Annotated in this window: 104 protein-coding genes, 1 tRNA gene and 1 riboswitch (1 of these 106 running past the window's edge); of the genes, 41 read left to right on the top strand and 64 right to left on the bottom strand. The window is 72.3% G+C overall.

Features of this window, described 5'->3' with window-relative positions:
* The 3 genes from AB4Z02_RS04235 to AB4Z02_RS04245 all read left to right on the top strand — a co-directional run.
* The coding region (locus tag AB4Z02_RS04235; protein WP_441969548.1) for a DUF349 domain-containing protein at positions 1–1,423 on the top strand (1,423 nt) is incomplete at its 5' end.
* 10 nt (positions 1,424–1,433) lie between these two features.
* The gene (locus tag AB4Z02_RS04240) at positions 1,434–2,060 is read left to right on the top strand and encodes an FMN-binding negative transcriptional regulator (protein WP_441969550.1); all 627 of its coding nucleotides are present in this window, start codon (positions 1,434–1,436) and stop codon (positions 2,058–2,060) included.
* Positions 2,061–2,062: 2 nt separating this feature from the next.
* Positions 2,063–2,491: a hypothetical protein gene (locus AB4Z02_RS04245; RefSeq protein WP_441969552.1), complete on the top strand. Its 429-nt coding sequence runs from the start codon at positions 2,063–2,065 to the stop codon at positions 2,489–2,491.
* A 163-nt stretch (positions 2,492–2,654) separates the two neighbouring features.
* Here the strand turns inward: AB4Z02_RS04245 and AB4Z02_RS04250 are convergent, their stop codons facing one another.
* The 10 genes from AB4Z02_RS04250 to pdxT all read right to left on the bottom strand — a co-directional run bounded on the left by AB4Z02_RS04250 (position 2,655) and on the right by pdxT (position 12,949).
* A complete protein-coding gene (locus tag AB4Z02_RS04250; RefSeq protein WP_441969554.1) occupies positions 2,655–4,961 on the bottom strand; it encodes a RelA/SpoT family protein in 2,307 nt (768 codons plus the stop codon).
* 32 nt (positions 4,962–4,993) lie between these two features.
* Positions 4,994–5,554, bottom strand: a complete 561-nt coding sequence (locus AB4Z02_RS04255) for an adenine phosphoribosyltransferase (protein WP_056885064.1) — start codon at positions 5,552–5,554, stop codon at positions 4,994–4,996.
* Position 5,555: 1 nt separating this feature from the next.
* Positions 5,556–6,725, bottom strand: coding sequence for a protein translocase subunit SecF (gene secF / locus AB4Z02_RS04260; protein WP_082590968.1), 1,170 nt, complete (start codon positions 6,723–6,725; stop codon positions 5,556–5,558).
* Positions 6,722–8,545 carry a protein translocase subunit SecD gene (gene secD, locus AB4Z02_RS04265; RefSeq protein WP_441969556.1) on the bottom strand — a complete coding sequence of 608 codons (1,824 nt, stop codon included), beginning with the start codon at positions 8,543–8,545 and terminating at the stop codon, positions 6,722–6,724. Before secD ends, secF begins: the two co-directional genes overlap by 4 nt.
* Before the next feature lie 12 nt (positions 8,546–8,557).
* Positions 8,558–8,881, bottom strand: a complete 324-nt coding sequence (gene yajC / locus AB4Z02_RS04270) for a preprotein translocase subunit YajC (RefSeq protein WP_056885062.1) — start codon at positions 8,879–8,881, stop codon at positions 8,558–8,560.
* A gap of 183 nt (positions 8,882–9,064) precedes the next feature.
* Positions 9,065–10,144: a Holliday junction branch migration DNA helicase RuvB gene (gene ruvB, locus AB4Z02_RS04275; RefSeq protein ID WP_056885338.1), complete on the bottom strand. Its 1,080-nt coding sequence runs from the start codon at positions 10,142–10,144 to the stop codon at positions 9,065–9,067.
* A 29-nt stretch (positions 10,145–10,173) separates the two neighbouring features.
* Positions 10,174–10,776 carry a Holliday junction branch migration protein RuvA gene (ruvA, locus tag AB4Z02_RS04280; RefSeq protein ID WP_441969559.1) on the bottom strand — a complete coding sequence of 201 codons (603 nt, stop codon included), beginning with the start codon at positions 10,774–10,776 and terminating at the stop codon, positions 10,174–10,176.
* Positions 10,773–11,372, bottom strand: coding sequence for a crossover junction endodeoxyribonuclease RuvC (gene ruvC / locus AB4Z02_RS04285; protein WP_441969561.1), 600 nt, complete (start codon positions 11,370–11,372; stop codon positions 10,773–10,775). The genes ruvA and ruvC overlap by 4 nt, the downstream gene beginning before the upstream one ends.
* Positions 11,373–11,567: 195 nt before the next feature.
* On the bottom strand, positions 11,568–12,329 hold the full coding sequence (locus tag AB4Z02_RS04290; RefSeq protein ID WP_056885059.1) for a YebC/PmpR family DNA-binding transcriptional regulator: 762 nt from the start codon (positions 12,327–12,329) through the stop codon (positions 11,568–11,570).
* Positions 12,326–12,949 carry a pyridoxal 5'-phosphate synthase glutaminase subunit PdxT gene (gene pdxT / locus AB4Z02_RS04295; protein WP_441969735.1) on the bottom strand — a complete coding sequence of 208 codons (624 nt, stop codon included), beginning with the start codon at positions 12,947–12,949 and terminating at the stop codon, positions 12,326–12,328. The genes AB4Z02_RS04290 and pdxT overlap by 4 nt, the downstream gene beginning before the upstream one ends.
* Positions 12,950–12,980: 31 nt before the next feature.
* Between pdxT and AB4Z02_RS04300 the strand changes: the two genes are divergently transcribed.
* Positions 12,981–13,511 (top strand): GNAT family N-acetyltransferase, encoded by a 531-nt coding sequence (locus AB4Z02_RS04300; protein ID WP_441969563.1) that lies wholly within the window; start codon positions 12,981–12,983, stop codon positions 13,509–13,511.
* A gap of 110 nt (positions 13,512–13,621) precedes the next feature.
* On the opposite strand, the gene pdxS is transcribed toward AB4Z02_RS04300, so the two are convergent.
* The 6 genes from pdxS to AB4Z02_RS04330 form a co-directional block, all read right to left on the bottom strand.
* Positions 13,622–14,548: a pyridoxal 5'-phosphate synthase lyase subunit PdxS gene (pdxS, locus tag AB4Z02_RS04305; RefSeq protein WP_441969565.1), complete on the bottom strand. Its 927-nt coding sequence runs from the start codon at positions 14,546–14,548 to the stop codon at positions 13,622–13,624.
* Between the two features lie 122 nt (positions 14,549–14,670).
* Positions 14,671–15,252 carry a hypothetical protein gene (locus AB4Z02_RS04310; protein ID WP_441969567.1) on the bottom strand — a complete coding sequence of 194 codons (582 nt, stop codon included), beginning with the start codon at positions 15,250–15,252 and terminating at the stop codon, positions 14,671–14,673.
* Positions 15,252–16,463: a glycosyltransferase family 4 protein gene (locus AB4Z02_RS04315; RefSeq protein WP_441969569.1), complete on the bottom strand. Its 1,212-nt coding sequence runs from the start codon at positions 16,461–16,463 to the stop codon at positions 15,252–15,254. Before AB4Z02_RS04315 ends, AB4Z02_RS04310 begins: the two co-directional genes overlap by 1 nt.
* Positions 16,460–17,434, bottom strand: a complete 975-nt coding sequence (locus tag AB4Z02_RS04320; protein ID WP_441969571.1) for a phosphatidylinositol mannoside acyltransferase — start codon at positions 17,432–17,434, stop codon at positions 16,460–16,462. The genes AB4Z02_RS04315 and AB4Z02_RS04320 overlap by 4 nt, the downstream gene beginning before the upstream one ends.
* Positions 17,431–18,045, bottom strand: a complete 615-nt coding sequence (gene pgsA, locus AB4Z02_RS04325; RefSeq protein ID WP_056885053.1) for a phosphatidylinositol phosphate synthase — start codon at positions 18,043–18,045, stop codon at positions 17,431–17,433. The genes AB4Z02_RS04320 and pgsA overlap by 4 nt, the downstream gene beginning before the upstream one ends.
* Positions 18,046–18,057: 12 nt before the next feature.
* A complete protein-coding gene (locus AB4Z02_RS04330; RefSeq protein WP_441969574.1) occupies positions 18,058–18,465 on the bottom strand; it encodes a thiol-disulfide oxidoreductase DCC family protein in 408 nt (135 codons plus the stop codon).
* Between the two features lie 37 nt (positions 18,466–18,502).
* Here AB4Z02_RS04330 and AB4Z02_RS04335 point away from each other — a divergent pair, with 37 nt between their 5' ends.
* Positions 18,503–19,057 (top strand): hypothetical protein, encoded by a 555-nt coding sequence (locus tag AB4Z02_RS04335; protein ID WP_441969576.1) that lies wholly within the window; start codon positions 18,503–18,505, stop codon positions 19,055–19,057.
* 807 nt (positions 19,058–19,864) lie between these two features.
* On the opposite strand, the gene AB4Z02_RS04340 is transcribed toward AB4Z02_RS04335, so the two are convergent.
* Positions 19,865–20,461 carry an HIT family protein gene (locus AB4Z02_RS04340; RefSeq protein WP_441969578.1) on the bottom strand — a complete coding sequence of 199 codons (597 nt, stop codon included), beginning with the start codon at positions 20,459–20,461 and terminating at the stop codon, positions 19,865–19,867.
* A 71-nt stretch (positions 20,462–20,532) separates the two neighbouring features.
* On the opposite strand from AB4Z02_RS04340, the gene AB4Z02_RS04345 reads away from it, so the two are divergent.
* The gene (locus tag AB4Z02_RS04345; protein ID WP_441969580.1) at positions 20,533–21,045 is read left to right on the top strand and encodes a GNAT family N-acetyltransferase; all 513 of its coding nucleotides are present in this window, start codon (positions 20,533–20,535) and stop codon (positions 21,043–21,045) included.
* A 93-nt stretch (positions 21,046–21,138) separates the two neighbouring features.
* Here the strand turns inward: AB4Z02_RS04345 and thrS are convergent, their stop codons facing one another.
* Positions 21,139–23,124, bottom strand: a complete 1,986-nt coding sequence (gene thrS / locus AB4Z02_RS04350) for a threonine--tRNA ligase (RefSeq protein WP_056885050.1) — start codon at positions 23,122–23,124, stop codon at positions 21,139–21,141.
* 192 nt (positions 23,125–23,316) lie between these two features.
* On the opposite strand from thrS, the gene AB4Z02_RS04355 reads away from it, so the two are divergent.
* Entirely contained in the window at positions 23,317–23,973 is a 657-nt protein-coding gene (locus tag AB4Z02_RS04355) for an NAD(P)-binding oxidoreductase (RefSeq protein WP_441969582.1), read from the top strand.
* 8 nt (positions 23,974–23,981) lie between these two features.
* On the top strand, positions 23,982–24,530 hold the full coding sequence (locus AB4Z02_RS04360) for a GNAT family N-acetyltransferase (protein WP_441969584.1): 549 nt from the start codon (positions 23,982–23,984) through the stop codon (positions 24,528–24,530).
* Between the two features lie 28 nt (positions 24,531–24,558).
* Here AB4Z02_RS04360 and AB4Z02_RS04365 read toward each other — a convergent pair whose 3' ends face one another.
* The 6 genes from AB4Z02_RS04365 to AB4Z02_RS04390 all read right to left on the bottom strand — a co-directional run bounded on the left by AB4Z02_RS04365 (position 24,559) and on the right by AB4Z02_RS04390 (position 30,793).
* Positions 24,559–25,221: a Type 1 glutamine amidotransferase-like domain-containing protein gene (locus AB4Z02_RS04365; RefSeq protein ID WP_441969586.1), complete on the bottom strand. Its 663-nt coding sequence runs from the start codon at positions 25,219–25,221 to the stop codon at positions 24,559–24,561.
* Positions 25,222–25,341: 120 nt separating this feature from the next.
* A complete protein-coding gene (locus AB4Z02_RS04370; protein WP_441969588.1) occupies positions 25,342–25,917 on the bottom strand; it encodes a dihydrofolate reductase family protein in 576 nt (191 codons plus the stop codon).
* A 91-nt stretch (positions 25,918–26,008) separates the two neighbouring features.
* Entirely contained in the window at positions 26,009–27,229 is a 1,221-nt protein-coding gene (locus tag AB4Z02_RS04375; RefSeq protein WP_441969590.1) for an FUSC family protein, read from the bottom strand.
* Positions 27,230–27,295: 66 nt separating this feature from the next.
* Positions 27,296–28,159 (bottom strand): MaoC/PaaZ C-terminal domain-containing protein, encoded by an 864-nt coding sequence (locus AB4Z02_RS04380; RefSeq protein ID WP_441969591.1) that lies wholly within the window; start codon positions 28,157–28,159, stop codon positions 27,296–27,298.
* 1 nt (position 28,160) lies between these two features.
* Positions 28,161–29,504, bottom strand: a complete 1,344-nt coding sequence (locus AB4Z02_RS04385) for a 3-oxoacyl-ACP reductase (protein ID WP_441969593.1) — start codon at positions 29,502–29,504, stop codon at positions 28,161–28,163.
* Entirely contained in the window at positions 29,504–30,793 is a 1,290-nt protein-coding gene (locus AB4Z02_RS04390; protein ID WP_441969595.1) for an acetyl-CoA C-acetyltransferase, read from the bottom strand. Before AB4Z02_RS04390 ends, AB4Z02_RS04385 begins: the two co-directional genes overlap by 1 nt.
* Before the next feature lie 76 nt (positions 30,794–30,869).
* Here AB4Z02_RS04390 and AB4Z02_RS04395 point away from each other — a divergent pair, with 76 nt between their 5' ends.
* Both AB4Z02_RS04395 and AB4Z02_RS04400 read left to right on the top strand, forming a co-directional pair.
* A complete protein-coding gene (locus AB4Z02_RS04395; protein ID WP_441969597.1) occupies positions 30,870–31,532 on the top strand; it encodes a TetR/AcrR family transcriptional regulator in 663 nt (220 codons plus the stop codon).
* A complete protein-coding gene (locus AB4Z02_RS04400; protein WP_441969599.1) occupies positions 31,529–33,445 on the top strand; it encodes an acyl-CoA dehydrogenase family protein in 1,917 nt (638 codons plus the stop codon). The genes AB4Z02_RS04395 and AB4Z02_RS04400 overlap by 4 nt, the downstream gene beginning before the upstream one ends.
* A 51-nt stretch (positions 33,446–33,496) precedes the next feature.
* Here AB4Z02_RS04400 and AB4Z02_RS04405 read toward each other — a convergent pair whose 3' ends face one another.
* The 7 genes from AB4Z02_RS04405 to AB4Z02_RS04435 form a co-directional block, all read right to left on the bottom strand.
* Entirely contained in the window at positions 33,497–33,916 is a 420-nt protein-coding gene (locus tag AB4Z02_RS04405; RefSeq protein WP_056885041.1) for a VOC family protein, read from the bottom strand.
* Entirely contained in the window at positions 33,916–35,217 is a 1,302-nt protein-coding gene (locus AB4Z02_RS04410; RefSeq protein ID WP_441969602.1) for a class I SAM-dependent methyltransferase, read from the bottom strand. The genes AB4Z02_RS04405 and AB4Z02_RS04410 overlap by 1 nt, the downstream gene beginning before the upstream one ends.
* On the bottom strand, positions 35,214–36,629 hold the full coding sequence (locus tag AB4Z02_RS04415; RefSeq protein WP_441969604.1) for an FAD-binding oxidoreductase: 1,416 nt from the start codon (positions 36,627–36,629) through the stop codon (positions 35,214–35,216). The genes AB4Z02_RS04410 and AB4Z02_RS04415 overlap by 4 nt, the downstream gene beginning before the upstream one ends.
* Before the next feature lie 32 nt (positions 36,630–36,661).
* Complete coding sequence (locus AB4Z02_RS04420) at positions 36,662–37,009, bottom strand: hypothetical protein (protein ID WP_441969606.1); 348 nt, start codon at positions 37,007–37,009, stop codon at positions 36,662–36,664.
* A 2-nt stretch (positions 37,010–37,011) separates the two neighbouring features.
* Positions 37,012–37,272, bottom strand: coding sequence for a DUF6295 family protein (locus tag AB4Z02_RS04425; RefSeq protein ID WP_441969608.1), 261 nt, complete (start codon positions 37,270–37,272; stop codon positions 37,012–37,014).
* Between the two features lies 1 nt (position 37,273).
* Positions 37,274–38,032 carry a dienelactone hydrolase family protein gene (locus tag AB4Z02_RS04430; RefSeq protein ID WP_441969610.1) on the bottom strand — a complete coding sequence of 253 codons (759 nt, stop codon included), beginning with the start codon at positions 38,030–38,032 and terminating at the stop codon, positions 37,274–37,276.
* Between the two features lie 72 nt (positions 38,033–38,104).
* Entirely contained in the window at positions 38,105–39,184 is a 1,080-nt protein-coding gene (locus tag AB4Z02_RS04435) for an anti-sigma factor RsbA family regulatory protein (protein WP_441969612.1), read from the bottom strand.
* 1,556 nt (positions 39,185–40,740) lie between these two features.
* Here AB4Z02_RS04435 and AB4Z02_RS04440 point away from each other — a divergent pair.
* Complete coding sequence (locus tag AB4Z02_RS04440) at positions 40,741–41,328, top strand: ATP-dependent DNA ligase (RefSeq protein ID WP_441969736.1); 588 nt, start codon at positions 40,741–40,743, stop codon at positions 41,326–41,328.
* On the opposite strand, the gene AB4Z02_RS04445 is transcribed toward AB4Z02_RS04440, so the two are convergent.
* The 4 genes from AB4Z02_RS04445 to AB4Z02_RS04460 all read right to left on the bottom strand — a co-directional run bounded on the left by AB4Z02_RS04445 (position 41,288) and on the right by AB4Z02_RS04460 (position 43,777).
* Positions 41,288–41,361: transfer RNA gene (locus AB4Z02_RS04445), tRNA-Val, on the bottom strand. The two genes, AB4Z02_RS04440 and AB4Z02_RS04445, sit on opposite strands and share 41 nt — an antisense overlap.
* Before the next feature lie 75 nt (positions 41,362–41,436).
* Entirely contained in the window at positions 41,437–41,913 is a 477-nt protein-coding gene (locus tag AB4Z02_RS04450; protein WP_056885035.1) for a TIGR02611 family protein, read from the bottom strand.
* Positions 41,910–42,752 (bottom strand): aminotransferase class IV, encoded by an 843-nt coding sequence (locus AB4Z02_RS04455; protein WP_056885034.1) that lies wholly within the window; start codon positions 42,750–42,752, stop codon positions 41,910–41,912. The genes AB4Z02_RS04450 and AB4Z02_RS04455 overlap by 4 nt, the downstream gene beginning before the upstream one ends.
* The gene (locus AB4Z02_RS04460; protein ID WP_441969614.1) at positions 42,749–43,777 is read right to left on the bottom strand and encodes a chorismate-binding protein; all 1,029 of its coding nucleotides are present in this window, start codon (positions 43,775–43,777) and stop codon (positions 42,749–42,751) included. The genes AB4Z02_RS04455 and AB4Z02_RS04460 overlap by 4 nt, the downstream gene beginning before the upstream one ends.
* A 35-nt stretch (positions 43,778–43,812) precedes the next feature.
* On the opposite strand from AB4Z02_RS04460, the gene AB4Z02_RS04465 reads away from it, so the two are divergent.
* The 7 genes from AB4Z02_RS04465 (at position 43,813) to AB4Z02_RS04495 (ending at position 49,783) form a co-directional block, all read left to right on the top strand.
* Positions 43,813–45,003: a CapA family protein gene (locus tag AB4Z02_RS04465; protein ID WP_082590964.1), complete on the top strand. Its 1,191-nt coding sequence runs from the start codon at positions 43,813–43,815 to the stop codon at positions 45,001–45,003.
* 99 nt (positions 45,004–45,102) lie between these two features.
* Entirely contained in the window at positions 45,103–46,260 is a 1,158-nt protein-coding gene (locus AB4Z02_RS04470) for a CE1758 family FMN-dependent luciferase-like monooxygenase (RefSeq protein ID WP_441969617.1), read from the top strand.
* Entirely contained in the window at positions 46,257–46,907 is a 651-nt protein-coding gene (locus AB4Z02_RS04475; RefSeq protein WP_056885029.1) for an FMN reductase, read from the top strand. The genes AB4Z02_RS04470 and AB4Z02_RS04475 overlap by 4 nt, the downstream gene beginning before the upstream one ends.
* Positions 46,908–46,974: 67 nt before the next feature.
* Entirely contained in the window at positions 46,975–47,508 is a 534-nt protein-coding gene (locus tag AB4Z02_RS04480; RefSeq protein ID WP_056885028.1) for a flavodoxin family protein, read from the top strand.
* A gap of 53 nt (positions 47,509–47,561) precedes the next feature.
* Positions 47,562–48,329 (top strand): SDR family NAD(P)-dependent oxidoreductase, encoded by a 768-nt coding sequence (locus AB4Z02_RS04485; RefSeq protein WP_441969619.1) that lies wholly within the window; start codon positions 47,562–47,564, stop codon positions 48,327–48,329.
* A gap of 34 nt (positions 48,330–48,363) precedes the next feature.
* A complete protein-coding gene (locus AB4Z02_RS04490; RefSeq protein ID WP_056885026.1) occupies positions 48,364–48,792 on the top strand; it encodes an OsmC family protein in 429 nt (142 codons plus the stop codon).
* Between the two features lie 7 nt (positions 48,793–48,799).
* Complete coding sequence (locus AB4Z02_RS04495; protein WP_056885025.1) at positions 48,800–49,783, top strand: CorA family divalent cation transporter; 984 nt, start codon at positions 48,800–48,802, stop codon at positions 49,781–49,783.
* On the opposite strand, the gene AB4Z02_RS04500 is transcribed toward AB4Z02_RS04495, so the two are convergent.
* From AB4Z02_RS04500 to AB4Z02_RS04510, 3 genes are all read right to left on the bottom strand, one after another.
* Entirely contained in the window at positions 49,768–49,965 is a 198-nt protein-coding gene (locus AB4Z02_RS04500) for a hypothetical protein (protein ID WP_056885024.1), read from the bottom strand. The genes AB4Z02_RS04495 and AB4Z02_RS04500 overlap by 16 nt on opposite strands.
* 83 nt (positions 49,966–50,048) lie before the next feature.
* The gene (locus AB4Z02_RS04505) at positions 50,049–51,104 is read right to left on the bottom strand and encodes a ribonucleotide-diphosphate reductase subunit beta (protein ID WP_056885023.1); all 1,056 of its coding nucleotides are present in this window, start codon (positions 51,102–51,104) and stop codon (positions 50,049–50,051) included.
* Positions 51,101–53,503, bottom strand: coding sequence for a ribonucleoside-diphosphate reductase subunit alpha (locus tag AB4Z02_RS04510; protein WP_056885022.1), 2,403 nt, complete (start codon positions 53,501–53,503; stop codon positions 51,101–51,103). Before AB4Z02_RS04510 ends, AB4Z02_RS04505 begins: the two co-directional genes overlap by 4 nt.
* Before the next feature lie 126 nt (positions 53,504–53,629).
* A riboswitch (cobalamin riboswitch) is annotated at positions 53,630–53,869 on the bottom strand.
* 190 nt (positions 53,870–54,059) lie between these two features.
* Between AB4Z02_RS04510 and AB4Z02_RS04515 the strand changes: the two genes are divergently transcribed.
* The 3 genes from AB4Z02_RS04515 (at position 54,060) to AB4Z02_RS04525 (ending at position 58,871) form a co-directional block, all read left to right on the top strand.
* Positions 54,060–54,614, top strand: a complete 555-nt coding sequence (locus AB4Z02_RS04515) for a hypothetical protein (RefSeq protein ID WP_056885021.1) — start codon at positions 54,060–54,062, stop codon at positions 54,612–54,614.
* Between the two features lie 119 nt (positions 54,615–54,733).
* Entirely contained in the window at positions 54,734–57,382 is a 2,649-nt protein-coding gene (locus tag AB4Z02_RS04520) for a cation-translocating P-type ATPase (RefSeq protein WP_441969624.1), read from the top strand.
* Between the two features lie 118 nt (positions 57,383–57,500).
* Positions 57,501–58,871: an MBL fold metallo-hydrolase RNA specificity domain-containing protein gene (locus tag AB4Z02_RS04525; RefSeq protein WP_056885019.1), complete on the top strand. Its 1,371-nt coding sequence runs from the start codon at positions 57,501–57,503 to the stop codon at positions 58,869–58,871.
* 48 nt (positions 58,872–58,919) lie between these two features.
* On the opposite strand, the gene AB4Z02_RS04530 is transcribed toward AB4Z02_RS04525, so the two are convergent.
* Positions 58,920–59,936 (bottom strand): universal stress protein, encoded by a 1,017-nt coding sequence (locus AB4Z02_RS04530; RefSeq protein ID WP_082590963.1) that lies wholly within the window; start codon positions 59,934–59,936, stop codon positions 58,920–58,922.
* Positions 59,937–60,193: 257 nt separating this feature from the next.
* Between AB4Z02_RS04530 and ppdK the strand changes: the two genes are divergently transcribed.
* On the top strand, positions 60,194–62,962 hold the full coding sequence (gene ppdK, locus AB4Z02_RS04535; RefSeq protein WP_441969627.1) for a pyruvate, phosphate dikinase: 2,769 nt from the start codon (positions 60,194–60,196) through the stop codon (positions 62,960–62,962).
* A 16-nt stretch (positions 62,963–62,978) separates the two neighbouring features.
* On the opposite strand, the gene AB4Z02_RS04540 is transcribed toward ppdK, so the two are convergent.
* From AB4Z02_RS04540 to AB4Z02_RS04555, 4 genes are all read right to left on the bottom strand, one after another.
* The gene (locus AB4Z02_RS04540; RefSeq protein WP_441969629.1) at positions 62,979–63,365 is read right to left on the bottom strand and encodes a hypothetical protein; all 387 of its coding nucleotides are present in this window, start codon (positions 63,363–63,365) and stop codon (positions 62,979–62,981) included.
* Positions 63,366–63,481: 116 nt separating this feature from the next.
* Positions 63,482–64,486, bottom strand: a complete 1,005-nt coding sequence (locus tag AB4Z02_RS04545; RefSeq protein ID WP_235531558.1) for a patatin-like phospholipase family protein — start codon at positions 64,484–64,486, stop codon at positions 63,482–63,484.
* A 105-nt stretch (positions 64,487–64,591) separates the two neighbouring features.
* The gene (locus tag AB4Z02_RS04550; RefSeq protein ID WP_441969631.1) at positions 64,592–67,423 is read right to left on the bottom strand and encodes a hypothetical protein; all 2,832 of its coding nucleotides are present in this window, start codon (positions 67,421–67,423) and stop codon (positions 64,592–64,594) included.
* Between the two features lie 122 nt (positions 67,424–67,545).
* The gene (locus AB4Z02_RS04555) at positions 67,546–68,463 is read right to left on the bottom strand and encodes a slipin family protein (protein WP_056885015.1); all 918 of its coding nucleotides are present in this window, start codon (positions 68,461–68,463) and stop codon (positions 67,546–67,548) included.
* A 160-nt stretch (positions 68,464–68,623) separates the two neighbouring features.
* On the opposite strand from AB4Z02_RS04555, the gene AB4Z02_RS04560 reads away from it, so the two are divergent.
* Complete coding sequence (locus AB4Z02_RS04560) at positions 68,624–69,916, top strand: acetyl-CoA hydrolase/transferase family protein (RefSeq protein WP_441969633.1); 1,293 nt, start codon at positions 68,624–68,626, stop codon at positions 69,914–69,916.
* A 12-nt stretch (positions 69,917–69,928) separates the two neighbouring features.
* Here AB4Z02_RS04560 and AB4Z02_RS04565 read toward each other — a convergent pair whose 3' ends face one another.
* Both AB4Z02_RS04565 and AB4Z02_RS04570 read right to left on the bottom strand, forming a co-directional pair.
* Positions 69,929–70,348: a hypothetical protein gene (locus AB4Z02_RS04565; protein ID WP_056885013.1), complete on the bottom strand. Its 420-nt coding sequence runs from the start codon at positions 70,346–70,348 to the stop codon at positions 69,929–69,931.
* A complete protein-coding gene (locus AB4Z02_RS04570) occupies positions 70,345–70,782 on the bottom strand; it encodes a pyridoxamine 5'-phosphate oxidase family protein (RefSeq protein ID WP_056885012.1) in 438 nt (145 codons plus the stop codon). The genes AB4Z02_RS04565 and AB4Z02_RS04570 overlap by 4 nt, the downstream gene beginning before the upstream one ends.
* Before the next feature lie 152 nt (positions 70,783–70,934).
* Here AB4Z02_RS04570 and AB4Z02_RS04575 point away from each other — a divergent pair, with 152 nt between their 5' ends.
* A complete protein-coding gene (locus AB4Z02_RS04575; RefSeq protein ID WP_056885011.1) occupies positions 70,935–71,807 on the top strand; it encodes a universal stress protein in 873 nt (290 codons plus the stop codon).
* Positions 71,808–71,898: 91 nt separating this feature from the next.
* Entirely contained in the window at positions 71,899–72,405 is a 507-nt protein-coding gene (locus AB4Z02_RS04580; RefSeq protein WP_056885010.1) for a pyridoxamine 5'-phosphate oxidase family protein, read from the top strand.
* A gap of 64 nt (positions 72,406–72,469) precedes the next feature.
* Here AB4Z02_RS04580 and AB4Z02_RS04585 read toward each other — a convergent pair whose 3' ends face one another.
* Both AB4Z02_RS04585 and AB4Z02_RS04590 read right to left on the bottom strand, forming a co-directional pair.
* Complete coding sequence (locus tag AB4Z02_RS04585) at positions 72,470–73,129, bottom strand: response regulator (protein WP_056885009.1); 660 nt, start codon at positions 73,127–73,129, stop codon at positions 72,470–72,472.
* A 64-nt stretch (positions 73,130–73,193) separates the two neighbouring features.
* Positions 73,194–74,927 carry a GAF domain-containing protein gene (locus AB4Z02_RS04590; protein ID WP_441969637.1) on the bottom strand — a complete coding sequence of 578 codons (1,734 nt, stop codon included), beginning with the start codon at positions 74,925–74,927 and terminating at the stop codon, positions 73,194–73,196.
* A 92-nt stretch (positions 74,928–75,019) separates the two neighbouring features.
* Here AB4Z02_RS04590 and AB4Z02_RS04595 point away from each other — a divergent pair, with 92 nt between their 5' ends.
* Both AB4Z02_RS04595 and AB4Z02_RS04600 read left to right on the top strand, forming a co-directional pair.
* Positions 75,020–75,499, top strand: coding sequence for a hypothetical protein (locus AB4Z02_RS04595; RefSeq protein WP_056885007.1), 480 nt, complete (start codon positions 75,020–75,022; stop codon positions 75,497–75,499).
* Between the two features lie 138 nt (positions 75,500–75,637).
* A complete protein-coding gene (locus AB4Z02_RS04600; RefSeq protein ID WP_056885330.1) occupies positions 75,638–76,234 on the top strand; it encodes a hypothetical protein in 597 nt (198 codons plus the stop codon).
* A 186-nt stretch (positions 76,235–76,420) separates the two neighbouring features.
* Here the strand turns inward: AB4Z02_RS04600 and AB4Z02_RS04605 are convergent, their stop codons facing one another.
* On the bottom strand, positions 76,421–77,056 hold the full coding sequence (locus tag AB4Z02_RS04605) for a CBS domain-containing protein (RefSeq protein ID WP_441969640.1): 636 nt from the start codon (positions 77,054–77,056) through the stop codon (positions 76,421–76,423).
* 144 nt (positions 77,057–77,200) lie between these two features.
* On the opposite strand from AB4Z02_RS04605, the gene AB4Z02_RS04610 reads away from it, so the two are divergent.
* Positions 77,201–78,181, top strand: a complete 981-nt coding sequence (locus AB4Z02_RS04610) for a universal stress protein (protein ID WP_441969642.1) — start codon at positions 77,201–77,203, stop codon at positions 78,179–78,181.
* Between the two features lie 10 nt (positions 78,182–78,191).
* Here the strand turns inward: AB4Z02_RS04610 and AB4Z02_RS04615 are convergent, their stop codons facing one another.
* Positions 78,192–80,258 (bottom strand): SpoIIE family protein phosphatase, encoded by a 2,067-nt coding sequence (locus AB4Z02_RS04615; protein WP_441969644.1) that lies wholly within the window; start codon positions 80,256–80,258, stop codon positions 78,192–78,194.
* A gap of 189 nt (positions 80,259–80,447) precedes the next feature.
* A complete protein-coding gene (locus tag AB4Z02_RS04620) occupies positions 80,448–82,151 on the bottom strand; it encodes a glycoside hydrolase family 13 protein (RefSeq protein WP_441969646.1) in 1,704 nt (567 codons plus the stop codon).
* 196 nt (positions 82,152–82,347) lie between these two features.
* On the opposite strand from AB4Z02_RS04620, the gene AB4Z02_RS04625 reads away from it, so the two are divergent.
* A complete protein-coding gene (locus tag AB4Z02_RS04625; RefSeq protein WP_441969648.1) occupies positions 82,348–84,612 on the top strand; it encodes an ATP-binding protein in 2,265 nt (754 codons plus the stop codon).
* 15 nt (positions 84,613–84,627) lie between these two features.
* Here the strand turns inward: AB4Z02_RS04625 and AB4Z02_RS04630 are convergent, their stop codons facing one another.
* Complete coding sequence (locus AB4Z02_RS04630; protein ID WP_441969650.1) at positions 84,628–85,299, bottom strand: hypothetical protein; 672 nt, start codon at positions 85,297–85,299, stop codon at positions 84,628–84,630.
* Positions 85,300–85,978: 679 nt separating this feature from the next.
* Here AB4Z02_RS04630 and AB4Z02_RS04635 point away from each other — a divergent pair.
* Positions 85,979–86,419 (top strand): SRPBCC family protein, encoded by a 441-nt coding sequence (locus AB4Z02_RS04635; RefSeq protein WP_441969652.1) that lies wholly within the window; start codon positions 85,979–85,981, stop codon positions 86,417–86,419.
* Positions 86,420–86,471: 52 nt separating this feature from the next.
* The gene (locus tag AB4Z02_RS04640) at positions 86,472–87,017 is read left to right on the top strand and encodes a hypothetical protein (RefSeq protein ID WP_441969654.1); all 546 of its coding nucleotides are present in this window, start codon (positions 86,472–86,474) and stop codon (positions 87,015–87,017) included.
* A 125-nt stretch (positions 87,018–87,142) separates the two neighbouring features.
* On the opposite strand, the gene AB4Z02_RS04645 is transcribed toward AB4Z02_RS04640, so the two are convergent.
* Together AB4Z02_RS04645 and AB4Z02_RS04650 are read right to left on the bottom strand one after the other, a co-directional pair.
* A complete protein-coding gene (locus AB4Z02_RS04645) occupies positions 87,143–87,364 on the bottom strand; it encodes a hypothetical protein (protein ID WP_441969656.1) in 222 nt (73 codons plus the stop codon).
* 74 nt (positions 87,365–87,438) lie between these two features.
* Positions 87,439–88,611 (bottom strand): acyl-CoA dehydrogenase family protein, encoded by a 1,173-nt coding sequence (locus AB4Z02_RS04650; protein WP_156400070.1) that lies wholly within the window; start codon positions 88,609–88,611, stop codon positions 87,439–87,441.
* Positions 88,612–88,872: 261 nt separating this feature from the next.
* On the opposite strand from AB4Z02_RS04650, the gene AB4Z02_RS04655 reads away from it, so the two are divergent.
* Positions 88,873–90,261: a hemolysin family protein gene (locus AB4Z02_RS04655; RefSeq protein WP_441969658.1), complete on the top strand. Its 1,389-nt coding sequence runs from the start codon at positions 88,873–88,875 to the stop codon at positions 90,259–90,261.
* The gene (locus AB4Z02_RS04660; RefSeq protein WP_441969660.1) at positions 90,258–91,319 is read left to right on the top strand and encodes a hemolysin family protein; all 1,062 of its coding nucleotides are present in this window, start codon (positions 90,258–90,260) and stop codon (positions 91,317–91,319) included. The genes AB4Z02_RS04655 and AB4Z02_RS04660 overlap by 4 nt, the downstream gene beginning before the upstream one ends.
* On the opposite strand, the gene AB4Z02_RS04665 is transcribed toward AB4Z02_RS04660, so the two are convergent.
* Positions 91,289–92,257 carry an aldo/keto reductase gene (locus tag AB4Z02_RS04665; protein ID WP_441969662.1) on the bottom strand — a complete coding sequence of 323 codons (969 nt, stop codon included), beginning with the start codon at positions 92,255–92,257 and terminating at the stop codon, positions 91,289–91,291. The two genes, AB4Z02_RS04660 and AB4Z02_RS04665, sit on opposite strands and share 31 nt — an antisense overlap.
* A complete protein-coding gene (locus tag AB4Z02_RS04670; protein WP_441969664.1) occupies positions 92,254–93,159 on the bottom strand; it encodes an NADP-dependent oxidoreductase in 906 nt (301 codons plus the stop codon). Before AB4Z02_RS04670 ends, AB4Z02_RS04665 begins: the two co-directional genes overlap by 4 nt.
* Positions 93,160–93,401: 242 nt before the next feature.
* Between AB4Z02_RS04670 and AB4Z02_RS04675 the strand changes: the two genes are divergently transcribed.
* Complete coding sequence (locus AB4Z02_RS04675; RefSeq protein ID WP_441969666.1) at positions 93,402–94,229, top strand: hypothetical protein; 828 nt, start codon at positions 93,402–93,404, stop codon at positions 94,227–94,229.
* Between the two features lie 273 nt (positions 94,230–94,502).
* On the opposite strand, the gene AB4Z02_RS04680 is transcribed toward AB4Z02_RS04675, so the two are convergent.
* From AB4Z02_RS04680 to AB4Z02_RS04690, 3 genes are all read right to left on the bottom strand, one after another.
* Positions 94,503–96,920, bottom strand: coding sequence for an ATP-binding cassette domain-containing protein (locus AB4Z02_RS04680; protein WP_441969668.1), 2,418 nt, complete (start codon positions 96,918–96,920; stop codon positions 94,503–94,505).
* Between the two features lie 83 nt (positions 96,921–97,003).
* Positions 97,004–99,439, bottom strand: coding sequence for a glycoside hydrolase family 31 protein (locus AB4Z02_RS04685; RefSeq protein ID WP_441969670.1), 2,436 nt, complete (start codon positions 99,437–99,439; stop codon positions 97,004–97,006).
* A gap of 67 nt (positions 99,440–99,506) precedes the next feature.
* The gene (locus AB4Z02_RS04690) at positions 99,507–99,794 is read right to left on the bottom strand and encodes a DUF1905 domain-containing protein (RefSeq protein WP_441969672.1); all 288 of its coding nucleotides are present in this window, start codon (positions 99,792–99,794) and stop codon (positions 99,507–99,509) included.
* 94 nt (positions 99,795–99,888) lie between these two features.
* Here AB4Z02_RS04690 and AB4Z02_RS04695 point away from each other — a divergent pair, with 94 nt between their 5' ends.
* The 5 genes from AB4Z02_RS04695 to AB4Z02_RS04715 all read left to right on the top strand — a co-directional run bounded on the left by AB4Z02_RS04695 (position 99,889) and on the right by AB4Z02_RS04715 (position 106,626).
* Positions 99,889–100,830 carry an acetamidase/formamidase family protein gene (locus tag AB4Z02_RS04695; protein WP_441969674.1) on the top strand — a complete coding sequence of 314 codons (942 nt, stop codon included), beginning with the start codon at positions 99,889–99,891 and terminating at the stop codon, positions 100,828–100,830.
* 130 nt (positions 100,831–100,960) lie between these two features.
* Entirely contained in the window at positions 100,961–103,630 is a 2,670-nt protein-coding gene (gene mgtA, locus AB4Z02_RS04700; protein ID WP_441969676.1) for a magnesium-translocating P-type ATPase, read from the top strand.
* 86 nt (positions 103,631–103,716) lie between these two features.
* Entirely contained in the window at positions 103,717–105,255 is a 1,539-nt protein-coding gene (locus AB4Z02_RS04705) for a DUF4389 domain-containing protein (RefSeq protein WP_441969678.1), read from the top strand.
* Complete coding sequence (locus AB4Z02_RS04710; RefSeq protein ID WP_441969680.1) at positions 105,252–105,596, top strand: hypothetical protein; 345 nt, start codon at positions 105,252–105,254, stop codon at positions 105,594–105,596. Before AB4Z02_RS04705 ends, AB4Z02_RS04710 begins: the two co-directional genes overlap by 4 nt.
* A gap of 40 nt (positions 105,597–105,636) precedes the next feature.
* Positions 105,637–106,626 carry a helix-turn-helix transcriptional regulator gene (locus tag AB4Z02_RS04715; protein WP_441969682.1) on the top strand — a complete coding sequence of 330 codons (990 nt, stop codon included), beginning with the start codon at positions 105,637–105,639 and terminating at the stop codon, positions 106,624–106,626.
* Between the two features lie 10 nt (positions 106,627–106,636).
* On the opposite strand, the gene AB4Z02_RS04720 is transcribed toward AB4Z02_RS04715, so the two are convergent.
* Positions 106,637–106,816 carry a hypothetical protein gene (locus AB4Z02_RS04720; protein ID WP_056884986.1) on the bottom strand — a complete coding sequence of 60 codons (180 nt, stop codon included), beginning with the start codon at positions 106,814–106,816 and terminating at the stop codon, positions 106,637–106,639.
* Between the two features lie 174 nt (positions 106,817–106,990).
* Between AB4Z02_RS04720 and AB4Z02_RS04725 the strand changes: the two genes are divergently transcribed.
* Positions 106,991–107,671 (top strand): alpha/beta hydrolase, encoded by a 681-nt coding sequence (locus AB4Z02_RS04725; protein ID WP_441969685.1) that lies wholly within the window; start codon positions 106,991–106,993, stop codon positions 107,669–107,671.
* A gap of 21 nt (positions 107,672–107,692) precedes the next feature.
* Here AB4Z02_RS04725 and AB4Z02_RS04730 read toward each other — a convergent pair whose 3' ends face one another.
* The 5 genes from AB4Z02_RS04730 to AB4Z02_RS04750 form a co-directional block, all read right to left on the bottom strand.
* Positions 107,693–109,198: a carboxylesterase/lipase family protein gene (locus tag AB4Z02_RS04730; protein WP_441969687.1), complete on the bottom strand. Its 1,506-nt coding sequence runs from the start codon at positions 109,196–109,198 to the stop codon at positions 107,693–107,695.
* Positions 109,199–109,237: 39 nt separating this feature from the next.
* Positions 109,238–110,272, bottom strand: a complete 1,035-nt coding sequence (locus AB4Z02_RS04735; protein ID WP_441969689.1) for an SDR family oxidoreductase — start codon at positions 110,270–110,272, stop codon at positions 109,238–109,240.
* 48 nt (positions 110,273–110,320) lie between these two features.
* Positions 110,321–112,027, bottom strand: coding sequence for an alpha-amylase family protein (locus tag AB4Z02_RS04740; protein WP_441969691.1), 1,707 nt, complete (start codon positions 112,025–112,027; stop codon positions 110,321–110,323).
* A gap of 50 nt (positions 112,028–112,077) precedes the next feature.
* On the bottom strand, positions 112,078–112,752 hold the full coding sequence (locus AB4Z02_RS04745; protein ID WP_056884981.1) for a DUF6766 family protein: 675 nt from the start codon (positions 112,750–112,752) through the stop codon (positions 112,078–112,080).
* A gap of 80 nt (positions 112,753–112,832) precedes the next feature.
* On the bottom strand, positions 112,833–113,282 hold the full coding sequence (locus AB4Z02_RS04750; RefSeq protein ID WP_441969693.1) for a hypothetical protein: 450 nt from the start codon (positions 113,280–113,282) through the stop codon (positions 112,833–112,835).
* Positions 113,283–113,515: 233 nt separating this feature from the next.
* Between AB4Z02_RS04750 and AB4Z02_RS04755 the strand changes: the two genes are divergently transcribed.
* On the top strand, positions 113,516–114,785 hold the 5' portion of the coding sequence (locus AB4Z02_RS04755) for a molybdopterin oxidoreductase family protein (RefSeq protein ID WP_441969738.1). It continues 1,244 nt past the right edge of the window; 1,270 of the gene's 2,514 nt are visible here — the first part of the coding sequence; its start codon is at positions 113,516–113,518; its stop codon lies beyond the right edge, outside the window.

Raw genomic sequence — 114,785 nt, forward strand, 5'->3', positions numbered from 1 at the left:
CCCCGCGGCTGAGGCAGCGCCCGCGGTCGAGGAGGCGGCGCCCGCGGCTGCGCCGACGCCCAGCCCGCGGCCGCGACCGGTGCCCAAGCCTGCGCCGGTCCCGTCCCCCGCGGCGGTGCGCAAGGTCGCCCACCCGCTTCCCACCCTGACCGCGGCGCCGCCGAGCGGCCCGCCGGCCGAGTCCTTCGGACGGGTGGCCGACGACGGCACCGTCTTCGTCAAGGTCGGCGACGAGGAGCGCGAGGTCGGCGCCTACCCGGGCGCCACGCCCGACGAGGCACTGCACTACTTCGCCCGCAAGTACGACGAGCTGTTCGCCTCCGCGGACCTGCTGCACCAGCGCCTGACCACCACGGACCTGTCCGCCAAGGACGCCGCCGAGGGGCTGGCGAAGGTGCGTGAACACGCTGCCGAGGCCAACGTCGTCGGCGACCTCGCCGCCCTCGAGGCCAAGATCGCCGACATCGCGACGGCGGTCGAGGAGCGCAAGAAGACGGAGAACGCCGAGCGCAGCGCCGCGCGCGCCGCTGCCGCCACCGAGCGCGAGGCGATCGTCGCGGAGGCCGAGAAGATCGCCGGCCAGCCCGAGAACAAGATCCAGTGGAAGACCAGCGGCGCCCGGATGCGTGAGCTGCTCGAGGAGTGGAAGAAGCACCAGCGCAGTGGCGCCCGCCTCGACCGCGAGACCGAGGGCGCCCTGTGGCAGCGGTTCAGCCAGGCCCGCAACTCCTTCGACAAGGCCCGCCGGGTCCACTTCGCCCAGCTCGAGACCACGCAGGGCGAGGCGAAGGCCGCCAAGCAGGCGCTCGTCACCGAGGCCGAGGCCCTGGCCACCAGCATCGACTGGGGCGCCACCGCCGGCGCCTTCAAGCGGCTGATGGACCGGTGGCGCCAGGCCGGGCGGGCCTCGCGATCGGACGACGACGCGCTGTGGGAGCGGTTCAAGGCCGCCCAGGACGCCTTCTTCACCGCCAAGGACGCCGAGGCGGCCAAGGAGGACGAGGAGTTCCGCGGCAACCTCGCCGTCAAGGAGGAGATCCTCAAGGAGGCCGAGGCGATCCTGCCCGTCACCGACCTCGACGCAGCCAAGGCGTCGCTGCGCGGCATCCAGGACCGCTGGGAGGCCGCCGGCAAGGTCCCGCGAGGCGACGTCGACCGCATGGAGAAGGCCATGCGCCGCATCGAGCAGGCCGTCCGTGACGCCGACGAGAAGCGCTGGCACAAGACCAACCCCGAGGTGGCCGCGCGCGCCCAGAGCATGGTCGACCAGCTCGAGTCCTCGGTCGCGTCCCTGCGTGCCGACGTCGAGAAGGCCGAGGCCTCCGGCAACGACAAGAAGCTCAAGGACGCGCGGAACAAGCTCGAGGCGCAGGAGCAGTGGCTCGCCCAGGCTCGCGGCAACCTCGACGAGTTCAGCGGCTGACCGGTCACCCGTGTACGCACCGGCCTTCAACCGGGTGGACGACGAGGACGCCGTCCGCCGGATGGTCGCGGAGGCCGGTGCCGGCGAGCTGGTGACCGTCGGTCCCGACGGGTACCCGGCGGCGACCCGGCTCCCGGTGCTCTGGACCGGCGACACCGTCAGGGCACACTTCGCGCGGGCGAACCAGCACTGGCGGTCCATCACGGCGGGCTCCCCCGGCCTGCTGGTCGTCGGTGGCCCGCAGGCCTACGTGTCGCTCTCCTGGTACGCGTCCAAGCCGGAGCACGGCCGCGTCGTGCCGACCTGGAACTACACGACCGTCCACCTGACCGGCCGGGTGCGGGTGCACGACGACGTCGACTGGCTGCGTGACCTGGTCACCGCCCTCACCGACGCCCACGAGGGCGCTCGCGAACACCCGTGGGCGGTCACGGATGCACCCGACGCGTACGTCGACGGGCAGCTGCGCGGGATCGTCGGCGTCGAGCTCGTGGTGGAGCGGGTCGAGGGCAAGGCCAAGCTGAGCCAGAACCGGTCCGAGCAGGACCGCGCCGGCGTGGTCGAGGGCCTGCGTACCGAGCTGTCTCCCGCGGCCCACCAGGTCGCCGAGCTGATGCAGCCCGACCTGCGCGGCTGACGGTGGCCGACCCCGCCGCGACCGCGCTGCTCGCGGCCGCCACCCTGCACCTCGGCTTCCAGCTCACCGTGACCGTGCTGGTGTACCCCGCCCTGTCCCGCGTCCCCGCAGACGCCTGGTCACCAGCCCACGACGCCCACTCCCGAGCCATCGTCCCGCTCGTCGTGGCGACGTACGGCGCCCTGCTGGCGACCGGGACCTGGGTCCTGCTCACCACCCCGATGACCCCAGGCCTGCTCCTCGCGCTGCTCGGGACCACCGTCACCTTCGCGACGACCGCCTTCGTGGCAGCCCCCACCCACGCCCACCTGGGCCGCGACGGCAAGACCCCACAGGCCATCCACCGCCTCCTGCTCGCAGACAAGGTGCGAGCAGCCGGAGCCTTGGTGGCGACCGCAGGGGCCTTGCTCAACTGGGCCCAGCAGCACTGAAGGAGGGCGGCGGCGTGGCCCGCAGGGCCGTGGCGGGCCTGGCGGGAGCGCGGAGCGAAGCGGAGTGCGGATGGACAGGCCCAAGGGCCACGCCACCGCCCGACGGCGAGACGCAGACGCCTTCGGGACGGAGGACAACCCAGGAGAATGACCCGGGGGGCCGTCACCCCTTGGCAGACGTCTTGGTCCCCGTGATGCGGTAGACGTCGAAGACGCCGTCGATCTTGCGCACCGCCTTCATCACGTGCTCGAGGTGGCTCGGGTCCCCCATCTCGAACGTGAACTTGCTGATCGCCACCCGGTCGCGTGACGTCTGCACCGACGCCGACAGGATGTTGACGTGCTGGTCGGACAGCACCCGCGTGACGTCCGAGAGCAGCCGGTTGCGGTCGAGCGCCTCGACCTGCAGCTGCACGAGGAACACCGACGCCGACGACGGCGCCCATTCCACCTCGATCATCCGATCCGGTTGCGAGAGAAGGGACTCCGCATTGGTGCAGTCGGTGCGGTGCACCGAGACGCCGTTGCCGCGGGTGATGAACCCCATGATGGGGTCACCCGGGACCGGGGTGCAGCAGCGGGCGAGCTTGACCCACACGTCTGCCGTCCCGACGACCACCACGCCCGGGTCGCCCGAGCGCCGGCGCATGGACCGCGTCGGTGTGGTGGCCTCGGCGAGGTCCTCGGAGGCGCCCTCCTCGCCGCCGAGGGAGACCACGAGCCGGCCCACGACGTGCTGGGCCGACACGTGGCCCTCGCCGACGGCGGCATACAGGGCGTCGATGTCCTGGTAGCGCAGCTCGGACGCGAGCCCGGTGAGGGTCTCGACGGTGAGGAGGCGCTGCAGCGGCAGGCCCTCCTTGCGCATCGCCTTGGCGATGGCGTCCTTGCCGGTCTCGATGGCCTCCTCGCGGCGTTCCTTGGAGAACCACTGCTTGATCTTGTTGCGGGCCCGCGGTGACTTGACGAAGGTCAGCCAGTCGCGTGAGGGACCGGCGCCGTCGGCCTTGGAGGTGAGCACCTCGACGACGTCGCCGTTCTCGAGGGTCGACTCCAGCGGCACGAGCCGGCCGTTGACGCGCCCGCCGATGCAGTGGTGGCCGACCTCGGTGTGCACGGCGTAGGCGAAGTCGACGGGGGTCGCCCCGGCAGGCAGCGCCACGACCTCGCCCTTGGGCGTGAAGACGTAGACCTCGCGGGCGTTGATCTCGAACCGCAGCGAGTCGAGGAACTCGCCCGGGTCGGCGGTCTCCTTCTGCCAGTCGAGCAGCTGGCGCAGCCACGCCATGTCGTTGATGGGGCCGGTCTCGCCGTCCTTGGCACCGGAGGCGGGGGCGGTCCCGTCCTCCTTGTACTTCCAGTGGGCGGCGACGCCGTACTCGGCCCGGCGGTGCATGGTGTGCGTGCGGATCTGGATCTCGACGGCCTTGCCCTCGGGCCCGATGACCGTCGTGTGCAGCGACTGGTACATGTTGAACTTCGGCATCGCGATGTAGTCCTTGAACCGCCCGGGCAGGGGGTTCCACCGCGCGTGCAGCGCACCGAGCGCCGCGTAGCAGTCGCGCACCGAGTCGACGAGGACCCGCACCGCGACGAGGTCGTAGATGTCCTCGAAGTCGCGACCGCGCACGATCATCTTCTGGTAGACGGAGTAGTAGTGCTTGGGGCGGCCGGTGACCGTCGCCTTGATCTTCGCGGCCTTGAGGTCCTCGCTCACCTGCTCGCGGACACCCGAGAGGAACTCCTCACGCGCCGGCGCCCGCTCGGCCACGAGCCGGACGATCTCGTCGTACACCTTGGGGTAGAGGGTCGCGAAGGACAGGTCCTCCAGCTCCCACTTGATGGTGTTCATGCCGAGCCGGTGGGCCAGCGGTGCGTAGATCTCGAGGGTCTCGCGGGCCTTGCGCTGGGCCGACTCGACGGAGACGTAGCGCCAGGTGCGGGCGTTGTGGAGCCGGTCGGCGAGCTTGATCACCAGGACGCGGATGTCGCGGGCCATGGCCACGACCATCTTGCGCACGGTCTCGGCCTGGGCGGCGTCGCCGTAGGTCACCTTGTCGAGCTTGGTGACGCCGTCGACGAGCATCGCGACCTCACGGCCGAAGTCCTTCTCCAGCTGGGTGAGGCTGTAGGAGGTGTCCTCGACGGTGTCGTGCAGCAGCGCCGCCGCCAGCGTCGCCGGGGTCATGCCGAGCTCGGCGAGGATCGTGGTGACGGCCAGCGGGTGGGTGATGTAGGCGTCGCCGGACTTGCGCTTCTGGCCCCGGTGGGCCTCCTCGGCGACGACGTAGGCCCGCTCGATGACGGTGAGGTCGGCCTTGGGATGGGTGGCACGCACCGTCTGTAGGAGCGGTTCGAGCACCGGGTTGGTCGGCGCCCCGCGGCTGCCGAACCGGGCGAGGCGCGCGCGGACCCGGTTGGAGGAGGACGTGCTCTGCCCCACCGTGCCGGTGACGACGTCCTCGCTCATGGACTGAGCCTACGTGATCCGGGGGCCCCGGATCAGCCGCCCCGGACGACCAGCGTGGTGTGCACGTCGCGCCCCTTCAGGCGGTCGCGACCGTGGAGGAACTCGAGCTCGATCGGGGCCTCGAAGGCGACCACCTCGGCGCCTCCGTCCTCGAGCAGGCGGCACGCCGCCTCGGCCGTGCCGCCGGTGGCCAGGACGTCGTCGACGACCAGGACCCGCTCGCCGCCGACGAAGGAGTCCTCGTGGATCTCGATGGTCGCGCTGCCGTACTCCAGGTCGTAGGAGACACCGCGGGTGCGCCCGGGGAGCTTGCCCGCCTTGCGCACCGGCACGAAGCCGATGCCCAGGTGCTGGGCCAGCGCCGCCCCGAAGATGAAGCCCCGCGCCTCGATGCCGACGACCAGGTCGATGCTCCCCCGCCGACGGTCGGCCATGTCGGCGACGACCGCGCCGAAGGCCTTGCCGTCGGCGAGCAGCGGGGTGACGTCCTTGAACACCACACCCGGGCTCGGGAAGTCCGGGATGTCGCGCAGCCGGCTCTCGAGGAGCTCGACGAGCGGGCCGGGCAGCGACTCGGGCACGGCCTGGGTCATGTCAGCGCCGCGACTTCGGGGGCCGGCGCGGCTGGTTGCGCGGTCCTGACGTGGCGTACTTGTGCGTGCCCCGGGCGATGCTCGGCGCGGTCGCACCGACCCCGGCCGACTCCAGCGAACCGGTCTCGGACGGCTCGTCGTCGCGCCCGTGCTCGATGGGGGCGACGTCCGAGGCCAGCACCTGGCCGCCGTGCCGGGCCTGGTAGCGCTGCGCCTTCTTGGCGAGCTCCACCATCTCCGGCTCCTTGCCGCGCATGTGCACGAGCAGCGGCGTCGCGATGAAGATCGAGGAGTAGGCACCCACCGCGATACCGACGAACAGCGCCAGCGCGAGGTCGAGCAGGGTGCCCGGGCCCAGGAACAGGAACCCGATGACCAGGATCGACGCGATCGGGAGCAGGGCCACGACGGTGGTGTTGATGGAGCGCACCAGAGTCTGGTTGACGGCCAGGTTGGCCGCCTGGGCGTAGGACATGCGTCCGTTGCCGCGCGCCTCGCCCGTGTTCTCGCGCACCTTGTCGAACACCACGACGGTGTCGTAGAGCGAGTAGCCGAGGATCGTCAGGAAGCCGATCATCGTCGCCGGCGACACCTCGAAGCCGGCAAGCGCGTAGATGCCGACCGTGATGAACAGGTCGTGGACGAGGGCGGCGAGGCCTGCGACAGCCATCTTCCAGGTGCGGAAGTAGATCGCCATCACCGCCGCGACCAGCGCGAGGAACACGGCAAGGGCCTGCAGCGCCTTCTGGCTGACCGAGGCACCCCACGACGGACCGACGAACGACGCGGAGACGTCACCGGCGGTCGTGTCGAAGGCCCTGGCCAGCGACGACTGCACGTCGCGGATCTTGGCGTCGCTCAGCTTCTCGGTCTGCACGCGGACCGTGCCGGAGCCGATGGTCGTCACCTCAGGGGCAGCGGCCGGGGCGACCGAGGTCACGGCGTCCTTGGCCTTCTGCTCGTAGGTGTCGCCGATCGTCACCTTCGAGACCCGGAACTCCGAGCCGCCCGAGAACTCCAGGCTGAGGTTGAGGCCCTGGAAGACCAGGCCCAGCGTCGCGAGCAGGACGAAGATGCCCGACAGGACGTACCAGCGCTTGTAGCGGCCGACGAAGTCGATCGAGCGCTTGCCGGTGTAGAGGTCGTTGCCCAGTGCGGCGAAGTTGATCACAGCGCGCTCCCGTCGCTCGTGGCGGAGGCGGTCGCAGGCATCGCGACCCGTCCGCGCCCGGCATACCGGGCCCTGTTCGTCTTGGCCCCGAGGCGCTGGGGGTCCAGGCCGGACCAGCGGTGGCCGCCGCCGAAGAACTTGGTGCTCGACAGGATCGCCACGACCGGGTGGGTGAACAGCACCACGACCAGGAGGTCGATGAGCGTGGTCAGCCCGAGCGTGAACGCGAAGCCGCGCACGTTGGACGAGGCCAGCAGGTAGAGCACGAACGCGGCGAGGAAGTTGACGCCGTCGGCGGCCAGGATGGTCCGCCGGGCGCGGCGCCAGCCGGTGTCGACCGCAGCACGCAGCGGACGGCCTTCCCGGACCTCGTCGCGGATGCGTTCGAAGTAGACGATGAAGGAGTCGGCGGTGACACCGATGGCCACGATCAGGCCGGTCACGCCCGCCATGTCGAGGCGGAAGTTCTGCGCCCAGCCCAGCAGCGCGATGGCGACGTAGGTCAGCAGGGCGGCGATGACGATGGAGGCGACGGTCACCAGGCCCAGTGCGCGGTACTGCCCGAGGGAGTACAGGAACACCAGGGCGAAGCCGATGACGCCGGCGACCAGGCCCATGCGCAGCTGCTCGCTGCCGAGGGTCGGGCTGATCTCGTCACGGGTCTGCAGGTCGAACGACAGCGGCAGGGCGCCGAACTTGAGCTGGTTGGCCAGGTCGCGGGCGCTCTCGATGGTGAAGCTGCCCGTGATGCTGGCCTGGCCGTCGAGGATGGCTGCCTGCGCGGTCGGTGCGGTGAGCACCTGCGAGTCCAGCGTCACGGCGAACCGGTTGCGCGGGTCCTCCAGGTTGACCAGGCGCTTGGTGACGTTGCCGAACGCCTTGGTGCCGCTGCTGTTGAAGGACAGGCGGATCTCGACGATGTTGGACGGCTGGCCGTTGGACAGCGGCTGGTAGCCGGCGACAGCGTCCTTGATCTGGTCACCGCGGACCTCGACCGGGCCGAGGATGTACTTCTCGGCGCCGGTGTCGGAGCAGGTGACCAGCGGCTTGGCCGGGTCGTCGACGATGCCGTCGAGGACGCCGTCCTTGGCGCAGTCGAGGGCCTGGAACTCCTGGGTGAGCGCAGGGGTGATCTGGGCGAGGTCGCTGGCGTCCTTGGGCGCGGCGGTGCTGCCCGCGGCCGGCGTGGTGGGGGTCGCGGCGCCCGTCGTGGCCGTCGGGGCAGGCGTGGTGCTCGCACCGGTGGCGGGGGTCGTCGTCGCTCGGACGAACGCGCCCGGCACGGCGCTGCCGGCCTTGGTCGTCGTCGCGCCGGTGGCGGTCGGCACGGCCGGCTTGGTGGCGGTGCCCGTGGCGGTACCGGTCGCCGTACCCGTCGGGGTCCCGCCCGTGGTCGAGGTGCCGGTCGGCACCGGCTGGTTGGTGCCGGGCGCGGCTGCGAGGACCGGCCGGAACTGCATCTGCGAGGAGCGACGGATGGCGTCCTCGGTGGCCTTCGGCGGCGTACCGGGCATGCTCACCACGATGTTGCGGCCACCGCTGGTGGTCACCTCGGCACCCGCGACGCCGTTGGCGTCGACGCGCTGGACGATGATGTCGCGCGCCTGGTTGAGCTGGTCGCTGGAGACCTTGGCGTTGCCCACGAGGCGCGGTGCCAGCACGAGCTGGGTGCCGCCGGCGAGGTCCAGGCCGAGCTTCGGCTTGAACTGGGCGTCGCCCCAGGTCACGGCGGCGAAGAGCAGCCCGTAGAGGGCGATGCTCACGGCCGCGAGGCCCGCCAGGACCTTCAGCGGCTTGCGGTTGTACGGGTTGGTTGCCACGTGGGGTGACCTCTACTCGGGGCTGACGGGACCGGACGGCTGGTCGGACGCCGTCGTGGAGGAAGGGGACTGCGGGGTCTTGAGGCCGATCGCGCGGCGGTCGAAGCGCAGCACCACACCCGGGGCGACCTCGAGGGTGACGACCTGGTCCTCGATCGAGGTGACCCGGCCGAAGAGGCCCGAGGTCGTGCAGACCTCGTCACCGACCGTCAGACCCGCCTGCAGGGACTGCGCCTCGCGCTGCCGTCGACGCTGGCTGAACACCATGAACACGATCAGCAGCACGGGCAGGGCGAAGATCAGCAGGCTGGCTAGCGGTGAGCCGCCACTCGACATGGAGCATCCCTTCACAGTTGGCTGGTGGTGCGCGCAGCCGCATCACCGGGCACGCACAGGTCCCCGGCACCAGCCGGGTGACCGCCCGAGTGTAGGTGACGCACGGCATACCGACCAACGTGCCCTGCCGCAACCGCGTTCCAATTGTGACCATTTCGCGGGCGGTGCCACCCGGGCGGGTCCTCAGGCGCCGAAGCGGCCCTCGCCGGTGTCCAGCGGCAGGGCCGGCTGGCGGTCGAGGCCGGCCGGCGGCGTCAGCCCCAGGTGCTCCCACGCCAGCGCGCTGGCGGCGCGGCCACGCGGGGTGCGCACCATGAAGCCCTCGCGCACGAGGAACGGCTCGGCGACCGTCTCGACGGTGTCGGCCTCCTCGCCGACGGCCACCGCGAGGGTCGACAGCCCGACCGGTCCCCCGCCGAACCGGCGGCACAGGGCGTCGAGGACGGCTCGGTCGAGCCGGTCGAGGCCGCGGTCGTCGACGTCGAAGAGGGCCAGGGCGGCGTGGGCGGCGGCCTCGTCCACGACGTGGCGGCCGTGCACCTGCGCCCAGTCGCGGACCCGACGCAGCAGGCGGTTGGCGATGCGCGGTGTGCCCCGCGACCGGCGGGCGATCTCGGTGATTCCGTCGGGGTCGGCGGCGACATCGAGCAGCCGTGCGGAGCGGTGCAGGATCGCCACGAGGTCGTCGGTGGCGTAGAAGTCGAGGTGGCCGGTGAAGCCGAAGCGGTCGCGCAGCGGCGCGGGGAGCAGGCCCGCCCGCGTGGTCGCCCCGACGACGGTGAACGGTGCGAGCTCGAGCGGGATCGCGGTGGCCCCCGGGCCCTTGCCGACGATGACGTCGACGCGGAAGTCCTCCATGGCGAGGTAGAGCATCTCCTCGGCGGAGCGGGACATCCGGTGGATCTCGTCGAGGAAGAGCACCTCCCCCTCGGTCAGGGACGAGAGCACCGCTGCGAGGTCGCCGGCGTGCTGGATCGCCGGGCCGCTGGTGATGCGGATCGGGCGCTCGAGCTCGGTGCCGATGAGCATCGCCAGGGTCGTCTTGCCGAGGCCGGGCGGCCCCGAGAGCAGGACGTGGTCGGGCGGGGTGCCTCGGCGGCGCGCCGCCTCGAGCACGAGGGACAGCTGGTCACGCACCCTCGACTGCCCCGAGAACTCGCTCAGCCGGCGCGGTCGCAGCGCCATCTCGACCGTGCGCTCGTCGGTTTCGCCCGAGGGGTCGACGATGCGGGCGGTGGCGTCGAGGGAGGAGTCCTCGTACATCTCGGAGCTGAAGCCGTCGCCGGACACTCCTACCGCCCGAGCTCACGCAGCGCGGCGCGCAGCATCTCGGAGACGTTGGCGTCGGCCGGGGCCGTGGCCGCGACCGACGTGACGGCGTCCTCGGCCTGCTTGCCGGAGTAGCCGAGCCCGGTGAGGGCGTCGGTGACCTGGTCGCGCCAGGACGGCCCCGCGGCGGCGGGTGCGGCAGGGGTCGTGCCGGCGGCACCGGACGGCACGCCGATCTTGTCCCGCAGCTCGAGCACGATGCGCTCGGCGCCCTTCTTGCCGATGCCCGGCACCTTGGTCAGGGTGGCGAGGTCGGCGCCGGTCACCGCGGCGCGCAGCCGGTCGGGCGCCAGCACGGACAGCATGGCCAGGGCGAGCCGCGGCCCCACCCCGGTGACGGTCTGGACCTGCTCGAAGATGTCGCGCTCCTCGTCGGAGGCGAAGCCGTAGAGGGTCAGTGAGTCCTCGCGCACGACGAGCGTGGTCGCCAGGGTCGCCTCGCGACCGAGGTGCTGCGCCGAGGCCGTCGCGGGGGTCGTGTGCAGGAGCATGCCGACTCGCCCGACCTCGACGACGACACGGTCGAGGCCGATGTGCTGGACCGCGCCACGCACCGAGGCGATCACCGCGACACCGCCCCGGACGGGTGGGCGGACGGGGCACCGCCGGGTACGGCGCCGGGGGCCCGGGCGCCCACGGCCTTGAGCCGGGCACGCTCGGAGGCTGCGGCGAGGGCGAGGCGCTGGTCGCCGCCGCCGCGCCAGTGGTGGCAGATGGCCAGGGCCAGGGCGTCGGCGGCGTCGGCGGGCCTGGGGGCGACCTCGAGCTCGAGGATGCGGGTGACCATGGCGGTGACCTGTGCCTTGTCGGCGCGGCCCTGCCCGGTGACGGCGGCCTTGACCTCGCTGGGCGTGTGCGTGACGAGCGGCAGGCCGCGGCGCGCGGCGGCCAGGAGCACCAGGCCCGACGCCTGGGCGGTCGTCATGACGGTGGGCACGTGGTCGGCCGCGAAGACGCGCTCGAGGGCGATGGCGTCGGGATCGAACCGGTCGAGCCAGGCGTCGACCTGGTCCTGGAGGTAAACGAGCCGCTCCCCCGTGTCGCGGTCGCCCGGCGTCCGGACGACCCCCACCGCGACCATGGTGAGCCTGCGGCCGCGGCTGCTGTCGACCACACCCAGCCCGCACCGGGTCAGTCCGGGGTCGACCCCGAGTACGCGCACTGCGCTGCTCCCTCGTCCTGGCGGGCGCTGCCGCTCCACCGTCTCGTCATCCGAACACCTGTTCGGTGAACGCTACACGGACGACGCCCCGGCTCCCCCGCAGCAACACGCGGGGAGGACGGGGCGTCCGGCTGGTGGCACCGAGCGGACCGGTCTGGTCGCCGCCCACTCGGTGTGCCGCCTGCTCGATGTCGTCTACTCGTCGTCCTCGTCGAGCTCGGCGAGAACCTCGTCGCTGATGTCACCGTTGGCGAAGACGTCCTGAACGTCGTCGGAGTCCTCGAGGGCCTCGATGACGCGGATCATCTTGCGGGCGCCGTCGGCGTCGAGCGGCACCTGGAGGTTGGGGACCCACGAGGCCTCGGCCGAGTCGTAGTCGATGCCGGCGTCCTGGACCGCCTTGCGCACGGCGACGAAGTCGGTGGCCTCGGAGATGATCTCGAAGGAGTCGCCGAGGTCGTTGACCTCGTCGGCCCCCGCCTCGAGCACCACCTCGAGGATGTCGTCCTCGGTCTTGTCACCCTTGGGCACCACGACGACGCCCTTGCGGTCGAACACGTAGGAGACCGAGCCCGGGTCGGCGAGCTGTCCGCCGTTGCGGGTCAGGGCGGTCCGGACCTCGGCCGCGGCGCGGTTGCGGTTGTCGGTCAGGCACTCGATGAGGACGGCCACGCCACCTGGCGCGTAGCCCTCGTAGGTGATGGTCTCCCAGTCCGAGCCGCCGGCGGTGGCGCCCGAGCCACGCTTGACCGCGTTGTCGATGTTGTTGTTGGGGACCGAGGACTTCTTGGCCTTCTGGATGGCGTCGTAGAGCGTCGGGTTGCCCGTGGGGTCACCGCCACCCGTGCGCGCCGCGACCTCGATGTTCTTGATCAGCTTGGCGAAGAGCTTGCCGCGCTTGGCGTCGATGGCGGCCTTCTTGTGCTTGGTGGTCGCCCATTTGCTGTGGCCGCTCATGCCTTGCCTCTCACGATCTCGACGAACAACTGGTGGAACCGGTGGTCACCGGTCACTTCCGGGTGGAAGGAGGTGGCCATCACCGATCCCTGACGAACGGCGACGATCCTACCTGCGGCCGGGCCGTCCTCGACGCGGGCCAGGACCTCCACGCCCTCGCCGACCTCCTCGACCCACGGGGCGCGGATGAACACGGCCCGCATCGGGGCCCCGCCGATGGCTCGGATGTGGAGGTCCTCCTCGAAGGAGTCGACCTGGCGTCCGAAGGCGTTGCGCCGCACCGTGATGTCGAGACCGCCGAGCGTCTGCTGGTCGGGTCGGGCGTCGGCGATGCGGTCGGCGAGCATGATCATGCCCGCGCACGACCCGTAGGCCGGCATGCCTGCCGCGAGGCGCTCCCGGAGCGGGTGGTACAGGTCGAAGGCGCGGACGAGCTTGTCCATCGTCGTCGACTCGCCACCGGGGATGATGAGCGCGTCGACCGCCTCCAGCTCGCGCGGGCGGCGGACCGTGGCGCTGCGCGCGCCGGCCTGCTCGACGGCGTACAGGTGCTCGCGCACGTCCCCCTGGACGGCGAGGACACCGATGGTCGGACTGGAGGGATTCGTCACGGCCGGAATGCTACGGGGGCGCCCACCTAGGCTGGTCACCGTGCCCCTGCCCGACGCGCGCATCCGCGCCCGCACCCCCGACGACCTCCCCGCTCTTGCCGAGGTGCTCGCGGCGCAACGGCCGTACTCCGGGTACCCCCAGCGCTGGCCCCTGCCGTTCCCTGCCGAGGACTTCATCCGCCGCGACGGCGAGGACGCGGCCTGGGTGGCAGACCTCGACGCCGAGGTCGTCGGCCACGTGTCGGTCTGCGGGGTCGGGACGGGGATGGAGGCGGACCTCTGGACCGCGGGCACGGGGCGCGGGGCCGAGGAGCTGGCAGCGGTCTCGGTGCTGTTCGTGGCCCACACCGCGCGCGGCCGGGGCGTCGGCAGTGCGCTGCTGGCGACAGCGGTCGAGGCGATCCGCGCCACCGGCCGGACCCCCGTCCTCGACGTGGTCCAGGAGACGACCGCCGCCGTCGAGCTCTACCGCAGGACGGGGTGGCAGGTGGTCGGCGAGGGCCGCCCCTGGTGGCTTCCTGCCGACCACCTGCCCGTGCTCTTCATGGCGCTCCCTGACGACAGGGGCTGAAGCCCCGACGGCGACGACGAAGGGTGGGAACCGGCTGCCTCAGGTGGTGCTGGAGCAGCCGCTTCCCACCCTTCGTTGCAATGGGCGCCGGAAGTGCCGGGAGCGGGTGGCTACCAGCCGCGCTCGGCGAGTCGGTGCGGCTCGGGGATCTCGTCGACGTTGATGCCGACCATGGCCTCACCGAGGCCGCGCGAGACCTTGGCGATCACGTCGGGGTCGTCGAAGAACGTGGTGGCCTTGACGATCGCCTCGGCCCGCTGGGCGGGGTTGCCGGACTTGAAGATGCCCGAGCCGACGAAGACGCCCTCGGCGCCGAGCTGCATCATCATCGCGGCGTCGGCGGGGGTGGCGATGCCGCCGGCGGTGAACAGCACCACGGGCAGCTTGCCGGCCTCGGCGACCTCCGTCACGAGCTCGTAGGGAGCCTGGAGCTCCTTCGCCGCGACGAAGAGCTCGTCCTCGGGGAGGTTCTGGAGCTTGCGGATCTGCTGGCGGATCTGGCGCATGTGGGTGGTGGCGTTGGAGACGTCACCGGTGCCGGCCTCACCCTTGGAGCGGATCATCGCCGCACCCTCGGTGATGCGGCGCAGGGCTTCGCCGAGGTTGGTCGCACCACAGACGAAGGGGACGGTGAAGTTCCACTTGTCGATGTGGTTGGCGTAGTCGGCGGGGGTCAGGACCTCGGACTCGTCGATGTAGTCGACGCCGAGGGACTGCAGCACCTGCGCCTCGACGAAGTGGCCGATGCGGGCCTTGGCCATCACCGGGATGGAGACGGCCTCGATGATGCCGTCGATCATGTCGGGGTCGGACATGCGCGAGACGCCGCCCTGGGCGCGGATGTCGGCGGGGACCCGCTCGAGCGCCATGACGGCGACGGCACCGGCGTCCTCGGCGATCTTGGCCTGCTCGGCGTTGACGACGTCCATGATGACGCCGCCCTTGAGCATCTCGGCCATGCCGCGCTTGACGCGGGACGTGCCGGTGGTGGGCTGCGACGAGGGCTGGCTGGCGGGGGTGGTGGTGTCGGCGGACATGACGACGTGCTCCAGATTCTGTTCAGGGCGCAGCGCAGGGGACGCGCTTCGCATCCCATGCTAGTTGGTGCGTCCCGTGCCTCCGACCGCCCCTGCGACCCGGCTGGGACCGGTGGCCGGGGTCAGTCGCGGACGGCGGGAGGCAGCTCGTCGTCGAACTCGACCGTGCGCGGGAGGTCGGCGTGCCCGGCGAGCCGGAAGAGGCGCACGACCGCCTTGCGGCGCACGCGGCGTACGTCGGTGACGGCGTCGTTGTGGAAGCGCCGGGCGAGCTGCACCCGGACCCCGGCTCCCTCGACGCGCTGGAGGGCGGCCGCGCCCGCGGCGTCCTCGGCCCTGATCTCGGCAACCACGTCGGGCGTCAGCGCCGCCTGCAGCGCGGCGGTGAGGTCGCTCTCCAGCCCCTCGCGGGCACCGAAGCTCTGCCCCTCGAGCAGGTCGTCCTCGAGCGCGCGCTCGTTGTGGGCCTCGAGGGAGTCCGAGGCCGCGCCCGCGAGCATCAGGGCGGTGGCGGGATCGACTGCACCGGAGTTGGCGAGCTCCAGGGTCGCCTCCGCGCGGCGGACCAGCTGGGCGTCCAGCGCGGACAACGCACCCTCGGCCCGGGTGTGCAGGCGGTCGAGGCGGGCGGCGTTGTAGGAGAGGTACCAGGCCACGCCGAGGAGCACGGCCACCACGACCGCGGCATACGTCAGGAGCTCCATCAGTCCTCACCTCCGCGCCGCGCACCGCGCAGCAGTCGCGTCCACCGCGTGTCGGTCGGGTCGGCCCGCAGGTGGCCGGTGTGGTCGGTGCGCACGTCGTCCATGCCGTGCGTGACCGTCTCGTAGACCGCCATGACGTCCTCGGCCACGACCGACCAGTCGAACACCATCGCGCGCTTGCTGCCGAGTGCGGCCAGGCGCTCGCGCTCGCCGGGGTCGCCGAGCACGCGGAGCAGCTGTCGCGACAGGTCTCCGGGGTCCTCGTTGGTGAACATCGCCCCGCACCGGCCGCGGTCGAGGACCCGGACGAACGCCGCGAGGTCGGAGGCGACCACGGGCGCTCCGGCACTCATGGCCTCGACGAGGACGATGCCGAAGCTCTCGCCGCCGGTGTGCGGGGCGACGTAGGCGTCGACGGACGAGAGCAGGGCCGCCTTCTCCTCGTCGCTGACCATGCCGAGGAACTCGGTGGCAGAGGCGACCGCAGGATCCATCCGCTCGCGGGCAGCCTCGACGTCACCGGGGCCGGCGACGAGCACGCGCGCCCCGGGGTGCCGCGCCAGCACCGCAGGCATCGCGGCCGCGAGCACCGGGAGGCCCTTGCGGGGCTCGTCGATGCGCCCGAGGAAGGCCAGGGTCGGCGCGTCGGTCGTGCCCTGCCAGGCCGGCTCGGGCGATGCCTCGGCGAAGCGGGCGACGTTGACACCGTTGGGGATCACGACGGCGTCACCGCCGAGGTGGGTGGTGACCGTGCGGCGCGCGTCCTCGGAGACGGCGATGCGGCCGCTGATCTTCTCGAGGCTGGGCCGCAGCAGCGGGTAGGCGGCCTGCATGGCGCGCGAGCGCAGGTTGGAGGTGTGGAACGTGGCGACGACCGGGCCGTCGGCGGACCACAGGGCGAGCAGGGCGATCGAGGGGGTCACCGGCTCGTGGATGTGGAGCACGTCGAACTCGCCACGCTCGAGCCAACGCCCGACCCGAGCCGCGGTGACGGGCCCGAAGTTGAGGCGGGCGACGGAACCGTTGTAGCGGACGGGCACGGCCCGGCCCACCGACTCGACGTAGTCGGGCAGCGGGGTGTCGTCGTCGGCCGGCGCCAGCACCGACGCATGGTGTCCCTGGGCGAGGAAGTGCTCGGCGAGGTCGCGCACGTGGAACTGCACTCCCCCGGGCACGTCGAAGGAGTAGGGGCAGACGATCCCGATCCTCACGACGCGGCTCCAGCAGACCCCGGGGCCCCAGCGGCCCCAGCGGCCTCGGTCGCCGCCGACCTCGGCGCGAGGTCCTCGAGGAACACCCGCTGCAGCATGTGCCAGTCGGCGGTGTGCTCGACGATGGCCGCCCCGAGGGCATCGGCGCACTGCTGGGTCATGGCCACGGCCTTGGCGCGGGTCGTGCCGGTCGCCGGCACCTCGACGCGGTCGTGGAAGGTGATGACGACGCGGTGCCGCCAGGACCCGGGTACGGGTTCGTAGTGGATGGACACCGGGTGCAGCGCCACCCCGCTGGCGAGCGCGAGGGCGGCGGGGCCGGCGGCCATCTTCGAGCGGTGGCCGCACAGGTCGACCTCGATCCCCCGGGCCGTCAGGTCGCGGTCCGCGAGCAGGGGCATCAGCACCGGCGCGGCCAGGTGCCCGCGCAGCTGGGCGAAGACGTCACCGCCTCCGGTCAGCGGCAGGATCGTCATGCCCAGCGACTCCCGGAACTCCAGGAACTCGGTGAAGACCTCCTCCGGCTCCAGGCGCTCGGCGACGGTGACGACCGGCGCGATCGCCCTGGTCCCCCACGCACCGGCGATGTCCCAGTTGCCGAGGTGGCCGAGGAAGCAGACGACGGGACGGCCCGCGGCGAGCTCGGCGCGCACCGGGGCGTCGCCGTGCACGACGACCTGGGCCTCGATGCCGGCCCGGCTGCGGTCGGGCAGCCGGAACGCCTCGCAGTAGTAGCGCATGTAGGACCGCATGCCGGCGCGCACCAGCGCATCGAGGGCTGCGTCGTCCAGCTCGGGACGCACCCGCGCGTAGTTGCTCCGCAGGCGCTGCACCCCCTTGCCCCCTCGGGCGACGGTGAGGTCGGCGACGCGGTCGAAGGCGGCGTACGCGGCGCGCTCGGGCAGGCGCCGTACGGTGGCCCAGCCGAGGCGGAAGCCGCTCACGGCGAGCAGGTCGCCGAGCCGGCTCACTGGGCTGCGGTGAGCGCCTGGCGGCGCACCATGAGCATGCGCTGCACCACGGTGACCAGGCTCGCCACGGCGAGGAGCGCCAGGACGATCGTCAGCACCACCTCGGGCAGGCCGAGGCCGACCAGGCCCGTGGTCACCAGGACGGCGACGAGGCGGTCGGCGCGCTCGGCGATGCCGACGTCCGCGGAGAAGCCGAGCCCCTCCGCGCGCGCCTTGGCGTAGGACACGACGCTGCCGAGGATGAGGCACGCGAGCGCGAGGCCGGCCATGAGGAAGTCGTCGCCGCGGCCGGCGTACCAGAGGACGAGGCCGCCGAAGATGGCCGAGTCGCCGAACCGGTCGAGGGTGGAGTCGAGGTAGGCGCCCCAGCGGCCGGACCGGCCGGACATGCGGGCCATGACGCCGTCGACGGTGTCGGAGAACACGAAGAGCGTGATGACGATCGTGCCCCAGAAGAACTCGTGGCGCGGGTAGAACGCCAAGGCGCCGAAGCACACGCCGAGGGTCCCGACGATGGTCACGACGTCGGGACTGATCCCCAGCTTGAGGAACAGCCTGGCGACCGGCGTGAAGATGGTCGTGAAGAGGGCACGTGCGTACTTGTTGAGCATGGTGGGGGCAGCCTACTGAGGCTGGGCGGGGATCCCGGGCGCGCACGCCGCGGTGCCGCCGGGAAGGGCGTAGCGGTGGTCGGCGACCCAGGCGTAGACGCGGGCGGCCAGCTGCGAGATGCCCGGCACCGTGAGCAGGTGCCCCAGGGGCCGCCACATTGGCGCCCCGTGGGTCAGCCCTGCGGCGATGGCGCGGTGCCCCGCCACGACCGACCCGTCGCGGCGCACGAACTGGGCGGCCTCGACGCACTCGGCCTCGGTCACCCCGAGGGAGCCGAGGTCGAGCTCCTGCCACGGCCGCACGTCGTAGCGGTCGCGCCGGTCGACCCAGCGCGAGACGAACCGGGCGCTGGTCGTGCAGAAGCCGCAGTCCCCGTCGAAGATGAGCAGGCCTCGTTCCCTGTCCCTGGCCATGTCCATGGCCGAAGTCTCTCATCCGCGTGGCACCATGACGGCCATGAGGGGGCGTCGCGCAGGGTCGTCGGGCACGCTCGCACCGGCCTCGTCGGGCGCCCTGCCCCAGCCGCGGTCCGGTGAGCTGGGCTCCTACTCCGTGCTGTGGCGCCTCGCGACCACCGCCGCCGTCGTGACGACCGTGTGCCTCGGCACCTGGGTGGGCAACGACCAGTGGTGGCCGTTCGGGCCGATGTCGCAGTACGCGTTCTCGGTCCGCAACGACGGCGTCATCAACTCCCTCACGATGGACGCGCTCACCGTGGACGGCGAGGTGGTCCGGGTGCCGCTGTCCAAGGAGATGATCGGTATCGAGCGCTCCGAGATCGAGGGCCAGGCGCCGCGGATCATCGCGGACCCGGCCCTGCTGCAGGACATCGCGGTCCTGCACCGGCGACGGCTCCCCCACGAGGCTGCCTACCGGACCATCTGGCTGCGCAACACCTCGACGAACATCCCCACGGGCAACGCCACCACGTCGACCCTCGCCACCTGGCAGGTGCGCGACCCCCTGGAGCCGCGCCCCAGCGGCATACCGGGCGGGGAGGACGGCCGGTGAACCCCCTCGAGCGCTTCCTCGTCCCGGCGGTCCCGCTGGCCCGGGTCGCCTGGCTGCGGCACGTCATCTACCCGTTCGTCCTGCTCGACGTCCTGTGGATCGTCACCGACCCGATCCCCCACGGCGACGTGCCACCCAGCCTCTACCGCGGGCTCGTGGTGCGCGACGTCCTGCACCTGCCGGCCCCGTCGCACACCTACGTCCACGTGCTCCTCGGCGTCATCGTCCTCAGCGCGCTGGTCGCCGCGACCGGTCGCCTGCCCCGCCTCGCCGGCTGGGTCTGCGCCGTGGGGATGCTCGACTGGGTCAGCAACGCGTTCGCCTACTCCAAGGTGGACCACGACCACTTCGCGCTCGTCCTGGCGCTGTTCGTGCTGCCCACCGCGGGCCGGGCACGGGTGGCCGACGTCGACGTGCGTTCGCAGGCCGCCGGCTGGGCGGTCCGCATGGTGCAGGTCGGCGCGGTCTGCATCTACTGGCTTTCGGCCAGCGCGAAGATGCGGTTCGGCGGGTGGGGCTGGGCGAACGGGGCGACCCTCATCTGGGCGCTCACCAGGCGTCCCAACGGGATCGGCCCCTGGGTCGGCTCGCACCCGGCCCTCACCCACGCCCTGCAGTGGGTGGTCCTGGTCGCCGAGTTCTGCTCGCCGGTCCTGCTCTGGCTGCGCGGCCGGGCCCTGTATGCGGGACTCGCCTTCTGGGCCGGGTTCCACCTGAGCACCTACCTCATGCTCAAGATCCACTTCCTGCCGCTGGTCGTGTGCCTGCTCAGCTTCCTGCCGCTGGAGCGGATCGGGCCGTGGTGGGCTACCCGTCCGTGGGAGCGGCTGCGGTCGCGGAACCGGTCGCGCCTCCCGGGACGGCGGAGGGCCACGCCGCCGCCAGCCGGCTCCGGACGTTCTCCAGCAGCATCGGAAGAGCTTTCGTCTGCCCGATGATGGGCAGGAAGTTCATGTCGCCGCCCCATCGCGGGACGACGTGCTGGTGCAGGTGCGCCTGCACGCCCGCGCCCGCGACGGCGCCCTGGTTCATGCCGATGTTGTAGCCCATGGGCTGGGAGGTCGCGTCGAGGGCGCCGATGGCCTCCTTGGTGAGGCGACCCAGCTCCAGGGTCTCCTCGTCGGTGAGGTCGACGTAGAGCGAGACGTGGCGGTAGGGGCACACCAGGACGTGTCCGGGGTTGTAGGGGAACAGGTTCATCACGACGTAGCAGTGCTCGCCGCGGTGGACGACGAGCCCCTCCGCGTCGCCGCGCCCGGGCGCCGCGCAGAACGGGCAGCCGTCGCCGGCGTCCTCGCTGGGCCGCTCGCCGGAGATGTAGGCCATGCGGTGCGGGGTCCACAGCCGCTCGAACCCGTCCGGGACGCTCGCGAAGTCGGTGTGCGGCTCGGGTGGGTGGCTCATGTCCCGATCCTATGCAGGGCACGGCGCAGGTGCCCCGGTACGCCGTGGTCCTCCCTCGGCAGAATGGGGTGGTGAGCACCCGTACCCAGCCTGCCCGCGCCAGCCTGCGTCGAGGCACCCCTGCCGACGCCAAGGACCTTGCCGAGCTCTTCTGGGAGGCGCGCCGCGAGTCGGTGCCGCACATCCCGATGATCGTGCACCCCCGCGAGAGCGTCCTGCCCTTCGTCGAGCACGTGCTGCTGGCCGAGTTCGAGGTCTGGGTGGCCGAGTCGGGCGGCCGGCTGGTCGGGTTCCTGGCCGTGGTCGCCCCGGACGTGCTGGGCCACCTCTACCTCAGGGCGGACCACACCGGCCACGGCCTCGGGACCCGGTTGCTGGACGTCGCCAAGCAACGGTTCCCCGAGGGGCTGCAGCTGTGGGCGTTCGAGAGCAACACCGACGCGCTGCGGTTCTACGAGCGGCACGGTTTCGTGCCCGTCGAGCACACGGACGGCGACAACGAGGAGGGCGCGCCGGACGTGCGCATGGTCTGGCGTCCACGCGGCCGGTCGAGCAGGCGCAGTACCGCTGCTTCCACACACTGAGTGAGCGCGAAGTGTCGGAACCGGGGTCGGTTGCCGACACTTCGCGCTCACTGAGTCGGGGCGGGAGTTGGTGGCACCGACCCCAGACCGCGCTCAGACCTGGGTGCGGGACTCCACTGCGGCCACGACCTCGGCGATCGCGTCCGCCACCGGGACACCGTTCTTCTGCTCGCCGCTGCGGTAGCGGAACGAGACTGCACCGGCGGAGCGGTCCTCCTCGCCGGCGATGAGCGTGAAGGGGACGCGCGACTTGCTGGCGTTGCGGATCTTCTTGGGGAACCGGTCGTCGCTGTCGTCGATCTCGACGCGGATCCCCTTGCGCCGCAGCTGGTCCGCCACGTCGTGCAGGTAGTCGGAGTACTCCTCCGCGACCGGCACCATGAGGACCTGCACCGGGGAGAGCCAGGGCGGGAACGCACCGGCGTAGTGCTCGACGAGCACGCCGAGGAACCGCTCGATGGAGCCGAACTTGGCCGAGTGGATCATCACCGGCTGCTGGCGGGAGCCGTCGGCAGCCTGGTACTCCAGCCCGAACCGCTCGGGCTGGTTGAAGTCGTACTGGATGGTCGACATCTGCCAGGTGCGGCCGATCGCGTCACGGGCCTGGACGGAGATCTTCGGGCCGTAGTAGGCCGCGCCGCCCGGGTCCATGACCAGCTCGAGGCCCGACCCGGTCGCGACGTCGCGCAGCACCTCGGTGGCGTGCTCCCACTGCTCGTCGGAGCCGATGAACTTGTCCTTCTTGTCGCCCTCGGTCTCGCGGGTCGACAGCTCGAGGTAGTAGTCGTCCATCCCGAAGTCGCGCAGCAGCGACAGCACGAAGTCCAGCAGGTGCTTGATCTCGCCCGGCGCCTGCTCGGCGGTGACGTAGGAGTGCGAGTCGTCCTGCGTCATGCCCCGCACGCGGGTCAGGCCGTGCACCACACCCGACTTCTCGAACCGGTAGACCGAGCCGAACTCGAACAGCCGCAACGGCAGCTCGCGGTAGGAGCGGCCGCGGGAGCGGAAGATGAGGTTGTGCATGGGGCAGTTCATCGCCTTGAGGCGGTACTCGGTGCCCTCGAACTCCATGGCCGGGAACATGGTGTCCGCGTAGTAAGGCAGGTGCCCCGAGGTGTGGAACAGCCCGTCCTTGCTGATGTGGGGGGTCCCGACGTACTGGAAGCCCTCCTCGATGTGCCGACGGCGGACGTAGTCCTCCATCTCACGCTTGATGACGCCGCCCTTGGGGTGGAACACGGGCAGGCCGGAGCCGAGCTCGTCGGGGAAGCTGAAGAGGTCCTGCTCGGCGCCGATCTTGCGGTGGTCGCGCTTCTCGGCCTCGGCCAGGCGGTCGAGGTAGGCCTTGAGGTCGTCCTTGGTCGCCCAGGCGGTGCCGTAGACGCGCTGCAGCTGGGGGTTCTTCTCCGACCCGCGCCAGTAGGCGGCGGCGCTGCGCATGAGCTTGAAGGCGTTGCCGAGCACCTTGGTGGTGGGCACGTGCGGTCCGCGGCACAGGTCACCCCAGGCCCGGCTGCCGTCGCGCTTGACGTTGTCGTAGATGGTCAGCTGCGCGCCACCCACCTCGACGTCGGCGCCCTCGGCCGCGTCGCCCGCGGAGCCGCCCTTGAGCCCGATCAGCTCGCACTTGTAGGGCTCGTCGGCGAGCTCGGCGAGGGCGTCGGCGTCGCTGATCTCGCGGCGCACGAAGGTCTGGCCCTCGTTGACGATGCGCTGCATGGTCTTCTCGAGGGCCTTGAGGTCCTCGGGCTGGAACGGCTCTTCGGTGTCGAAGTCGTAGTAGAAGCCGTCACGGATGGGCGGGCCGATCCCGAGGCGCGCCTTGGGGTTGAGCTCCTGGACCGCCTGCGCGAGGACGTGGGCGGCGCTGTGCCGCAGCACGTCGAGGCCGTCCTGCTCCTGGGCGGTCACCGGCTCGACGACGTCGCCGTCGGCCACGACGTGGGCGAGGTCGCGCAGCTCGCCGTTGACTCGGGCGACCAGGACCGCGCGGTCACCCTCGAACAGGTCGGCGGCAGTCGTCTGCTCCGGCACCTGTCGCTCGCTCCCGGCGATGGTGACGGTGATCTGGGCAGACACGGTGCGCTCTCCTCGGTTCAGGGGGTGGGACCGGTGACCGGCCCCGTCGGGGTGCCGCACACGGGACCCGTACGCAGCCCTCCGATGCTATCGGCCGCCGCTCGGCGCCCGCGCGCGAGATACGCAGCCCCCTCGGCACGTCCGGCGGCGCCCGGCCGCGCGGTCCCGGCGGCGAGGTTGTAGACAGGGACCATGATCGTCGCCATCGCCGGAGGACACGGACAGATCGCCCTGCTGCTCGAGAAGGAGCTCACCGGGCGCGGCCACGAGGCCGTCGCGCTGGTGCGCAACCCCGACCACGTCCCGGATGTGGAGAAGCAGGGTGCGCGTGCCGCGGTCGTGGACCTCGAGCACACCACCGTCGGGGCGCTCTCGGCCGCGATCGCAGGCGCGGATGCCGTCGTGTTCGCCGCAGGGGCAGGTCCGGACAGCGGCGCGGCGCGCAAGGAGACCGTTGACCGTGGTGCGGCCGTACTGCTTGCCGACGCGGCCGTCGCAGCAGGGGTCGAGCGCTACGTCATGGTCTCGTCGATGGGCGCCGACTCCGCAGACCCCGACTCCGACGACGTGTTCCAGGTCTACCTGCGGGCCAAGGGTGCCGCGGACGCCGACCTGCGGGCCCGCACCGACCTCGCCTGGACCATCGTGCGTCCGGGTCGGCTCACCGACGACCCCGGCACCGGACGCGTGCAGGTGGGCAAGTCCGTCGGGCGCGGCGAGGTGCCCCGGGCCGACGTCGCAGCGCTGCTCGCAGAGCTGCTGAGCTCCGGCGCCGGCCTCCTTGCCCAGCTCGAGGTCGTGAGCGGGTCGGTGCCCGTGGCCGAAGCTGCGGCTGCCCTGCACGACTGAGACCGGACGTGACCGACCACGACAGCGCCGCGGCGGCGCACCGCGCAGTGACGAACCGTCCGGTGCGGCTCATGGCCAGCCGCTTCGACGACCCCGACGTGCAGCAGCTGGTCGCGGAGGTGCAGGCCTACTACGTCACGATCTACGGCGGACCGGACGACTCCCCCATCGACCACGACGAGTTCACCCCGCCGGCCGGTCACTTCGTGCTGGCGCGCGACGACGACGGCCCGGTGGCCACCGGCGGGTGGCGGCTGCGCCCCGACCTCGACGCGCGGTTCGACGCGACAACCGCCGAGGTCAAGCGCATGTATGTCACCCCGCGGGCCCGCCGCCTGGGCATCTCACGGCTGGTGCTCGCCGAGCTCGAGGCGACCGCGGCGGCCGCCGGCGTCACGATGATCGTCCTGGAGACCGGTGTCGTGCAGCAGGACGCCATCGCGCTCTACACCTCCAGCGGCTACGCCCGGACGATCGACTTCGGCCACTACGCCGACTCCGACCTCTCACGCTGCTACGGCAAGCGCCTCCCGGCCACTGGCACTCGCACCGATTGAACGGCCCCGACGCACGCTCCGGCGCACCTCAGGAGGGGAAGCGCCGCCACCGGCCCTCCGACACCACCTCCACGGCGCCGTCGACCACCATGACGGCCGACTCCTCGTCCAGGACGTAGGCCGGGCCAGCGATGTCAGCGGCCCACTTCTCCGCATGCTCCATGGAGTTGCCCGGGAAGAGGTCGAGGTGGGGGAAGATCGAGAAGTCGACGAGCCCCAGCGTGCGGTCGTCAGGCGCGGAGGGCCACTCCACGAAGTAGTCACCGATCCGCGGCGTCGTGACCATGCTGCCCGCGCTCACCCCCACCCAGACGGTGTCGGTGAGGGACGGCAGCAAGGCCTCCAGCCCCGACTGCCGAATCCAGTGGTACAGGTAGGTCGCGTCACCGCCGTCCACCAGCAGCACGTCGGCGTCCACCACCCACGGGACCCAGCGTTCCTCCCCGATGCTGGGCAGCGCGGTGAGCTCGAGGACGCCCAGTGAGGCCCAGCCGAGGCTGCTCATCCCACCCCACGGCGGCAGGCCGCTGACGAAGCCGCGCACCGAGGTCGGGCCGCACATCGGGTGTCCCCACTGCGCCGTGGGGATGCAGAGTGCTGTCGAGTCGGCGATCTCCTTGCCCAACAGGTCCACGAGGGCGTCGCGGATGCTCTGGTTCGTGATGCCGCCAGAGGTGAGAAGGAGCTTCACCGATGCCTCCGAGGTCAGTGCGGAATGCGTACGTTGTGTAGACCCTGCCACCTGGCAGAACTCATCGCCCTGACAGCCGTTGACGAGGAACGGCGCGTGACCCATCGCCCGCTCAGGAGCTCAGGCGCCTTCCCGACCGACGGAGTAGGTCAGCAGGACGGATCCGCTGGGGGTCGGTCGCGCTCGGACGAGGTCGAGGCGGCGGACCTGGTCGTCACCGGGGAACAGCCGGCGCCCAGAGAACCCGACGGTCGGCCCCACCACCAGCTGCAGCTCGTCGATGAGCCCGGCCGCCAGGAGCGACTGGGCCAGCTCGATGCTCCCATGGATGCCGATGTCGCCGCCGGGTCGGGCCTTGAGTCCCTGGACGAACTGCACCACGGGCTCGTGGACCGCCTCCGCGTTGTGCCACGCGGTCGACAGGGGCGAGGAGGTGATGACGTACTTCTGGACACTGTTGATGAAGCGGGTAAAGGGCTGGTCGTCGGCGGTCGGCCAGAACCGCGCCCACTGGTCGTACATGCCCCGACCGAGCAGCACCGTGTCCTGCGCCGCGATGACCCGTTCCTCGTTCTCCACCATGGCGTCGTCGAACTCGGGCACCGCTGTGCGCTCCCCGGGCTGGATGAAGAACCGGTCAGGGTCGTCCACCGCCCCGTCGAGGGACATCAGGGTGTAGAGCACGATCTTGCGCACGGCGGCCTCCGGCAGGTGTGGGTGTGTGTGAAGGCTCTGACCCGGACCGGGAGCAGAACTCATCGCCCGTCACCACGGGCGGCAGTGCGGATCAGCGTATGCCGACGATCCTGCGCCCGGGCTTGCGGATCGGTCCGCTGTCGGTGGGCACGACGGCCCGCTGGCCGTGCACCTGGAGCTCGCGGACGAGGCGCTGGGCGTCGAGCAGCAGCGAGCCGTAGGCCGGCCACGCGCGGGGGTCCTCGAGCTCGGCCTCACGCACCTGGGCACCCAGGTCATCGATGATCTCGCTGGCCGAGCCGAGGTAGTCGGACACGGCCTCGCGTTCGACGTCCTCGGAGCGGCCGAAGTGCGAGATGGCCCCGGCGACCTTGTCGAGGACCTCGGCGTAGCGCTCGAGGAACTGCTGCGTCGGCGAGGGCTGGCTCTCGTCCTCGTCGGCGGCGTCGACCAGGGTGCGGGCGATGCCCGAGACCTGCCACTGGGTGCGGCGGACGGCCTCGACGGCCTGGGCGTATCCCGTCCAGTCGATCTGGAGCCCGCGGAGGTTGTCCCTGGGGTTGAACCGCAGGCTCTCCCGGCCGGTCTCGATCTCGGCCTGGATGTCGGGTGCGAGGTGGATCAGCTCGGTGCTCGTGTCATACCACTCCCGCGCGTCGTCACCGTCCCAGCCCTCGCGCAGCCCGGCCGCGATGTCGTTGAGCAGCTTGCACACCCGCGCCGTCAGGGTCTTGATCTGCTCGCGGGGCTGCTGCACGTGCAGGGGCGCGAGGACGACCGCGTTGGTCAGCACCCCGATGACGCCGCCGGCGAGGGTCTCGACGATGGTGAGGTAGGTGAACTCCATGTCGGTGCCGCCGACCGTGAGCAGCGACAGCAGCACCATGGTCGGCACCTGGATGCCGTGGTCACCGAGTCGGCGCCAGCGTGCGATGAGCAGGGCGAGGTAGAGCACCGGCAGCATCGACCACCAGTGCACGCCGACCACCGACCCGACCAGCCACGCGGCACTCATCCCCACGATGACGGCCACGACGCGCTGGGCGCTGGCGCCGATCGAGCGGACCATCGTGCGGTCGACGACGAGGAGGGCGGCCATCGGGGCGTAGAAGGGGTTGGGGCTGTCGAGGACGCGGACGGCGAACTGCCAGGCGAGCACCGTTGCCAGCGCGGCCTTGCCCATGAGCAGGGCTGCGTCGCGCTGGGGACCCGCGTGGCGGAACGCATGACCCGCCGTGCGGACCCACCCGCTCACCTCGTCCAGGACCCGTGCCGGCCAGGACTGCGGCGGGTGTTCGGCGGAGGACTGCATCCCGCCGACGATAGGTGAGCGCCTCCGCGGCGGCAAAAAGCCGCTGCGGAGGCGCTCACGAGCGACTTAGGTATGTAGCTCGAGGACGAGGTGCTCGCGCCGCTCGTCCCGCCCGGACACCAGGCCCGCGACCACCCGGTGGGGCGAGTCGTCGACCAGGAGCTCGACCGTCGAGGGCAGCAGCACGGGTTTGCGGAACCACACCGACGACGAGGACGGCCCGTCGGCGCGCGGACCGAGCGCCGCCAGGGTCCGCGATGCGGTCCACATGCCGTGGGCGATGGCGCGGGGGAAGCCCATCGTCCTGGCGGTCAGGGCGTGCAGGTGGATCGGGTTGACGTCCCCGGACACGGCTGCATACCGGCGCCCCAGGTCCTCCGGCACCCGCAGGAGGCCTGCTGGCGGCCCCCCGGGCATGTCCGGAGCGCCGGCGCCCCCGGCTGGAGCCGCACCCTGCTCGTCCGCCGCACTGCGGCCGCGGCGCAGGTAGGTGCTGCGGCCCTCCCACACCCGCTCGCCAGCCACCTCGACCTCCGTCAGCAGGTCGACGAGCGTGCCCTTGGGGTGCGGGCGGAGGTCGGCGGCGTGCACGACGATGTCGAGCCGGTCGGCAGTGGTCAGCCGTCGGTGGACGGTGATGTGGTTCTCGAGGTGCACGAGCCCCGGCAGCGCCAGGGGGAAGCCGCGGTCGGCCATGAGCGCGACCTGCAGCGGGAACCCGAGGACGTGCGGGTAGGTGTGCGGCAGGACGTCTCCCCCGGTGAACCGGCACAGGTGCTGGTAGTCCAGCAGCCGCCCACGGTCGACCTCGAGACCGGCCAGCCGCAGGCCGTGGGAGGGTAGCTGGCCACCACGACCCTTCTGCGACAACGCGGCTCGGGCGAACAGCGGTCCGAGGGAGGGCGCGGACGCGACCTCGCGCAGCTCCACCTCAGGCCCCCAGCAGGCTCTGGCCGCAGACCCGGACGACGTTGCCGGTCACTCCGGCGTTGGCGTCCTGGCTGAACCACGCGATGGTCTCCGCGACGTCCACGGGCAGCCCACCCTGGCTCAGCGAGTTGAGCAGGCGACCCACCTCCCGGGTCGCGAACGGCACCTTGGCCGTCATCTCCGTCTCGATGAACCCCGGTGCCACCGCGTTGACCGTGATGCGGCGTCGGCGCAGGTCTTCATCGGTCGACAGGGCGTCGACGAGCCCGATGACGCCCGCCTTGGACGCTGCGTAGTTGGTCTGGCCCCGGTTGCCGGCGATGCCCGCGATCGAGGAGACGAGGACGACGTGGCCGCCGTCGCGGAGCCCACCGTCGGCCAGGAGCACCTCGTTCATGCGCAGGATCGACCCGAGGTTGACGTCGAGCACCGAGGCCCAGCGCGACTCGTCCATGTTGGCGAGGAGCTTGTCGCGAGTGATGCCGGCGTTGTGGACGACGATGTCGAGCCCGCCGTGGCGGGTGGTGGCGTGGTCGAGGATCCGCTGCCCGGCGTCCGGCGCCGTGACGTCGACCTGCAGCGCGGTGCCACCGACGCGGTTGGCCGTGCGCGCCAACGCCTCACCGGCTGCCGGGATGTCCACGCAGACCACGCGGGCACCGTCACGGGCGAGCACCTGGGCGATCGAGGCACCGATACCGCGCGCCGCCCCGGTCACCACGGCGACCTTCCCCGCCAGCGGGAGGCTCCAGTCGGCGGGCTCCGTGGGCGCGCCTGCCCCGACCCGCACCACCTGCCCGTCGACGTAGGCAGCCCGGCCAGAGAGGAGGAACCGCAGGGTGGCGTCGGCATGGTCCTCCGCGCCCCGGGCCACGAGGACGAGGTTGGCCGTCGCCCCGGCACGCAGCTCCTTGCCCACCGACCGGCTGATGCCCTCGAGCGCCCGCCGTGCCGCAGCCTGGGCAACCGTCGACGCCTCGGCGGGGGCGGCACCGACGAGCACCACGCGACCCGAGGGCCGGAGGGCCTTGACCGCCGGGCCGAGGACATCGCGCACCAGGGACAGGTCGGCCGGCTCACGGACGGCCGTGAGGTCGAGCACGACGGCTCCGACCTTGGCACCCTCCGGCACCGAGGCGACGACCTCGACACCCTCCCCGGTGAGCAGCACACGCGCGCGAGCCGCCACCGGCGCCTCCGAGAGCCCGGCCACGACGACGGGGCTGTCGACGAGCGGTGCGTCCGCGGAGTACCGGCGCAGCCGCACGGGGCGAGGCAGCCCGAGCTGCGCTGCGAGCCGTGCGCCGACGGCGCTGTTGACGAAACCAGCGTAGGCGCCGGCCATCACGCGGCCTCGAGGATCGCCATGACGCCCTGGCCACCGGCAGCGCAGATCGAGATCAGGCCACGCGCGCCGGATCCCTTCTCGTGCAACGCCTTTGCCAACGAAGCAACGATCCGTCCCCCGGTGGCGGCGAAGGGGTGCCCAGCCGCGAGGGAGGACCCGTTGACGTTGAGGCGACTCCGGTCGAGCGCCCCCACGGGGGCGTCGAGGCCGAGGCGGTCGCGGCAGAACGACTCGCTCTCCCAGGCGGCCAGGGTGCACAGGACTGTGGCCGCGAACGCCTCGTGGATCTCCACCAGGTCGAAGTCCTGCAGCTTCATCCCCTGGCGCTCGAGCAGGTGGGGCAGGGCGTATGCGGGGGCCATCAGCAGGCCCTCGTGACCCGTGACGTAGTCGACGGCCGCGGTCTGCGCGTCGACGACGTGGGCCAGCACCGGCAGGCCGCGCTCGGCGGCCCACTCGTCGCTGCCGAGCAGCACCACGGAGGCGCCGTCGGTGAGCGGGGTGGAGTTGGCAGCCGTCATCGTGGCGTCGTCCCCACGGCCGAAGACCGGCTTGAGCTTGGAGAGCTTGTCGACCGAGGAGTCGGGGCGCAGGTTCTGGTCACGGGTGAGTCCGAGGTAGGGCGTGACCAGGTCGTCGAAGAAGCCGCGGTCGTAGGCGGCGGCGAGGTTGCGGTGGCTCTCGACCGCGAGCTCGTCCTGCGCCTCGCGGGTGACGCCCCACTGCGCCGCCGTCTGGGCCATGTGCTCGCCCATCGACAGGCCCGTCCGCGGCTCGACGTTGCGCGGCACCTCCGGGACGAGCTGGCCGGGACGCAGCCTCGAGACCGCCTTGAGCCGTTGCGCCGGGGTCTTGGCCCGGTTGAGCGACAGCAGCGCCTGGCGCAGGCCCTCGTGGACGGCGATCGGGGCGTCGGACGCGGTGTCGGTGCCCCCCGCGATGCCGGACTCGACCTGGCCGAGGGCGATCTTGTTGGCGACGAGGACTGCCGCCTCCAGCCCGGTGCCGCACGCCTGCTGCACGTCGTACGCCGGGGTGGTGGCGGCGAGGCTGGAGCCCAGGACCGACTCGCGAGTCAGGTTGAAGTCGCGGCTGTGCTTGAGGACCGCGCCGGCAGCCACCTCCCCCACGTGCTCCCCGGCGAGGCCGTGGCGGGCGACGAGCCCCTCGAGTGCCGCGGTGAGCATGTCCTGGTTGGAGGCCTTCGCGTACGCGCCGTTGGCGCGGGCGAAGGGGATGCGGTTGCCGCCGATGACGGCGGCGCGGCGGGGCGCGGTGGTGGCCACGGATGCTCCTGGGGTCGACTCGATTACTGGCTACGGACGGTAGCAGGTACCCCTCGTACCTGCTACGGTCCCGGACGTGGGCACCATCACCGACGGCCGCAGCACCCGCTGGGACGAGCACCGGGCCACCAGGCGACGAGAGCTCGTCGAGGCCACGCTGCGCGCCATCCGCCAGCACGGTGCCGGCGTGGGCATGGACGACATCGCTGCCGTGGCCGGCACCTCGAAGACGGTCTTCTACCGCCACTTCACCGACCGTGCCGGGCTGTACGCCGCGGTGTCCGAGAGCGTGGACGCCCGCATCCTCCGGGACCTCCAGCGGGCCCTCGGCGTGTCGAGTGGTGCGGACCTGGCCGACGTCGACGTCTCCCCCCGGGCCCTCATCGCCGCAGCCATCGACTCCTACCTTCGGCTGGTCGAGCGCGACCCGGAGGCCTACCGCTTCGTCGTCACCGCTCCCCTGCTGGACGCGCCGTCGAGCGGGGACCCGGCGGGCCCGGTGACGAGCCACATCGCAGCACGGTTGGCCACCGTGCTGGACGAGGCGCTGCTGGCCGCCGGCCGCGACCCGCGCGCTGCGACCGTGTGGGCCGCCGGCCTCGTCGGCATGGTCCGCGCCGCTGCCGACCAGTGGCTCTCCAGCCCGGGACCGATGCCCCGGGAAGAGCTGACCGACCACCTCACCAACCTCGCCTGGAGCGGACTCGCGTCCGCCTGGACCCCGCAGGAGCAACGATGACCGACCTCGCCACCGAGCTGCGCCACGTCCTCGACGGCCGCTGGGCCCACATCCGGGAGGAGGCGCGCACCGACCTGTCCCCCGCTGACTTCGCCGCTCCTCGCGAGGAGCTCACGATGGAGGAGTACCGCGCCCGCGTCGCGGAGCAGGTGCAGAAGATCGCCGCCACCGGCCACCCCGCTCGGGGCTTCGCCCCCGAGGTGGGCGGGAACGGTGACCTGGGTGGGTCGGTCACGGCGTTCGAGATGCTCGGCCACGCCGACCTCTCCGTCATGGTCAAGGCGGGTGTGCACTGGGGCCTGTTCGGGGGCGCGGTGGCGAACCTCGGCACCGCTGCCCACCACGCGCAGTACCTGCCGCGCATCATCGACGCGACGCTCCCCGGCTGCTTCGCGATGACCGAGACCGGGCACGGCTCGGACGTCCAGTCGCTCGGCACGACTGCGACGTACGACCCCGAGACCGACGAGCTGGTCGTGCACACGCCGGACCTGCGCAGCCGCAAGGACTACATCGGCGGCGCGGCCAGGGACGGGCGCCTCGCGGCGGTGTTCGCCCAGCTGGTGACCGGCGGGGAGAGCCATGGCGTGCACTGCGTCCTCGTACCCATCCGTGACGAGGAGGGCGCCCCGATGCCGGGCGTCACGATCGGCGACTGCGGCGCGAAGGCGGGGCTGGCGGGCGTCGACAACGGGCGGCTGTCGTTCGACCACGTCCGGGTGCCGCGGACCAACCTGCTGGGCCGCTACGGCGACCTCGACGACCAGGGCCGCTACACCTCCCCCATCGACAACCCGACCCGTCGGTTCTTCACGATGCTCGGCACGCTCGTCCGCGGGCGGGTGAGCGTCGCCGGAGCGGCCGGCTCCGCCACCCGTACCGCGCTGGCCCTGGCCGTCACGTATGCCGGGCACCGGCGCCAGTTCGCGCCGCCCGGGACCGACGAGGAGGTCGTGCTGCTGGACTACCGCACCCACCAGCGCAAGCTGCTGCCGGCGCTCGCGCGCTCCTACGCACTGCAGCTGGCCCAGAACGATCTGGTCTCGCTGATGCACGACGTCCAGACCCAGGGCGACGACGCCGACGAGCACCGCCAGCGCGAGCTCGAGGCGCGCGCTGCCGGCATCAAGGCGGTCGCCACGACTCACGCCACCACGACGATCCAGATGTGCCGTGAGGCCTGCGGCGGCGCGGGGTACCTTGCGGTCAACCGGCTCCCGTCGCTCAAGGCCGACACCGACGTGTTCACGACGTTCGAGGGCGACAACACCGTCCTGCTGCAGCTCGTCGCCAAGGGGCTGCTGACCGACTACCGCGACACCTTCGGCAACCTCGACACGCTCGGCATGGTGCGGTTCGGGGCGCGACAGCTGACCGGCGTGGTCATCGAGCGGACCGCGGCACGTGGCCTCGTCCAGCGGCTCATCGCGGCGGCACCGGGGCGCGACAGCGAGAAGGGACCGACCGACCGCGGGTGGCAGCTCGACCTGTTCGAGGACCGAGAGAGGCACCTGCTCGAGACGCTCGCGCGTCGGCTGCGGGCAGCCGGCAAGCCGGGCGCCGACGCCTTCGCCGTGTTCAACGACGCCCAGGACCACGTCGTCGAGGCGGCCCGGGCCCACGTGGACCGGACCGTCCTCGAGGCGTTCGTGGCGGCCATCGACGCCTGCACCGACCAGGCGGCCGCGGCGATGCTCGGCACCGTGTGCGACCTCTACGCGCTGTCGACGATCGAGGCCGAGAAGGGCTGGTACCTCGAGCACGGCCGGATCACCCCGGCCCGCAGCAAGCAGGTCACCGCGGCGGTCAACGACCTCTGCGCCGTCCTGCGCCCACACGCGCAGACACTCGTCGATGCGTTCGGCATCCCGCAGGAGTGGCTGGGCACCGAGCTACTCGAGCCCGTGGCCTGAGTCCCCTCGCACCGCAACCCTGAGCACCGCGGCCCTGAAACCCCGAGCTCCTCAGCCGCGCAACAAGGTCCGACCGTCGTCGGTGACCGTCCAGAACGGGTTGTGGGCGACCTCCCACGGGTGGCCGTCCGGGTCGACGAAGATGCCCGAGTAGCCGCCCCAAGCCGTCTCGGCACCGGCACGCCCGATGGTGGCGCCGGCGGCGCGCGCCTCCTCGAGCAGCGCGTCCACCTCGCCCGGGCCGCCGACGTTGAGGGCGAGCGTCACCCCGCCCCACCCCCCGGAGTCGGTGACCACCGAGTCCTCGGCCAGCGACGCCCGGTCCCACAGGGCGACGACCAGGCCGCCGCACTGGTAGAACGCGACCTCCTCGTCCTCGTTGCCGCGCTGCCAACCCAGGGCCGAGTAGAACGCCTCGGCGCGCGCGAGGTCGCGCACGCCGAGGGTGACCAGCGAGAGCCGCTGGTCCATCAGCCCTGCCACCAGGGGCGCAGCGGCAGGCCGGCAGCGCCCTTGTCGCCGAGCTTGACGGCCAGCACCTGGTGCAGCTGCACGACGTTGCGCTCGAACCCGAGCTGCGACCCGGCCATGTAGAGGCCCCACACCCGCGCTGTGGCCTCGCCGACCTCGGCGACGCACGCGTCCCAGTTGTCGCGCAGGTTGTCGCACCAGCCGGAGAGCGTGCGGGCGTAGTGCTCGCGCAGGTTCTCCTCGTGGCGCACCTCCATGCCGATGTCCTGGATGGCGCTGATGATCGTGCCCGACCCGGTCAGCTCGCCGTCGGGGAAGACGTAGCGGTCGATGAAGGCGCCGGTCGAGGTGCGCTTGTTGTCGGGCCGGGTGATGCAGTGGTTGAGCAGCAGGCCCCCCTCACGCAACTTGGACTCGATGAACCGGAAGTACGACGGGTAGTTGCGGACGCCGATGTGCTCGGTGAGCCCGATCGAGGACACCGCGTCGAACCCGGTCTCGGTGATGTCGCGGTAGTCCGAGTGCCGGACCTCCGCGAGGTGCGACAGTCCCTCGCGCTCGATGGCGTCGCGCGCCCAGGACGCCTGCTCCGCCGACAGCGTCGCGCCGATGACGTGGACGCCCCGGCGGGCGGCGTAGCGGACCATGCCACCCCAGCCGCAGCCGATGTCGAGCAGCCGGTCGCCCTCCTTGAGCCGCAGCTTGTCGAAGACCAGGCGGTACTTGTACTCCTGCGCCTCCTCCAGCGTCGCCGACTCCGTCGGGTAGGCCGCACACGTGTAGGTCATCGACGGACCCAGCACCTTCTCGTAGAAGGCGTTGGAGACGTCGTAGTGGTGGTGGATGGCCTCGGCGTCGCGGGTGCGCGTGTGGCGCAGTCCCTCGGCCACCCGGCGCCAGCGCGGGAGCGTCTCCTGCGGCGGGGGCGGCGGCGGCTTGAGCAGCTCGATGCCGAGCGAACGGGCAATGGTGGCAGCGGTCTTCGCGGACGGGACCTGGAAGTGCACCTCGCCCAGCGCCGCGAGCAGCGGGTACGGGTCGCCGGGGTGCACACCGACCAGCTCGAGGTCGCCCGCGACGTAGGCGCGCGCCATACCGAGGTCGCCGGGAGCGGTCGCGAGGTAGCTGGCCCCGCGCGGGGTGCGCAGGTGCAGGCCGAACTCGGCGTCGTCGGGACCTGTGCGGGAGCCGTCGTACGCGCTGAAGCGCAGGGGCACCTCGCCCCTGGTCACGGCGTCGAGGATCTCGGCCATCGACAACCTGGTGCCGGCGTCGGGATGGTTGCTCTTGAGGATCGTCATTTGCGTCGCACCGCCTTGGAGTAGAGATCGAGCAGTCGGGAACCGGGGTCGTAGCGGCGCTTGAGGTCGGCGCAGGTGTCGCCGCCGTAGAGCCGCCAGAACTCGTCCTCGCTGTAGTACGCGTCGGAGTAGAGGGACTTGTGGCCGTCGAGCCGGGTGACCTCTGCCTCGACGAGCCGGTTGGTCGCGCCCGGGTCGGCCGGGTCGCGGGGGACGCTGGACCAGAAGCCCACGTTGACGTAGGTCTCCCCCGGTCGCAGCGGGTAGAGGGGCCACCGGTCGTGGCTGCGCACGGGGCACAGCCAGATCGGCTCGATGGGCACCTCGCGCAGGAACCAGTGCAGGAACTCGGCGGTGCGCCCGAGCGGCACCTCGATGTCCTGGACCACGCGCTCGCGCGGCGGTCGCCCCTTGCGGGCCTCGAGCCGGTCGGCGACGTCGAAACGGTGGTCGAGCGCGATCAGCTTCCAGTAGAAGGCACTTCGCCGGTAGCGGCGCGGCCAGAAGCGACGGACCCAGGGGTTCTGGGCCCCGAAGGCGCGGCTGCACCAGAACCAGTCGGTGTCCCAGCGCCAGAGGTAGTCGTGGGTGGCGAGGAGGTCGGTGCGCGGCGAGGGCCCGTCGTGTTGCAGTGACCGGTAGTAGACGTCCATGCCGGTGTAGTCGCTGGTCGGACCGGTCAGCGGCGACTTGGTGCCGAGGGTGAGGTAGGCCTCGGTCGCCGAGAAGACCACGCCGTCGAGGTAGTCCACCGGCGTGCCGTCGTGCTGCGACGTCTCGGCGATAACGCCCATCGTGGCCACGAGCTCGTCGAGGTCGTGGAAGCGCAGGTGCCGCAACGCGACTGCGGGATCGACCTCCTCCAGCGCGATGCGCAGCCGGGTGGCGTAGCCGAGGGTGCCGTAGGAGTTGGGGAAGCCGTGGAACAGGTCGGTGTGCTCGCCCTCCGGCCGGGCCGTGACGATCTCGCCGGAGCCGGTGAGGATGTCCATCTCGAGGACGGACTCGTGGGGAAGGCCGTTGCGGAACGACGTCGACTCGATGCCGAGCCCGGTGACGGCGCCGCCGAGGGTGATCGTCTTCAGCTGCGGGACGACCAGCGGCGCCAGGCCGTGCGGCAGTGTGGCGTCGACGAGGTCCTCGTAGGTGCACATGCCCTGGACGTCGGCGGTGCGCGCGTCGGGGTCGACGTCGATGACGCCGGTCAGCCCCGAGACGTCCAGCCCGGGGGCGTCGGTCTTCGCGCGGGCCCGGAAGAGGTTGGAGGTCTTCTTCGCCAGCCGCACCGGGGCGTGCGCGGGTATGGCGCGGTAGCTGGCGGCCAGCCTGGCCACCGCCTGCTCGTGGGCTGCGAGCCGCCCCTCCCGGGGGGTCGCCTGTCGCGCGGTCCCTGCCGCCGTGGAGTCAGCCACAACCGGACCCTATGCCGCCGTCGTCGGGGTCGTCACGCGGGTTCCCGCCTCGTGGTCACCGGGTCACCGACACGCACCCGGCCACCGGTCGCGACGTCCGCGTAGACACCGGGGCAGTCGCGCGCCGTACCCGTCACCGCGAGCTCGACGTCCCCCACGTGCAGGCGCGACCCGATGGCCGCGACCAGGTCGGCCGCGGGCAGCGACACGACGAGGTTGGCGCGCGTGTCGGGACGGGTCTCCCCAGCCGCGACGACATGGACCGGCGCCTTCTTGCGCCGGTCGCCCTCGAGTCCGTCGAACTCGACGAGCGACTCGGCGTGGTCGTGGCCGGGCTCGCCCTTGACCGGGTAGGTGTGGATCTCCAGCAGCTCGGCCACGCTCACACCCCTGCCGGCGCGGAGTCGAGGGCCGTGCGGATCGCAGCGACGAGCCGCTCGGCCGACTCGCGCGTCAGCTCGACGGCGAGGCGCGCGCCCGGTCCGCGCGAGGGGTCGGACAGGTCGATGTTGAGGCTGTGCTCGGCCATGACGTGGACCGGGTGGTCGTAGTAGACCGTGGCGTCGGTGACGTGGAACCACTGGCCCCCCGGGCCCTTGGCGCTCGCGTCCACGCTCTCGGTGACGGTGGCGTAGGTGCACATCTCAGGCCTCCGGGGACGGCACGGACAGGTGGGTCGCGAAGAAGTCGCCGATGCGCTCCCAGCCGTCGTTCGCCGCCGCGACGCGGTAGGACGGGCGGTCGGTGGCGAAGAAGGCGTGGCCTGCGCCGTCGTAGGAGTGCAGCTCGTGCGGCTTGCCCAGCCGGGTCAGGATCTCCTCCAGCTCGGCCACGTGCTCAGGGCTCGGGGTCTTGTCCTCCACCCCGAAGAGCCCGAGCAGCGGCGCCGCCAGGTCGGGCAGCTCGTCGACGAGGTTGGTCACGCGCAACGGGAAACCCTCCGGCGGCTGTCCGGTCACGAACGCGCCGTAGCAGTCGACCGCGGCGTCGAGGTCCGTACGGCAGGCGGCCAGCACGCTCTGGCGGCCGCCGGAGCAGTAGCCGATGACGCCGACGCGCCCGTTGCTGCTCGGGAGCGAGCGCAGGTACGCGGCCGCGCCTGAGACGTCCCCCACGAGCCGCGCGTCGGGCACACCGCCAGCGGCGCGCACCGTGGCTGCCGCGTCGTCGGGTGCCGCACCGGGCGCCTCCCGCCAGTACAGGTTGGGGCAGATCGCGTCGTACCCCATCTCGGCGAAGCGGCGCACGATCTCCTTGGTGGCGCGGTCGTAGCCGGGCATGTGGTGGATGACGACGACACCACCGCGGGGGCCGTGACCGTCGGGGCGCGCGAGGTAGGCCTCCACCTCGTCACCACCGTCGCCCGTGAGCCGGATCGTCGTCGCACGCAGGGAGTCACTCACCCTTCGGATGCTATGCCTGCGCCTCCCGGCGGGTTCGGCGGCCCGCGCCGCGTCGGCCGGTGGGCCCGTCTGCTACGGCCGGCCCAGCCACGTGTGGATCCGCACGGTGGTCCCGGTCGAGCCCGACCTGACCTGCACGAGGTCGCACAGCTGGTTGGCCATCCAGAGCCCCCGCCCCCGCGACACCTCCTGGGAGGGGCGGCGGCGGCCGGTCATCGGGTCGGAGATCTGCCCGCGCCCCCGCACCTCGCAGACCAGGGCCTCGTCCTGGTGCCAGATGCGCAGCTCCCCCACCCCGCTGCCGTACCTCACGCTGTTGACCGCCACCTCGTGCACCGCGAGGACGAGGTCGTCGCAGCGGTCGGCGCCCACCCCCGCCGACGAGGCGTGGGCGGCCACGTCACGACGGACCGCGGCGTAGTCGCCGTCACCGAAGGACCGGTGCGCCACCACCACGTCGACCCACGGCAGGTCCGCCTCGAACATCGTGCCCACGTGGTGGGCGCCGCCGTACGCCGTGCTGCCGTGGTGCGCCTCGACGTCCAGGACCACGGGGTGGGACCGGTGCGCCTCCTCCACCACCGACGCAGGCAGGCTCTCCACGTCGTACGGGCAGAGCAGCCACAGCGGGGTGTCGGGGTGGACCGCCATGTTGAGCAGGGCCTCGTGCAGCTGGCACTCCGCGAGCTCCACCGCCCGCCGGCCCGCCCAGATGGGCTCGCCGATCCCCCGGACCGGACGGCCCGCCGCGGCGTGCTCGTCGGTGAACGCCTGCCAGGCCGGGATGATGCGTGCGGGATTGGCGCCGAGCTCCTCCATGTCGACGAACTCGACGCTCCGGGCGTCCGGCCCCAGGGCCTCGCGCAGGAGCTCGGTCTGCGGCCGGGTCACCGCCACCATGACGGCCTGCCCTGCGTCGAGGCCCTCGCGGACGAACCACTCGGTGCCGGCGACGAACTGCTCGTCGCCCGACCAGAGGAACGCCTCGTGCCGGTAGCCGTCGTGGCTCGGCCTGGCGGGACGCAGCGGACGGTCAGCCGCGTGGGCCCCCGCGTGGCTCGTGACCTGCTCGCCCTGCTGCGACGTGACAGCTCCCTCCGCCAGGGCCGGTCGGTAAGCGACCAGCGCACGGTGCCACCGTCTTCCGGCCACGCTACTCCCGTCGGCACCGGGGGTCGATGATTTTCGCGACCCGGGACCAAGACGACGAAAGCCCCTCCCCGGTGGACCCCGACGCCAGCCTGCGATCCGGCCGACCCACCCGCTACAGCGTCGAAGCCCAGCTCACCAAGGGTGACTCCTGGCCCGCGCTGCTCGTCCCCCTTCCCCTGATCCCGTGAGCACCGATGCCCCCTCGAACCTCCTGGGGGGAGTGGCAAAAAGCCCGATTCCAACGAACCGCTGGAGACGGGCGTCGGGTGCACGAATAGTTCGAACATTTCGACGTCAACGGACCTCGCAGGATGTTCCTCGGACGCAAATTCAGCAGTGAGGGACATGTTCGGATTACCCGCCACTGTCGAACTCAGCCATGACGAAGTGAAGACGTAAGCCGTCCCATACGTCGCCCCGGGGCTGTCCCACGCTGACCATAGACGTCGCCGCCCTGCTGATGCCCAACGTCAGGGGGGCGGCGACCGTAACCGGTACCCCCGAAGTCCCTGAACTGCGTTACGGCTGACGCGGTCCACCAAGTTGCGTACGCCAAATCCGGGTGTCCCGCCGCGTCCTTGAGGCAACACACTGGTGGGGTCAAATAGGCGCAGGATGGAGGACGACTCGATGCCTAACCCGCCTGAATTTCACACTGAGTCGACAGAACGAGCGCGGCGGCCGGCTCGCTCGACAGTGGTAGCTGCGCTCTCCAGCGCCGTGACATTCTTCGTCACAAATGCTATTCCAGTGATAGATCAGTTCGGCGGTTCCCTTCGACCAGGAGTGGTAACTCACCAGCGTGCCGACGGGTTCCTCAGGAACGTTTGGTTCAAGAATGCCCCTCTGGATCCCGACAAGACGCTGAACCAGTACGCAACCCCGGCTTATAGAGAGTCATCGAAAGGCGATCCCTCAAAATTCCACGCGTACTGGACAACTGTTCACAAGGTAGACGGCGTGGAATTACAGGGGATGCAGACCAATAAGTTCCTGACGCGTTGGACGGTGCACTACCAGGACGGTAGAAGTGGCACAGTGACACGCCTTCTGACCCTGAAGTGCACTGGCTTGCAAGCCTGGATACCCGTTCGGGATTGCGACGTATCCCACGTACTTCTCAACGACAGCGAGGAAACCTTGAGCACATCACCAAGTTCCGGAAGATGAGCGAACGCGGGCACAACTCGCCTTCGTCACCTCGGGCAGACAACAACTCCCCCAGCTATCGCGTGATGATAAAGGCATGAACAATCTGCCAGTCGAACTGCGGGGACCGGTGGTGTTAGCGCTCGCGAGGATGGAAGAAGCCATACCCGGCGTGCATTCGATGCCGGGCGGCTCTTGGTACTAGCCGAAGTGGAACGGCTTCCGGGGCGTCATGGTCGTTCGTGACGAAGGACCGCGGTTGTGGTCGCGCCACGAGAAGGACATGACAGACCGCTTCCTTGACGTCGTGGCGGCGGCTAGTACTTAGGTCTCCCCTAGCACTGTCCTGGATGGCGAGATAGTCATATGGAACGGCAGCAGGCGACTTCGACCTACTTCCACGACTGTTGGTCAACCCAGGCAAGAAGGCACGAGCCCTGGCTGCGCAGAACCCGGCCTCGTATATGGTCTTCGACCTGCTCGCCCTCGACGGCGAAGACGTTCGCTCACCAACGTTGGCCCAACCCCGCGAACTGCTCGAGAGCCTCGCCCAGGGATGGACGCCGCCACTGCAGCTCACCCCGACAACCAACGATGTCGCCACTGCGCAGCGGTGGTCCATGGACTACCGACTCGCCGGCGTCGAAGGCCTCGTCGTCAAGGGCCGTTCGCAGCGGTATCGGCCCGGTCGTCGAGAGTGTGGGAAGGACCGTGCCGCTGACCTTCGGCCAGGCCGTATCGCTCGCCGATGTCCTCGAACCGGCCTCGGCAGAAGACCCGTGGCCCGACGAGGTCTCCTCCAGTCGATTCGGCGCATCACGCGACAAGGTCAAATTCTCGATGGATTCGCACGGCGGCTCGTCCGAGCGCCTTACGACACGTGGGCGGCACGGAGCAGATATGACGACGGCCCCTGCTCTGCGTCGCCGCAGGTCAGAGGCCATATCGTGGTTGTGGACGTGAAGGGACTCGAACCCATGGCCTCTCGCGTGTGAAGCGAACGCTCTAACCAACTGAGCTACACGTCCAGGTGCCCTTGCGGGTCTGCCGAAGAATAGCCGGACCCGGTGCCCGGGGCGAAATCGGGTGCCGACCTCCGCGCGTCAGAGCCCGGGCAGCCTCGTCAGCCGGTCCTCGACGACGTCCGGGAAGAACGTCGGCACCCCGGACAGCAGGAACAGCCCGTAGAACACGAGCGCGACGAGCACCGCCGTGGCCAGGCCGACCAGTCCCTTGAACCACAAGGCCTTGGGCCGCAGCCAGTCGTTCCAGTCGTCGAGCCTGGCCCGGCCCCAGTCGAGCAGCCGCTGGGCGCGCTCGAACTCCGACGCCAGGATCCCGATGCCGAGGAAGACGATGAGCCACCCCGGCCCCGGTGCCGGGACGGCGACGAGCCCGGCGATGGTGACGAGGCCGCCCACGATGCCGACGACCCACTTGTAGATGCGGTGGCTGTGCGGGTTGGAGCGGATGCGGCGCCGCCACTCCCAGTCCTTGTCCTCCCGCTGCTGGCGCGGCCGGCGGTCGTCACCGTCGGCGCCCCCACCGTCGGTCGTGACCGAGCCGCGCTGGTCGGTCACGGGTCGAGCCTCTCCGCGCAGAGGCGGGCGAACACCTCGGCGGCGCGCCGCGTGACGGGGCCGACCTCGAGGTCGCGGTCGTCGACGGCGTGGATCGGCAGGACGTCCTTGGTGCTGCTGGTGATGAAGACCTCGTCGGCGTGCTGGAGCACGTCGAGCGGCAGCGCCTCCTCGCGGACCTCCATCCCCTCCTCACGGCACCACTCGATGGTCACCTCGCGGGTGATGCCCGCCAGGCAGCCGGAGCCCAGCGGCGGCGTGCGGATGATCCCGTCGACGACGACGAAGATGTTGGAACCCGTGCACTCGCACAGCTCGCCGCGGGTGTTGGCGAAGACCGCCTCGATCGCGCCGCGCTCCTTGGCGTACGCGAGCGCGACGACGTTCTCGGCGTACGACGTGGTCTTCAGTCCCGCGACCGCGGACCGCTCGTTGCGCGTCCACGGCGTGACGGCGACCTTGGCGCTGGCCGGTGGTCGCGGCTGCGGGCCGGCGGTGACGATGTAGGTCAGCGGGCTGTCGTCGCGGTCCGATCCGAGCGGGCCGGCCCCGCCGGTGACGGAGTAGCGCAGGCGCCCGAACTCGATCGGCGCACCGGCCTCGAGCACCGCCTTGGTGCCCTCGGCGATGAATTCGTGGTCGGCGGGCGGCAGGCCCAGCCCCGCGAGCGTGCGGTCGAGCCGCCGCGCGTGCCGGGTGGCCGCGAAGACCTGCCCCCGGTCGACCTTGGCCGTCTCGAACGCGCCGTCACCGACGGTGACCCCGTGGTCGAGCGCCGCGATGGACGGCTCGTCCACCCCGGTCAGCCGGCCGTTGACCCAGACCCTGACATCCGTCATGGGTCAACCTTCCCAGATGCGAGCCCCACGAGCCGCGCGGCCTTGACCCGTGTCTCCTCCCACTCACCCTCGGGGTCCGACCCCCAGGTGATGCCGGCGCCCGTGCCGAAGCGCAGCCACCGCCGACCGTCGCCACCGCGGTCGGCCCAGAACGTGCGGATGCCGACGGCCAGCTCGGCGGTGCCGCGGTCGAGGTCGACCCACCCGACGGCGCCGCAGTATGGCCCGCGCGCGAGCGGCTCGAGGTCGCCGATGGCCTGCAGGGCCGTGTGCTTCGGCGCCCCGGAGACCGACCCGGGCGGGAACGTCGCCGCCAGCACCTCGTCCCACCCCGCCTCCGGGCGAAGGCGGCCCGCGACCGAGGAGACGAGGTGCACCATCCCGGGGTGCTGCTCGGGGGCACAGAGGTGGTCGACCTGCACCGTCCCGGGTCGGCACACGTGGGAGAGGTCGTTGCGGACCAGGTCGACGATCATGACGTTCTCGGCGTAGTCCTTGGGCAGCATGGCCGGCATCGACGTCGCGGTGCCCTTGATGGGCCGCGACTCCAGCCGGTCGCCGTCGCGCAGCAGGAACGCCTCCGGGCTGGCGCACACGACGTCGAGCCCCGCGGAGGGCAGGTGCACCCGGCCGGCGTGCGGGGCCGGGTTGCCCCGGGCGAGCAGCGACGCGAGCCCGTCGAGGTCGGCCTCCTCGGGCAGCTCGTGCGAGAGCACGCGGCAGAGGTTGACCTGGTAGACGGTGCCGTCGGCGATGCGGCGGCGCACCTCCTGCACGCCCTCGACGTACGCCGCGTGGTCCAGGCTCGTCGCCCACTCCCCCTCCAGCGGCGCCCAGGCGACCGGTCGCGGCGGCGGGGCGTCGCGGACCACGTGGTCGAGGCGCACGGCCGTGAAGTGGCCCTCGAACTCGGCGACGACCGCCCAGAACCCCGACGTCACCCCGCCGAGGTCGTGGCGCACCTCGACGGGCTCGGTCGCCACGAGGGACCCGAACCGGACGTGTCCCGATGCGGCCGCCTCCACGACGGCGATCCTAGGGCGACCTACACTCCCCCCTCATGCGCGCTCTCGCCCCCCTCGCCGCGGCCGGCCTCGTGGTCGCCCTCACCGCCGCCTGCTCCGGCAGCGCCGCGGCCCCCGCTGCTTCGACGTCGACCGGCTCGCGGACGACCTCCGGCAGCTCGGCGAGCGCGTCCCCCTCCTCCTCGGCGACCACCGCGGGTGGCTCGTCCACCGGCTCCGCCACCGCTCCGGCCTCCCCGAGCGCCACGACGACCCTGCCCTCCGACCCCGACGTGCTCACCATGGCGTTCGCCGGTGACGTGCACTTCGAGGACTACCTCGCGCCACTCGCGCGGGACCCCCAGGGACTGGCCGAGCTGCGGTCCACGCTGGGCGCTGCCGACCTGTCCGTCGTCAACCTCGAGACCGCGATCACCGAGCGGGGCACCAAGATCGGCAAGGAGTTCCACTTCCGCGCACCCGCCTCGGCCCTGGTGACCGTCCAGAACGCCGGCGTCGACGCCGTGAGCATGGCCAACAACCACGGGGTCGACTACGGCCCGGTCGGGCTGCAGGACACCCTGGCCGCCAAGAAGAGCAGCCCGATCCCCGTCGTCGGGATCGGGGCCGACGAGGCAGAGGCCTATGCGCCGGCCGTCCTGTCGGCAAAGGGCCTGAAGGTGGCGGTGTTCGGCGCCTCCGAGGTGTTCGAGATGACGCTGGCGCGGTACTCCGCCGGGCCGGGCAAGGGCGGCATCGCCAGCGCCGCGCCGGTCACCCGCCTGCGCCAGGCCGTCGCCGCCGCCCACCGCAAGTACGACGTCGTCGTCGTCGTCCTCCACTGGGGCCTGGACTACCAGAAGTGCCCGGACAACCTCTCGGCGGAGACGGCCCAGGCCCTCGCCGAGGCCGGCGCCGACGTGATCGTCGGCGGGCACTCCCACCGCGTGAACGGTGCCGGGTGGCTCGGGCGCTCGTACGTCGCGTACGGCCTGGGCAACTTCGTCTGGTGGCGCAGCCACGAGCCCGACTCCCGCTCGGGTGTCCTCACCCTCTCCCTCGACGTACGGCGCGCCAAGGCCCGCGCGGACGACGGGCACAGCCTGGTGCGCAAGGCCGGCTGGACGCCGATGCTCATCGGCGCTGACGGCATACCCCGCCGGCCGGGGACCGCGGACACCGCCCGGCTCATGGGGCTGTGGAATCAGGCGAACGCCTGCACCGGGCTGGAGTCGTCACCCAGCTGAGCGCCTGACTGAGCGCCTCGCCGGCGGTGGAATGAACGTGACAGCCGCCGGGTTGATGTAGTTGAATTCGCAACTACCAATCAAGGAGCGCGAGGACAGATGCAGTTCGGGATCTTCACCGTCGGGGACGTCACCACCGACCCGACCACCGGCACCACCCCCACCGAGCACGAGCGCATCAAGGCCACGGTCGCCATCGCGAAGAAGGCCGAGGAGGTCGGGCTCGACGTCTTCGCCACCGGCGAGCACCACAACCCGCCGTTCGCCGCCCCGGCCAACCCGCCCGTGCTGCTGGCCTCGGTCGCGGCCCAGACCGAGCGCATCATCCTCTCGACGTCCACCACCCTCATCACCACCAACGACCCGGTGCGCCTCGCGGAGGACTACGCCTACCTCCAGCACCTCGCCGACGGCCGCGTCGACCTGATGATGGGTCGCGGCAACACCGGCCCGGTCTACCCGTGGTTCGGCAAGGACATCCGCGACGGCATCGGGCTGGCCGTGGAGAACTACGCGCTGCTGCGCCGCCTGTGGACCGAGGAGAACGTCACCTGGTCCGGGAAGCACCGCACGCCGCTGCAGGGGTTCACCTCGACACCGCGCCCGCTCGACGGTGTCGCGCCCTTCGTCTGGCACGGGTCGATCCGCAGCCCCGAGATCGCCGAGCAGGCCGCCTACTACGGCGACGGCTTCTTCCACAACAACATCTTCTGGCCGATGAGCCACACCAAGCAGATGGTGGCGCTGTACCGTCGCCGGTTCGAGCACTACGGCCACGGCTCCGCCGACCAGGCCATCGTCGGCCTCGGCGGCCAGGTGTTCATGCGGGCCAACAGCCAGGACGCAGTCCGCGAGTTCCGGCCCTACTTCGACAACGCCCCCGTCTACGGGCACGGGCCGTCGCTGGAGGACTTCAGCCGGGAGACGCCGCTCACCGTGGGGTCGCCGCAGCAGGTCATCGAGCGGTATGCCGCGATGGCCGACCACGTCGGCGACTACCAGCGCCAGCTGTTCCTCATCGACCACGCCGGGCTCCCGCTGAAGACGGTGCTCGAGCAGCTCGACATCCTCGGTGGCGAGGTCGTGCCCGAGCTGCGGAAGATCGCCGCCGCCCGCAAGCCCGCCCACGTCCCCGACGCCCCCACCCACGCCAGCCGCCTCGCCGCGACCCGCAGCGTCAGTGCAGGCGTCGGGGCCGGCGCAACCGCAGCCGCCGCCACGTCCCCCACCCGGCAGACCGAGGAGGTCGCCCGATGAGCACGTCCACGAGCACCACCCGTACGCCGCGCCGCCTCGTGGTCGTCCAGGCCGGGGTCGGGCAGCCGTCCTCCACGCGCCTGCTGGCCGAGCGCCTCGCGACCGCCACCGGGGACGCCCTGCTCGAGCGCGGCGAGGAGTCGGTGGTGGAGTACGTCGACCTGCGCCTGCACGTCCACGAGCTCGCCAACGCCATGCTCACCGGGTTCGCCTCCGGCGCCCTGGCCGAGGCGGTCGAGGCCGTGCGCGGCGCCGACGCCCTGATCGCGGCCACCCCGGTCTACCAGGCGTCCTACAGCGGCCTGTTCAAGAGCTTCGTCGACATCCTCGACGCGGACGCCCTCAGGGGCACCCCCGTGCTGCTCGCGGCGACGGCCGGCACCGCCCGGCACTCCCTGGTGCTGGAGCACGCGATGCGCCCGCTGTTCGCCCACCTCAAGGCCGTCACCGTGCCCACCGCGGTGTTCGCGGCGTCGGAGGACTGGGGTTCGGGTGGTCTCGACCACGGTCTCGCTGCCCGGGTGGACGTCGCTGCGGGCGAGCTGGCCGACCTCGTCAGCGGGGCAGGCTCCGCCCGCCGGGCCCCGGCTCGCCTCGACGGCGAGCTCGCCGACCCGGTGCCGTTCGAGCAGCTGCTGGCCGGCTGACGCGACCGCCCACGCCGGGGGACGTTCGACCCGGGTCCCCCGGCGTGGCCACGCGCAGCATGGACGCATGGGCACAGCACTGGTCGTCTACGAGTCCATGTACGGGAACACCGGACGTGTCGCCCAGGCCATCGCCGAGGGGCTGCGCGACCACGTCGACGCGATCGTCTGCGAGGTGGGTGTCGCCCCTGACACGCTTCCGGACGTCGAGCTGCTCGTCGTCGGCGGGCCGACCCACGCCTTCGGCATGTCGCGCGCCAGCACCCGTGAGGACGCCGCCCGCAGCGCTGCCCGGCCGGTGGTCTCCGGTCGCCGGGGCATCCGGGAGTGGACCGAGGCCTTGAGCGCGCCGACGACCCAGGTGGCGCTGGCGACGTTCGACACCAAGGTCGCCCGGCCGAGGCTGCCGGGGTCCGCGGCCCACGCCGTCGCCCGGCGGCTGCGCCGGCTGGGTGTGCGGCAGGTCTGCCCACCGGAGACGTTCCACGTGCAGGGCCGTGAGGGCCCGCTGTCGGACGGTGAGCTCGAGCGGGCCAGGGCGTGGGGCCAGAGCGTGGCCCGTCAGTGGCGGCGGCACGGCTCCAGCGAGCTCGCAGGCTGACCGCGGCACCTCTCCACCTCCCGTCCGGCACACGGACCCCATACATTGGCTCCATGGGTGCACTGGAGCGCTTCTCCCTGACCGGCAAGGTCGCCGTCGTCACCGGCGGGACGCGCGGCCTGGGTGCCGGGTTCGCCGCCGCGCTCGGGGACGCAGGTGCAGCGGTCATGCTCGTCGGACGTGACGAGGGTGCAGCTGATGGCGTGCTGAAGTCGTTGCGGGACAGCGACATCCGGGCTGAGTTCGTCGCAGCCGACGTCACGTCCCGCGCCGACGTGGAGCGCGTGCTGGCGACGACGCTCGACCGCTTCGACCGCGTCGACGTCCTGGTCAACAACGCCGGGGCCTGCGTCCACGCACCCGCGCTCGACGTCACCCCCGAGGACTGGCGTGCCGTCATGGACGTCAACCTCGACGCGGTCTGGACCTGCTCGCAGACGTTCGGACGTCACTTCGTCGAGCAGCGCGCGGGCACCATCGTCAACATCGGCTCGATGTCCGGCATCATCGTCAACCGCCCCCAGTGGCAGCCGGCCTACAACGCCTCCAAGGCCGCGGTCCACCACCTGACCCGGAGCCTCGCGGCGGAGTGGACACCGTACGGCGTGCGCGTGAACGCGCTGGCCCCCGGCTACATCAAGACCGACATGTCCCCCGTCGACGACCCCGCGTTCCGTCGGCACTGGATCGAGGACGCGCCCATGCAGCGCTACGGCACGGTCGAGGAGCTGGCCCCGGCCGTCGTCTTCCTCGCCAGCGACGCCTCCTCGTTCGTCACCGGCTCCGTGCTCGTCGCCGACGGCGGCTACACGGCGTTCTGAGATCACCCGGCACCACCGACCCGCAGGAGAAGACATGGCCACGACGCGTACCGCCTCCGCCCACTGGGAGGGCTCCCTCATGGACGGCTCCGGGGAGGTGACCCTCGAGTCCTCGGGCATCGGCACCTACGCCGTCTCCTGGCCCTCGCGCGCCGAGGAGGCGAACGGCAAGACCAGTCCGGAGGAGCTCATCGCCGCGGCCCACTCCACCTGCTTCTCCATGGCCCTCTCCCACGGGCTCGCGCAGGCCGGCACGCCGCCCACCACCATCGACACCACCGCGAACGTGACGTTCCAGCCGGGCACCGGCATCACCGGGATCGCCCTGTCCGTCACGGGATCGGTGCCCGGCATCACCGCCGAGCAGTTCGAGGAGGCCGCCCAGGCAGCCAAGGCCGGCTGCCCGGTGAGCCAGGCCCTCGCGGCGGTGCCCATCACCCTGGAGACGAGCTTCACCGGGTAGGTGCGGGGTGCAGGCCTGGCTGGTGACCGCCGGGGCGCTCGAGGAGCACCCGTCCTCGGACATCCCTGCGCTGCTCGAGCGCACCGACGGGTTCGTGTGGGTCGATGCACCCGACTTCGACGACGAGGTGGAGCACGTGCTCACCGAGCACCTCCACGCGCACCCGCTGGTGCTCCGGGCCTGCCGGGAGCGCAACTTCGTCCCCACCGTGCACGCCTACGAGGAGCACGTGTTCGTCATCGTGCACACGCCGCTGCCCGGTGAGGGCGGTCACGTGCACATGCTCGAGCTCGACCAGCTCGTCGGCACGCGCTACCTCGTGACCGTCCACGGGCCGCGGAACCCGGCGGTGTCGGCAGCCGACGCGACGGCGCAGACGGACGCGGTACGCGAGCGCCTGCTGGCGGGTCGGCTGCGCCCCACTACCCCCGGCGAGCTGTCCTACGCCATCGGGTCGGCGGTCGCGCGCCGGCAGAGCGAGGTCGTCCGCTCGGTCGCCCAACGCCTGCCGGCCCTCGAGATGCGTGTCATGGGTTCGGACTTCCACCAGCCGGAGGCGCTGCTCGAGGAGCTGTTCCTGCTGCGCCACGAGCTGCTCATCTCGCGGACGCAGGCCGGGCAGGCGCACGACGTCTTCGGCCGGCTCGCCTCCCTGGAGCGCTTCTCCTCCGAGGAGTCCCGACGCCACGCCCGTGACCTCAGCGAGCAGTTCGACCGCGTACGCAGCATGGCCGACGACGAGAGCGGGTTCCTGTTCGGGGTGATCGAGCTCTACCAGACCCGGGTCACGACCAAGATGACCGTGGCGATGGAGCGGCTCGCGGTGATCGCGGCCATCACGCTGCCCGTCACCGCCATCGCCTCGGTCTACGGGATGAACGTCATCGTCAACGCGCAGACCCACTGGGTCCAGCTCGCCGTGGTGCTGGCCGTGATGACCTCGATCAGCCTGTGGCTGCTGCGGTGGGCCCGCCGTCAGGGCTGGTGGTGACGACCGCCGCGCAGCCCGCTGACCGCCAGGTAGAGCCCCACCACGGCGACGACCGGTCCGACGACCGCCCACAGGGTCACGCCGCTCATGACGCTCCCGCCCAGGACGCCGATGCCCTGCAGGAGCCAGACGACCCCGACGAGGACGAGGAAGGCCCCGAAGGCAACGCGCACCGGCTTCATCGGTCGAGCGTAACCCCGCTGGCCGGGGCACCACCGCTGTCGGTGGTGCCCCGGCCCGCAGACGTCTCGGCGGCCCTCCCCCGTCAGAAGTCCTCGTCGAACCCGACGGCCCCGCTCACCCCCACCTGGTAGGCGGAGACCCGGCGCTCGAAGAAGTTGGACAGCTCCTGCACGTCCTGCAGCTCCATGAACGCCAGCGGGTTGGTCGCGCCGTACTCGGGCTCGAGGCCCAGCTGCTCGAGCCTGCGGTCAGCAACGCTCTCGAGATAGGTGCGCATGTCGGCCGTCGAGAGCCCCGCCACTCCCCCGCCCAGCAGGTCCTCGGCGAACTGCGCCTCGGCGTCGACAGCCGCCCGCACCATCGCCCGCACCTGACCGGCGAGGTCGTCGTCGAACAGGTCGGGCTCCTCCTCGCGGACCGTCTGCACCACGTCGAACGCGAACGCCATGTGCATCGACTCGTCGCGGAACACCCAGTTGGTCCCGCTGGCCAGGCCGTTGAGCAGCCCCCGCGACCGCAGGAAGTAGACGTAGGCGAAGGCGCCGTAGAAGAACAGCCCTTCGATGCACGCCGCGAAGCAGATGACGTTGAGCAGGAACGCCCTCCGGTGCTCGCGGGTCTCGAGCCGGTCGAGCTCGAAGACCGAGTCAATCCACTCGAAGCAGAAGTCGGCCTTGGCCTTGATCGACGGGATGTTGTCGACCGCCGCGAACGCCGCGTGCCGCTCCTTCTCGTCGGGCACGTAGGTGTCGAGGAGGGTGAGGTAGAACTGCACGTGCACCGCCTCCTCGAACAGCTGCCGGCTGAGGTAGAGGCGTCCCTCGGGCGAGTTCACGTGCTGGTAGAGGTTGAGCACGAGGTTGTTGGCGACGATGGTGTCACCAGTCGCGAAGAACGCCACGAGCCGGCTGACGAGGTGGCGCTCCGCCGCGGTCAGCCGCTGCAGGTCCTTGAGGTCGCTGTGCAGGTCGACCTCCTCGACGGTCCAGGTGTTCTTGATGGCATCGCGGTAGCGCTCGTAGAAGTGCGGGTAGCGCATCGGCCGCAGGGTGAGGTTCATCCCCGGGTCGAGCAGCATCCTCCTGTCCGTGGCGACCGCGTCCGCGGTGGTGTGGGTGGTGTCGGTCGTGGTGCTCATTCGCAGGCCTCGCAGGTCTCGGGGTTCTCCAGGGAGCAGGCGACGGCCTCCTGGTCGGTGGGCTTGACGGCGACCGAGACGGTCGCCTGCTGGATGCGGGTCGCCGGTCGCGACCGCAGGTAGTAGGTCGTCTTGAGGCCGGCCTTCCACGCGTAGAGGTACATCGAGCTGAGCTTGCCGATCGTCGGCGCGGCCAGGAACAGGTTGAGCGACTGGCTCTGGTCGATGAACGGCTGCCTCGCGGCGGCCAGGTCGATGAGCGCCCGCTGCGGCAGCTCCCAGGCCGTCCGGAACAGGTGCCGCACGTCGGCCGGGATCGCGGAGATGCCCTGCACCGACCCCTCGCTGCGCTTGATGGCCTCGCGCACCTCGGGGGTCCACAGGTCCCGGGCCTTGAGCTCTCGCACGAGGGCCGTGTTGACCTGGAGGAACTCGCCGGAGAGCGTCTCGCGCTTGAACAGGTTGGACACCTGCGGCTCGATGCACTCGTAGACACCGGCGATGGACGCGATGGTCGCCGTCGGTGCGATGGCGACGAGCAGCGAGTTGCGGAGTCCATTGTCCTGTACCGCTGCTCGCAGCGCCGCCCAGCGCTCGGCCTGGGTCGGGGTGACACTCCACAGGTCCGGCTGCAGGTCGCCGCGTGCTGCGCGGGTCTGCTCGTACGCCGGGTGGGGACCGTGCTCGGAGGCCAGCTCTGCCGACCGCTCCAGGGCCGAGAGGTAGACCTCCTCGGCGACCCGGGTGGACAGCTCCCGCGCCTCGTCCGAGTCAAACGGCAGGCGCAGGGCGAAGAAGACGTCCTGAAGGCCCATGACGCCGAGCCCGACCGGGCGCCACCGCGGGTTGGAGGCCCCGGACTCCTCGCTCGGGTAGTAGTTGATGTCGATGACGCGGTCGAGGTAGGTCACCGCGGTGCGCACGGTCTCCCGGAGCCGCTCCCAGTCCACGCCGTTACGGGGCGCGGTGAGGTGCTGCGCCAGGTTGACCGAGCCGAGGTTGCAGACCGCGGTCTCGGTGTCCGAGGAGACCTCGATGATCTCCGTGCACAGGTTGGACAGGTGCACTACGGGCGCGCCGGGACCCTGCTCGTCGCTGGTCTGGTTGCAGGTGCGGTTGCTGGCGTCCTTGAACGTCATCCAGCCGTTCCCGGTCTGGGCCAGCGTGCGCATCATCTTCCCGTAGAGCTCGCGGGCGCTGACGGTGCGCACGACGCGGCCGTCGCGCTCCGCGGCCGCATACGCCTTCTCGAAGGCCGGCCCCCACAGGTCTGGCAGCTCGGGCACCTGGTCGGGGTCCACGAGGCTCCACTGCTCGTCGGCCTCGACCCGGCGCATGAACTCGTCGGGGACCCAGTTCGCGATGTTGAGGTTGTGGGTCCGCCGGGCGTCCTCACCGGTGTTGTCGCGCAGCTCGAGGAACTCCTCGATGTCGGGGTGCCACGGCTCGAGGTAGACGCAGGCCGCACCCTTGCGGCGTCCGCCCTGGTTGACCGCCGACACCGACGAGTCGAGGGTGCGCAGCCACGGGACGATGCCGTTGGAGTGGCCGTTCGTGCCCCGAATCAGGGCACCGCGCGAGCGCACCCGCGACCACGAGATGCCGATGCCCCCAGCGAACTTCGACAGCCTTGCAACCTGGGTGTAGCGGTCGTAGATCGACTCGAGCTGGTCGCGCGGCGAGTCCACGAGGTAGCAGGACGACATCTGCGTGTGGCGGGTGCCGGAGTTGAACAGGGTCGGCGAGCTCGGCAGGTAGGCCAAGGACGCCATGAGGCGGTAGAACGCGATGGCCTCCTGCGGCGTGCTGGCCAGGCCGCATGCCACACGGAGCAGGAAGTACTGCGGCGTCTCGATGACGCTCCGCGTCTCGGGGTGCCGCAGCAGATAGCGGTCGTAGACGGTGCGCAGCCCGAAGTACTCGAACCGCCGGTCGTGCGCCACGTCGACAGCGTGGTCGAGCTTGCGGGCGTTGGCCTCGACGAAGGCCGCGGTGTCGTCGCCGATGAGGCCTTCGAGGTGCCCGAGCCGGACGGCTTGGCTGAACGACGCGATCTGCTGGCCGCGCACCTCCTTGTCGATGTAGTTGGACAGCAGCCGGGCGGCCAGCCTGGAGTACTGCGGCTCGGTGGCGGTCATCTCGGCGGCGGTCTGGATCGAGAGCCGGTCGAGCTCGGCCGTGGTGGCGCCGTCGTAGAGCCCGCTGATGGTGCGGGTGGCGATCACCGTCGGGTCGACCTCGTCGAGGTCGTCGCACCAGCGCTCGACGGCGCGGACGATCTTCATCACGTCGACGGGCTCGCTGTCGCCGTTGCGCTTGCGCACCGCCATCGTCGTGCGGCGTGCGGTGGGTGGGGTCGGTTCTGTGGTCGAGTCCTCGACCACGGGCGCCTGGGTCATCCTGCTCTCTCCTCGCGAGCGGTTCGGTGCCGCGGACGCCGGAGGGGACGACGGGGCGACCACGTCGCAGGGACGTCGGACCGCCAAGCCGTGTGACCCACCCGCGAGGCCACGACTCACCGCGCACGGCGTGCGCGGTCGCTGGCAGGTCTTCGGACTCACGGACCCTCCGAGGCCGTCCCGGGCTCTCGCTCGAGGCGTCCACGGCACCTACTGGCCGTCGCTTCCCACACGCCGGGGCGCGCAGTGCTGTGTGACGGCGGTCGTTTCCGCATACCGCTGCGGGGCAGTCCCGGACTCGCACCGGGTTCCCTCTTGCCCCGGACCCCGTTGCGCGGGGTCCGGACCAGCAGGCACACCATATGCGGGAACGCGGCCGGGGTGCGGCACCACATGTGGGGTCAGCGTGTCGCAGCCGGCCGCTCGCCCTTCCGTGGTCTCGCACACCGCGGGGGTGCTCCCAAGGGACCTAGGTCTCTGCCTTCGGCGCCGCGCCGGGGTGACAGTGGACTCGGGACGAGCGACCCGGCCGCCCCGTCACGTGAGGAGCTCGGTGATGTCGGACCAGACGCGGCGGCTGGTGCCGTACCGGCTCGCTGACGGGAGCCACTGGCGGGTCCGGACGGACGTGGTGGGCCGTCACCGCGCACCCGGGGCGCTGCCCGTCGCCGTCGGCGACCTCGCCGGGGCCGGCGACCACCTGCAGCGACGGCCGGCGGGGAGCCGTCCGCCACGCGTTGCCGTCGTCACGGACGAGGCCCAGCTGGGCGACGAGGCGGTCAGCGTGCTGCGCGGCACGCCGGCGCGCTCACCCGACCTGCGCCAGCAGACGGAGATGCGGATCCGGCACTGCTCCTCCCCCGCCGCCAGCGTCCGGGACTACGTGGACCTCACCAGGCACTGCTCAGCACGGAGCCTCGCCGCGGCCGTGGACGCCCTCGCCGACGACCCCGGCTGTGACGCCGTGGTGATCGCCCTGGGCACGACGTCGGCCGACCGGGCGCGGACGCTGGCCCGGGCCGTCGCCCGCGTCTGCCGCGACCACCCCGACACCACGGTGGTCCTGGTGTCACCGACCGGCATCGACCCCTCGAGCCCCCCGGGCGCATGAGCACTCCGGCCGCCCTCGCCCTGGGCGCCGGGCGGACGGCCCACCCCCCCACCTCCACCGGACCCGCAGTGGTGGGCGTCGACGCCCACCATGGGTTCCTGCGGCAGCGGGGCTGACCCGTGCCCACCCGCGCCGCATCGGCGGACCCGGCAGCGGCACCGGGCATGCCCGGGCTCGACAGCGCCGAGGTGGCCCGGCTGCGGGCAGTCCACGGCCCCAACGCCATCCCCGAAGCCCGGCCGCCGTCAGTCGGCGTGCGGGTCCTGCGTTCTCTGCGCGACCCCCTGGTGCTCGTGCTGCTCGCCGCCCTGGTCCTCACCCTCGTCACGACTGACCTCACCGACGCAGCCGTGATCGCGCTGGTGGTGGTCGTCAACACCACGCTCGCGGTCCGTCAGGAGGTCAACGCCGACCGGGCGGTTCGGGCCTTGTCCTCGCTCGTGACGCCGTCGGCGACGGTGACCCGCGACGGGCGCGAGCAGACGGTGTCGGTCCGCGACCTCGTGCCGGGCGACCTCGTCCACCTCCGCCAGGGCGACCTCGTGCCCGCCGACGCGGTGCTCGTGGCGGGCACCGGCGTCACGGTCGGCGAGTCGATGCTGACCGGTGAGTCGGAGCCGGTCGGGAAGGCGCCTGCGCCCCCAACCGGCCCGCGGACGACGCCTGACGCGCAGCTCGACGCCACGGTCGATCCCTCGGTCGAGGCGGCGGCGCTGGAGGCCGCCACGCTCTACGCCGGGACCGCGGTGGTCCGCGGACGCGGCACGGCCCGGGTCACGGCCACGGGTTCCGCCAGTGCCACCGGTCGCATCGCGGCCCTGATGGTGGGGACGCAGCAGCGCCGCACCCCGTTGCAGCTGCGGATGAGCCGGCTCTCCGGCCACCTCGCCGTCGCGGCCGTCGTGCTGTGCTCCCTGGTCTTCGCACTCGGGCTGTTGCGCGGCGAGCCCGTCGAGCGGATGCTCCTCACCGGGGTCAGCCTCATCGTCGCGGCCGTGCCCGAGTCGCTGCCGCTGGTGGTGACCCTGAGCATGGCCCTGGCAGCACGACGCATGGCCTCGCGACACGCGGTGGTGCGCAACCTCGCGGCCGTCGAGACGCTGGGCTCGGTCACGCTGCTGGCGACGGACAAGACCGGCACCCTGACCGAAGGGTTGATGGCGGTCTCGTCGACCTGGCAGCCCGAGGGCGCCTCGCCGGAGTCCCTCATGCGAGCAGTGGTGCTGTGCAACGACGTCGGTGACGGGGTCGACGGCGGGCTGCGCCACGACCCCACCGAGTCGGCGCTCCTCGACACGGCCGGCGCCGCGGGGGTCGACACCGTGGGGTTGCGGGCGGCGCACCGGCGGCTGGCCGAGGTCCCCTTCGACAGCCGCACGAAGCGGATGACCACCTGGCATGCCGTACCGCAGGAGTCGCCGTGGGCGTCGGACGCACCGGACCCGCAAGCCACCGGTACCGACCCGCTCGCCACCGGCACCTCGGTGCAGGGCCCCGGGAGCGGGGTGCTGGTCGTCTCGAAGGGGGCGCCCGAGGTCATGCTCCGTCCCGACGTGCTCGACGACCCGCCCGAGCTGGTGGCCGAGGCGCTGGAGCAGGCGAGCACCCTGGCCGCCGCCGGCGAACGCGTGCTGGCCGTCGCCATCGGCCGCGTCGGCGCCCTACCCGCACTCGCCGCTGACGTGCCCCGGCTGCACCTGACCGGCCTGGTGGCCCTGCGGGACCTGCCGCGCGCTGCCGCCGCCGAGGCCGTGGCCGCCTGCCAGCGCGCCGGCATCGAGGTCGGACTCGTCACGGGCGACCACCCCGCGACGGCGTGGGCCGTGGCTCGCGCGGTCAACATCCCCGTCGGGTCGGGACCCGTTGCGCTGCACCAGGTGCCCGAACCACAGACACCGGCAGGGGCACCGGGCGTCGCGGAGGTCAGCCGCCACCGCGTCATCGCACGGGCCACCCCCGCCGACAAGCTCGAGCTCATCTCCGCGTGGCAGCACGCCGGCCACGTGGTGGCGATGCTGGGCGACGGCGTCAACGACGCCCCGGCGCTGCACCGCGCCGACATCGGCGTGGCCATGGGCCGCCGCGGCACCGAGGTGGCGCGAGAGGCGGCCGACGTCATCCTCACCGACGACAACCTCGGCACGGTCGTCGCCGCGGTCGAGGAGGGGCGTCGCGTCTACGCCAACATCCGCCGCTTCCTGCTCTACGGCATCTCCGGCGGCGCGGCGGAGATCCTGCTCATGCTGGCCGGGCCGCTGGTGGGGGTGCCGCTGCCCCTGCTGCCGGCGCAGATCCTGTGGGTCAACCTCGTGACGCACTCGTTCGCCGGAGCCGCACTCGGCGCCGAGGCGCTGGAGGACGGCGCCATGACCCGCGGCCCCCGTCCGCCGCGCCAGAACGCTCTCGACGGCCTGTGGTGGCGGCTGGGGCTGCTCGCCGCGGTCGTGGCCTCCGCGGCGCTCGCCGGGGCCGTCGTGGCCGGCGACCACTTCGGGCCCTCCACCGCCCTGCTCGCCCTGGGTGTCGGCCAGCTCTGTGTCGCCCTGGCCCTGCGGTCCCGGACGGCACGTCACCTCGGGCGGCAGCGGCTGGTCCTCCCGGGCGCCCTCGCAGCAGCCGGCCTGCTCCTCGTCGCCGCGGTGACGGTGCCACCCCTCGCCCAGCTCCTCGGTGCGCACCTTCCCCCGCTCTCGTCCTGGGCATGGGCAGCGGGCAGCGGGCTGGCCGCATACGTCGCCGCGCGCCTGGTGCGTCCCTCGAGCCTCTGAGCCCGCGCACTGCCGGCGGGACCTAGGCCCCTGTCCGGTCCACGTCGCGACCGGGACCGTGGGGCCAGCGAAGGGAGCCCACCATGGGAGCTGGGGAAGCGGACGGCGGGAACCACCGATGAGCACCGTGCTGACGTTCCTCGGGGCGGCGGGCACGGTCACCGGGAGCCGGACCCTGGTGGAGCACTCCGGCCGGCGCACCCTCGTGGACTGCGGCCTCTACCAAGGCGAACGGCAGTGGCGTCGCCTCAACTGGGAGCCCTTCCCGGTCGGCGCCCACACCATCGACGAGGTGGTGCTCACCCACACCCACCTCGACCACTGCGGCTACCTGCCTGCGTTGGTACGACAGGGATTCGACGGACCCGTCCGGTGCACGAGCGGAACGGCCGACCTCGCGCCGATCGTCCTGCGTGACAGCGCGCACCTGCTCGAGGAGGAGGCGTCGTACGCGCGCACGAGCGGCTACTCCAAGCACCACCCACCGATGCCGCTCTACACCGGTGGCGACGTGGAGCGGGCCGTGCGGCTCTTCCACGAGACCGCGTACGCCGCCCCGGTCCCCCTGGGCGGCCAGGGCACCCTCGTGCTGGTGCGCGCCGGCCACGTCCTCGGCTCGGCCAACGCCCACCTCACGACGGCGGACACCACGGTGCTGTTCTCGGGCGACCTCGGCCGGCCCGCCCACCCGGTCCTGCTGCCCCGGGAGACACCGCCGGCGGCGCGGGCGGTCGTGGTGGAGTCGACGTACGGCGACCGCAGCCACCCACCGCCGGACCCCGGCCACGACGAGCTGGCCCAGGCCATCACGCGCACCATCGCGCGCGGCGGCTCGGTCGTCATCCCCGCGTTCGCCGTCGACCGCACCGAGCTCGTGCTGCACGCCCTGAGCGAGCTCTGGCGCAGCCGCCGGATCCCCGACGTGCCCGTGTACGTCGACAGCCCGATGGCCCTCGCGGTCCTCGAGGTGTACCGCGACTCCCGGCACCGCGAGGAGCTGCGCCCCGGCCTCGGGACCGAGCTCGTCAGCCTGCCGGGGCTGCGGACGCTGCCGACGGCGGAGGAGTCGACGCGCATCAACCGGCCCCACGAGCCGAGCATCATCGTGTCCTCCTCCGGCATGGCCTCCGGCGGGCGCGTGGTGCACCACCTGAGGGCGTTGCTGCCCGACCGGCGCAACACGGTCGTGCTGACGGGGTACCAGGCGGTCGGCACCCGCGGGCGGGCGCTGGCCGAGGGCGCCCGGGAGGTGAAGATCGCAGGGTCGTACGTCCGGGTGCGCGCCGAGATCGTGCAGGACGAGGGGTTCTCGGTGCACGCCGACGCCGAGGAGCTGCTGGAGTGGCTGCTCGGGCTGCCGGAGGAGCCCGAGACCGTGTTCGTCACCCACGGCGAACCGGAGGCCGCCCACGCCCTGGCCGACCAGGTGCGCGAGCGCACCGGCGCCACCGTCGTGGTGCCCCGGCTCGGCGAGCGCGTCCTGCTCTGACCCCTACCGGGCCGACCCCTACCGGGCGGACCCCTAGCTGGCGGACCCCTAGCGGGCGCCGCTGGTGGTGGGCTCGACCACGGTGTCGGTCGCGGCCCGGCCCTGCTGGGCCGTGGCGGACGTCATGTGGCGGGGCACCACGAGGACGTCACAGGGCATGGCGTCCAGGACGCCTCGGGCCACCGAGCCGGCGATGAGCCCGGCCAGGCGCCCCTCCCCCCGGGTGCCCACGACGAGCAGGTCACGAGGACCGCTGTGGGACAGCAGCGCCGGCACCGGGTCGTCGAGGTCGACCACGACCCGTGCGAGCGAGTGGTCGGGGTCCCGCTGCGCCAGCAGCAGGTCGGCGTGGCGGTCCCAGATCACGGACGCCTCGACGTGCAGCTCGGCCTCCGCCCGCCCGACGGAGTGCACGACGGTCAGCGGCCAGCCGCGGGTCTGCGCCTGGGCGACGGCGACACCGAGCACCGCGTCCGCCGAGGGTGAGGAGTCGACCCCCACGACGACGACCGGGTGGCGACGCGCCAGGGCAGCAGCCTTCGCGGCGTTGGGCTTCACGTGCTGCCCGCCCGCGCCCGCGGAGCCCGTCGGCTCCGCCTGCGGACCGGTCGGCCCCGCCACCATGACCGGGCACCCGAGCCTGCGAGCCAGCGCCTCGCTCGGCGAACCCATCGTGAAGATCCCGACGCCCCGCGCGCCATGGCGCCCCAGCACGAGCACCGACGCCCGTTGCGCCAGGGGCTCGAGCGCGGGCGAGGCGGCGGTGGTGGCGGTGACGGTGCGCGCCGGGACGTCCGTGGTGCGCAGCCGCTCCAGGGCGCGGGCACCGGCCGACCGCACCTCCTCGGCCACCTCGCGCGCCGACCCGGCCCAGTCGCGTGGGCCGTGGGCACCGCGCCCCATACCCTCCTCCAGCGTCACGACGACGAGCTCCTGCCCGCGCCAGCGGGCCTCACGGGCGGCGACGTCCACCGCCTCCAGCGACTCCCACGAACCGTCGCAACCCACGACGACACACCCTTCGGCCTGCGGCTCGGTACGGCGAGGAGCTTCGTTGTCGACCATGGCAGCCTCCGGGTGGGCGTAGGGGCGGGTGGGGGGATGTGCATGCCGCACCCTCAGCGTGGTGTGGGGCCCGGGGAGCCCACAGGGCCATAGGTCCCCTGCGAGGCTCACACCCTCCGCGGGGCCGCCGGGGACCTTCGGCACTGTCCCGTCCTGCCGGGGCGCGTGATCGTCGGCGGTAGGGAGCGCGAGGGATCGCCGGCTCCCGGTGGCGGTCGTGCCTGCGGCCGCCGCGATGCGACGACGGGAGACTCGCCATGACCGCACTGACCACCGCGACCTCGACCCCGCTGGTCGTCTCCTTCGCCGACGGCGACGGGACGATGGCGGAGGTCCTCGGGGGCAAGGGTGCCGGGCTGGCGCAGATGACCCGGCTGGGGCTGCCCGTGCCTGCCGGGTTCACGGTGACGACCGCAGCCTGCCGCGAGTACCTGCGCGAGGGTCACGAGCCTGCCGCCCTGGCCGGGGAGCTGGCTGCGGCACTGGCCCGGCTGGAGCGGACCGCAGGGCGGGCCCTCGGCGACCCGGTGGACCCGCTGCTCGTGTCGGTGCGCTCGGGGGCGAGGTTCTCCATGCCGGGGATGATGGAGACGATCCTCGACGTCGGGCTCACCGACGAGGTCGTGGCGACCGTGGCCGCCCGCCAGGGGGCGCGCTTCGCCTGGGACTCCTACCGGCGCCTCGTGCAGATGTACGGGCGGACGGTGCTGGGGGTCGACGCCGCCCTGTTCGAGGAGCGGCTGGCCCGGGCCAGGGCGGACGCGGGGGTGGCGACCGACCAGGAGCTCTCGGCGGGCGTCCTCGAGGAGGTGACGGGCGACTTCCGGCGGCTGCTGCGCGACAACGCCGGCGAGGACCTGCCCCAGGACCCACGGGACCAGCTGCACCGTGCGGTGCTGGCCGTGTTCGCGTCGTGGACCGGCGACCGCGCGCGCCGCTACCGGGCGCACGAGGGGATCGCCGAGGACCTGGGCACCGCCGTCAACATCGTGCAGATGGTGTTCGGCAACCGCGGCCGGCGCTCCGGGAGCGGCGTCTGCTTCACCCGCAACCCGGCCACCGGTGACCCGGAGCCCTACGGCGACTACCTCGTCGACGCGCAGGGTGAGGACGTCGTCAACGGCAGCCGCCGGACGATGGACCTCGGCGAGCTCGGTGTCCGCGAACCCGCGGTGCACCGCGAGCTGCTCGGCCACCTGGCCACCCTGGAGGGGCACTACCGGGACCTGTGCGACGTGGAGTTCACCGTCGAGGAGGGGCGGCTGTGGATCCTGCAGACCCGGGTGGGCAAGCGGAGCCCGGCGGCGGCGTTCCGCATCGCGTGCGACCTCGTGGACGAGGGTGTCATCGACCTCGACGAGGCGCTGTGCCGGGTGGAGGGGCACCAGCTGGCGTCGCTGCTGCACCCGGGGTTCGTGACGGGCGCCGGAGAGGGGCCGGCGGCTGGCGAAGGCGAGCAGCCGGTCGCGCGTGGGCTGGCGGCCAGCCCCGGGGCGGCCACCGGTCGGGCCGTCTTCGACGCCGCTACTGCGATGGAGTGGGCGGGGCGCGGTGAACGCGTCGTGCTCGTGCGCCCCGAGACGAGCCCGGACGACCTCGGCGGCCTCCTGGCCTCGGCAGCCGTCGTCACCGCCCGCGGTGGGCTGACGTCGCATGCTGCCGTCGTGGCGCGAGGGCTCGGCCGGACCTGCGTCACCGGCGTCGAGGGCCTCGAGGTCGACGAGTCCGCACGCAGGGCAACGCTTCCCGGGGGCGGAGTCCTCAACGAGGGAGACTCGCTGTCCGTCGACGGCTCGACCGGTGAGGTGTTCCTCGGCGCGCGCGAGGTCGTCCCCAGCGCATGTGCCGTGGCCATCCGCAGCTGGTCCACCAGCCGCGGCCAGGACGGCGCGCCGTACCTCTCGCACCCGGACGCCACCGTGCGCTCCGTCGGCCGGCTGCTCGCCCACGCCGACCTGCGCCGCACCGCCGGGGTGCGCGCCAACGCCGAGACGCCGACCGACGCCCGCGCCGCGAGGGAGTACGGCGCGCAGGGCATCGGGCTCGCCCGGACCGAGCACATGCTGCTCGGCGACCGGCGCACCCTCGTGGAGCAGGTCGTCACCGGCCACGAGCGCGCTGCGGCGCTGGCGCGGATCGAGGAGCTGGCCAGGCTGGAGCTGGAGCAGGTGCTCGAGGAGATGGACGGGCTGCCGACCGTCATCCGGCTGCTCGACCCGCCACTGCACGAGTTCCTTCCCGACCTGGTCGAACTCGAGGTGCGCACGGCGGTAGCCAGGGCCGTCGGCTCCCCGGACACCGAGGCGGAGCGGCGTCTCGCCATGGTGCGCCGCTGGCACGAGCAGAATCCGATGCTCGGCCTGCGTGGCGTGCGCCTGCTCGCCGCCGTGCCGGAGCTCGTGACCGCCCAGGTGCGCGCGCTGGCCGAGGCCACGGTGTCGCTGCGGAACCGGGGCCGGGACCCGCGCCCCGAGGTGATGGTGCCGCTGGTGGCCGACGCCCGCGAGCTCACCGCCGCACTCGTGCGCATCCGCGCCGAGGTGGACGACGTCGCCACCACCGAGGGCGTGGAGCTGCGCATCCCGCTCGGCGTGATGATCGAGCTCCCGCGGGCAGCCCTCACCTCCGGGCGGCTCGCGGAGGAGGTCGAGTTCTTCTCGTTCGGCACCAACGACCTGACGCAGACCACCTGGGGCATGTCGCGCGACGACGCCGAGACGAGCTTCCTCGCCGCCTACCGCGAGTCCGGGACGCTGACGACCGACCCGTTCTCGACGCTCGACGACGTCGGGGTCGGCCGACTCATCCGCCTGTCGGTGCAGGAGGGCCGACTCGCCCGGCCGACGCTGGGGCTCGGTGTGTGCGGCGAGCACGCCGGTGACCCCGAGTCGATCCACCGCTTGCTGGCGGCCGGCGTCGACTACCTCTCCTGCTCGCCGCCGCGGGTGCCCGTGGCTCGGCTCGAGGCCGGTCGGTATGCCGTCCTGACGTCGGACGGCGGGGCCAGGGGATCGGACACCCGCTGAGGGCGTTCGCGCAGCGTCAGGCGGGCCTCGGCGGCCTCTGGGCGGTCAGGGCGGCCTTGGTCACCTCGGGCTGGTCGAGGCTCACCACGAGCCGGCTGTACCGGGCGCCGTCGAGGCCGACCTCCACGCCCCTGCGCGTGCGGCCACCGACCGCGGCGAAGAGCCGCCTGCGCACAGTGCCGTCGAAGAAGGACCCGTAGGCGAACAGGCCCGGCCAGTACCCGCCGACCACCTTGAAGTACCGGGGTCGCAGCCCTCGGATCCGCTGGATGGGTGCCTCGACGAGCTCGACGCGGGTGACGGCAGACAGCGGCACCCGCACGTCGCGGTGTGCCGCGAGGAAACGCTCCCGCATGGTCAGCCTGAGGACGACCTGCTCACCCTCGAGAACGAGCTCTGCCATTGGCCCTCCTCAGCTCACCCGTGGTCGGTGCCCGCCCACGCTCTCACGGACCCGTTGTCGGCGAAGGCCCGGGCGACGGCAGGGGGCCGCGCACGGTGCGACGTTGGCGCTGAGCGTCATGCCGGACGACCCCAGAACTCGGCGAGCGTCGCCGCGAGGGCTCGACCCTGCTCGTGACCGCCGACAGCCGCCTGCCGTCGGGTCGAGGGGTCCAGTGCGTTCGCGTCGAACACCTCACCCGCGCCGGCACCGGGGAACACGGTCTCGACCCGGCTCCCGCTCCCCCGCAGCTCCTCGACCTGCGCGGCCAGGTCCATGCGCCACTCGAGCGGCATGCGCGACCGGCCGCTGAACGGTGACAGCACGAGCACGCGCTCGTAGCCCGTTGCGAGGTCGGCGTTCTCGCTGCGCCGGTAGCCCCCGTTGATGTAGAGGCCGTCACCGATCCGGTAGGGCGTCATCGCCGACGTGCTGGCCGCCACCGCGTCCACCAGGTCGACGCCGCTGTGCCGGTCGAACACGACCGGCTCACCCGTGCGGGCGTCGACGGCTACGACCACCAGGTGATGCTGGTCCGGCCACTGGTGGCTGGGGAGCCGGGCTGCGACGATGTCGCGCCAGCGAGCCGCGCCGGATCCCTGCGACGAATCCGCCTGCAGCGCAGCCGCCCCCATCTTGCGACGCATGTCCGGCGCGTCGGCGGCGGAGGCGATGACGGCGTTCGACCACTCGAGGTAGCTCTGCCCGGAGACGCCGCGAGACGCGCTGTGCCGCAGCCCTTCTCGGCCGGTCGCCGGCGGCGACGCAGGGACTTCCGCGAGGATCGGGGCATACAGGTCGGCCGGCGACGTGCCGCTGGTGACCTGCGCGGCAACCGTCGACCCGGCGGAGGTGCCGATGATGACGTCTGCCTCCGTCAGGTCGACGCCTGCGTCGTGGAGCCCGGCGATGAGACCGAGCTCCCAGGCGTTGCCAGCCGCTCCCCCGCCGGCGAGGACCAGGGCACGACGACCAGGTCGGTCAGGTGCCGCCGGGTCGGGCTCGCCGCCTGCGCGGCGCCGTCGTTCGATCTCGGCGCTCAGGCGACGGATGCTGTCGTCATCGGGGTCCACGCGCGCCACGTCCCGAGGCTAGAGGAGCCAGGCAGGGTCGCACCCGCCATTTTTCACCGACCGTCGCGGGGAACGATGACGTTCGCGGCGCCGCCGGTGCCAGGACAGGACCGGTCAGTGGCCCACTGCGACGCCGTCGACGACGACCTGCTTCGTGCCGGCACTGCGGACCACGACCGTGCCGTACCGGGTGACGGGTTCGAGGGGCAGCCACAGCACCTGACGGGTCCTGGTCGTCGCCGAGTAGAGGCTCACCCGACCCAGCTTCACGCCTGCGTGGTAGACGTCGATGCTGCCGCAGGTCGAGCAGGTGGTGGCGACGACCACGAGGCGGCGACCTCGCACGCCGCCGACGCTGAGCTGGGCGCCGAACGTGGTGGTGCGCGAGTACGTGCCGAACAGGTAGGAAGGCGACGAGCCGAGGGTCCAGCCGCGGCCTGCAGCGAGGTCGCGGTCGTCCAGTGGGAGGGCCGTGCACCGTTCGGCGCTCCACGCGCCCACGTTGCCGGCCTTGTCGTGCGACCTGACCGAGTAGCAGTACTGGCTCCCCCGGGTGAGCGTCACGCGCATGGTGCGTGCGGTCAGCCCCTGCCACGCCGCCGGGTACTGGTAGGCGCCGAAGCCGGCCGATCGCGTGGCGACCCGGGCGCGCACGTCGTACGTGGCGAGACCCGAACCTCCGGTGTCCGCAGCGGTCCAGCTCAAGGTCGTGGGCACGGTGGTCTGCACGGAAGCGGGCGCTGCCAGGGACGCGGTGGGTGCGCTCGCGTCGACCAACCAGCTGCGGTTCGCCTCGGTCGAGACCCGGCCGGCGGGGTCGATGCTGCGGGCCGTGACTCGGTGCGACCCCGCCGCGAGCCCGCCGTAGGTCACCGTGGACCCACAGTCCGCCCACGCGGCGGCTGCGTCCAGCCGGCACTGCCTGCGCAGGGACCCGGATGCGTCGTCGGCGTCGGTGGCGCTGACGCTGAGCGTCGCGGTGCGCGTCGTGAAAGCCGGCACTGTGACCGAGACGCCAGGGGTGCTGACGTCCTCGGTCGACCACTTCAGGTCACGCCACCCGGTGGACGCAGGAGACAGCTCGCGGGCAGCAGACCCGTCGGCCCTTGCGACCCAGAGGGTCGCCTCGTACGTGTCGGTGTAGCGGGCGAAGGCCACCTTGGTGCCCGTGGGGTCGAACACCACTTCCCGGTTGTCCCCGGCGGGAAGTGCGAGACGACGGGCGCCCGTGCCGTCCAACCGCATCACCGTGGTGACCCGGTCACCGAGCCAGGCGGCGGGGTCGGCCCGCCGCTCGAGCACCAGGAGCCCCTGCGTCGAGACGGTGAAGTCGTCGACCCAGCTGGTGGCAGGGACGACCGTGGTCCGGCCGTCGCTCAGGCGCACGCGCTCGAGCCTGTCGTCGCGCGAGTTGCGCAGCACGACCTCACCACCGGTCGGCACCGCAGCCAGCTGTGACCGCTCGGGAACGCTGGCCACCTTCCGCAGGCCCGAGCCGTCACGGCGGACCACCCACAGCGCGCGCAGCTCGGAGGACCAACCGCGCAGGAACGCGATGGTCCCGTCCGGCATCCAGATCGCTTCGTACGGCGTGTCAGCGTCACTGGTGCTCGTGGTGCCGGGCACGGTCGTGCACTCCTCGGTCGCCACGGGACAGACGCGCACGTCGGAGTAGGCCGGCGTCACCCACAGCGTGCGGGAGGGGTCGAGGTCGACGCGCTCCAGCGACAGGGTCCTCGCCTGCGAGGTGGTCGCGTCGGTCACCACGCTCTGCGAGGCTCCGTACCAGTCGTTCCCGACGACCTCGCTGTCGACCTTCGCAGGGCTCACCGTGACGTCCGTGGACTCGGCGAACGTGCCGTTCGCGGCCACCAGGGCCAGTGTGCGAGGCCCGGCGCCCGGGACGTTGACCGAGGTGGCCGACGCCGCTGCCGACGCCACGAGGGTCCGCGCTCCCGACGTCGTGTCGTAGACCCGGTACCCGACACGCGGAAGGACGCTGGGCGGCTGCCACGAGAGGGTCGCGGAGGCCCGGCCCTGCTGCGCAGTGAGAGAAGAGGGCGGCTCGACGGGGTTGTAGCCCTCGAAGCGGAGCGGCACGACCAGCGTCGCCCCGGCGTCGCCTCCCACCATGAGGTTCTCGGTGACCAGGTATGCCGGGGCGGTCATGCTGACCTGGACCGTGCACGTCTCGCCCGTGGCCAACGTGACCCCGGTGCAGTGGTTCGCCTCCGCGGCGACCTTGAAGCGCGGGCTCCAGGAGTTCGTGGAGGCGACGGCGACGGCCCCCACCTTCCACGGCTTGGAGCCGGTGTTGCCCACCGTCACGTCCTGGGCGACGGGGGTGCCCGCCAGCGCGCCGGTCGAGATGCTGGCGGGAGTGGCGCGAGGGATGGCGACCAGCCGCGTGGGATCAGGGTCAGCGATACGGATCCGCGCACCCGAGTAGGTCCCGCCGCCGGAGATGGAGCAGGAACCGTCGACGTCGGCCGACAGCGCGGCGACGTCGCCGGTGGCCGTGGCGTCGGCACGGTAGATGGTCAGGCTGCCTGCGGTGAAGGTGCAGCCCGCCGAGCCCCGGGTGAGCTTCATGGTCTGCTCCGGGTCGGGTCCGGTGAAGTCCAGCGACCATGTCCCCGGTCGCGCGGGCCACGCCATCGTGATGCTGGCCGTACCGCCGTGCGAGGTGTCCGTCACCGACACCGTCACCGTCGCGTCGGCGGCATCCACCCGAGCGGTGGGGGCCCCGGCGACCGGCCCGGCGCTGAAGTACTTGTAGCCGCTGGACAGCGGGGCCGGGTTGTCGTGGTCGCCGATGAGGGCGATGTCGCCGGCTCCTGATGCGTCAGCTGCTGATGCGTTGGCACCCGGTGCGGCGGCCGCGGCCCCGCCCAGCACCCCCAACGCCAGGACGACCCCTGCCGCGACCGTCCGAGTCACCCGCACGACACACCCCTGCTCCAGCACCGACGCACCCCTTCGATGCGAGCCCGGCACATCGTAGGGGCCGCCGCCGCGCAGGCGCCGTCAGGTGCTCGAACCTGGTCCGTTCGGCCGAGGGCGCCCGGTCAGACCAGGGCGCCGCCCTCGACCGGCGCGCCGTCCGCCTTCTCGCCGAGCCCGGCCGGGCTCGGACCGGGGGCCCCGTCCGCCATGTCCGCCAGCACGACGGGGCGAGGGGCGCCGTTGGCCACCTGGGGTGCTCGGCGGGTGGCCGCCGCACCCTCGCGGGCGAGGAAGCTGCCGAGCTCCTCGATGGTGCTCATCAACGGCGCGGGGAAGACGACGGTCGTGTTCTTGTCGACCCCGATCTCCACGAGGCTCTGCAGGTTGCGCAGCTGCAGCGCCAGCGGGTGGGCCATCATCGTGTCCGAGGCCTCGCCCAGAGCCGACGCGGCCAGCGACTCGCCCTCGGCGTTGATGATCTTGGCCCTCTTCTCGCGCTCGGCCTCGGCCTGGCGCGCCATGGCCCGCTTCATGCTGTCGGGCAGCTGGATGTCCTTGAGCTCCACGAGCGTCACCTCGACACCCCACTCCACGGTGGTCACGTCGAGGATCGCGCGGATGTCGGCGTTGATGCGGTCGGTCTCCGACAGCGTCTCGTCGAGCGAGTGCTGGCCGACGACCTTGCGCAGGGTGGTCTGGGCGATCTGGTCGATCGCGGCATACACGTTCTCGATGGCGACGACCGACTTCACGGCGTCGACGACGCGGAAGTAGGCGACGGCCGACACGTCCACGCTGACGTTGTCGCGGGTGATGATCCCCTGCGACTGGATCGGCATGGTGACGATCCGCAGCGACACCCGGCGCAGGACGTCGACGATCGGGATGATCACCCGCAGCCCGGGCTTGCGGACGCCGATGACCCGGCCGAGGCGGAACAGGACCCCGAGCTCGTACTGCTTGACGATGCGCAGGGACAGGGCGAGGGCGACGAGCACGACGACGCCGATGACGACCAGGACGGTGGCGGTGGTGGACATGGTGGGCTCCGAGGGGGTTGGTACTGGTGTTCCCAGCATGCGCCGACGCCTCGGAAGCGGATCGGGACCAAGGGCCCGACCGGACGACCAGGCGCACTGCCACCGTGGTGCCCCGCCGTCGCGACCCCCGTCGGCCGGCCGACTGATCCGGAGGTGCGCGATGCCGAGTACGTCGTCGCAGGCCGATGTCCGCCGGGTCCTCGCCCGGGCCGCCACCCCCGGCCGGCCGCTGCGGGTCGTCGCGTCCGGCAACGCCGCCGCGCCGTGGGCCCTCCTGCGCGAGCTCGACGCGGCGACCCGGGGCCAGGACGTCGAGCTGTTCATGCTCAACGCGCCCCTGGGCATCCCCGACCACGCCGGCATCGTCCCCGTCACCCCGTTCGCCGGGCCGGGCATGCGGCGGCACCCCGCCACGCGCTACCTCCCCGCCCGGCTGTCCCACGTGCCGAGGCTGCTCTCGACGACCTTCGTGCCCGACCTGGTGCTCGTGACGACCTCGGCACCGTGGAAGGGCCGCGCCTCGCTCGGGATGGAGGTCAACATCCTGCCCGCGGCGATCGAGTCCTGCCGCGCCCACGGCGGGAGCGTCCTCGCCGAGGAGCACGACGACGTGCCCTACACGTTCGGCGACGGTGAGCTCGTGCTCGACCAGCTCGACGTGCTCTGGCGACCGCCCTGCGCCGAGGGCGAGGTCGCGAACGACCTGCCTCGCGCCGCGAACGCTCCTGGCACGCAACGGTCCCCCGTGTCCGGGGACCCCATCGAGGCCATCGGCCGTCGCATCGCCGACCGCGTGCCGTCCGGGGCGACGCTGCAGATGGGTATCGGCGCCGTCCCCGATGCTGTCGTACCGCGGCTCGCCGGGCGCAGGGCCCTGGCCATCTGGACCGAGATGGTCTCCGACGGTGTGCTCCACCTCGCCGACGCCGGGGCGCTGGACCCGTCCCGGCCGGTGGTCACCTCGTTCGCCATCGGCGGCGCGCGCCTGCGCGGCTGGCTCGACCGCAACCACGGCGTGCGCATGCTGCGCACCGAGGTCGTCAACGACCCCACGAGGATCGCAGCCAACCCGGCCATGACGAGCATCAACAGCGCGCTGACCGTCGACCTCTACGACCAGGCGAACGCCAGCCACCTCGGCTCGCGGCTGCACTCCGGGCTCGGCGGCCAGTGCGACTTCGTCACGGGTGCGATGCAGTCGAGCGGCGGCCAGTCGTTGATCGCCCTGCGTTCCTGGCACCCCAAGGCCGACGCCTCCGCCATCGTGCCGCTTCTGGAGGGCCCGGTCACCTCGTTCCAGCACACGGCCGTGGTCACCGAGCAGGGCACGGCGGAGATGTTCGGTGCCGACTCGGCGCAGCAGGCCCGGGCGCTGATCGACCAGGCAGCCCGCCCCCGGGTGCGGCACGAGCTGTGGGACGAGGCCGAGGCGATGGGCCTGGCTGCGCGCTGACCTCAGCGCGCGTCAGACCGGGCGCAGGTCGGTGGCCCTGTGCAGCAGGACGAGCTCGGCGTCCTCGAGCCGCGCGAGGGGGAAGGCCGACCGGTAGGCCGCGGCCACCACCGCCCACGGGGCGGAGCTGCGGGGCACCACCTCGCCGGTCACGGCATACCGCCGACCGTCCACGAGCACGACGGCCCGGCGTGAGGAGCGGAAGGCGCGCCACCACCGCTTGTGCGACGCTCCCCCGGCCGCGACGACCAGGTCGCTCCCCGTGCGGGCGTACTGCACGGGGAGCCGGACGGTGCGCCCGTCCGAGGCGGTGTACTCCAGCAGCGCGAGCCGCCCGAGGAGCTGGTGCAGGGGCGAGGCGAGGGACCACGAGAGCAGGCGGTGGTGCCGGACCGGTCGCCGCGTGGCGGTGTCCTGCGGCCCAGCGGTCACGAGGTCCCCGCGTGCTCGGTCCCGCCGGCGACCACGAAGCGCCGACCTGTCACCTCGCTGGCCTCGATACGCAGGAAGTGCGGCTTGGAGGAGCCGTGCCAGGGGAAGAGGGGCAGGCTCATGGCGTCGAGGACGTCGTGCAGCCTGGTCAGCTCGACGGCCCGGCCCTTGACCACCACGCTCCACGCGCTGCGGTTCTCGACGTCGTAGCCGTCCACCTCGAACGCCACCAGCCGCCCCACCGCGCTCTCCAGCTTGGCGCCCGCCGCGGTCCGGATGACCACGCTGCCGTGGTCGACCACGTGGTTGACGGGGAAGATCTCCGGGTGGCCGTCGAAGACGGTGGCGAGCCGTCCGACCACCGCCTCGCGCACCAGGGCCCAGCACTCGTGCATCGGCATCTCGGTCATGGGGGTGTCGGTCGTCGTCGCCATACGTCCACGGTGGCGTCGCCGGGCGGCGCGGGGTGGGGTCCAAGGTCCCGAATCCGGCCCTCCGCCAGTGGCGTGCGGGCAGGACCTTCGCCCCTCCCACCACCCCCTGCGGGGCGCGACCGTGAGGGTGACCACCACCGAGAGGACAGGCCATGACCAGGTTGGACGCACAGCCCCGCGACGCCGTTGTCGTGGGTGTCGACCGCTCCGCGGCAGCCCACCACGCGCTCGACGAGGCAGTCGTCCAGGCCCAGCGCATGCACCGGCCCCTGCACATCCTGCACGCCACCGGCATCGGCATCGTCCCGTGGACCGTCGAGCGGCTCGAGGCGCAGGACCGCACCACCGACGAGTTCAGCGACCGCGCCCACACCCTGGCCCCCGACCTCCGCGTGACGAGGGACACCGTGGTCGCCGACCCGGCCGCGGCACTCGTCGAGGCCAGCCAGACCGCCCACGTCCTGGTCCTCGACGCCGGCGGCCTCGGCCACGCGGCCGGCGTCCTGCTCGGCGCGACGACCCACAAGGTGGCGGCGCACTCGCACTGCCCCGTGCTCGTGACGCCACACAACGGCAAGTGGACCCACACCGGCCCGGTCGTGGTCGGGGTGGACGCCTCGAGGCACTCCGCGCCCGCCGTCGAGTGGGCCTTCGCCGAGGCCCAGGCCCGCGGGACCAAGCTCGTGGCCGTGCACTCGTGGTGGTGGGAGGAGCCCGACCCGTTCCTGTCCGGCTACGAGTGGGAAGGTCACTGGCGCGAGGTGGTGGACTCCCAGCGCCTCGAGGTGGCCGAGATGCTCGCCGGCTGGCACGAGAAGTACCCGGACGTCGAGGTCTCCACGACGCTGGTCCGGGCCCAGACCGTGGCCGCGCTGGCGGAGGAGTCCCTCGGGGCCCAGCTGCTCGTCGTGGGCACCCGGGGTCGCGGCGGCTTCACCGGCCTGCTCCTGGGTTCGGTGAGCGCCCACCTCATCGCCCACGCGAGCTGCCCCGTCCTCGTGGTCCCCTCGCCCCGCTCGACCTGACCGACGGCCGGGGGCCGAGAGGCCCCGGCCGACAGATCCAGCGCCGCCGGCCGACCCGGCGGCGCCCACCACCAGCGCACCGGAGGGTCCCATGACCGACACCGACAGCACCGGCCCCGTCACCAGCCCCGTCACCAGCCCCGCCCCCGGTCCGGTCACCGGTCCGGTCACCGAGGTGACCGAGCCGACCGACCACACGGGTATGCGCGTGCTCACCCTCCAGGACTGCCTGGCCCGGATCGGCTCGGCGCCGGTGGGACGCGTGGCCTTCGCCCTCGACGGCGAGATCGCCGTGCTGCCGGTGAACCACACCCTCGACGGGCTCGACATCTGCTTCCGCACCGCGGGCGGCTCCAAGATCCAGGCCGCCATCGACGGCGACCGGGTGTCCTTCGAGGTCGACGGGTTCGACCCGTCCCGGCGCTGGGGCTGGTCGGTCCTGGTCCACGGGACGGCGGGGGTCGTCGACGACGAGCAGCAGGTTGCCCGGCTCGTGGCGATCTCCCGCCCCCCGTGGGTGGCCATGGACCCGTCCTCGACGCGGTGGATCCGGATCTCCACCAGGGACGTCACCGGACGGGAGACGTCCGGCCGCTGACCCGGGGCGTCCGCGGAGCCCTACCGTGGCGCGGTACGCCCGTTACCGTCGCGCGGTACGCACGTTACCGTCGCGCGGTACGCCCGTTCGGCCCCGACGGCACGTGGGTCGCGGCATACACGGCGGCCTGGGTGCGGCGCTCCATCCCCATCTTGGCGAGCACCGACGTGACGTAGTTCTTCACGGTCTTCTCCGCGAGGGCCATCTCCTCGCCGATCTGCCGGTTGGTGAGCCCGGCCGCGATGTGGTTGAGGATCCGGCGCTCCTGCGGGCTGAGCGACCGCAGCCGCGGGTCGGCGTCGCGGTCCTCGCGCCAGCCCGTGCGGACCCGGCGCGCGCGCTCGGGGTCGAGGAGGTTCTCGCCGCGGGCGACCCGCCTGATGGCCTCGATGAGGCCGTTGCCGTGGATGTCCTTGAGGAGGTATCCGGCCGCGCCGGCGAGGATCGCGGCACCGAGGGCGGTGTCGTCGTCGAACGAGGTGAGGATGAGCCCGGCGATCGAGGGGTCGACCGACCGGACCTGGCGGCAGGCGTCGATCCCCGACCCGTCGGGGAGGCGGGCGTCGAAGATCGCGACGTCGGGGCGCAGCGCCGGGATGCGCCGGGCCGCCTCGAGGGCAGACCCCGACTCGCCGATGACGGTGAACCCCTCGGTGCCCTCAAGGAGCTCCCGCAGCCCGCGCCGCACGATCTCGTGGTCGTCGAGAAGGAAGATCGTCGTCATGGGGCGCCCTTTCCGCCGCTGCCAGCGCAGGGGCGGTCGCACCCTGCCCGTCCACGATGCCGCATCAGCCGTGCTCCTCGCGGGACCATGGTCCTGTCCACCCGGTGTGCCGCGCTGCGCTGCCTGCAGGCACGCTCCACGTGAGCCTGGTGCCGTGCGGGTGCACGGCCTCGACCTCGCACCGTCCCTCCCGGGCGGTCGCGCGTTCGGCGAGGTTGGCCAGGCCGCTGCGCCGGTCGCCGTTGCCGAGCCCCGTCCCGTCGTCGGTGACGACGACCTCGATGCTCGGGCCGATGAAGACCCGCACGGACGCCTCCGTGGCGTGGGCGTGCCGGGCGACGTTGGCGAGGGCCTCGCGGATCACCGCGGACACGTCCATCTCCAGCGCGGGGCCGATCCCGGTGGCCTCCCCCGAAAGGCTGAACCGTGCCCCGAAGCCGAGAACGTCGGCATACCCCGCCACCAGCTCCGCCAGCCGCCCCCGCAGCCCGGCCACCGGCTGGGCGGGGGTGAGCTGGTAGATGGCCCGGCGGATGTCCTTGATCGCGAGGTCGAGCTCGCTCACCGCCTCCTCGATGCGGCCGCGCACGACAGGGTGCTGTGCCAGCCGTTCGCCTGCCTGCAACGAGAGCCCCGTCGCGAAGAGCCGCTGGATGACGTGGTCGTGCATGTCGCGGGCGATTCGTTCACGGTCCTCGAACATCGCGACGGCGGCCCGGTCGTGCTGCGCGCTGGCAGCAACCAGGGCGAGACCCACGTGCTGGGCGAAATCGTCGAGGTGGCCGAGCACCTCGGACGCGGTGTCCGCGTCGGCCGCGTCCCACGTCACGAGCAGCAGGCCGACGTGGCCGACGCCGGCGGTCACCGGGACGAGCGCCGTGGGGCCCGGCTTGTCCAGCCCCGTCATCGCCCGGACGTCGTCGACGATGGCGGCGACCGCTGCTCGCTCCTCTCCGGGAATGAGCAGCAGCGAGTGCCGCACGTCGCGGACGGCCTCCCAGTGAGGACCGTCGAGCACGCCCAGACCGGTCCCGTGGTCACCCGCCATGAACCGGTCCGGTGCGGGCTCGTCGTCGGTGCGGTGGACGGCCACGACGACCGGCGCGTCGCCCTCGCGGTCGCGGGCGACGGCACAGCCACGCGCGCCAGCCACGCGGCACACCTGCTCGGCGGTGACCGCCATGGCGTCGAGCTCGGTCTCGCTCTCGAGCAGGGCCTGGCTGACGTCACCGATCGCCTGCGCCCACCGGCGCTGGGCGCGGCTGCGCTCGTAGAGCCGTGCGTTCTCGATGGCGACACCGGCCGCGCCGGCCAGCGCCACCACGAGGCTCTCGTCCTCCTCGGTGAACGCCGCCGACCCTTCCTTGTCTGCGAGGTAGAGGTTGCCGAAGACCTCGTCCCGAACGCGGATCGGGGCCCCGAGGAAGCTGGCCATGGGCGGGTGGTGCGGCGGGAAGCCGTAGGAGTCGGGGTGGGTCCGGATGTCGCCGATGCGCCGGGGCCTCGGGTCGCGGATGAGCAGCCCGAGGACGCCGTGCCCCCGCGGCAGGTCACCGATCTCCGCACGTTGCTCGTCCGTGAGGCCGTGGGTGATGAACTCCATGAGGTGGTCGCGGTCGGGGGCGAGCACCCCGAGCGCGCCGTACCGCGCCCCCACGAGCTGGCACGCCGAGCGCACGATACGGCGCAGCACCTCGGACAGCTCGAGTCCGGTGCTCACGGCCAGCACGGCGTCGAGAAGACCCTCCGCCTGCAGGGCAGTGCGCGGTGGTCCGTCGGGCGACGTGTGCCAGGGCATGGCCGCAGGATAGGCCGACTCGTGCCTGTTGGGTGCCGGTCCGGGACCTTCGGCCGTGTCCGGTCCCGTTGCGATGGGCACACACTCGCCGCATGACCACGCGCTCAACCCACACCCACCCCTCGGGACCCGAGGTCGTGGCCGGCCTCGTCAACGACGGCTCAGCCGCCGCCGTCGCCGCCGCGGCCGTCCACCTCGCCAACCTCCACGAGGCGCCCATCCGGTTCGTCCAGGTGGTGCCGAGCGCCCTCGACTCGTTCGAGCGGGCCGATGCCGAGACCGCCACGTTCGCGGCCGGGCTCCACGCCCTGCACCACGGCCGGCACCGCGGCGCCACGTTCGAGTCACCCGTCGGCGACCCGGGTCGCCTGCTCGTCGACCGCAGCGCCCGGGCCATCGCCCTGGTCATCGGCGAGGACAGGCTCGGACCGGACGCACCCCCCGGCGCGGGCGACGGTGCCACGGTCGGGGCGTACTGCCTGGCGCACGCGCGGTGCCCGGTCCACGTGGTCCCCCGGCCCAACGGTGCGACGCCAGCTGAGCGCCGTCCCGCGGCCGGACTCACGAGTTAGCAGGACCTAAGCCCATACGTGGCAGGCACATCCGGCCCTAGCGTTCGAGCTGGAGACCTTCGGAGGCAGCACCATCGCCGACGAGGAGGAGCAACCCCTCCGGCTCCCCTGCACCACCCGATGAAGAAGGAGACGACCATGACCACCACCTCGCGTCCGCGCGGCACGGCTTCTGCGGCCGCGACGACGCACCATGACCTGACCGAGACGACCGGTTCGTCAGCACTGGGCCCGGTGCTGGGGATCCTGCGCCTCTCCCTCGGGTGGATCTTCCTGTGGGCGTTCCTGGACAAGACGTTCGCCCTCGGCTTCGCCACCGGCCGTGACGCCAAGACCGGGGTCGTCGACCGCTTCGGTGACGCCGCCTGGATCCATGGAGGATCCCCCACCGAGGGCTTCCTCAAGTTCGGCACCGCCGGTCCGCTCAAGGACTTCTACGGCAGCTTCGCCGGTGCGGCGTGGGCCGACTGGGCGTTCATGATCGGCCTGCTCGGCATCGGGCTCGCCCTCATGCTCGGCATCGGCATGCGGGTCGCCGTGTGGTCCGGCGTCGTCATGCTGGTCATGATGTGGAGCGCCTACCTGGCACCCGACAACAACCCGTTCATGGACGACCACCTCGTCTACGCGCTGTCCCTCGTGGTCCTGCTGCTCGCCGGCGCGGGTCACCACCTCGGGCTCGGCAACGCGTGGAACCGGCTCGACATCGTCCGCCACCACCACTGGCTCCGGTAGCCCTCCGCGGTCCTACCGCCGGCCAGCACCGACAGGCCCGTTCCCGCCCCGCGGGGACGGGCCCCTTTCGTGCGGTCCCGCGGGGCGCCGTACGGCGCACCTCAGCTCAGTGCGCGCTTCAGTGAGCGCAAGGTGCCGTCATGGGACATGCATTCCGACACGTTGCGCTCACTGAGTGTGCAGGTGTCACCGAGCGGGCTGGTGGCCCTCCGCCCGGCTCTGCGCCGGGTTGGACGGGGTTACCACGACGCGGCGTACACCGGCGACCGCGGAGGCCATCACCTCGGCGAGCCGCGCCTCCCGCTTGCCGCGGGTGCCGGACACGGTCACCTGGCCCTCGTTCACCGACACGACCCAGCGGGCACGGCCCAGCTCCGCGAACTCGCGCGTGAGGTGCCGGCGTATCGAGCTGTCGGAGGTGGTCAGCGCCCGCAGGATGTCGCTGCGGCTGACGATGCCGACGAGCCGGCCGTCGTGCGTCACGGGCACGCTCTTCCACCCGGTGTCGGCGAGCAGCTGCCCCACGTCGGCCACGTCCGCGGACTCCATCACCGTCACCGGGTCGGGCGTCATCACCTCGTCCAGCGTGGTCGGCCACGGGTCCTCCGGCGCCTCGACGGGCCGCAGGTGGGCCCGCGGGTCCGGCACCAGGTGGACGCGCAGGACGTCGGCCTCGCTCACGATGCCGACGACGCGGTGGTCGGGGTCGACGACCGGGAGGGCGGAGACGTGCGCGCGCGCCAAGAGCTGGATCGCCACCTCCATCGAGGCACCCAGCGGCAGGCTGTGTGCCGGGACGGTCATGATCTCGCGCACCAGCATGGCGGACTCCCCGCGATCGACGGACGTTGCGCTGCAAGGCTCCCGCCCCTGCGTGACCCCGGACAGGGACCTAGTGCCCTGTCCGGTCCCGAGGGTGTGGCCGACGGTGGAGGCAGCAGGGAACCCACGACCCAGGAGCACGCCATGGACACCACCCACCGTCCGGTCATCGTCGGCATCGACCTGTCCGGGACGAGCGACCTCGCCCTCGACTGGGCGGCCGAGGAGGCGAGCCGGCGCGCGACGCCGCTCGTCGTCGTCCACACGTACTCCGCCATGGGCTACCCCGCGGTGCGCGCGGGGGTGCCGGGCGCTCCCCTGCCGCCCGACCTGGACCGGGTGTTCCGCGAGACGGCCCTCGAGGCCTGCTCCGAGGCGGCCGAGAAGGTGCGCGCAGGCCACCCGGGCCTGGCCGTCAGCACCGTGACCAGCACCGGCTCACCCGGCGAGGCTCTCGTCGACGCGTCGAAGGAGGCTGCGCTCGTGGTGGTGGGTGCCCGAGGGCTCGGTGCCGTCAGGGGCATGGTCCTGGGCTCGGTGTCGACGCACGTCGCGGCCCACGCCCACTGCCCGGTCGTCGTCGTCCACGAGGCACCCACCCACAGCCTGGGCGACGCCCGCGTCGTCGTGGGCGTGGACGGCTCGGAGGTCTCCGCCGCCGCCATCCGCTTCGCGTTCGAGCAGGCGGACTCCCGGGGTGTCGGCGTCACCGTCGCCCACACGTGGCAGCTCGACAGCGTCGAAGGTGCTGCGGCCGCGATGGCGTGGAGCGTCGACATGGACGAGATCAACGAGGAGGAGCGCTCGCTCGTCGCCGAGGCGGTGGCGGGGTTCGCCGAGCAGTACCCGTCGGTCGACGTGCGCCGCGTGGTGACCCAGGGCCACCCCGTGCACGAGCTGGCCCGGCTCAGCGAGAACGCCGCGCTGCTCGTGGTCGGAACCCGTGGCCGGGGCGCTGTGTCGGGCTGGCTCGCCGGCTCGGTCTCGCAGTCCCTCATCCGCGCCGCCCACTGCCCCGTCGCCGTCGTCCACCCGGACCCGGAGTCGGCACACGCGGCGGCGCACCACGCAGGCGACGGTGAGGGCTTCCGCCTCCCCGTGCCGCCGGTGCGCGAACGGCTCTAGCCGACGTTGCTCAGGCGGGGGTCGGGCGCGTGGGGACCGGGTGTTGGTAGGGCAGCGAGACGAGCTCGAGCACCACGGCAGCTGCACTGCCCGGCTCGGCGACGAGGACGAGCTCCTTGCGGTTGGCCGCGAGCTGCTCGCGCACCTCGAACAGCGACCGTACCCCGGCGCTGGCCAGCTGGGTGACCTCGGTGAGGTCGACGGTCAGCGAACGCACTCCCCCACGCGACGCGCCGAGCAGGGATGCGCGGGCGCGCTCGGCGGTGTCGAGGTCGACCGTGCCACGGAAGCTCACGACCGGGCCGTCGTCGTCCTCGTGCCCGACGACGTCGAAGTCGGCGATGGGGCGGTCGTCGTCCAGCTCGTCGTCGATCAGCCCGCGACCGGAGGCCATGACCGCCTGCCGGTGCGCGTGGTGGCGCAGCACCACCGTGGTGCCACGGCTGCCCTCGGCCGACCCGGCCGACTGCGGCGGGTGGATCACCTCGGCCTCGTCGACGACCTGGGTCATGAGCAGCAGTCCGCGACCACCGGTGGTGGACGCGGGATCCGGTGAGCGCCAACGCCCTTCGTCCACGACCCGTACGCTGACGCCGCCAGCGGGCAGCACGGCACCGGTGACGGTGAGCGGACCGGGGCGCCCCGCAGGGTAGGCGTGCTCGATGACGTTGGTGACGGCCTCGGTGACCGACAGCTCGAGGGCGAACCGGTCGGCCGGTGAGGCACCGAAGCTCGCCAGCCACGTGCCGAAGGCTGCGTTGACCTGGTGCAGGCTGTCGCGCGTGGCCGTGAGCCGCAGGTCGAGGCCGGGCACGGGCTCGGCGAGGCGCTGGACGGCGAGGACCGTGACGTCGTCCTCGTGGCCGCCGCGCGTCATCAGCTCCATGGTCATCTCGGCGACGCGGTCTGCCACCACGGCTGACGCCCCGAGCGGCATGCTGCTGTTGGTCATCGCATCGGCAGCCACCCTCGCCAGGTCGGCCACACCCTCGTCCAGCGAGTGCCCGGCCCTCTCGACGAGCCCGTCGCTGTACATCAGCACCAGCTCGCCCGGGGCGATGGTGGCGTGGGCCAGCTGGTGCGGCGCACCGGTGCCCAGCGGACCGCCCGAGGCCGCGTCGAGGTGGCGGACAGACCCGTCCTCGGAGACGACGAGCGGGGCCGGGTGCCCGCACCGGGCGTAGACCGCCTGACCGGTCTCGGGGTCCAGGACGAGGACGGCCACGGTCGCGGCACGCATGCTGGGGCTGTGAGAGGCGTAGGCGTCGAGGCGCTCGAGCACCGTGTTCAGCTCGGTCTCGGTGCGCAGCAGCTCCTCCAGGACCGCCCGCAGCTGGCCCATGGCGGCCGACGCGGCGACGCCGTGGCCGACGACGTCGCCGACCACCAGCGCGAGGTGCCCGTTGTCGAGGACAAGGGCGTCGAACCAGTCACCACCTGCGGCCTGGTCCTCAGCCGCGACGAGGTATCGCGCCGCCACGTGCGCCGTCGGCATCACCGGCAGCGCCATGGACAGCAATGCGCGCTGCAGCTCGACGACGACGTCGTGCACGGCCTCGTAGCGCTCCTGCACGTGGGCGGTGCGCAGGGCCGCCTCGTGGCGCTCGTGCACCCGGTCGGTCACGTCGGTGACGAAGCAGGTGGAGCCCACGACCTCGCCGTCGGGGCCGAACCGCGGCGAGACGGTGAAGTCGACGAAGATCTCGTGCAGTCGGTCGGTGTCGTCACGCCGGATCTGGAAACGCCACTCGGAGCCGACCTGCGTCCTGCCCGTCGTGTAGACGGCGTCGAGGATCTCGAAGAACTGCTGCCCGCGGATCTCCGGCATCACCTCGCTCCACGGGGAGCCGATGAAACCGGGCCGGCCGACGTAACGGCGGTAGGCCTCGTTGGCCGCGACCGCGACGTGGTCGGGTCCCTCCCAGGCCACGACCATCACTGGCAGCTGGTCGAAGACCTCCCGCACGACCTCGGCGGCGCCGGCAGTGTGGTCGAGCGCGGGCGTTAACTCAGGGGTGTCGGCGACTGCAGCCATGAGGTCCTGACCTGCACCAACGGCGGTGTTCCGTGGGTTCACGGACCGAAGATACCCCGGCTCGGCTCCCCCTCGGAAACTAGTGACGCGGCGGATTTGTGACACCCGGCACGAGATGTGACAAGGGTGACGCAGAGGTGTCGCAAGGCTGTTGCAGAGGTGCGTCAGAGGTGCGGCAGAGGTGGTGCAGAAGGTCGTCAGCCGGCCCGGGGACGACCGTCCCGCCGAGCCTCACCCGACGTGCAGCCACGCTGCCGCGTCGACGGGCAGCGCCCCGTCCTCGAGCGGACTGCTCGACAGCAGAACGGCTTCCGAGCCCAGCGCGTACGGTGACCGCGACAGGTTCACGACGCAGCGCAGCGCCGTACCCCGCTCGAGGTCGAGCACCCCCTCGGGCGAGTCGCGCCACGTGAGGCCGGTCTCGTGCAGGCCGGGCAGCTCGCGGCGCAGCCGCAGGGCAGCCCGGTGCAGCTGCAGCATGGATGCCGGGTCGGCCGACTCCGCCTCGACGGTGAGCTCGCGCCATCCGGCCGGCTGCGGCAGCCACGGGCGCACTCCCTGCGGGGAGAAGCCGAACGGCGGCTCCTGCCCGCTCCAGGGCAGCGGCACGCGGCAGCCGTCACGGCCGCGCATCTGCCCGCCGCTGCGCAGGAACATCGGGTCTTGCAGCACCTCGTCGGGCAGGTCGTCCACGTTGGGCAGGCCGAGCTCCTCGCCCTGGTAGATGTAGGCGCCACCGGGGAGCGCGAGCATCAGCATGGCCGCAGCGCGGGCACGCCGGGTGCCGAGGGCCAGGTCGGGGACCTCCCCCTCGCCGTCGGTGATGAAGTACGAGCTCGTGGTCTTCCTGCCGTAGCGGGTCACGGGGCGGGTCTCGTCGTGGCTGGTCAGCACCCACGTGGACGGGATCCCGCGTGGCGTGAACGAGTCGAGGGTGGCGTCGATGACCTCGCGCAGCGCCCCGGCCTCCCACGGGCCCTTGAGGTAGGGGAAGTTGAACGCCGTGTGCATCTCGTCCGGGCGCAGGTAGTTGCTGAGCCGCTCGGCCGTGCTCACGACGGCCTCGGCGACGAAGACCCGGTCGCCGTCGTAGGTGTCGGCGATCGCCCGCCAGCGCCGGAAGATGTCGTGCACGGTCTCGACGTCCCAGTGCGGGTTGTCGTCCCAGTCGACGGTGCGGAACTGCAGGACACCGCCGTAGTCGGCGTCGGGCAGCCCTGCCTTCTTGGACATCGCGGGCGCCGCGTCGATGCGCAGGCCGTCGACCCCACGGTCGAACCAGAAGCGCAGCACCTCGTCGAAGTCCTCGAGCACCTCGTGGTTGGTCCAGTCGAGGTCGGGCTGCTCGGGGGCGAAGAGGTGCAGGTACCACTGCCCCGGCGACCCGTCCGGCTCGGTGACCCGGGTCCACGCAGGGCCGCCGAAGGCACTGATCCAGTTGTTGGGCGGCAGCTCGCCGGAGTCGCCGCGGCCGTCGCGAAAGAAGTACCGCGCCCGCTCCGGCGCCTGCGGGCCGCCGGCGAGGGCCGCGAGGAACCACGGGTGCTGGTCGGAGGTGTGGTTGGGCACCAGGTCGATGATCACGCGCAGGCCGAGGTCGTGGGACTCACGCAGCACCGCGTCCGCGTCGGCGAGGGTGCCGAACATGGGGTGGATGTCGCGGAAGTCGCTGACGTCGTAGCCGCCGTCGGCCATCGGCGAAGGGAACCACGGCGAGATCCACAGCCCGTCCACCCCGAGGTCGGCGAGGTAGGGCAGCCGCTCACGCAGCCCGAGCAGGTCGCCCTCCCCGTCGCCGTTCCCATCGGCGAAGCTGCGCGGGTACACCTGGTACATCACCGCACTGCGCCACCACGCGTCGGCCGGGGAGGTGCCACCCGCAGCCCCTCCTGCCTCGGGTGCCTGTGACTGGGGCGCGCTGCTCTTGGCACTCATGGCTCCTCCTGCGGCTCACGGCCGGCGCCTGCGCCTGGCCCGGTCCCGAACCTAGTGGACGCAACCGCGGAAATGACCGCCCGAATGGTGGTGGTGCGGCAGACTGGCCCGCGTCCACGAGGGGTGATCCGAGGAGTCCGGTGTCAGCTGTGTCCTTCGCGTGCGGCTCCGTCACCTCGAGGACGGGTCGCCGCCGGTGAGCCCCACCCCTGAGCGCCGGGTGAGGCGCCCCTCCACCGAGCGCCGCGTCGAGCGCCCCACCACGGAGGGCCCCGTACCGGAGCGCCCCGCCTCGCCGCGCCTCGTCGAGCGCGGCGCGCCGGCGACGAAGCCTCCGACCGGGTCGGCCGGGCAGCACGGCATGCAGGGCTGGTACTGGTCCCTGCCCGCCGCGACCCGTGACGTGCTGACGTTCGTGGTGCTGCTGGCCGGCGTGTTCGCACTGATGACGACCTCCGTGGTCCTGGCCCCGGCCGGCTCTCACGTGGCCGCGTGGTGGCCGGCGTCGGGCCTGTCGGTCGTCGCCCTCCTGTGGACGCGCGGCACGCGGCGCTGGCTCATGGCCCTCGGGCTGCTCGCCATCTCCGTGGTCGCCAACCTCCTCGGCGACCGCACGCTCGCGGTGTCCATCGGGTATGCCGTGTCGAACCTCCTCGAGACCGTGGTCGTCACGCTGCTCCTCCTGCGCGCCGGGGGCGCTCGCTCGACGTTGGCCAGCATGGCCGGGCTCGGCAAGTTCCTGCAGGCCTGCGCCGCCGGTGCGGCGGTCATCGCCGTCGGCGCCGGGGTCACGGCTGCGGTGAGCGAGGGCGCCGACCTCTTCGCCGTCGGCCGTGCGGTGGGCGCGTCGCACGCCGCCGCCCTCCTGCTGGTGCTCCCTTGGTTCCTCGGGTCCTCACCCGCGCCGGAGCGGCGCCGCGCCGAGCGCGTCGCGCAGTGGCTGGTCCTGGTCGCCGTGGTCGTCGCCGTGTTCGCGCCGCGGCAGAGCCTCCCTCTCGCCTTCGTGCCCTTCGTCCCGCTGATGTGGGGCGCCGTGCGCATGGGCCAGCGCACCGTGTACGCCCAGCTCGTCACGGCCGGCGTCCTCGCCACCGTGCTCAGCGCGCTGGGTGGCGGGCCCTTCGCGCACATCTCGGCGGGCCGGCCACCCGAGGTCGTCTCGATGCTGGTCCAGGCGTTCGTCGTGTGCGCGGCCCTGCTCGTGCTGCCCCTGTCGGTCGCCATCCGCCAGCGGCAGGAGACGATGACCGAGCTGCAGCGCAGCGAGGCGCTGTTCCGCCACGGCTTCAACGGTGCCCGCGTCGGGATGCTGCTGCTCAAGCGCGAGGAGCACGCCCTGTGCGTCGTCGAGATCAACGCCGTGGCGCTGCGGCTGCTCACCGGTGGCGACGGGCGCACGGAGGACGACCTGCTCGGCCAGAGCTGGTCGCAGCTGCTCGACCCCGCGAGTGCACGGCTGGTGGACGACGTGCTGCCGGCCCCGGTCCACGGCCCGCTCCCGCCCGACGCCACCGGGTGGCAGGGCGAGGTCCGGGTCGCACCCCCCTCGCACGCCTGGCTCGAGGTCACCCTCTCCCCCCTCATCGAGTACTCCGCCGACCTCTACACCGCCCAGCTCGTCGACGTCACCGAGCGCCGGTCCGCCGAGGAGCAGCTGCGCTCCGCGCTGGAGAAGGAGCGCCGCGCGGTCGAGCGGCTCACCGAGCTCGACCAGGCCAAGGACGACTTCGTCACCAACATCAGCCACGAGCTGCGGACCCCCATCACCAGCGTCATCGGCTATGCCGAGATGCTCGCCACCGGCGACGCGGGAGACCTCGACCGGCTGCAGCTCGGCATGGTGGAGAAGGTGCAGCGCAACGCCGGTCGCCTGCTCAGCCTCATCGAGGACGTCCTGGTCGTGTCGAGGGTCGACGCCGGGAGCTTCAGCTTCACCCTGGGCCGGGTCGACGTCCGGTCCTGCGCCTGGGCGGCCTGCGAGTCCCTCGAGAAGCAGGCCCTCGACGCCGGCCTGCGGCTCGCCGTCGCCGCGCCGAGCGGGAGCCTCCACGTCCTCGGCGACGCGGCCCAGCTCGAGCGGGCCCTGATCAACCTCATCTCCAACGCGATCAAGTTCACGCCTGCAGGCGGCGAGGTCACGGTCCGCCTCCGGGTGGACATCGGTGAGGTGCGGATCGCCGTCGAGGACACCGGTATGGGGGTCCCCGAGGCGGAGGCCCACCGACTGTTCGAGCGCTTCTTCCGTTCGAGCACGGCCCAGTCGGAGGCGATCCAGGGCACCGGCCTCGGCCTCACGATCGTCAGCTCCATCGCCCACGCGCACCACGGTGAGGTCGGCTACGCACCACGGCCCGGCGGCGGGTCGGTCTTCTCCATCACGCTCCCCCTCGCCGACGGCCCCCAGAAGGACGACCCGGTCGACATCGAGACCGACGACGTCGACCCCAGCTACCCGCGCTGACCGGTCCGTCGCACCTCATTGGGTGTCTTGCTGTTGAGACTGCTCGCCGCCTGTCTGCGCGTGCACCGGACCTGCTGAGTTCCGGATGTCCCGACCGACGACCGGACGTCCCCTGTCGAGCTCGGTCGCCACGAGGCGCAACGCCATGCGGCGAATGAAGGAGCTGAAGGGGCCGATCAGGAGCCAGTACCGCCTGAATCGGCGCCGGCTCTCCTCGTCCGTCAGGGCCACCCGTGTCTCGATCGTCAGGATCGATGAGTCGTTCCCGTAGGGATCGATCCTCAGGCCGGCGGTGATCTTGGCGTACCCCGGCTCGTCGAAGTGGGTGAACCCATCTGGCGCGGTCGGTGCGTCGGCGGGGTCTGCGACCGCCCTCCAGGGGCGGCTCACCTGACCGAGGACCATCTCGACACCTGGTGTCTCACCGAGAAGGATCCAACCCAGACCGACCAAGTCCTTGAGCCGAAAGGTGGGCGGCGATGTGCTTCGAGCCGAAGTCGCCGAGGGGCGCACCTTCAGCCTTCCCGCGACATGTCGTGGCAGGGCTCTGATGCCGAGCAGAGCCCGAACCAAGGGGGCCTCGAAGAGGTCCACCTGCGTGGCAGCCCGGTAGCAGTCGGCAGGGACTGCCCGGAAGACCTCGGAGTGCACGACGGCAATGTCGAAGTGAGGCGAGAACTGCTCCATGAGCAGCCGTGGGACAGCCTGTGTGCGGGCTGCAGCGGTTGATCCCTGTTCGCGCGGTCCGGACGGTCCGGTCGGTGGCGCACTCATGTCAACAGCGTGCCTGCGGCCGCTGGCAGCGCCACCGGGGCGAAGGTCCTGTACTCGCCGGCCAGCCGCCCGCTCCAGCAAGGAGCAGGACCTCCGGCACTGCGCAGCGCTCTCGCGCCGGGGAGACGATGCCGATGCATCATCGGGAGGGAGTCACCATGGCATACCTGAAGCCGCCGCCACTGACGCGGCACGTTGCCAATCCGCTGGCCATGCGGCTCGGCGGACGCGGCGTCGCCACGCTCACCGTCACCGGTCGTCGCACTGGCAGACCTCGCAAGGTCCGGTCATCCCCGTCGATATCGGTGAGAAGCACTATCTTGTGTCCCCGTACGGCGAGTCCGACTGGGTGCGCAACCTCAGAGCTGCCGGAAGAGGCGCGTTGAGCCGAAAGGGTCACGCCGAGAACTTCAACGCGAGCGAGGTCCCACCCGAGCAGCGAGAAGCCATCATCGCGCGGTACCGCGCGGTCGCCGGCCACTCCGTGGACAGGTGCTTCGCCCAGATGCCTGCCCCAGCGGACCATCCGGTCTTCCAGGTCGTCCGGGCAGGCCAGACGACCTGACGCGGGCTCAACGTGAAGGAGTACGCGATGGTGCACATCCGCGGTGAGGTCGCGATCGACGCTCCCGTCGAGGAGGTGTTCGACGTGGTCGCCGACGAACGGAACGAGCCCAAGTACAACCCGAGGATCGCTCACGCCGAGCAGCTGACCGGTGGTTCGATCGGAAAGGGCTCACGCTTCGCCGCACAACCCGTGGGAGCAGGCGCCAAAGGTGTCATGACGGTCGAGGTGCTGGAGTACGACAGGCCGCACCAGTTGCACAACGTCATCCGGTCGTCGTACATGCAGGTCGACGGCATGCTCCACTTCAGCGCCCAGGGTGACGGGACACTGATGTGGTGGGACTGGGACATGAGACTGACCGGACCGAGCAAGTTCCTGACGCCAGTACTGGCCCTGATCGGACCGCGATGGGAGCGTCGCAACTGGGAGGGGCTCAAGCGGTACATCGAGTCCGGTCGGCGCTGAGCTGGCGGCGAACTGTGCGCCACTACTTGGCAGCCCAAGGCGCAGGACCGCCGTGATCCGTGTGCTCGGCGGCATGGCTGCGGTGCTCGCGGCCGCCACACTGCTCGCGGGGGTCCCAGGCATGGCGTTGGGCCGTGCCCGGTGGTCCCCTTGGTTGACGGTTCTCTTCGGGTTCAACGCGCGGTACCGGGTCACCCCCCGCGACGCGTTGCGCGGCGTCCGAGCCGTTGACGTCGCGCTGCTCCTGCTCGTCGGGGCGACGTATGCCGGCTTCTGGCCCGGGCCCGCCACCGGCCATGCCTGGTGGATGACGCTCGCCATCGCCCAGCCTGTCCTAGGGGTCCCGCTTCTGGTGATCACGAAGCTGTCCGGCCGGTCAGGGCTGATGGGCGGCGCACTCGTCCTCGGCGGCCTCATGGTGGTCGACCGCACCTGGCCCGCGGTCGCCTGGCTGGGTGTAGCCAGCAGCCTCCTTCTGCTGGGGGGCGACCTCGGGACGACGGCGCGGCCCTCCCGAACTCTCGCCGGCGCCCTCGCAGCCGGTTATGTCGCGCTCGTGGTGTGGATCTCTCTGCTCGCGGTGCTCCTGTTCTCGTGACCGCATGTGGACTCTCCACAGCACTGGACGGCCGTGCAGCCGGAGACCGGACACGTCATGACGATGAGCGCGACGTCCGCTGCCGCGGGGTCAGGCCGATGAGGAAGCGCAGGAGCCGTGCTGGCTCACTGCGCGCTCCGGGCCACGAGGTAGAGCGGCAGGAACAGCACCACGAGCAGCAGGCACAGGGCCGCCCACACTTCCGGCCTCTCCACCGTGAGACCACCGAACGTCGCGACGACTGGTCGGTGGTGCCGTACCCGTGAACGGGCATCCTGCAGCACCCAAAGGCTGGTAGCGCCGAGGACCACGACCACGAGTAGGCCACCCAGCACGGAGGTGTACACCCCTTCAGTATCTCTCGGACCAGCTCGGCAATCGCCGGTTTGTCGAGGGGATCGCCTCCATTTCGGTCGCCTCGTCAGACGAAGGCGCCGACGCCCGTGATCTCCCGGCCGACGATGAGGGTGTTGATCTCGCGGGTGCCCTCGTAGGAGTAGATGGCCTCGGCGTCGGCGACGAAGCGCCCGACCTGGTGGTCGAGCAGGATCCCGTTGCCGCCCAACAGCTCTCGCGCATACCCGACCGTTTCGCGCATGCGCACCGTGCAGAACGCCTTGGCCAGCGAGGCCTGCGCGTCGGTCTCCTCGCCGGCGTCCTGCAGGCGGCTCAGCTGGACGCAGAGCGCTGCCGAGGCGGTGGTGTTGCCGAGCATCTGGACGAGCAGGTCCTGGATGAGCTGGAAGCCGGCGATCTTCTGACCGAACTGCTCTCGCTCCTTGGCGTAGGCCAGGGCGTGCTCGTAGGCGCCGAGGGCGCAGCCGACGGCCATCCAGGCGACCCCGGCGCGGGTCGCGCGCAGCACCCGCCCGGTGTCGTCGAACGAGCGGGCGCCCTGCAGCCGGTCGGCCTCGGGGACGCGGACGCCGTCGAGGGTGATGTGCGCGTTCTGCACCACGCGCAGGGCGATCTTGTCGCCGATGGCCTCGGTGGTGAAGCCCGGCGCACCCTTCTCGACCACGAACCCGAGGACCTCGTCGCTGGCGGTGTCGCGTGCCCAGATGACCGTCAGGTCGGCGAACGTGGCGTTGCCGATCCACTTCTTCTCGCCGTCGAGCACCCACTCGTCGCCGTCGCGGGTGGCGGTGGTCGTCAGGCCCCCGGCCGCCCCGGAGCCGGCCTCCGGCTCGGTCAGCCCGAACGCGCCGATCTTCTCCCACCGCGCCATCGCGGGCAGCCAGCGCTCCTGCTGCTCCGGTGAACCGCACAGGAGGATCGACCCCATGGCCAGCCCGCTGTGCACCCCGTGGAACGTGGCGATGGACGGGTCGACCCGCGCCATCTCCATCGCGATCATGCCGTCGAGCAGGAAGCGGCGACGTCCGCCACCCGGGCCGTCGGAGGCCAGCCCGGCGGTGCCGAGCGCGGCCAGTCCGGGGACCACCTCGAAGGGGAAGGTCGCCCGCACCCAGTGGTCCGTGATGATCGGCGCCACCTCGCGGGCCATGAACTCCCTGACCCGGTGCAGGATCTCGCGCTCCCCGTCGTCGAGCAGATCCTCGAGCCCGTAGAAGTCGGTGGTCTGCACGGCCATGCGGTGCCTCCGGGAGGTGGTGGGGAGTCGTCGTCGACGTGGCGGTCCCGTGACGAGCCGCTCGGTGCGGCCCACCCTAGGTGGAACCGGACCGCCGGGGTCGTCGTTGGCCCCAGCGAACGACCTCTTGCCACAGCGAGCCACCTGACGCGACCAGCCCACGGCCCCAGGCCGCCGACCACGGAGACGCATGGAACCCCCCAGTCCGCCGGGACAGCCCGGCGACGCCCCGTCCGATCCCTCCTGCACCGGGGCTGACGCGTGACCGCCGTGCTGTCCCTCCTCCTCGGGATCCTCGTCGTCCTGCTCATCACCGCGCTCACCGGCTACTTCGTGGCCCAGGAGTTCGCCTACCTCGCGGTCGACCGCAGCCGCCTGGCCGCGCGGGCGGCGTCCGGTGACACCGCGGCGGCGCGGGCCCTGGCGGTCACGCGGCGCACCTCGTTCATGCTGTCCGGCGCACAGCTCGGGATCACCGTCACCGGCCTCGTCGTCGGCTACGTCGCCGAGCCGCTGATCGGCGAGTCGCTGTCGGACCTGCTCGGTGGTGTCGACGTGCCTACCGGTGTGGGCCTGGCCGTCGGCGCCGTCGTGGCCCTGGGCTTCTCGACAGTCGTCCAGATGGTGCTCGGCGAGCTGTTCCCCAAGAACCTCGCCATCGCCCGCCCCGAGCCGGTGGCGTTGTGGCTGGGACGCTCGACGACGCTGTACCTGGGCGTGTTCGGCTGGCTGGTGCACGTCTTCGACCGCGCCTCGACGGCCCTCCTGCGACTGCTCGGCATCGAGCAGGTGCACGACGTGGAGCACTCGGCCAGCGCCCGGGACCTCGAGCACATCGTCGCGGAGTCGCGCGAGACCGGCGACCTGTCGCCGGAGCTGTCGCTGCTGCTCGACCGCATCCTCGACTTCCCCACGCGGGACGCCGGGCACGCGATGGTGCCCCGGGTGCGGGTCGACGTCGTCGGCCCCGAGGACACCGTCGCCGACGTCAGGGCGCTCATGGCAGCCGGCCACTCGCGGTACCCCGTCCTCGACGCGGAGGGCACCGAGGTCCTCGGCGTCGTCGAGCTGCACGACGTGCTGGCCACGGCCTCGGACGACCGGCGCCCGGCGACAGCCCTGATGCAGCCACCGGTCGTCGTGCCGGCGTCGATGGCGCTGCCGGACGTCGTGCGCACCCTCGTGGGCGGCCGCCGTGAGCTGGCCTGCGTCATCGACGAGTACGGAAGCTTCGCCGGCATCCTCACCCTCGAGGACTGCGCCGAGGAGCTGGTCGGCGAGCTCACCGACGAGCACGACGTGGACCGGGTAGCGGTCCCCGCGGCCCAGCCGGACGGGTCGTGGCTGCTGGCCGCCGACCTGCCCGTCGACGAGGCAGAGCGGCTCCTGGGTCGGGACCTGCCGCAGGGCGACTACGAGACCCTCTCGGGACTGGTCATCGGCCACCACGGCGCCCTGCCAGGGCCGGGCCAGCACGTCGTGGTGCCTCTGCCCCTCGACGCCGCCGAGCTGGCCGGCGAGGGCGAGCCGACGCCGTACGTCGCCGACGTGGAGGTGCTGACCGTCCAGCGCCACGTGCCTGCGACCGTCCGGGTCCGCATCGCGGAGGCGGCCGACCCGGCCGCGGCCATGACCGAGGAGCGGTCGTGAGCAACCCGTGGGTCGTCCTGGCCACGACCGTCGCCATCATCGGCCTCTCGGCGTTCTTCGTGGCCGTCGAGTTCTCCCTGATGGCTGCGAAGCGGCACCGCCTGCAGGATGCGGCGCACCACAGCCGCGCCGCCCGGGCCGCCCTGCGCAGCTCGCACGAGCTGACGCTGCTTCTCGCCGGGTCGCAGCTGGGCATCACCGTGTGCACGCTGGCGCTCGGTGCCGTCACCAAGCCCGCGGTCCACCACTGGCTGCTGCCGCCGCTGGAGGCCACCGCGCTGCCCACCTGGGCGGCCGACTCCCTGGCGTTCGTGCTGGCCCTGCTGGTGGTGACGTTCCTGCACCTGGTCGTCGGGGAGATGGCGCCGAAGTCGTGGGCCATCTCCCACCCGGAGCGGTCGGCGACTCTGCTGGCGCTGCCGATGCGCGGCTTCATGTGGCTCACCCGTCCGCTGCTGCGTGCCCTGAACGCCGTCGCCAACTGGTGCCTGCGGCGGGTCGGCGTCGAGCCCACCGACCAGGTCGTGTCCGGACGCAGCCCCGAGGACCTGCGGCACCTGGTCGAGCACTCCTCGCAGGTGGGCGTGCTGGACACCGGCTACTCGGCCCAGCTCGCCGGGGCGCTCGAGCTGCAGACGCTCACGCTCGGCGAGCTCCTCCGGCCCGGCGCGCCCGTCACCGCCGTCGACGGCGACGCCACCGCACGCGACCTGTGGGAGGTCTCCCATCGGACCGGGCACCTACGGCTGCTGGTCCGCCAGGACGGCGCCGTACGCGGCGTGGTGCACGTCCGGGACGTGCTCACCGCGGCGCCGGACCTGCCCGTCGCGGAGGTCGTGCGTCCCGCCGAGACGCTGCCGGGCAGCGCCCTGGTGCACGAGGCGCTCGGCCACATGCGCCAGACCAGCACCCAGCTGCTCGTGGTGACCGACGAGGCCGGTGGCACCCTCGGCGTCGTCGGGGTGCCCGACATCCTCGACCGGCTGCTCCCCCGGCCCCTGGACCCCGCGCCCCTGGACCCCGCGCCTCAGAAGCCGGCGGGTGCGTGGGGCCGGTAACCCTCCTCGAGCTGGGCCACCTCGGCGTCGTCGAGCACCAGGTCGAGCGCTGCCACGGCGTCCTGGAGGTGGCCGGGCCTCGTGGCGCCGATGATCGGGCCGGTGACCACGGGGTTGCGCATCACCCACGCCAGGGCGACCTGCGCACGCGGCACGCCGCGCGCCTCGGCCACCTGCCCCACGGCGTCGACGACGGCTCGGTCGTCGTCGCCGTACAGGGTCTTGCCGAACTCGTCGGTCTCGCTGCGGCTGGTGCGGGTGCCCCACTCGCGGGTGAGCAGTCCGCGGGCGAGCGGGCTCCACGGGATCACGCCGACACCCTCGTCCGCGCACAGGGGGAACATCTCCCGCTCCTCCTCGCGGTTGAGCAGGTTGTAGTGGTCCTGCATCGACACGAACGGGGTCCACCCGTGGGCGCGGGCGGTGTGCTGCGCCTTGGAGAACTGCCACGCCCACATGGACGAGGCGCCGAGGTAGCGGGCCTTGCCGGCGCGCACGACGTCGTGCAGCGCCTCCAGCGTCTCCTCGATCGGGGTGTGGGGGTCCCACCGGTGGATCTGGTAGAGGTCGACGTAGTCGGTGCCGAGGCGGGTCAGGCTGGCGTCGATCGCGGACAGGATCGCCTTGCGGGACAGGCCTGCTCCGTTGGGCCCGTCGTGCATCCGGCCGTGCACCTTGGTCGCGATGACGAGCTCGTCGCGACGACCGTGATCCTTCAGCGCCCGGCCGACGATCTCCTCGCTGCTGCCGGCGGAGTAGACGTTGGCCGTGTCGAAGAAGGTGATGCCTGCGTCGAGCGCCTGGCGGATGAGCGGCAGGCTGGCCTCCTCGTCGAGGGTCCAGGCGTGGTTGCCCCGCTGCGGGTCGCCGAAGCTCATGCAGCCCAGGACCAGCGCGGAGACGTCGAGGCCGGTGCGACCGAGCTTGGTGTACCTCATGCGTGCACCAGCACGAGCTTGCCGCGGACGTGCCCGGTGGCGATGGTGCGGTAGGCGTCTGCGGCGTGCTCGAAGGCAAACGTCTGGACCGGGATCTCCAGGCGCCCGTCGGCCAGCAGCGAGGCGGTGAGGGCCAGGGCCTCCGCCGGCCGGCTGTCGTCGCCACCGCCGGTGACGCGGGCGCCGGCTGAGCCCGCGCCGAAGTTGGCGATCGAGACGACCTGCGCCGGGTCGACGACGAGCCGGACCAGATCCTCCGCCGGCGTCTTGCCGGCCACGTCGAAGATGGCGTCCACGGTGCCACCGGCGGCGTCGGTGACGCGGTCGACCACACCCTCGCCGTAGAGCACCGGCGTCGCGCCGAGGTCGCGCAGCAGCGGGTGGTTGGCCTCGCTGGCCGACGCCACCACCGTGGCGCCCCGGGCCACGGCCATCTGGACGGCGACCGCGCCGACGCCTCCTGCGCCGCCGTCGACGAACAGCGTCGTCCCGGCCTCGACCCCGAGCAGCCGCAGCCCTCGCTCGGCGGTCTCGCCCGCGACTCCGGCAGCAGCCACGACGGCCCAGTCGACGCCCGGGGGCCTGGCCGCCCACGCGTCGAGCACGGCGAGCTCGGCCTGGGTGCCGCTGCCCCGGCCGAAGACCTCGTCGCCCACGGCAGCTCCCTCGACACCGTCGCCCACCTCGTCGACGACCCCGGCCGCGTCGAACCCGAGCAGCACCGGCTGGGCGGGGCGCTCGTCCTGCGCCATGGCACCGGACAGCATCTTCACGTCGATCGGGTTGACGCTGGCGGCGCGCACGGCCACGCGCACCTGTCCCGGTCCCGCGTGCGGCTCGGGAGCCTGCCCCCACTCCAGCCGCTCGGGGCCTCCGTACTCCGTGAACTGCAGTGCGCGCATGCGACGTCTCCTCGTTCGGTGCCTTTCTGGCGAAACTACCCGAGCAGCCCCGCCCCGGCAGGTGGGCGGCTCGGACGGTGGGCGGTACTGGTGGGGGCGCCGCGCGCGCGGGATCATGGGAGGGTCCGCGACGCCCCCGCGGGCCAGAGTCGACCCGGTCGCGGGTCCGTTCCCCGGAGATGTGAGTGGACAGTCCCGCTCGTGCGCGACGTCGGCGCCCGACGTCGCCAGGGATGCGGGTCGTGTGGACGGTCGTCGGCTTCCTCGGCGGCGGGATCGTCGGCCTCGTCCTCGTCCTGCCGCGGCTGCGGTTCCTGCGGCCGCGCCGTGTCCTGGCGTGCGACCTGTGCCAGCGCAGGCACCGGCGGCTGCTGGTCGCCATGGTGCTGCTGGCGGCGCTGTCGGTGACGGGGTTCGGGCTGCGCGCGTCGCAGAAGGCCCGGGAGCTGCCGGCCTGCGTGGCCGACGTCTCGATCAGCGAGGGGCGGCGCGTCATCGACCCGCAGGTGCCGCGCCGGGGCTCGCTGCGCTCGACGGTGCGCTCGGTGCTCACGGCCCCGGTCAGTGGGCTGGCCCTGGCCTTCGCCGAGGTGCGTGGCCGTGGCCTGTGCAGCGTGGGCGACCCGCCGATCACCTTGGCGTTCGTGCCGCAGTCGAAGGACCACCCCGGCAGCATGGTGGGCGAGGTGTTCCTGTCCTCCCCCACCCCGCGCATCAACCCCGTCCGCGCGGCGATGCTGGCCAGGCACGAGTCGAGGCACGTCGACCAGTGGGCGGTGTGCAGCACCATCGGGGGCATCGGGCTGCTGCCGGTCGCCTACCTCGTCGACAGCACCGTCTACCCCGGCTCGGAGAACCACTTCGAGCAGTCGGCGGGTCTCGACGCGGGCGGCTACGCCCAGCCTCCCCACCCGCCGGTCGGCCCGCGCCCGTGGGCCGTCGCGTTCTGGGTGGCGGTGGTGCTCGTCATCGGGCGCCGCCGCATCCGGTGGGCGGTGCGCACCCTCGTACGCCGCCACAGCACCCACGCCCCGGACCGCTGCCCGGTGCACACCCCCGGCTGGACCTGACCCCCTCCGCACCGGACTCATCCCGCGACTTCGTGACCCCAGGCCGGGCCACCTGGGTCATCCGTTCGGCCGAGGATTCGTGGCGGGTGGTTTGACCTGCGGATGCGCGGGGAACCCCGGGGTTGTTGCGCCCCGCGACGCAGCGCATAGGGGGCTATGACCGTCGCGGGGCGCGACCCGGGTTTGGGCCGCGTCCTGACGGGGCATGATCCGGTTGTCGCGGCCTGGGGTGTGGGTCTGTCGTCCCCCCGGCCAGATCCCCCCGGGTCGCGGTCAGGCGCCGACGTAGGCGGCGAGGTGCTTGCCGGTGAGGGTGGAGCGGGCGGCGACGAGGTCGGCCGGGGTGCCCTCGAAGACGACCCGGCCACCGTCGTGGCCGGCGCCGGGTCCGAGGTCGACGATCCAGTCGGCGTGGGCCATGACGGCCTGGTGGTGCTCGATGACGACGACCGACAGGCCCGAGTCGACGAGGCGGTCGAGGAGCGCGAGCAGGTTGGCGACGTCGGCCAGGTGCAGGCCCGTGGTCGGCTCGTCCAGCACGTAGACCTCGCCCTTCTCGGCCATCTGCGCCGCCAGCTTGAGACGCTGGCGCTCTCCCCCGGACAGCGTGGTCAGCGGCTGGCCCAGGGTGAGGTAGCCGAGCCCGACGTCGGCGAGCCGGACCAGCACCTTGTGCGCCGCCGGGGTAGCCGCGGCGCCGCCGGGGCCGAAGAGCGCCTCCGCCTCGGTCACCGGCATCGCGAGCACCTCGGCGATGTTCTTGCCGCCGAGGGTGTACTCGAGCACCGAGGTCTGGAACCGCCGGCCCTCGCACTCCTCGCACGTCGACTCCACCGTCGCCATGACGCCGAGGTCGGTGTAGATCACCCCGGCGCCGTTGCACGTCGGGCAGGCGCCCTCGGAGTTGGAGCTGAAGAGCGCCGGCTTGACTCCGTTGGCCTTGGCGAACGCCTTGCGCACCGGCTCGAGCAGCCCGGTGTAGGTCGCCGGGTTGCTGCGGCGCGACCCCTTGATGGCGCCCTGGTCGACGACGACGACGCCGTCCCGCTTGGCGATGGAACCGTGGACCAGGCTGCTCTTCCCGGAGCCGGCGACCCCGGTCACGACGCAGAGCACCCCGAGCGGCAGGTCGACGTCGACGTCCTTGAGGTTGTGGGTTGACGCGCCCCGGACCTCCATGACCCGGGTCGCCTCGCGCACCTGCTCCTTGAGGGTCGCGCGGTCGTCGAGGTGGTGCCCGGTGGTGGTGTCACTGGCCCGCAGGCCGTCGACGGTGCCCTCGAAGCAGACGGTGCCGCCGGCTGAGCCCGCGCCCGGGCCGAGGTCGACGACGTGGTCGGCGATGGTGATCGTCTCCGGCTTGTGCTCGACGACCAGGACGGTGTTGCCCTTGTCGCGCAGCTGCAGGAGCAGGGTGTTCATCCGCGCGATGTCGTGCGGGTGCAGCCCGATCGTCGGCTCGTCGAAGACGTAGGTGACGTCGGTGAGGGACGAGCCGAGGTGGCGGATCATCTTGGTGCGTTGGGCCTCGCCGCCGGAGAGGGTGCCGGCCGGCCGGTCGAGCGAGAGGTAGCCGAGGCCGATCTCGGTGAACGAGTCGAGCAGGTGCCGCAGGCCGCCCAGCAGCGGGGCCACCGACGCATCCTCGAGGTCGCGGAGCCAGAGCGCGAGGTCGCTGATCTGCATCGAGCAGAGCTCGGCGATGTTCTTGCCGTTGACCTTCGAGGACAGCGCCTCCTTGGACAGCCGTGTGCCACCGCAGTCGGGGCAGGTCGTGAACGTCACCGCCCGCTCGACGAACCGCCGGACGTGAGGCTGCATGGCCTCGACGTCCTTGGAGAGCATCGACTTCTGCACCTTGGTCAGGACGCCCTCGTAGGTGAGGTTGACCCCCTCGACGCGGATCTTCTCGGGCGCGCCGTACAGGAGCTTGTCGAGCTGCTTGGCGGTGAACTGGCCGACCGGCTTGTCCATGGGGAGGCCGGCGCCGCTGAAGATGCGGCCGTACCAGCCGTCCATGCTGTAGCCCGGGACGAGCAGCGCACCCTCGGAAAGCGACCGGCTGCCGTCGTAGATCGCCGTGAGGTCGAAGTCGTTGACGGCACCCATGCCCTCGCAGCGTGGGCACATGCCGCCCTGGTAGACCGCGTCGCGGACGATGCTCTTCTCCTCACGGCCGCCCTTGTCCGTGCGCATCACCCCGCTCGCGACGCGCGTGGGCACGTTGAACGCGAACGCCGTCGACGGCCCGATGTGTGGAACACCGATGCGGCTGAACAGGATCCGCAGCATGGCGTTTGCGTCGGTGGCAGTGCCGACGGTGGAGCGGGGGTTGGCGCCCATCCGCTCCTGGTCGACGATGATCGCCGTCGTCAGGCCCTCGAGGACGTCGACGTCCGGGCGCGACAGGGTCGGCATGAAGTTCTGGACGAAGGCGCTGTAGGTCTCGTTGATCATGCGCTGCGACTCGGCGGCGATGGTCGCGAACACCAGGGAGCTCTTGCCCGACCCCGAGACCCCGGTGAACACCGTGAGCCGGCGTTTGGGGATCTCGACGCTGATGTCCTTGAGGTTGTTCTCCCGCGCGCCCTGGACCCGGATCAGGTCGTGGCGGTCGGCGGCCCGTCCCGTCTGCGGCGCCTGCTCCGTCGTCGTCCCCACCGTCGTCGTCCCCACCGTCGTCGTCCCCATCGTCTCCGTCTCCCCTCGCGCCCGCCGCTGCCGACGGGCTCCCTCGCCCGGCGGTCCCCCGGCGGGACCCACGCTAGCCGCCCTCAGACCTCGAGCACCGCCGTGAACGGCCGTGCCGCCACGGGCAGCACGAAGACACCGTCGCCGTCCGCAGGGACCGCGTCGACGTCGAGCCCCTCCCCCTGCAACTCGAGCCGGTCGGGCGCGGCCCCGTGGACGTGCAGGTGGTAGGCGGTGCGCCGGAACTGCGGGTAGCCATCGCCCTCGACCTGCGCCGTCAGCCGCAGGCTGCCACCCTCTCGCACGACGGTGAACGTCGTGCGGTGGCAGGCGCCCTGCGGCGACGCGGTGGTGAGGCCGTCGTCCTCGGTCAGCCGGGACACGTGCTCGCCGTCGCCGGTGGGGACGAACAGGTGCAGCTCCACCACCTCGGGGTGGTAGCCGGCCGTCGAGGCGGGGGCCTCCGTCCACATCGGCACGACCGCGCCGCCGCGCGCGTACAGGGGGATGCGGTCCATGGGCGTCGGGGCGATGACGAACCCCCTCCCGCCGACCAGCGACCCGCTGTGCCAGTCGTACCAGTCGCCCTCGGGCAGGTAGACCTGCCGCGAGGTCGCCACCGGCTCGGTCACCGGGGCGACGAGCAGGTCGGTCCCGAAGAGGTACTGGTCGTCGAGGTCGCGCACCGTGCCGTCGTACTGGTGGTCGAAGACCAGCGGCCGCTGCACCGGCTCGCCGGTCGCGGAGGACCGCACGAAGGCGCTGTAGATGTAGGGCATCAGCCGGTAGCGCAGCCCCAGCGCCTCACGGACGATGTCCTGCACGAGGTCACCGAACGCCCAGGCGTACTGGTCGACGTTGCCGATCATGGAGTGGTTGCGGCAGAACGGCGTCAGGACGCCGTACTGCATCCAGCGGGTGAACAGCTCGGCGTTGGAACCGCCGGCGAAGCCGCCGATGTCGGCCCCCACGAAGGGCTGGCCCGAGATCCCGAAGCCTGACGCCATGGCGATGCTTATGCGCAGGTGGTCCCAGCGGGAGAGGTTGTCGCCCATCCAGTTGGCGGCGTAGCGCTGGATCCCGGCGAAGCCGGCCCGGGAGAGGATGAAGGTGCGCAGCTCGGGCATCGCCTCGACCAGCCCCTGCCGCGTCCCCATGGCCATGAGCAGGGCGTACTGGTTGTGGTAGCGCTCGTGCGGGTGCTCTCCGTGGCCGAAGCGCATCGCCCGCGACGGGATGGTCCCGGTCGCAGGCTCGTTCATGTCGTTCCAGATGCCGGCGAGCCCGGACCGGACGTGGGCTGCGTTGAGCTCGCCCCACCACTCGCGCGCCTCGGGCGTCACGAAGTCGGGAAAGGCGGTGTTGCCCGGCCAGACCTGGCCGATGTAGGTGTCGCCACCCTCGGTGCGGCAGAACACGTCGCGCTCGAGGCCCTGGTCGAACACCGGGTAGCCCTGGTCCCACTTCACGCCCGGGTCGATGATCGTGATGACCCGGAACCCCTGGTCGGTGAGGCGCTGCAACATGCCCGGCGGGTCGGGGAACCGCTCGCGGTCCCAGGTGAAGACGCGGTAGCCGTCCATGTAGTCGATGTCGAGCCACAGCGCGTCGCAGGGGATCTCGGCGTCCCGGTGCCTGCGGCCGATCTCCTCGACCGCGTCCTGGGTGTAGGCGAACCAGCGGCACTGGTGGTAGCCGAGCGACCACAGCGGGGGCAGCTCGGCGCGACCGGTCAGGGCGGTGTACTGCGTGAGGACGGCCGGCATGTCCGGCCCGGCGAAGATGTACTCGGTGTACTGCCCGCCGGCGAAGGTGACCCGGTACTCCTCGTGCGGGGACAGCTCGTACTCGCCGCGGTAGCCGTTGTCGAGGAACGAGGCGGACATCGTCCCCGAGGGGTAGGTCTGGTGGTAGAGGAACGGCACCGTCACGTAGAACGGGTCGAAGTCGACGCTGGTGCGGTCGCCTCGAGGGTCGCCCGGCTCCTTGCCGGCGGTGAACTCCACCGTCTCGCTGGGGCTGAGGACGTCGGTGTTCCACATGGTGAAGTCGCGGCCCTTGCGGTTGTGGCGGCCGCCCTTCTCCCCCAGCCCGAAGAACGCATCCTCCTGCCGGCACCGGCGGCGCAGGGTGAAGGTGTCGTTGAGCGTGGCATACGCCCAGTAGCGACCCTGCTCGTCGGCGGCGGTCTCCACCACGGGTGAGCCGTCCGCCCGGTGCACGTCCAGGCGGAACGGGTCGAGCCACAGCGACACGACCATCGCCGGGGTGACCACACGCACCCGCTCGTCGTCGCGCTCCACCGTGAACTCGACCGGTGCCGCCAGGGGGTCGACGCAGACCGCGAAGGTGGGCGACTCGTCGAAGACGCCACCACGGCTCATCTTCACGCGCACGACGTCGTCGGCGACGAGGTCGACCCGCAGCTGCTCGGTCTCGACCTCGGCGAGCAGGCCGCGAGCGGTCTCGGTGACCGCCCCCACCCGTTCGAAGCGGACGAAGTGGTCGGTCTCGATCACGGTGGTGCCTTTCGCGCCGGGTGCCGGGCAGTGCGTGCGGGTCGAGGCTACTGCTCCCCGGACCGGCTCAGGCGTCGACGGTCAGGTGCAGGGAGACGACATCACCGACCTCGATCTCCTCCGCACGCAGCACCGCGAGCTTGAGCGGGACGGCATACCCACCGTCCTTGGGGAACAGCGAGGTGGTCCACCGCGTCCGCCCGATGCGGGCGGCGACGGGGATCATGCCCCACCCGTAGCTCACCTGGGCCGAGACGGCCTCGAGCGCCCCGCACTCGTCGTCGGGGGCGGAGACGAAGTGCCACGGCGCGGGTCCCTTCCAGAACCACACGGGACCGGTGAACTCGAGCTCCATGGAAGCAGGATAGGAGCGCGGTCACGCCGAGGTCCGTCACCTCGCGAACACCCGGAGGTGCGGGCCAGTCGGGCGCAGGTGAGACTGGGTCACCGTGACCCGCCACCACCTCACGCCCACCCGCGACCACGTCGTCCAGACCATCTCCCGAGACTCCCCGCCGGCGCTGCAGGTGCTGCCCGGCGACACCGTGGTCGTCGAGTCGCTGGACTCCGGTGGCCACCTCGAGCCCCAGCAGGTCCCTGGTGAGGAGCGGCCCCGGATGTTCGTCCCGCGGGAGGGCCACTGCCTCACCGGCCCCGTGGAGGTCGTCGGCGCCCGACCCGGCGACGTCCTGTCCGTGCACTTCGCGGCCCTGACGCCGGGCCCGTGGGGGTGGACGGCCTCCGGAGGCACCGACACGTGGCTCAACCAGCGCCTCGGGGTCGACACCGCCCGCGGCGACCTGCTCTACGCCATCGACGCAGCGGCCGGGGTGGCCCGCAACCAGCTCGGGCACGAGGTGCGCCTCGCGCCGTTCCTCGGTGTCGTGGGGGTCGCCTGCGACGTCCCCGGCGAGCTGTCGACCGTGCCGCCGCGCTCCGAGAGCGGCGGCAACATCGACTGCCGCGACCTCGTGGCCGGGTCCACCCTGTACCTGCCCGTCAACGTGCCCGGGGCCCTCCTCACCGTCGGCGACGGGCATGCCGCTCAGGGCCACGGGGAGGTCGGAGGCACCGCCATCGAGTGCCCCATGACGTCCGAGCTGGTGCTCGACCTCGCCGACGACCCGCCGCTGCGGTCGGTGCACGCGGTCACGCCCTCGGCGAGGCTGACGTTCGGCTTCGACGCCGACCTCAACGCCGCCACCGCCGCCGCGCTGTCGGACATGCTGACCTGGCTGGAGCACCTGCTGTCCGTGCCCCGGCCCCAGGCGCTGGCCCTGGCCAGCGCGGTCGTCGACCTGCACGTCACCCAGGTCGCCAACCGCACGTGGGGCGTGCACGCAGCGCTCCATCACGACGCACTGCCCCCCGGCGTGCTCGACCGCGCCTGAGCGGGTCGCGACGCGGGACCTAGGGCCCTGAGGCCGGGCCGCCGCGGGCAGTCTGCTGGACACGGGTACGGCGCCCCCCGGCGCCCCCCGGCGCCTCCGGGCGTCCGTGCACCCGTCGTCGAAGGACGCCATGACCCTGACCACCGCCGTCGACCGCGCACCGCGCTCGGCCGTGGGGCGCGCCGCCACCGAGTCCGTGGAGGCGGTGCTGGCCTCGCTCGGGGTCACCACCGGGCACGGGCTGTCCGCGGCAGAGGCCGCGCAGCGCCGCGAGGCATACGGGCCCAACGCGGTCGCCACCCACCGCGCGAGCGCGCTGGCGGTGCTCTCCCACCAGCTCCGCTCGCCACTGCTCCTGCTGCTCGTGCTCGCCGCGGCGGCGTCGGCCCTCATCGGCGAGGGGCGCGACGCCCTGATCATCGGCGTCATCGTCACCCTCTCGGTCGGGTTGGGCTTCGGCAACGAGTACCGCGCCGAACGGGCCGCCGCCGCCCTGCACAGCCAGGTGCGGCACCGCGCGCTGGTCGTCCGCGACGGGGGGTCGGCGCTGGTCGACGTCGAGGAGGTCGTCCCGGGCGACCTGGTGCGGCTGCGGGTCGGTGACGTCGTGCCTGCCGACCTGCGCCTGGTGGAGGCCGAGGAGCTCGAGTGCGACGAGTCCGTCCTCACCGGCGAGTCCCTGCCGGTGACGAAGGGCACCGACCCCGTCGGGCCTGGCACCCCCCTCGCCGACCTGACCGGGGTCGCCCTGATGGGCACCGTCGTGCACGCCGGCGCGGGCCTGGGCGCGGTCGTCGCGACGGGCACCGCCACCGAGCTCGGCGCCATCGCCACGGGCCTGAGCACGCACCAGCTCGACACGACGTTCCAGACCGGGCTGCGCAGGTTCTCGCTCCTCCTGGTCCGCGTCGCCGGCACGCTGACGACGTCGATCTTCGTGGTCAACCTCCTGCTCCACCGGCCGGTCATGGACTCGCTGCTGTTCTCGCTGGCCATCGCCGTGGGCATCACGCCCCAGCTGCTGCCCGCCGTGGTCGCGACCAGCCTTGCCGCCGGGTCGCGGCGGATGAGCCGCCGCAAGGTCCTGGTCAAGCGCCTCGTCTGCATCGAGGACCTCGGCGACGTCGACGTCCTGTTCACCGACAAGACCGGGACGCTCACGGACGGGAGGGTCAGCTTCGCGCGGGCCATCCCCGCGGAGGGGTCCCGGGCGCTCGACGTCATACGCCTCGGGCTGCTGTGCACCGAGGAGGGCTCCGCACCCGGTGCCGCCCTGGGTGCCAACCCCTTGGACCAGGCCCTCTGGGCGGCTCCCGCGGTGGACGCGATGGCCGCCTGGCTCGCGGGCCACACCCGGCTGCACAGCGTCCCGTTCAGCCACCACACGCGCACCATGTCGGTCGTGGTCCGGGACGCGGCGGGTGCGGTGACCACCGTGACCAAAGGCGCCCCCGAGGCGGTCCTCGAGCGGTGCCGCGACGTCCCCGCGTCCGCGCGGGCACGGCTCGCGGCGGAGTTCGATGCCGGCAGCCGCGTCGTCGCGGTGGCGACCGCGCCCGGTCGCGCCGTGGACCTCCCGGCCGTCGACCTGCACCTCGTGGGCCTGCTCGTCTTCCTCGACCCGCCCAAGCGGGGCGTCGAGCGATCCCTTGCCCGCCTGCGCGGGCTGGGCGTGACCGTCAAGCTCGTCACCGGGGACAACGTGGCCGTCGCCACCAAGGTGTGCCGCGACCTCGGCCTGTCGGGCGGTCCGGAGGACGTCCCCCTGGAGGGCGGCGACCTCGACGCGCTCGACGACGCCGCCCTCGCCAGCGCCATCGGCCGGACGTCGGTGTTCGCCCGCGTGAGCCCCGAGCAGAAGGCCCGCATCGTCCGGGTGCAGCGGCTGAGCACCGGTGGGGTCGCTTTCCTCGGCGACGGGGCGAACGACGCCCTCGCCCTGCACGCCGCCGACGTCGGGATCTCGGTCGACTCGGCCACCGACGTCGCCAAGGACGCCGCCGACGTCATCCTCTTGGAGAAGGACCTCGACGTCCTCGCCGACGGGGTCGCGGAGGGACGGCGCATCTTCGCCAACACCATCAAGTACGTCCTCATGGGGACGTCGAGCAACTTCGGCAACATGTTCTCGGCGGCGGGCGCCTCGCTGTTCCTCGCCTTCCTGCCGATGCTGCCCTCGCAGATCCTGCTCAACAACCTGCTCTACGACACCAGCCAGCTGGCCATCCCGACCGACGGCGTCGACGAGGAGCAGCTGCGCCGGCCGTCGCACTGGGACATCGGGTTCATCCGCCGCTTCATGCTCGTCTTCGGGCCGCTCAGCTCGGTGTTCGACTTCGCGACGTTCTGGGTGATGCTGCACGTCTTCCACGCCGGCCCTGCGCTCTTCCGGTCGGGGTGGTTCGTGGAGTCCCTCGCGACCCAGACCCTGATCATCATCTCCATCCGCACCCGGCGCGTGCCGTTCTTCCGCAGCCGGCCGAGCGTGCCGCTGGTGGTCGCGGTCCTCGGGGCGCTCGGCGTGGGCGCCGTGCTGCCCTCGAGCCCGCTCGGGCCGGCCCTGGGCTTCCGCCCCCTGCCCATGGGCTTCTTCCTCACCCTCGCGGGCATGGTCGCCGCCTACCTCGTGCTCGTCGAGGTGGGCAAGACCTGGTTCTACCGGGCGGCCCCCGTCGTGCCGGTCCTGCCGGCGCGCACCACCCGCCACCTGCGCAGCCGCGTGTGGCGGTTCACCACGGGCCACCACCTGCCACCCACGGCACCCTCCGTACCCGGCCGGGACGGCCGCGGCCCTGCCTGACCGCCGCACCCTGAGGTCGCGGGGCGAAGGTCCCTCCCCTGCACCGGCCCCGGACGCGACGGTGGAGGGGACCCGAGGAGACAGCCATGACGACCGCAACCCTGAGTCCCACCGCCCAGCCCCGCTACCCCGTCCACGTCGACGGCGCGACCACGCCGACCGGCTCACGCTGGCTGTGGCTCGTGAAGTGGCTGCTGGTGATCCCCCACATCATCGTCCTGACCGTGCTGTGGATCGCGTTCGCGGTGCTCAGCATCGTCGCCTTCGTCGCCATCCTCGTGACCGGCCACTACCCCCGCGCGCTGTTCGAGTTCAACGCCGGCGTGCTGCGGTGGAGCTGGCGGGTCTCCTACTACGCGTATGGCGCCCTCGGCACCGACCGCTACCCGCCGTTCACCCTCGCGGAGGTCCCGGACTACCCCGCGCACTTCGAGGTCGACTACCCCGAGCACCTCTCGCGCGGGCTGGTGCTGGTGAAGTGGTGGCTGCTCGCGCTCCCCCACTACGTCGTGGTCGGCCTGCTCGTCGGCACCGGTTCGTGGATCGCCACCGACGACACGCGCTGGCGCACCTCGTGGGGAGAGGGTGGCCTGATCGGACTGCTGGTGCTCGTGGCGGCCGTCGCGCTCGGCGTGACCGGCACCTACCCACGGCCCCTCTGGGACCTCGTGCTGGGGCTCAACCGCTGGGTGCTGCGGGTCGCCGCTTACGCCGCCCTCATGACCGACGCCTACCCGCCGTTCCGCCTCGACCTCGGCCCCCACGAGCCGGACGTCATGGCCTCGCTGTCGCCGGACCCGGCGCCTCCCACTGGCCCTGCGCCCTCCGGCGCGGCACCGATGACGGCGGCGCCCGCCGGCGCGGCACCCATGACCGCGGCACCCCTCGCGGCAACGCCCGTCGCGGCACCCACGCCATCGACGCCCACGGCTGCGGCACCGCGCCCGGGCTGGACGCCCGGGCGCACCGTGGCCGTGGTGCTCGGCGCCCTGGTGTCGATCGTGGCGCTGACGATCGCCGTGGGCGGCGGCGCGCTGCTCGTGGCCGACCGGACCATGCGCCACGACGGCTACGTCACGGTGCTCGACCGCCCGGTGGACACCGCTGGGTATGCCGTGGCGGCCACCTCGCTGGACCTGCAGACCATCGCGTCCGGCAACGACATCGCCGACCGGGTGCTGGGACGGATGCGGATCCAGGTGACGCGCCAGGGCAGCGGACCCGACGTCTTCGTCGGGATCGCCCCCAGCGCCGACGTCGAGCGCTACCTGTCGGGCGTCGCCCGCACCGTGCCCGGGCGTCGAGCCTCCCTGGACCGCGACATCGCGGGGGCCGCGCCGAGCACCCCTCCGACCGCGCTCGACACGTGGGTGGCCCGGGCCACCGGCTCTCCGGGCGCCGAGCTCTCCTGGTCACCGCGCAACGGTGACTGGGGCCTGGTCGTCATGAACGCCGACGGCTCGGCGGCGCTGAGCGCGAACGTCGTGGCCGGTGCCGAGCTCCCGTGGCTGGGCACCGCCGGTACCGTGCTGCTCGTCGTGGGACTGCTGGTCCTCGCCCTCGGGGTCGTCATGGTCTCGGTCGCCGTGCACCGCGCCTCGACCCGACCGGCGGCCCAGCCGTGACTCGCCGCACGCTGCGGGTCACGGCGGCTGCCGCGCTCGTGCTGCTCCTGGCGTCGTGCGCTGCTGCCGGCAACGACCTGGCCGCCTCCGGGAAGGACATCCCGGGGTTCTGGCTGGGGCTGTGGCACGGGGTGATCAGCCCCGTGACGTTCATCGTGTCCCTCTTCCACGACGACGTCGGCATCTACGCGGTGCGCAACTCCGGTGGGTGGTACGACTTCGGGTTCCTGTTCGGCGCGTCCGTGGTGTTCTCGAGCGTCGGGCGGTCGGGGAGCTATGCCGCACGTGACTCGAGGAGCCGCGCCCGGAGGCCGGCCCGCCGCTCGTCGGGACCCGCCTGAGCGGACGGTTCGCGTCCGCTTCGTGTGGGAGCCTTCACACGTGGAGGCGACCAACCCGACGGCCCGCGCCCTGCTGAGCCTGGAGCTGCTGCAGGAGTCCCCTGGCACCACGGCCGAGCGGCTCGGTGAGCGGCTGGGCGTCTCCTCACGGGCGGCCCGGCGCTACGTGGGGATCCTGCGTGAGGCCGGCATCCCGGTCGAGTCGGTGCGCGGGCCCTACGGCGGCTACCGCGTCGGTCGCGGGCTGCGGCTCCCGCCCCTGACGTTCAGCGCTTCGGAGGCGCTCGGCCTCGTCATGGCGGTGCTGGACGGGCACCACGACGCGGGTGACACGACCGACCCAGTGGGGAGCGCGCTGGCCAAGATCATCCGGGCCCTGCCCGAAGACGTTGCAGCGCAGGCGGAAGCGGTCCGCCGGGCCACCTCGCCCGCCCCCGACCGCGCGGCGGTCCGACCGGACCCGGCGACTGCCGCTGCCCTCGTGCGGGCCAGCTCCGAGCACCACCGGGTGCGGCTGTCCTACGCCTCGGAGTCGGGGCGCGAGTGGACGGTCCAGGTCGACCCGTGGGCCGTGGTGGTGCGCCACGGCCGGTGGTACCTGCTGTGCCTGGCTCGCCCGGCGGAGCAGGACGCCGGGGTCCGCACCTACCGGGTCGACCGCATCCGCGAGCTCGAGGTGCTGGCCGACCCCTTCACCCCACCCACCGGCATCGACCCCGTCGCGCTGCTCGAGGAGCACCTGGCCAGCGGGTGGGAGCACTCCACCGAGGTGGTGGTCGACGCCCCGGCCGACGAGGTGGCTCACCACCTGGCCGGGGGCCTCGGGCGCCTCGAGCAGGTGGACGCGACGACCTCCCGGCTCGTCGGCAGCACGAGCGACCCGTGGTGGTACGCCCAGCAGCTGGTGCGCCTGCGCGCGCCGTACCGCGTCGTGGGCGGGCCGGAGCTCCAGGCGGCCGCCCGCGAGCTCGGCGCACGCCTGTGGTCGGCCGGCGCGACCGAGGACGAGGTCGACCGAGCCATGCCCTGAGGGGCCGCGGTCAGTGACGCGCAGGGCCGTCCGAGCCTGCCGCCCCGTGACTGGCGCCGTGGCCGCGGTGCCGGTGCGAGCGGTCCTTGGGCGGGGTCCTCGTGCCGCCACGGCTGAGGAAGACGAACAGAGCCATCAGGAGCAGGATGACTCCCAGTCCGACCAGCACGAACCACGGGTCGATGGGCACGATGTCCTCCTTGGGTCGTCGGGGTTGGTCACCTCCCATGATGCCCCTCTTCGCCACGCCCAAACCGGGTTTGGCCCCGCTGTTCCCACGCCCCGCCCGCGACGCCCGGCTCGCGACCACCCCGACCGTCGGCGAGGCTGGTGGGACACCGGTCGACCGCACGAGAGGAACCCCATGGTCGAGCTGCGACCACGCCTGATCACCACGACGGCGCCCTCGTCGCCGCAGGGTGCCGTGCTGCTGCTGCACGGGGGCGCCGCGCGACGCGGGATGATGCGGGTGAGCCCGACCCAGCTGTCCGTGCTCCGCATGGTGCCCATCGCCGCCCGGGTCGCCGTGGCCGGCCGGGGCCGGCTCGTCGTGCAGCGGCTGCTCAACTCCCGGCGGGGCTGGGACGCCCACCACACCCCGGTGCGCGACGTCGAGTGGGCGCTGGCCCAGCTCGCCGAGCGGTATGGCGCCGAGATGCCCGTGTGCCTCGTCGGCCACTCCCTGGGTGGACGCGCGGCGCTGCTCGCGGGTGGCGCCCCCGCGGTGCGCAGCGTCGTCGCACTGGCGCCGTGGCTCTACCCGCACGAGGGGCACGTCGGCCTCCGCGGCAAGAGGGTGCTGTTCGTGCACGGCGACGGCGACCGGGTCGCGAGCCCGTCGCGGTCGGCCAGCGTCGCCAGGGACCTCGAGCGCACCGCGGACGTCGGCTACGTCACGGTGGCGGGTGGGCGGCACGCGATGCTGCGGCGGCACCACGTGTTCGACGGCGCTGCAGCGGACTTCGCCACCGCGACCCTGCTCGGCGCCGAGGTCGGGGGCGCGGTGGGCAGGGTGCTGTCCGGCGACCGGTGGTTCGAGGTCTGAGACCTGCCGTCGGCGCTCCGGTCAGGGCCAGAGGGCGAGCTCGTCGGCGCGCGGTGCGCGCACCACCTCCGAGGGCGTCCCGAACGTCATCACGGCTTGGTCCTGCGGGTTCCACTGCGGCCACCCGGGGTCGCTGTCGGTGACGAACCGCACCCAGGCGGCGTGCATCTCGTCGGCGAGGCCCTGGGGGGCGTCCGGGCCGACCATGAAGCCGCCGTCGCCGACGGTGTCGAAGACGAACGGCAGCTCGAGCGCGTGGCTCGCGCCGAGGTCGGCCACCGTGGTCTGCCAGGCGAACTCGTACTGGTGGACGGCCCCGCCCGCGCCGTGCTGCGCGGTGGCGAGGTCACGCGTGGGGGCGCGGAAGCCGGCGTCGGTGAGGATGGCCGCGGCGACGTCACCGGGAGAGGCGTCCGGACGGTTCGCCGAGTAGGTCTCGACCGCCCCGGCCGGCCACCCGTACCGCGCGGCGAGGACCGGCAGCGCAGCCTCGGTGACCGTCCCGGCGATGCCGGTGGGCACGAGGAACAACCGGAACTCCTCCCGGGTGGTGCCCAGCAGCAGGGGCACCCCCGCCGCGGCACCGGCCGCCAGGGCCGACAGCGGCACGTCCGGCACGACGTCCCCGTCGACGACCGGGAAGGTGCTCATGATGCCGAGGCCGCCGCGCAGGACGCTGGCGCCCCAGCGCCGCGGGTCGGGAGCCGACTGGATGGCCAGCGCGAGGGCGGTCTGGGCGGCGACGACCGCCTGCGGGTCGAGCGCGCCGAACGCCTCCGCGGTGGGCGGCACGCCGAGCATCGTGGCCAGCTCCGCCGCCACGAGCCGGGCGTCGTCCAGCGTGCACACGGCCGCGGCGCCACCGCTCTGCACCACCGCCTGGTGGAACAGCCCTCGTGCAGCCGGTGAGGACATCAGGGTCGCGACGCTCATGGCTCCGGCCGACTCGCCGACGATGGTCACCCGGCCCGGGTCGCCCCCGAAGGCGGCGACGTTGTCGCGCACCCACTCCAGCGCGGCCACCTGGTCGCGCAGGCCGAGGTTGGTCGGCGCGCCGTGCAGCGCGGCGAAGCCCGGCACGCCGAGCCGGTAGTTGACGCCGACCACGACCACGCCGTCACGGGCGAAGGCGGTGCCGTCGTAGGTCGGCACGGAGTTGGCGCCGCGGACGAACGCCCCACCGTGGATCCACACGAGCACCGGCAGGCCAGAGCCGCCTGCGGGCGCCCAGACGTCGACGTTGAGGTAGTCGTCACCCGGCGTCACCGAGCTCGGCAGCAACCGGTCCATCGGTGTCGGGTACGGCGACTGTGCCGCGGTCGGCCCGTGCCTCGTGGCGTCCCGCTCCCCCTCCCACGGCTCGACGGGACGAGGCGCGCGGTAGCGGTCGGCACCCACGGCGGGGGCGGCGTACGGGATGCCCAGGAGGGTGTCCACGCCCTCGCGTCGGGAGCCGCGGACGGCGCCGCCGCTCACCTTGGCGACGGCGGTCCGGGTGTCTGTGGGGGGCGTGCCTGCAGCGTCCATACCTGCCATCCAACCTCGTGGGCATACGTCCCGCACGGGTTAGGCGCGACCGCGTCCGGCTCTCCTACCCAGCCTCGAGGCGATGGAGGCGACGGTGGCGACCGCCGTGGCACCGACGGCCGCGGCGGCGACCTGCGGGTAGTGGTGGGCGACGACCTGCTGCCAGCTGCGCGTCTTCGCGCGCGCGTCGAAGGTGCCGTGCGCGCCGAAGTCGCGTCCCTCGGGGCCGTCGGCCGGCTCCCACATGTTGACGGGCTGGTCGGGGTCGCGCGGCTCCCCGGTCTGCTGCGAGGAGTACCCGGTCCGCGCCAGGTAGCGGTCGAGCAGGCCGGGCGCCACTGCGTTGGCGACCAGGGTGCCGACGGTGGAGGCCCCCACCCAGTACTCCCGCCGCCGCGGGTGGTCGGCCGCGAAGGCGACGGCGCGGGCCGCCACCTCCGGCTGGTAGATCGGCGGCACGGGCTGGGCCTTCTGCGGCAGCTTCGAGAGCACCCAGGTGAACTGCGGGGTGTTGAGCGCCGGCATCTGCACCATGGTCACGCTGACCCCGCTGCGGTCGTGCAGCAGCTCGCAGCGCAGCGACTCGTGGAAGCCCTGCACGGCGTGCCGGGCGCCGCAGTAGACCGTCTGGAGCGGGACGCCTCGGTAGGCCAGCGCGGAGCCCACCTGGACGATGACGCCCCGGTCGCGCTCGCGCATGCGCCGCAGCACCGACATCGTGCAGTGCACGTAGCCGAGGTAGGTCACCTCGGTCGCCCGCTGGTACTCCTGCGCGGTGATCTCGTGGAACGGCGCGAACACCGACGTGAACGCGCTGTTGACCCACACGTCGACGGGCCCGAGATCCTGCTCGATCCGGGCCACGGCCTCCTCGACGGCCCCGGCGTCCGCGACGTCGACCGGCACGGTGATGACCTCCGCCGCCCCCGCGCGCCGCGCCTCGTCGGCGGCCGCGTCGAGCCCGGTGGTGCCGCGCGCGAGCAGTGCGAGCCGGTCACCCCGTCGGGCGAACTCCTGGACGCATGCACGCCCTACTCCCCCGCTGGCCCCCGTCACGGCTACCACTCGGCTCATGCGCCACCTCGTTCCTGTCCGTGCCTGGTGTCCGGTCTGCCCGGGATCTCAGGCGATGCGTTCGTCACCCTCACGGATGACCCGCAGCCACCTGTACCCGTAACCGTCGAGGTCAACCTCCACGGTGGGCGCGCCCGCACCGCCGCGTTCCGGTTCCAGCCGGTAGTCCGAGAGCAGGTCGGTGAGGAGGACGACCGGGGGCAGCCCCTCACCCTCGAGCGCAGCGAGCGACAGCGGCACCCGGCAGGCCTCGGAGCCGAGGTTGTGGACGGCGATGGTGGCCCACTCGTCGAGCCGGGCCACATGGGCCAGCACCGCCGGGAACGGCTGGTCCATCACCTCGAACGCGCCCCACCCCAGCTCCGGCGACTGGCGGTAGCGGCGCACGAGCTGGGCCATGAAGGTCCACAGCGAGTCGGGGTCGTTGCGCTGGGCCGACACGTTGACGTGCTCGGGCCCGAACGCGCCCTCGGTCAGCGGTCGTGCCAGGCGCCTCGGTGCCGCGCTGGAGAACCCTCCGTTGCGGGCCTCGCTCCACTGCATCGGCGTCCGCACGGCGTAGCGGCCAGGGACCTCGAGGTTCTCCCCCATGCCGATCTCCTCGCCGTAGAAGAGCACCGGGCTGCCCGGCAGGGAGAACATCAGCGAGTAGGCGAGCCGGATCCGCCTCGGGTCGCCGTCGAGCATCGGGGGCAGCCGGCGTCGCAGGCCGCGCCCGTAGAGCTGCATGGCGGGGTCGGGGCCGAACGCGTCGAAGACCTCCTGCCGCTCCTCGTCGCTGAGCTTGTCGAGGGTGAGCTCGTCGTGGTTGCGCAGGAAGTTGACCCACTGGCTCTCCTCGTCGACGGGCGGCCTCCCCTCGAGGGCCTCGACCAGTGGGCGCGCGTCGCCGCGGGCCAACGACAGCCAGGTGGCCTGCATGCCGATGAAGTCGAACTGCATGGTGAGCTCGTCGCCGTCGGCCCCGCCGAAGAACGCCTCCTGCTCCTCGCGGGGCACGTTGACCTCACCGAGCAGGACGACGTCACTGCCCCGCCGGCCGCAGAACGCCTTCACGTGGCGCAGCGTCTCGTGCGGGTCCCACACGAACTTCTCGTCCTTCTTGGGCAGCACGTCGCGGGCGAACAGGAACGGCACGGCGTCGATGCGAAAGCCCGAGACACCGAGCTCGAGCCACAGGCCCATGACCTTGACGATCTCCTCGCGCACCTCGGGGTTGGCGGTGTTGAGGTCGGGCTGGGTCCGGTAGAAGTTGTGCAGGTACCACTCGTCGGTGCGCTCGTCCTTCTCCCAGATGCTGTCCTCGCGGTCGGGGAACACCACCAGGGCCGAGGTGTCCGGCGGCGTCGTCGAGCGCCACACGTAGTAGTCGCGGTAGGGGTTGTCCCTGCTCTTGCGGGCCTCCTTGAACCACGGGTGGTGGTCCGAGGTGTGGTTCATGACGAAGTCGAGGATGACCCGGATGCCGCGCGACCGTGCCGTCCGCACCAGCTCGACGAAGTCGCCGAGGTCGCCCAGGCGCGGGTCCACGGTGAGGAAGTCGGTGATGTCGTAGCCGTCGTCGACGTCACGGGTCGGGTAGAGCGGCATGAGCCACAGGCACGTCACCCCGAGGTCGGCGAGGTAGTCGATGCGCCGGGCCATGCCGACGAGGTCACCCTGGCCGTCGCCGTCGGTGTCGAGGAAGGTCTGCACGTCGGCGCAGTAGAACACCGCCGTCTTCCACCACAGGTCTGCCGTCTTGGACATCTGCACCGGACCTGACTACCACCGTCCGCGCGGCTCGACCACCCTCGTGCGGCGCGCTACCCCTCGACGCCGGTCGCCTCGTGGGAGGACCCCACAGGCTTGGACTCCGGTGAGCCGCGCTCACGCAGGTAGATGCTGAGGACGACCATGCTGCCGACGGCGAGGAACTCCGACTGCCAGTTCTGCAGCGTGCGGTTCCAGAAGTCGGGGGCGGTGAGGTACCCGGTCCAGCTGAGGGGGTCCTGAAGGTCCTGGAGCTGCTCGGCGTTGTAGGCGCTGCGGCCGGCCACCAGCTGGGCGCTCCACGACCCCAGGAAGACCACGCCCATGACCAGGCCGAGGGACCGCGAGTAGAGCGAGGTCCGCCAGCCGCCGACCCGGGCCCAGAGGGGTGAGCTGTCCTCGGCGTACCGCCCGACCTTCTGGTCCTGGTCGGACTCCCGGCCGGCCTTGTCGAGCGGCTTGGACTCCGGAGAGCCCTTCTGCAGCAGCCAGACCGTGAGCAGGATGTAGAGCAGGAACTGGAGGTACTCCGACTGCCAGTTCTCCGCCACGTCGACGGCGAACTGCGACGACGTGACGTACTCGAGCATGGTCAGGGTCGGCAGCCCCGCATCGAGGGCGTTCTCGTTGTAGAAGGCCTGCCCCGACACCGCCTGCCCCACCAGCGCCCCGAGGAGCAGCAGCGTGAAGGCGAGCGTGAGGCTGTTCTCCCGCAGCCACCGCCTCATCGGTGCGCCACCCCCATCGCGATGCAGTAGGCGAGACCCAGGACGATGAACGCGAGGTAGCCGGCGAAGAGCGTGCGCACCTAGTCCCCCTTGATCTTGCAGTCGTAGGGGCGGTCGCCCCGGGACGTGCAAGCCGCAGCCGTGACCCGCCAGCCGTCCCGGAACCGCGCGAGGAAGACGGTGTCCGTGGAGAGGTGGACGATGGCGTCCTTGCCGTAGACCTGGACCTGGCGGACGATGCCGCCGGCCGGACCCACCTGCAGGGGCAGCGAGCTGTCGCAGGGACCGTCGGTGGACTCGAGCTCCTTGCGCGTCTCGGGTGCCAGAAGGTCGCAGGCAGTGGCCGGCGAGGCCTTGGCGGACGACGCGAACGCGAGGGCCGCGGACCCGGCGTTGTGGTTCTCGACGTTGCCCTGGCCCACGCAGCCGGCCAGCACCAGGACGGTCGCGGCGAGCAGAGCCGGTGCGGGACACCGGTGCACGGTCCAGCGCCGAGTCGCTGACGACCGCCGAAGACGGGGACGCTTCACGAAACCTGACTCTAACCACCTGCCGCGCATGCCTGGCGGAAGCGCTGGTAGTCGCCCGCCATGGCGACGGCCACCTCCAACGGCGCGGGGTGGGCGGTGTCCCCGCCGGGCGTTTGTCCGCCGATGCGCCCGGGTACGGGATCCGTTGCGGCAGGGATCGATCCCGGCGACGGGATCCCCTGCCGCACCACGACTCGGCGAGAGTCGGTGGCGGCACGGACGGAAGGCCCACGATCGTGGATCGCATCGCAGACATATGGGGTGCACCCACCCCCCACGCGCGGGGCACTGTGTGGCCGGTACGGGTCGACCAGCACCTCCACGAGGGCGTGGCCGAGGCCGACGTCGAGCAGTGGGTGCAGTCAGCCTGCCTGTTGTGCAGCAACGGGTGTGGCGTCGACATCGCCGTGAAGGACGGCCGCATGGTCGGCGTGCGCGGCCGGGCCGGGGACGTCGTCAACCACGGGCGGCTGGGTCCCAAGGGCCTGTACGGCAGCACCCCCTGGGCGAGCGCCCCCGACCGCCTGACCCGGCCCCTGGTCCGCGACGGCGACAGGCTGGTGGAGACCGACTGGGAGACCGCCATGGGCCGGGTCGTGCAGGAGTCGAAGCGCCTGCTGGACAAGGCCGGTCCGCTCACGCACGCCTTCTACACCAGTGGGCAGCTCTTCCTTGAGGAGTACTTCGCCCTTGCCACGATCGGCAAGGCAGGCCTCGGCACCCCGCACATGGACGGCAACACGCGCCTGTGCACCGCCACGGCCGCAGCCGCGATGAAGGAGTCGTTCGGCGCCGACGGCCAGCCGGGCAGCTACACCGACATCGAGCACTGCGACGCGATCTTCCTCTACGGCCACAACATGGCCGAGACCCAGACGGTGCTCTGGTCGCGGGTGCTCGACCGCACCCGCGGGGACGGCCCACCTCGCGTCGTCTGCGTCGACCCGCGGCGGACACCAGTGGCCCGGGAGGCGGAGCGCACCGGCGGCGTGCACCTGGCACCGAAGGTCGGGACCAACCTCGCCCTGGTGAACTGCCTGGCGCGGGAGGTGTTCGCCAACGGCTGGGTCGACGAGGAGTGGGTGGCCGCACACACCCTCGGACGCGAGGAGCTGTGGGAGACGGTCTCGTCCTACGATCCCGAGCGGGTGGCGGGCATCTGCGGGGTCGACGCCGACGACCTGCGTCGGGCCGCGCGGATCTTCGGGGAGAGCGGGGCCGTGCTGTCGACCGTGCTCCAGGGCTTCTACCAGTCGCACCAGGCGACGGCGTCCTCCGTCGCGGTCAACAACCTGCACCTCCTGCGGGGCATGATCGGCCGGCCAGGCTGCGGGATCCTGCAGATGAACGGCCAGCCCACGGCACAGAACAACCGCGAGTGCGGGGCCGACGGCGACCTTCCCGGCTTCCGCAACTGGGACAACCCGAAGCACATCGACGAGCTGGCCAGGCTGTGGAACGTGGACCCGCTGACCATCCCCCACTGGGCGCCGCCGACCCACG

The sequence above is a fragment of the Pedococcus sp. 2YAF34 genome, from assembly GCF_052114585.1.
Classification (GTDB): domain Bacteria; phylum Actinomycetota; class Actinomycetes; order Actinomycetales; family Dermatophilaceae; genus Pedococcus.

Coding starts and splice junctions, on each gene's coding strand:
- AB4Z02_RS04250 (WP_441969554.1), bottom strand. CDS start 4,961: ATGAGCGAGGACGTCGTCACCGGCACGGTGGGGCAGAGCACGTCCTCC.
- AB4Z02_RS04255 (WP_056885064.1), bottom strand. CDS start 5,554: ATGACCCAGGCCGTGCCCGAGTCGCTGCCCGGCCCGCTCGTCGAGCTC.
- yajC (WP_056885062.1), bottom strand. CDS start 8,881: ATGTCGAGTGGCGGCTCACCGCTAGCCAGCCTGCTGATCTTCGCCCTG.
- ruvB (WP_056885338.1), bottom strand. CDS start 10,144: ATGTACGAGGACTCCTCCCTCGACGCCACCGCCCGCATCGTCGACCCC.
- AB4Z02_RS04290 (WP_056885059.1), bottom strand. CDS start 12,329: ATGAGCGGCCACAGCAAATGGGCGACCACCAAGCACAAGAAGGCCGCC.
- pdxS (WP_441969565.1), bottom strand. CDS start 14,548: ATGTCCGCCGACACCACCACCCCCGCCAGCCAGCCCTCGTCGCAGCCC.
- AB4Z02_RS04310 (WP_441969567.1), bottom strand. CDS start 15,252: ATGGAGCTCCTGACGTATGCCGCGGTCGTGGTGGCCGTGCTCCTCGGC.
- pgsA (WP_056885053.1), bottom strand. CDS start 18,045: ATGCTCAACAAGTACGCACGTGCCCTCTTCACGACCATCTTCACGCCG.
- AB4Z02_RS04330 (WP_441969574.1), bottom strand. CDS start 18,465: ATGGACATGGCCAGGGACAGGGAACGAGGCCTGCTCATCTTCGACGGG.
- AB4Z02_RS04335 (WP_441969576.1), top strand. CDS start 18,503: ATGAGGGGGCGTCGCGCAGGGTCGTCGGGCACGCTCGCACCGGCCTCG.
- AB4Z02_RS04340 (WP_441969578.1), bottom strand. CDS start 20,461: ATGAGCCACCCACCCGAGCCGCACACCGACTTCGCGAGCGTCCCGGAC.
- AB4Z02_RS04355 (WP_441969582.1), top strand. CDS start 23,317: ATGATCGTCGCCATCGCCGGAGGACACGGACAGATCGCCCTGCTGCTC.
- AB4Z02_RS04375 (WP_441969590.1), bottom strand. CDS start 27,229: ATGCAGTCCTCCGCCGAACACCCGCCGCAGTCCTGGCCGGCACGGGTC.
- AB4Z02_RS04385 (WP_441969593.1), bottom strand. CDS start 29,504: ATGGCCGGCGCCTACGCTGGTTTCGTCAACAGCGCCGTCGGCGCACGG.
- AB4Z02_RS04400 (WP_441969599.1), top strand. CDS start 31,529: ATGACCGACCTCGCCACCGAGCTGCGCCACGTCCTCGACGGCCGCTGG.
- AB4Z02_RS04405 (WP_056885041.1), bottom strand. CDS start 33,916: ATGGACCAGCGGCTCTCGCTGGTCACCCTCGGCGTGCGCGACCTCGCG.
- AB4Z02_RS04410 (WP_441969602.1), bottom strand. CDS start 35,217: ATGACGATCCTCAAGAGCAACCATCCCGACGCCGGCACCAGGTTGTCG.
- AB4Z02_RS04425 (WP_441969608.1), bottom strand. CDS start 37,272: ATGTGCACCTACGCCACCGTCACCGAGAGCGTGGACGCGAGCGCCAAG.
- AB4Z02_RS04455 (WP_056885034.1), bottom strand. CDS start 42,752: ATGACGGATGTCAGGGTCTGGGTCAACGGCCGGCTGACCGGGGTGGAC.
- AB4Z02_RS04465 (WP_082590964.1), top strand. CDS start 43,813: ATGCGCGCTCTCGCCCCCCTCGCCGCGGCCGGCCTCGTGGTCGCCCTC.
- AB4Z02_RS04470 (WP_441969617.1), top strand. CDS start 45,103: ATGCAGTTCGGGATCTTCACCGTCGGGGACGTCACCACCGACCCGACC.
- AB4Z02_RS04475 (WP_056885029.1), top strand. CDS start 46,257: ATGAGCACGTCCACGAGCACCACCCGTACGCCGCGCCGCCTCGTGGTC.
- AB4Z02_RS04480 (WP_056885028.1), top strand. CDS start 46,975: ATGGGCACAGCACTGGTCGTCTACGAGTCCATGTACGGGAACACCGGA.
- AB4Z02_RS04485 (WP_441969619.1), top strand. CDS start 47,562: ATGGGTGCACTGGAGCGCTTCTCCCTGACCGGCAAGGTCGCCGTCGTC.
- AB4Z02_RS04490 (WP_056885026.1), top strand. CDS start 48,364: ATGGCCACGACGCGTACCGCCTCCGCCCACTGGGAGGGCTCCCTCATG.
- AB4Z02_RS04500 (WP_056885024.1), bottom strand. CDS start 49,965: ATGAAGCCGGTGCGCGTTGCCTTCGGGGCCTTCCTCGTCCTCGTCGGG.
- AB4Z02_RS04505 (WP_056885023.1), bottom strand. CDS start 51,104: ATGAGCACCACGACCGACACCACCCACACCACCGCGGACGCGGTCGCC.
- AB4Z02_RS04510 (WP_056885022.1), bottom strand. CDS start 53,503: ATGACCCAGGCGCCCGTGGTCGAGGACTCGACCACAGAACCGACCCCA.
- AB4Z02_RS04515 (WP_056885021.1), top strand. CDS start 54,060: ATGTCGGACCAGACGCGGCGGCTGGTGCCGTACCGGCTCGCTGACGGG.
- AB4Z02_RS04525 (WP_056885019.1), top strand. CDS start 57,501: ATGAGCACCGTGCTGACGTTCCTCGGGGCGGCGGGCACGGTCACCGGG.
- AB4Z02_RS04530 (WP_082590963.1), bottom strand. CDS start 59,936: ATGGTCGACAACGAAGCTCCTCGCCGTACCGAGCCGCAGGCCGAAGGG.
- ppdK (WP_441969627.1), top strand. CDS start 60,194: ATGACCGCACTGACCACCGCGACCTCGACCCCGCTGGTCGTCTCCTTC.
- AB4Z02_RS04540 (WP_441969629.1), bottom strand. CDS start 63,365: ATGGCAGAGCTCGTTCTCGAGGGTGAGCAGGTCGTCCTCAGGCTGACC.
- AB4Z02_RS04555 (WP_056885015.1), bottom strand. CDS start 68,463: ATGTCCACCACCGCCACCGTCCTGGTCGTCATCGGCGTCGTCGTGCTC.
- AB4Z02_RS04560 (WP_441969633.1), top strand. CDS start 68,624: ATGCCGAGTACGTCGTCGCAGGCCGATGTCCGCCGGGTCCTCGCCCGG.
- AB4Z02_RS04570 (WP_056885012.1), bottom strand. CDS start 70,782: ATGGCGACGACGACCGACACCCCCATGACCGAGATGCCGATGCACGAG.
- AB4Z02_RS04575 (WP_056885011.1), top strand. CDS start 70,935: ATGACCAGGTTGGACGCACAGCCCCGCGACGCCGTTGTCGTGGGTGTC.
- AB4Z02_RS04580 (WP_056885010.1), top strand. CDS start 71,899: ATGACCGACACCGACAGCACCGGCCCCGTCACCAGCCCCGTCACCAGC.
- AB4Z02_RS04585 (WP_056885009.1), bottom strand. CDS start 73,129: ATGACGACGATCTTCCTTCTCGACGACCACGAGATCGTGCGGCGCGGG.
- AB4Z02_RS04590 (WP_441969637.1), bottom strand. CDS start 74,927: ATGCCCTGGCACACGTCGCCCGACGGACCACCGCGCACTGCCCTGCAG.
- AB4Z02_RS04595 (WP_056885007.1), top strand. CDS start 75,020: ATGACCACGCGCTCAACCCACACCCACCCCTCGGGACCCGAGGTCGTG.
- AB4Z02_RS04600 (WP_056885330.1), top strand. CDS start 75,638: ATGACCACCACCTCGCGTCCGCGCGGCACGGCTTCTGCGGCCGCGACG.
- AB4Z02_RS04605 (WP_441969640.1), bottom strand. CDS start 77,056: ATGCTGGTGCGCGAGATCATGACCGTCCCGGCACACAGCCTGCCGCTG.
- AB4Z02_RS04610 (WP_441969642.1), top strand. CDS start 77,201: ATGGACACCACCCACCGTCCGGTCATCGTCGGCATCGACCTGTCCGGG.
- AB4Z02_RS04620 (WP_441969646.1), bottom strand. CDS start 82,151: ATGAGTGCCAAGAGCAGCGCGCCCCAGTCACAGGCACCCGAGGCAGGA.
- AB4Z02_RS04630 (WP_441969650.1), bottom strand. CDS start 85,299: ATGGAGCAGTTCTCGCCTCACTTCGACATTGCCGTCGTGCACTCCGAG.
- AB4Z02_RS04635 (WP_441969652.1), top strand. CDS start 85,979: ATGGTGCACATCCGCGGTGAGGTCGCGATCGACGCTCCCGTCGAGGAG.
- AB4Z02_RS04650 (WP_156400070.1), bottom strand. CDS start 88,611: ATGGCCGTGCAGACCACCGACTTCTACGGGCTCGAGGATCTGCTCGAC.
- AB4Z02_RS04665 (WP_441969662.1), bottom strand. CDS start 92,257: ATGAGGTACACCAAGCTCGGTCGCACCGGCCTCGACGTCTCCGCGCTG.
- AB4Z02_RS04670 (WP_441969664.1), bottom strand. CDS start 93,159: ATGCGCGCACTGCAGTTCACGGAGTACGGAGGCCCCGAGCGGCTGGAG.
- AB4Z02_RS04680 (WP_441969668.1), bottom strand. CDS start 96,920: ATGGGGACGACGACGGTGGGGACGACGACGGTGGGGACGACGACGGAG.
- AB4Z02_RS04690 (WP_441969672.1), bottom strand. CDS start 99,794: ATGGAGCTCGAGTTCACCGGTCCCGTGTGGTTCTGGAAGGGACCCGCG.
- mgtA (WP_441969676.1), top strand. CDS start 100,961: ATGACCCTGACCACCGCCGTCGACCGCGCACCGCGCTCGGCCGTGGGG.
- AB4Z02_RS04705 (WP_441969678.1), top strand. CDS start 103,717: ATGACGACCGCAACCCTGAGTCCCACCGCCCAGCCCCGCTACCCCGTC.
- AB4Z02_RS04725 (WP_441969685.1), top strand. CDS start 106,991: ATGGTCGAGCTGCGACCACGCCTGATCACCACGACGGCGCCCTCGTCG.
- AB4Z02_RS04730 (WP_441969687.1), bottom strand. CDS start 109,198: ATGGACGCTGCAGGCACGCCCCCCACAGACACCCGGACCGCCGTCGCC.
- AB4Z02_RS04735 (WP_441969689.1), bottom strand. CDS start 110,272: ATGAGCCGAGTGGTAGCCGTGACGGGGGCCAGCGGGGGAGTAGGGCGT.
- AB4Z02_RS04745 (WP_056884981.1), bottom strand. CDS start 112,752: ATGAGGCGGTGGCTGCGGGAGAACAGCCTCACGCTCGCCTTCACGCTG.